This is a genomic window from Paenibacillus etheri (genome assembly GCF_001012825.1).
GTDB classification, from domain to species: Bacteria; Bacillota; Bacilli; order Paenibacillales; family Paenibacillaceae; genus Paenibacillus_AQ; species Paenibacillus_AQ etheri.
In genome coordinates this window covers 1-85,521 of record NZ_LCZJ02000016.1, presented here as the reverse complement: position 1 = coordinate 85,521, position 85,521 = coordinate 1, and the positions used below count along the sequence as shown (strand labels likewise).

The following is an 85,521-nucleotide window of genomic DNA, read 5'->3' as shown; positions in this document are numbered from 1 at the left end:
CCTGGCAATGACGGAGTGATGACGTCCAAGTTCTGCCCCAATCGCTCGACTAGACCATCCCAATCCGTATAGTACTTCTAGTTTGCTTCGCTCCGTTATGCTAAGATGAGTGTAACCCATGGTGTGATTCTCCTTGTGTGAATGGTGTGTGGTAACTTCATTCTACACGAATCCCCATGGGCTTTCTCTGTTTAGCTGTCGCACTTCATATTACAATCCGTCAAAATATAAGAAAGTATAAGTTTCACGTTATACATTATCCTTACATTTCTCGCATAAACGCTTACCGTCCTTTAGGGACGCGGCGTTTTGCTTGTAATCGTAACAAACTAGATTATTCTGCTGACATCCAATTGTGGTGGAAGACGCCTTCTTTGTCTACACGTTTGAACGTGTGTGCGCCGAAATAATCGCGTTGAGCCTGAAGCAGGTTCGCAGGCAGTCTTTCTGTACGATAGCTATCATAGTAAGCCAATGCGCTGGAGAATCCAGGAACTGGAACACCCATCGTTACAGCTGAAGCGATAACTTTACGCCATGCGGATTGGTAATTGTCCATAACATCCTTGAAGAAAGGATCAAGCAATAGGTTCTTAAGATCTGCATTGTTCTCGTAAGCATCCGTGATGTTTTGTAGAAAACGGGAACGGATAATGCAGCCGCCACGCCAAATTTTAGCCAACTCGCCATATTTCAGATCCCAACCGTATTCGTCGGAAGCTACGCGCAGTTGAGCGAAACCTTGAGCATAGGATACGATTTTGCTCGCGAACAATGCTTTACGCACGTTCTCGATGAATTCAGCTTTATCACCATCAAATGGTGCAGCTTCTGGTCCGTTAAGCACTTTGCTTGCTTCTACGCGCTCATCCTTCATTGCAGACAGGAAGCGAGAGAATACGGATTCGGTAATCATGGACAAAGGTACACCAAGATCGAGTGAGCTTTGGCTTGTCCATTTACCAGTTCCTTTTTGGCCAGCGGAATCAAGGATCACGTCAACCATTGGTTTACCAGTTTCTTCGTCATACTGAGCAAAAATATCTGTAGTAATCTCGATCAGGTAGCTGTCGAGCTCACCGCTATTCCACTCTTTGAAAATGTTATGAAGTTCTTTAGCATCCAGACCAAGAACGTCTTTCAACAACTGATAAGCTTCACAGATCAATTGCATATCACCATATTCGATACCGTTGTGCACCATTTTAACATAGTGTCCCGCACCGTCTGGTCCGATATATGTACAGCAAGGCTCACCGTCTACTTTAGCTGAGATTGCCGTTAGGATTGGTTCTACTAGCTTATATGCGCTTTCTTGACCGCCAGGCATAATGGAAGGACCTTTTAGTGCTCCTTCTTCTCCACCGGAAACGCCAGTACCGATAAAACGGAAACCTTTGTCTTCCAGCTCTTTGCTGCGACGAACCGTATCAGGGAAATAAGCATTTCCGCCGTCGATAATAATGTCGCCTTGATCAAGATGCGGCAGCAATTGCTCGATGGTAGCATCAGTAGCTTTACCAGCTTGAACCATGATCAGAATTTTGCGCGGTGTTTCCAGCGAAGCTACAAATTCCTCAACGGAAAATGTGCCTACGAGGTTTTTACCTTCCGCCTCAGCAAGAAGATCATTTGTCTTCTCCGGTGAGCGGTTAAACACGGATACGGAAAAACCTTTGCTTTCGATATTTAGAGCCAAATTCTTGCCCATTACCGCCAAGCCAATAACGCCGATTTGTTGTTTTGCCATCTGGTCCTCCACCCTTTGCACCCTATATTTTTGGGAAATCCATTTCTCGCAGTATAAGAATACCACCCTTTATCAGAGACAGCAAAGCCTGCCCTGCGAAGAGAGATCAAATTCATTGACAAAACCTTTGCCAACATGAAAATGATCACAATGACTATTTTAACGTTTTTAGCGCCAGAAGTGAACCCCTGTCTGCAAGTTCCACACAAATCTAAGACACCCCGAAATTCGGGGTGCCCCTAAGCAACATTTGCCCGACACCTTATTCACCATTCTAACATATACAATTCCTTCGTCAAAAAGGTAAGTTGAGCTCGGCATTTGTCCGCGCGGACCGTATCCTCAGCCTTAAGTGCATCTTTTAATCGATCCAGCTGCTCATCCACTTCAATCCTGCGCTGGCGAATTCGCTCCTCCCCTTCAATAGAATAATAAAGCTTGGTCAGCTCCTCATCTGTGAGCATAGGACCCTTCTGGTATAATACTCGCTGCTGATAACCCGAGATTTCGACAAGACGAATCACTTCGCCGAACAAAATATTTTCAATAATAATCTGACGGTCCCGGAATCGCTTTACAATGGCATGGCCTCGCATGTCCCCAATTAATTTCTCCATCCATTCTGACAAGCGAGCATCACGAATCATATAATCACCCACGAGTTTATAGCCGTCTTTGATCCTTTGAAAACGCAATTTCACTAATTTACGACCGGTACGGACCGAAATCACAAAGACCTGATCGTTCTCACTCCAATATAGGGAATAACCTTTTTGAATCAAATCCTTGATCAGGTCCTGGATATGCTGTCTGTCGAAACGCAGCTCCAGGTTACAATACTCCACCTCGTCGTTTTTGTTCACGGCACTCCCCCCTAACTGCTTCACATCTGCAAGTCACACCATTCGTTCAATTCCAGAGTATTTATGGCTGCCGGACCTCTTCAAGTAATCATTGCTTTTTGTGTACGTCTTAGTCTTATTTTATACTTCAGTTTATGTAGCGGTAACTTGGTTTATTGACTATTTTTACCCGCAACAGAACAACTCCAAACGCTGATTGAAATTTTTTATTCCTTTTCGTCCTTTTAATTTCTAAAAAAGCCGCCGACAACTAATTCTCAGGTTGTCAGCGGCTTTTCACATCTAAGATCAACTAGGTTTAAATTTCAACTTTGTTCTATGCACAATTAGCAAATGCAGCCCGAAGAGCAACAACATTACAATTGCACTCATCAGAAACGGAACACCGTGACCAACATGATCCCATAGTCTCCCTGATATCACTGGCCCTGCCACCATCCCTGAGCCTTGCAAGGTCAAGAATAGCCCCCACACAGTCCCTCGTTCCCCCTTAGGGACTTGCTTGGCTAGAAAGGCATTCCACGCCGGAAGGATAAGCGCGTAGCTTATACCGACCAGTGCCACCGCGATAAAAGCAAGCGGTAGCCAGCGGACTTGTGAGAACAGGGCAAGAGAAAAGGCGGCGAGCAAAAAGCCAATATTCAGAAATACAGTTGTTCCTATTCGGTCCACCAGCTTGCCTGCTGGAATTAAGGCAAGCACCGTAATTCCCCCACCAGCAATCAGAAGCAGACTAAACTGATTTGGACTAACATGAAGCTCCGTACGTGCAAACAAGGTAACTACAGGGGTCATCAAGCCAATAGCAAAAGCCTGAAGAAATAAAGCGGGATATAGTAGGCGACTGACTTTAAGCGTCGTTCTGACTTGATGCAGTGTTCTTTTTATACTTTCTAAAGGACTAATTTTTTTACGCTCAATGGCTCCACCGAGCCCTTGCATGTCCCTTACAACTGCATGAGTTCCACTTGGTGAGATTCTCTTAGGTAGAAATAGGGCAACCACAACTACAGCAGCAGCACAACCCAGCAGGACCAAAAAAGCTACACGATAGCTTTGTCCCCCCTGATCCATCAAAAAATTCACTACAATCGGACCGATGCCTGTTCCTGCAAGCGAGGCCATCTCGACAGCACCCATAGCTGCACCACTGCTGCCACTTTTGGTAGATCCCGCAAGTTCGGTTATTCCGGTCATCACACAAGGCCAAAGCGGGGATGTCCCAATCCCAAGAATAAGGCAGGCAATCGAGAGCGTAACTGCTGTTTTGGCATATATTATCATTCCAACAGCTACTAGGATCAACAACAAGGCACTTGTCATTGTCCAGCGAAATCCTATGCGCTCCATGACCCAACCAGAAGGACTACGGAATAGATTATCCCCCAAATATTGGAGTGCAAAGGCAAAGCCTACTACCGTAACAGATAGACCCAAAATATTCTCCATATACACGGGTAACAAAGCGACAAGTAGCGACCCTTTCACAAATTCAACTAAAAAAATAATTACCCACATCTCCATGATAAATGGCGACGTCAAACTGATATGTGTGCGTTGCGCAGCTTTCGTGGACATCCTATCACATCCATATCCTAGTATTCTGTAGATTGTTTTGTTATACTGATGCTTGCCTTAAATTTTAATATTCGCGAAAGGTTGTGACAGCATTAAATGAATCAACACCGTACTCCCCTCTTCACAGCTTTAAAAAAGCATGCCGCCGGCAATCCCGTTCAATTTCATATTCCGGGGCATAAGAAGGGGCTAGGAACCGATGCCGAATTCCGTGAGTTTATCGGCGATAACGCTCTATCCATCGATCTAATCAACATCGCACCGCTTGATGATCTACATCAGCCGACTGGCGTAATCCAGGAGGCTCAGAAGCTGGCTGCGAAGGCTTTCGGCGCCGACTATACGTATTTTAGCGTACAGGGCACGAGCAATGCCATCATGACGATGATCCTCTCTGTCTGCTCACCGGGTGATAAAATAATTGTGCCGCGCAACATTCACAAATCTGTGATGTCGGCCATTATCTTCTCCGGAGCCAAGCCTGTGTTTGTCTCGCCTGTTCAGGATGAGAATCTCGGGATAGATCACGGCATAACGACCAGTTCGCTGGAACGAGCGTTAAGGCGTCATCCAGACGCCAAAGGAGTTCTAGTAATCAATCCCACGTACTTCGGTATATGCGCCGACCTGCGTTCGATTGTCGACCTGGCTCACCGTTACGGTGTACCCGTATTGGTGGACGAGGCACATGGAGTACTGATTCATTTTCATGAGGATCTGCCGGTATCGGCCATGCAGGCCGGAGCGGACATAGCTGCCACTAGTGTGCATAAACTTGGCGGCTCCATGACGCAAAGCTCGGTACTGAATCTAAATGCTAAGACGGGTCTGATTAACCCGCAACGGGTACAGACCATTATGAGCATGCTGACTACAACATCCACCTCATATATTTTATTAGCGTCTTTGGATACATCAAGACGTAATCTCGCGTTGAACGGTCATGAAATGGCTGAAAGAACGATCAGACTATCCAACTACGCACGTGAAACGATCAATACGATCGAGGGCCTGTACAGCTTTGGAAAAGAGATCCTCGGGACAGAAGCAACTTTTGATCATGACCCTACTAAGCTGAACATTCATGTTCGCCATTTAGGGATCACAGGATACGAAACCGAAAATTGGTTGCGCGAGAAGTACAACATCGAAGTAGAACTAAGTGACATGTATAATATTCTTTGCCTTATTACCCCAGGTGATACGCAAGAATCAGTAGATAAATTATTAGCTGCACTTCGGGTGTTGTCCGCCATTCATTACAGCAAGGGTGAAATCTACGAACTTAAGGTTCAGGTTCCAGAAATTCCACAGCTTGCTCTGATCCCAAGGGACGCTTTTTATGCCGATACGCAGTTAGTTCCGTTCCGTGAATCTGCTGGCTACATTATTGCAGAATTTATATATGTATATCCACCAGGAATTCCTATTCTTCTCCCTGGCGAAGTAATCACTCAGGATAACATCGATTATATAATTGACCATGTGGAGATTGGTCTTCCGGTTAAAGGTCCTGAAGACCGCAGTATCACTAACATAAAAGTGATTGTAGAAGCTGATCCTATCTCCTAAGACCCATCATTTCCCTAAAAAGCTTCATTCATTTATACAAAAACCCGATACCATAATAAGTATCGGGTTTTTGTATATAAACATCAACTGTCATATACACAATAGAACAGCTTAATTTAGTCGCTAAAATCTATTCTTGCTGAGCAAGCAGATTGTTGTAAGCTTCTTCAACAGCTTTCCATTCTTCTTCGTCTTCGATATTGTACAATACCATTTCTTCGTCTTCTTCTTCCATACGCAGAATAATGCCATCTGCTTCAGGATTTTCCTTTTCTAAAAGCAGCGCGTATAGTTTCTCACCGATGTCGAAAGTTTCAACCAATACCATTTCTACATCTTCGCCCTGCTCGTTCGTCAAGGTCAGCACAAACTCCTCGTGCTCATGGTCGTGATCATGCCCGCAACCGCATGCTTCACCATGCTCATGTTTGTGATCGCTCATTGTAATACCTCACTTTGAATTGTATTATCCTACATCTGGTATCGTACCACGTTAGATTAGTTCAGGTCAATTTAGAACACTTAATTAAGAGCTGTAATTACCTTCTCTGACACAAGAACGTAATCCGCATTTTTCGAAGATTTCATATAGAACCCTACCCGGTATTTGCCGGTTTCTTTAAAATCATAAGTAAACTCCGAGGTCGGAAACCAGAAATTATCCTTCTGCGAGCCTTCAAGCTCCTGCGACTGAATATCCTTAACATTACCAGATGGGTCTGTTATAGCTACTTTCACAGCTGAAACTTCTTCTGTTAAGCTATCTACTTGAGTTAATATCTTGATCTTGAGCTTGCCTACGTTGACGTTACCAAAGACCGTATTATCCTTAAAAAGAACAATATGAACATTAGGCTTAAGAATTGTCACTTTCCCTGAGCCATCCCAATTCACAACCCCGCCTGCTTCTCTAGCGGGAATATATGTTTTTCCATCAATCAAATAACCGCCGTCCACAATTTCCTTCCCGTTGTTCCATACTCTGATTTTCTGATTTACGGAATCGGCGAACAATAACGAACCGCCCATTAAGGAAAAAGCAAACACACATAAAGTGATTTTTTTCCATCTATTCATTTGAAACCCTCCAAATAATTCATACTGTTAATGTATACTTACTTTGTCTCAGCAAGTTGCGCTAATTGTAGGTAAATATTTCATTCATCTTGCGAAAAATGATATTATGGATTTGTTCAATGTTGATATATTAGCAGCTAACAGCGATTTCAGGAGGGTACTTTCTTATGAGTCTGAGCCTACAAATGCTAGGAACTGGAAATGCTTTTGCAAAAAACTATTTTAACAACAATGGCTTGCTACTAGCTGATGATTATACCCTACTGATTGATTGCGGAATTACAGCTCCGCTTGCTATGCATACCATTGGGAAATCCTTCCGTGACGTAAACGCTACTCTAATTACGCATATTCATGCGGATCATGTTGGAGGTCTGGAAGAGCTGGCGCTCACGCTAAAGCACGTATACGGGAAAACTATGAAATTACACTTACCAGAAACGCTTGTTGAGCCTCTATGGAACAACACATTAAAGGGTGGATTATACCAAAAAGATGCAGTAGCCTCCCTGACCGATATCTTCGAGGTTACACCTATGAAACCCGGAATTACGTACAAGCTCGCTCCTTCCCTTTCGCTCGAGATCATACATACGCCGCATATTCCCGGCAAAGATAGTTATTCTCTTTTAATAAATAACGAGATTTTCTACAGTGCAGATATGACTTTTCAGCCGGATCTACTTATAAGCCTTGTACGTGAGCGCGGCATTCGAATGATTCTGCATGATTGTCAGCTTGGTGGGTCAGGTGTTGTTCATACCACGTTGGAGGAATTATTGTCTTTACCTGAAGATGTTCGACGTCTCATCAAGCTCATGCATTATAGCGATGAACAACCTCAATTCGTCTGGCTTACAGGAGAGATGGAGTTTATTGAGCAGCATGTAATTTATAAGCTCTGATTATTATCAAAAAAAGACCGTACATAGACGTCTGATGACGTATGTACGGTCTTTACCTTTTAAACTATGAGAAAGTCGGAAGATTATCCAAATTGTTGGTTGGATCTCCATCCGCGTCACCGCGAATATATGTTTCTCCATCTTTACCTTTAAAAGCATTTACCCCGGCAATATTCCCGGCCTGTACTTCTTGAAGCGCTTGGTCATACGCCAGGACACGTCCTGAAGAAGTTTGGAAAGTGGTTAAATCTCCATCTCCATTTTTCTGTACGGCTACGAAACTTTCGCGTTCGTTATTTGGCACTTTAGTTCGCCCCCTGCAGTAGAATTTGCCATCATATGGCACATCCTAGCTTGCTCCATGGAACGGTAAATTATGTGCGCTAATTTTAAAGAGTTTTCTGCATCCGCACATGTAGAATACCTGCATCATAAAAAGGTTCTGTAGAAATCACTTCATATCCTAGCTTCTTGTAGAAATTTTCAGCTTGGCACTGTGCATCAAGAATCGAAGCCTCCAGTCCAAGTTCCCGAGCAAGCTCTTCCATAGCTAACAAAAGCACACGTCCGTATCCTTTAACTCGATAATCTTTCAGTACGGCGATACGCTGCATTTTGGCTGTACCTGCTTTGTAGTAAATCAATCTTCCCGTAGCCACAGGAACTCCTTCATCTATAATCAGAATATGGTACGCATTCGGACCAATAACATCGTATTCATCAATTTCTTCCTCAACCGGTACCATTTGTTCCTCTACAAATACTTTAGTACGAATATCCAGCCCCATCTGAAGCTGTTCCTCTGTAGTTACCCGTAAGATTTCTGCCGCCATGTTAGTCGCAAACTCCTCTCTCTATGTATCCAACGATAGTTGTCTATTATATAAAAATTTGAATAGAAAGAAAAGCCTGCGCATGAGAAATCTTCTTCTATTGCTGTTCTAATTTACAGAATATACATCTTCAGGAATCGAGCGATTGTAAGTGTCTTGCATCACTGGTGACAATGGAGGGTACTGACCTTTTGGCTTTCCATCTAGGTTAGTCATTTCTTTGATTTCCATGACTTTTGTTGGCTTCGCCTCGGAACATCCTCCCAAAACCATCAGTAATAACAGACAAACACCGACTTCCCATTTCAAAATTTTAGGCATGGTTTTACTCCTTTCACCGTTCAACTGCGGTTATTCTCATTACAGCTTTGACGGTTCAGGAGTTTTATAAACCATTGGATCACTTCATTGCCCGATTCTCCCCCTTAAAGATTCACATTCCCAACGGCATGGACCATGTACATCATTCCTGCCAGAAAACCAGCCAACACAAAATAAGCAATGCCGTATTTCCAGCGTGAGCTGGCCGGCACATCGTAATACTTATCGTTCTCGTAGACCGAATAGCTGATATCACAATTCATCTTAAGATGAAGCCCATTTTCTAGGGTAACAGGCTCTAACTGCGAGATACGAACCTTTTCAATTATGCATTGCTGCGGAAGCGTAGCTCTACCAATGTAGTTTAGTTGATCCCATCTCACCCCTACATACTGCTGTCTATCCAAATCACTGTAGGTGGTAAAAGGTAAATCTCTTCTATGCTCTGGTCCTGGAATCATATAGCCTGCATCTCGAAGTGGCTCTACTGGAATTAAGAAACCCTTGGTTACAACATAAAGGCGATGGTTAGTACGTCTCTTAACATATTTGTTATACAGATCGTAAGCAAATAACGCCCAAATAATAAAGAATAAGATCGAACCCATATAAATGATGATAGCTAAACCGCCCACGAGTCCCACAAGCCACAGCCAACGCGTAACCGCAGTAGCAATACGACCACCGTCAAGCGGGTGAATCGGTAGCAGGTTGATCAGATTAAGCAAAAAACCTATATAAGCCAAGGAATAGAGTAGTGGACTATCCATGTAATAAGCCGCCCCAAAAACGGCAGTAGCCCCAATGGTTCCTAAGATCGGACCTCCAAAAGCAATATAAGCTTCTGTCTGTGCATCCAGCGGCTGTTTTTTCATGGTAATTAAAGCTCCCAAAAATGGTATAAACAGTGGAGCGCTGACTGGAAGCCCGATTCGTTTCGCTGCTATTACATGCCCTAATTCATGGACTAGCAAGAGCAGGACAAAACCCACGGCAAACCCCCACGGGTAAATCAACGCATACGCCCATATTGAAATCATCATTGAAATTAAAGGCCCGGCAATTTTACCTATTTTCAGAAGAGACAAAATCGCCTTTCCTTTAAACAGGAGCATCGCCGCCCCGCCCCCCAACCATTTCCATGGCGTGGAAGAATTCTTTTTCTGCTCATTTTGCGGCAAGATCTCAAACTCCTTTTTCTTTCAATTTTTATCTAACAGCTGTACATTACCATCCATTTTATCATAAGCGCTTAAGGAATATTTCTATAAATAGGCACTTGGTAAGTATACGACGCAACTTTTAGAATCGTTTCAGCGTCAAACAAACAGATAATGGATAGTTTTTACTTATATTCAAAGAAAGGGATGGTTAATATGAACCCTACATACTCAAAATCATTGCTCTCAGCTTTAATGCTCTCTACTCTTCTTCTCCCTACTACAGCATCAGCAAGTGCTCTGCAATCTGCTTCCGAGCCCCCGATGGTTTTATTAGCTTCCACCTCTAACACTTCGCAACTTTACTATCAATTCGGTATTCCTGGTGGAACCATAGGAGGCCCGGCGCTGCTCAAAAATGGAGTGATTTACGTAGATGTACGGGGGATCGCTGAGAATGCAGGTCTAAAGATGGAATGGGACAAGTCCGGCCAACGCGCCCTCTTCAAAGGCTGGACCAAAAGCTTCGCGGTTCGAATTGGAAGTCAAAGTGGAGTTCTTGACGGAAAAACGGTAGATCTAGGCGGTATCCCTTTCAAATCTAAAGAAGACGGCATATATGTACCTGCTCGCTTCATCGTTAAAGCATTCGAAGGCAATAATCTCCGCCTGGATCCCAAAACAAATACACTATCAGCGAGCGATCTAAAGACCTATAACATATTTACTGAAACCTATGGTGGGCGTACTTATACTCTCATTAAAGCTAATGGAGACTTATATGTCTCTCAAGGCAAAGATAAAGTACTAAAGCTCACCTCACTCGAAACTTCTTTTGACTGGGCAGGAATGCAGATTGAGAAAACACCGGGTGGACTGCTCGTCATTACGATTAGTGACTCTTTTGGAGAACCCCATATCAATACACGCGTTGTCACTCTCGTATTCAAAAATGGCGCGTTATTACGCAAGGCTACTTTCGCCTACCAGTTCAGAGGAGATGCAGATCTCAAGCCTTATGACAACAATCTACTATTGCATGATGGCAACACCCTACGACTTATCCAGGATGGCACGGGCAATATAACTGCTACTCTCGATCTTTTAAAACTAGGGGGCGAGGAAGATGCTTACTATATAGAAGGTATTGATAACGATATCCTTCTGCTCCGTGGTAATCAAAAAGGATTACTTACCTTAATTGACCGCAAAACAGGCGAGCGAACGCTTTTGTACAAGGAGCTGCTTACATCAGAGGATCAGGAGTATGCGAAAAATAACGATATTCCTTATAAAGGGGATACTTTGAAGTTCGTGAAACGTAGTGGTGATACGCTATATTTTTTAAATGACTCCCCGCTTACGGGCAAGAAAGACTTGATCTATACGCTGGGACAGTAACTTCGCTTCAATAAACAACCTCCACCTCACACAAAATAGCCCGAATTTTATGTTTACCCTATAGGCTAACGCCGTGAACGTTATAGGCTACGGACCATAGACTGTTATCAGGGTTATTCAATTGAGGAGGTTATTTATGGATACAAATACAAATTTACATCAACAGGTCAGTTGGAATTGTATGAACAAATACGTTGGTATCACAACGACTGACGGTCAGTCCTTTGATGGTTTTATTGCCCACGTAGACCAAAACTATGTTACCCTTGCGGTTCCCAGCAACGAAATGGTAGAACGTTTAAACGGAATGCCTACACATGAATCGGCGTATAGACAATTTGGCTTCCGGCCTGGCTTTTTCCCAAGACGTCGCTTCTTTCCACGCCGCATCCCTTTTTTCGGTATAAGTGATATATTTTTGCTCCCGTTCTTTATCTGACGAGGTGCAAGGGGATGGAGGGGCATCCCCTTTTTTATTATTCTAAAGACTATGTAAACTATCATCCCTATAGATTGTAAAAAAAGAATTGCCATCCTACTCTATCGTATGGTATTATGAAATTCGTCGCAGGACGGTAGCTCAGCGGGAGAGCACTATCTTGACAGGGTAGGGGTCATGGGTTCGAACCCCATCCGTCCTATACTGAAAAAGCCTTATTATATAAGGCTTTTTCTTTTGTTTAGGGATGTTTATGTTTTGAATGAAATACGAATTGGTGCCATAATCGGCACCACTTTTTTTATCCCTGTAACCATTTAAGAAATACATCTTTTGAGACTTTATCATCTTTCCGACCCGCACGATATGAAATTGGCCTGGGTTAATAGTTCATATGTTTGACGCTCACCTATACCAAGTATTTGTTGGATTTCTTCGCTGTAAGTACAGAGGGATAATCAGAAGTAGTCTTATACATTTGTTCAATCACCCTTCTCTTCCTCCTTCTCGATCACTAGATTCAAATCCAAAGCCAGCTTAAAAGCCTTCCAACGGATCTTGCTATAAGTTCCCGAACTAATCGGCGGCTGAAATTTAAAGTTATACACTTTCTCATGAGTAATATAATCATGCTCTGTTGTCATAAATCGTTTTTTAATCAAGAACCCTTCCATCTTAGGCATGCGATTCACCACTCGTTCTATCCGTTCACAAAAGTTTTTGCGTTGTGCTTGAGTATCTGCATTATGAATAGCTATGTTGGAGGTTTGATCAGTTGTAACTCCAGTAAATCCTTTGGGGACTCTGACCAAGCTGCGGTTGTCGCTGCCTCTCTCTCCTCGAAAGACAAAAACTTAAATATCCTATATTTTTCAAGAGCCGCCTCAACGGCAGCTTGCGTCAGTTCTCTATCTATCTCAGGCAAAAAACTCTGTTGCACTGGGCAATCCCTTTTTGTTAAGAATCCCCCGACCGAAGCCAGGGCGTGTACCATCTAGAACGGCAGACCGTCATCATTTCCAGGAATTTCCGGGCCATTCTTCTCCCCTGCAGCAGCTACCTCCTCCAGAGTGAGTTGATCCTTGTCTTCCAATTCAATTGTTAACCTTGCCTCGTACGCCTTCTCTTGGCTCTTCATGATCAACTTCATCGTTATCACCTCGGAACTCTTCAATGCTCATTTGAGATTCAACGACTTCCAAGACTACATCTGATCCAGCCTTCCGATAGAACTCATAGGAATGCTCAGAGGATGTGTCACCTTTGACGATGAACTCCAGCACTGTCTTTTTGGCATCCTTTGTGCTTTTGCTGAACTCGGTGGTCAATGCCTGTTCTACGCCTTCAATGTTCGACACAACCACCGAACGAGTCATTGCATTAAGCTCAGGCTTCTTCTCGTCATCGCCCTTTACGTGGAATTGTACAAGCTCTTTTTTAGAGTCCTTCATTTGCTTATTGAAGTGTGCTGTTATTTGAATTTCATTTATAATTGCTCCTCTCAAATTTGGGTTTATTGATGAACTGTGGGAGAGAAGGGTTTACTCCTCAATCCCCTTATATGTCGCGTTATATCTTCGTAATGTTCCTTAGTACTTTTTATTAATGAAACCTACCTTTGGGATAATTCGTATGAATTGTTAAATATTTTATTAAGGATGGTTATTATGAATCAAGAAAACCTAACTTGTAAAACTTGTGGAAGTACTACCTTTGCTAAAGGTGAAGTGAACGCTGTGGATGCTAGAGTAATGCCGATCGGTAAAACTTTTTCATTCGGCTCCCCGGTTATATATACATTTTGTAAAAAGTGTGGAGAAGTAGCCTCAATTAAAATTAAAAATCCTGAGAAATTTTAAACCTGCAGACCTGGATATTTCAAAATTCACTAATTCAGTAAGTAGACATCAGATTCAGTTGGTTTGATATATTACGTTAATTACTATTTTTTTAAAAAATGGGGTTAAAATATGAATAACGAAAAGAAGGAAAATCAAAATATTTATAAATGGTTCTCCATTATTAGTATTACATTAATACCTCTCGCTGCTGGCATCGGAATTGTATTTGATATTAATCGAGATCCAATACAACTTCTTATTATGACTTTAGGTTTTTTAAGTATCTCTTGGATTAATTGGTCAAAGTATAAAGAGAAATCTAAGTTGTAAATTCTTTTGCTTCACAGTATGAGTCTACTGTTCAGTCTCTTCGTACTGCACATCATCTAACGGAACCGTTTCTGTCAAAATAAAGTATTAGACTATGGAGGGCATTAAACTAAACGAATGGGCAGGATAGCGTTAATACAATTTATCAAATGTTACTTAGCGGAACGAATACCCTCATGTTAATATATAGAAAAATAGGAGGAATTTTTCATGATAACTCAAAATGAAAAAGAAATTTTATTAATGAATAGCGACAAGAATTTTAATTTATTGCTTGAAATAATTGAATCTGTCCCCAGCAGAAAAAGGGGATTTTCTGTTGATACTCAGGAAAGAGATAAGAATTTTCGTGATGTATTAATGCATTTATATGAGTGGCATGCAATGCTTGAGAGATGGTATAGAGAAGGTATGGATGGTGATACTCCTTCTATGCCAGCAGCTGGTTATAAGTGGAGTGCTATCGAACTACTTAATTTGCGAATTTGGGAACAATATCAAGATCTATCATTAAATCAAGCTATAAAAAAATTGAAGTTAAGTCATGACAGAGTAATGGAATTAATCAAATTACATACCAATGAACAACTCATGACCAAGAAGTACTATAAATGGACAAAAACAAGTAATTTATACAGCTATTTTGCAGCAAACACCTCTAGTCATTACATTTGGGCTATTAAAAAATGTGAAGTTATTGCGAAGTCTATATAAAGGTCAACCAGAAATTTGGTACTTAATAAGCACGGAGATAGATTTATTAGTAACAGACTAACTTTTAATTGCTTAGCCTACATTTTTATGGTGTAGGCTATTTTATTTACTGAATTTCCACGTTGCTCAACTATAATGAACAGTTTGCGTCTACTTAACACTACTAAGCGTGATATATGCCGCCTCTGCCATCTCTCGGGGGCTGGCGTTAGCTATGAGAGCCGCATCTGAAACCTTGATATACCATCCATCATCATGATTTCATGCCCCATCGACGTATTGCACATTTACGCCTTTGATGAACGCCAATTTATTCATGTATAGCTCTGCATCTACCTCTATAGCCTTTGCCTGTACCTCTAGGCTGGCAGCAGGGTCATTGCAGTAGTCCGGAGCATCTTCCCACGCCTCATCTTCACTGTGACGAATTAATTGTTGCCGTTCTCCCTTCAAGTGCTCATACACTTTATCTTTAAGGTTGTATCCCGCCTCTGTACGGAATGTGGTTCCTTGTCCGCTAAGGCGGAGATTAATTTTCCAGACGGTGCAGTCCCGGGTATCAAAAGAGAAGTCCACATATTTTATAAGCCTCTGGGCTTTGAGATTGTTCTTCCAGCTGTTGTGCTTCTCAATGTATTGCAGTAGTTCGGATAATTCTTCGATCGTTAAAGCTTTTTGATCATCGGTATCCTTTACCTGTATCATGCCTTGTCGCTCCCTTCCTCATATACGTAGTCACACGGTACACACAAATAAATTCCCGGCCTACTAGGATGGTCTATAGGGTGTTGGTTGCCACATATGGGCAGTTTGGATTAACCGGCACTGCCGACCGCGTTGCCCATGGCTGAATGATGGTTATCGACTTCATGGCTTTGCCTCATTTCTTCACCGTATTTACAAATAAATACAAGCGATGTTAATAATGATTTATTTTTCAACCGATAGTAAAAAAGAATAAATAATACATAAGGAGAATTTGAAATGGAATATGTCGTAATACTCATCGGTATTGGAATATATGCACTACGCATACTTGTTCCAATTATTGTTGCTAGAGTTATGTGGAAAAAGAAATCTGAATTATGGAAGATTGTTATTGCTGTCATACTGACAATTCTTACACCTTGGTTGGGTATAATTTATCTCGTCATCAATCGTTTGAGGTCACCAGGCATCCCCCGATTATAATATCTGCAATTGTCCAACCCCTGACGCTCAGCAACTTGTTTGCGTAATTGTTCATTCTATACATACTGGTTATTTGTCCTCTCCTTTATAGGGGAGAGGGGAGTTAACCCTCTACCTTCTTCAGATATTCAGTCGCAAACCCGCCATTAAAACCTTCCAGCAACACTACCTCTGATCCGCACAAGTCCCACGGTTCCGATTTCACCGTCCAAACCTTATCCTTGTATTTTTCCTTCCGATCTTCGTAGCATGAATGCATCATTACTTTGTCTTCTGGTTTCAGTCCCGATTTCTTGAGCTTTGGTTTGTTTTGCCATTTCGTTTACCTCTCCTTATGGGCTATGCCTTCGAAACTAAATTTGATCTATTACGTACAATTGTTAAATAATTGAAAAGGATGTTTATTTTTAATGAAAAATAAAAGATTACTCTCTGCTATTACAATTGGAATCATCACCGGTGTATCTTTTACTATTGTTTTCGACAACAACATTGCTATAGGTGGTGGATTAGGAATTTTATTCGGAATCACCATGTATATGGCTGAAAAACCAAAGAATCCTAAAGATAAGTAAGTTGCATAATAGATGGCTATCGACTTATAAATTTCCAAGAGTCCGGTAGATCCGGTTATATACCAGACATGATAATGTTTGTACTCAACAATCCTCTGAACTACATCTCCCGTTTGCGGATGATGTTGTTTTGGACGGCGAGGTTGTATGATAGCAAAAGATAAGTCCAAGAAGCGGAATTTAAAAACCGCGAAAATCCTTGTATAATCTAGGATTTTCGCGGTTTTTTTGGAATAGGGGTATGGGGTCAATATCCAGCCGGAGTAATAATCGATATCTATTTTGAACGCATCAATAAATATAGGAAGTAAGGCACACTCAGCATTGTTACAATAATCCCTGCGGGAATATCTGACTTAAAGCTGACCGTTCGAGCAATCGTATCCGCTACAAGCAGCAATAGCGCACCTATAAGCGCTGAAGTTGGTAGAAGCACTTTGTAGTCGTGACCTACCAGCTTGCGAGCCACATGCGGACTAATCAATCCAATAAAAAAGATCGAGCCCCCGAGCGCTACACAGCCAGAAGCAATCCCCACAGCCGCAATCGCCAGACGCAAAAATTTCCGTTTTACAGCGACTCCTAATCCTATCGAAATGTCGTTGCCTAGCACCAAGACGTTCAATGTCCTAAAATTGGAAAGAATATATGTAAATAGCAGCAGTACCCACGGTGCCAGCAAGCTGATATAAGACCACTTGTCGCCCCATAAATATCCTGCTTGCCAACGCTGCGCAAACTCATACTTCTGGTCATCAAGCTTTAAAGTTAGGAATAACGACAGAGCACTTAACCCCATATTAATCGCAACACCAGTCAAGACAAGTCGTGTAAAAGAAATCATACGACGTTTTCTATAGGCTAGAACATAGATCAGAGCTGCTGCCAGCAAACCACCCAAAAATGCCATAGATGGCAGTAATAATGTTATAGCGGTGCCTTGTATGCTTACAGTTGAGATAATCAGCAACACCATAAGACCTGAACCTGAGCTAATACCAAGCATTCCGGGATCAGCCAGATCATTGCGCAGCAACGCCTGCATAACAGCACCTGCCAGTGCCATCCCAAATCCAACAAGTATCGCTAATACGATCCGGGGAAGACGAAACTTATAAACAACGAGATTATGCTCCTCTGGACCTTGTCCAAGCAATACTTGAAATACTTCAAGTGGATTGAGAGATACCTTTCCCATATTAAGACTAAGAATAGCTCCTGCAATAAGCAATAATAAGAGAGATAGAATCCATATTGTAGCCTTATGCGATTTAACAACATTCATTTGAAGGCTCTCCTCTCTTTGCTCGCAATTAACAAGAAGAAAGGAACACCAATCATAGCAAAAATAATGCCCAGTGCTGTCTCTGCCGGACGATTAATCAGCCTTCCTGCGATATCCGCCACAACCATAAGTGCGCCGCCGTAAATGGCTGATGCCGGAATAATATAACGATAATCTACCCCTACAAAAAAACGCATGATATGCGGTATAATCAGACCTACAAAGCCGATTGGTCCTACAAGTGCAACTGCTACACCCGCAAGTAAAAGGACCGCAAGCGTAGCTATCATCTTAACGAGAACGATCCGTTGCCCGAAGCCTTTCGCGATCTCTTCCCCCAAGTTTAAAACAGTGATGGAGCGTGCAATGAATAGTGACAAAGCCAGCCCACCTAAGAACCAAGGAATAACTAGCTTAATTTCCATCCATGTTGCTCCAGCCACACTACCCGAAGTCCAATAAGCAAGGGCACGACCAATTCCATAGTTTAATGAGATAAATGATCCCACAGCTCCAAATAGCATTGTAATTGATATTCCAGCTAGCACCAGTCGTTGAGGTGTCATTCCTGAACGATTCATTGAAGCGGCAAGATACGTTAATCCTGCACCAAGTCCTGCGCCAATAAAGCTAACTAGCAAGGTTGTCGTCTGCAGTTGCCCTGGAAGGAAAACTAGTGTAACGGCCATTGCAAGAGCTGCTCCTGCATTTACTCCCATTAATCCCGAATCAGCTAAGGGATTTCGCGTATAGCCTTGCATTACCGCTCCTGCTACCGCGAGACACATACCCGCAATAATATCAGCTGCCGTACGCGGAATACGAAGGGCATGAATAATCTGATGCTCGGTCAGTTCAGGATCAAAATTAAAAGTCGCTGTCCATGCCATCTTCAGGCTCATGGAAGCAGAGCCAAAAGAAATAGAAGCTGCTACTGAAAGCAGCAGCAGCAATATCCCTAGGAGTAAAAACAGACCGAAATACGATTTCCCTCTTAAATTAGGGATAACAGTTGTTCTATCATCTAGCTTTCTATTTTTTTTCATACGCTGACACTAGCTTCTCAACTACAAAATCTAGCTGCTTATCAAGAGAGTAGATATCGGAATAATATGAAAAATCAAACCCAATTTCGATCAATCTACCTTCTTTGATTGCTGGAATGCTGTTCCAAATAGGATTGTCCGACAAATCATCAGCCCCATCCCATACAGAGCGGAATACGAAGTCTCCTATATACTCAGGTAACACCTCTAAGGAAACAAACCCTCCTGTAGCCTTCTCCCTCCCATCAATCTTCTTCTGAAGAATCTCTGGTGCTTTTAGTCCTAAATATTCATAAATGATCTGAGAGCCCCTTCCGTAAAGCTTGCTATCGATCACCGCCATCTCTTTTTTGCCGCCCTCGATAATGGTTACTGTCTTATCTAAAATTCCAAGTTCATCAAGCTTCTGCTTACTTTTCTCCAACTTCTCGTGGAAATTATCTAATAAAGCTTGTGCCTCCTGCTCCTTGCCAAATACCTCGCCAATCTTCATTATACGTTCATCCGTCGCCATTTTTTCATAAGGAATTGGAATGGTCGGTGCAATATCCTTAAGGATTTCGTAAGTTTCTTCAGAAGCAGCTATGATCAAGTCCGGCTTTACTGCCATAATAGCCTCTGGATTAGGCTCATACCATGAGCCAAGATCTTCAATACCCCCCAGCTCTTCTGCAAAGGCCGCTCCTTCAAAGACACTTGAAGTACCTACTGGCTTAATGCCGAGTGCAACAAGATCCCCTTGAAGATATAACACGACAACCCTCTCTGGATTAGCTGGAACGACAATATCTCCCTTTACCGTAGAGATGGTTCTTGTCTGAGCCTCTTTATTGTTATTATCAGTTGCAATTGAATTATTGGTTGATGATGATGTAACTTCAGAAGCTTTGGATCCCTTAGAATTCGTGGCATTAGAACCAACGTTTGCAGATCCGCATGCACTTAAAAGCAAGGTAAAGCTAAGCAGCATCGCTACAATAAAACTTGATGTCTTTGTTATTCGCATAGGTGAAGACCCTCCGGTTATTTTATTATGATAACAGTAATGATAATGATTATCATATTCAATAACATTATATCGGGAGGATATGTTCTCGCCAATGGAGAATCTGGCGGTAGTAAATGGACGATTCTCCGATAAGCTCAACAGCCTGCTTTCCTTGCGGAATCGGATGGGAGATTGACCATTATATTTACTAAACATACGGCTGAAGTAATATACATCGCTATATCCAACTTCTTCTGCAATATCGCGAAGTGGAGCATCGGTACATCGTAATAGCTCTTCTGCATGTTCAAGCCGGTATCTTATCAAATATTCTATCAGGCTGAACCCCGTCTCCCCTTTAAAACGCGTTGATAAATGACGAGGGCTATAATTAAATTGCTCCGCTATAGATTCTAGTGATAAATTGTGACGATAATGCACCTCAATATAACGGACAACCTGCCCAATGACATCCGGTTGCCTGAGGTTAATTCCATCCTTTGTAAACTGCTTCAATAATTCATGTATAAACTGATAGAACAAACCTTTAACTTGAATTCTATCCAATAAGCTTCCTTGTGCCCAGAGTTGTTCCATTGCCATTAGTTGATAGTGCAGTGGCAATGGCTCCAAAGACTCAAAGCCATACTGCATCCGAAATGGATTGCTTCGTTCCAAAAGTCTTGCTAAATCCTTTCTTCCTGGTAAGGAGGCTCTATAGAATATTAAATAGTATTCAAAAATCTTCCCTGCCTCTATGCTTAGTCTCATACCCTTTCCACCATGCACAATAAAATGACGGTCTGCGTCGCAATCTATGCCGTTGAGATTCAAGCTGGCCGCACCCCGCACACAGTAGATAAATCCACATGCAGGTAATATATAGCCTTGCAGCTTGTCCCCTGGCTCCATCACAGCATGTCGAATATCCAGCACTTTCACGGCAGCATAATTCCATGCGGCAATATGATCTTCCAACTTCATCTTGCATTTCACTCCGATCCGTTACACAATCTATTTAAGTTAATTACATCTTAAACAATGATAATGATTATCAATTAGTATTAGGCAGCTCTTCTATTTTGTCAATCGCTGTTTAGTATCGTGCTTGCTGATAGCTTCGCATGAACTTCGAAAAGTCAAAAAAACATCGCAATGGATCTATGACCCTAAATAGCGATGGTTCGTTTAGAAGTGGAGCTTCCTCAGGAATGCATCTATCTCATCCGTATATCCCTTTACAGTAATCATTCTCGATGCCTTCTTTGATGACCTCAAATTCGCGCAGCGTTGATTTCCATTCTTCTGGAACCGTTTATCTCTCCTTTTGAGGCTATGCACCTATTGATCTATAAACAGATTCCAATATGCGGACAAACACGTTTGAACTCTTCATTCAATGCAAAAAAAAACTCCGGGCGTGAATTGAAACATACAATTTTATCCCTCATGCCTATGACTTCTTTTATAAACGTACTTGAACTAAATAGGAACAATCTCTCAACATTGCATCTCCTATAATTTAGCATTAATATAAAATAATGAGACTTATTGAAAGTAGTTAATGAGTATCGTTTTGAGCATTATTGTATTTTCGCAAACTCACTAAGGAGTAGGAGTGTTTTTTATATGTTATAGGGGAAAACGAATATTGGGACCAATGACGGAAGCTGATGCTCTACGTGAATGGTTTACTCTTTCCGGTACAGTGAAGGACATTTATATTATTGAGGTTGATGAGAACAATAAAGTAAGGCGCCAGATCGGACCCACAAAGAAGAAAAAGAAATAAGCACAGCCTGCAGCAACCTGCTATAACATGATTGAAAAAGAGATACAACGTAAAGCCCCACCGACCTTTAAGGATGATGGGGTATTTTATCAAAAAGGAATTTGAGTTATGCGAGAACCGAAAAATAATGGGCTAATGAATTTTCAGCTTTTATTAATGCTAATGTACCCCATCCAACAAAATACCCGTTATCCATCACGCACACGACCTTTCATCATCATTTTATAGGAATACGAATATCCAATATATTGGTTTCATCATACATAGATTAACATTCCTATATCTGGTAGAATTATTTAGTATTTACTATCAGATTTAGGGGGATATAAGATTGAAGATAAAGGCTTTTTTATGTATCGTTGCAACTATTGTACTTCTTACAGGATGTGGTAGTTCCAAATCAAATTCAGAGGAAAAGAATACGACATCTACAGAAGTTACTCAGTCTGAAGCAACATCTGACTCTTCAATAACAGCTGCTGCAACACCAGTGCCAGAGAAGAAACTTTCAAAATCCGAGAAATTAGCTCTCGATTACGTGGAAATTTTTCTGAATGGTTCAGATATCGAAGCGAAAAAGAAGTTCGTATCCGAAAATATACTTCCTGATATACAACCAATTTTTCAAATGACTGAATCTACCGAGACACCTGAGAATAACAAACTTAAGAACGCTTCAGTAATAGAATCAGCTGATTATACAGACAAAGATGGCGGAAAAGACAAAATCGTCCTAATTCAAGGTGAAAAGTCGTCCTCCAGTAGTGAACTTATTATTTTTATTAAGGATGATAAAATTGGTTGGGGATATTCGTCTAATGACAAGAATAAAGAACCCTTTAACGAAATGAGAAAATTCTTCAAAGAGCCTGTAAATAACACCTCTGATTCAGGTACAAATGAACAGTCTCCTGAAGCGACACTTAAAGAAATTAGTAATTTTGTCATTTCAGATATTTGGAATGTTGGATTTGTTGATATTAGTTGGTATGCAAGTTCAGGAACTAGCTCTACAGGTGAAGCTATAGATATAGAATTTACAATTGAACAATTAGGAAAAGCGATGAGTACAAAATTAGAATACGATAATTACATCAACAACCTGGATGCAAAATACGATTCAATTAAAAACATCTGGTCTAAGCTCTCTGGTGAGATTGATCGTATGTACAAGCAAATCCAAGACACTCCTCCTATAGCAAATGATGCTACCACCAAATTAGATACAGGAATATTCAATCAGTACCAGGATGCTTTTAGTGATGAGGTAGATAAATTATCCAATTCTTAGATAAAACAAAATCCCTGCCAACCACCCTGGTTGTAGGGATTTTTTATAAATGCTGAGATTTCAACAACTACTTTATTCTTGTGGCAATAAGCTGGATCGTTTCATCAGAGTCTGCCCCTCTTAAGTCATTTGTGAAATTATAACGTAAGATTTCTGAGAAGCTGCTAGTAGAAAAGAAAATTATAGTCAAAATAAAAACAATGCTTTATCCACTGGTAGTTAACCTTCTTTTTAATCGGTTTCCCTTTCCTCATCGGATCCCCCATATTAAAAGAATCTTTTCCTTTATATAATACTCATCGTCCCTCGTTTAATTTCATGAGGATTTGTTTTGCATATGAATCCCAATCAGCTTCGTCTGTGTTTATCTCTAACGTGGGTATTAAAGATTCCTTCGCACATAAACGGAGTCTCTCCTGATTATGTAAAAACTTCTGACATGCCTCGTCAACTGAAGAATGATTTTCCATTACATATGATTTCCAAGCTTCGCCACGACTTTCAATAAATCTGGATGCAACAGCTTCCGGAGATAAGGTTAAGAGTATATTTTGTGCATTCAGCCTGGATAGACGTTGTTCCAATATCTTAATTTCAGTCGAATCTATAAATGCCGCCCGATGATTTAAATGGAACCTCTCTAAAAGATAAAATACACCATGAGATGTCTTGGTATGGCCAAGTGAATCCATCCACTTGTTTTGCTGCTCAAGATAGTCAACATGACGATTTAAAAGCTGGATATGTTCATCCTTGTCCATCGCTCTTAAAACACCTTGGAAAGAATGCAATACTTGCGAATAGTGTTCACTTATTGCAATTATCGTTTTTTCACTTTTGTATGATTCACTGCTATGAAATCTCTTTATTGCAGAAAATACTGATGTTTTTCCTGTGGTAGACAATCCTTCAACAATTACTCCCCGCATCATACTTTCACCTCTTTTCATTACTTTGATATGTTAGTTTGGATATTTAGCTTCTTATAAACGAAAATAAAAAGGATTTGATATTTGATCAAATACTTGCTCAGACGTACGGAGTTATGAATATATACTCTCTTGTAATCATCCATGTTTATGCGAGTCACCTAAATTAAATAAGAGAACTCTCGTTTTTAGTCCATACACTCCTCGGATACTATCCGAATGATTTACTGATGCCAGCCAGTAAGCTACTGCTTGTAGCCTGATTTAGTATTGATCACATGGAGCAGAAATCCTTTGGTTCGTGGATCTGCACGTAGGATTATTTCTGTCCGCATCATTGGAAATGCCGAGCCTTGTCGAACTAGCTTGAGACCCAATGGGTTACTTAACACCGCCTTAGCTTGCTTGCTAGACAATGACGTTGGTTTTAAAGTGGTGTTTCGTAAAAAAACTTCAAGTATTAGCGGCTATTTGATGCTACAACGCTATCAATATTTTCAGAGAGCAGTTAAGTTGCTGCTCTTTATTATGCAGAATATATCATCCATATTTCTTCTACTTTCTTAAAGTCTAATCATTCCTAGGAAGCGGTGTATATAATTGAATAGAACCTGAAATGCTTTAGTGAAATCCTATTATATTCGGGACACCTTTTATAACATCATCTCTGTACATGATTTTCCAGTCACCTTGGGTAAAGATTGGTCTACAACCTACCCATCGTATAAAGCAAAGCTGGATTTACGAATTTGGGACAAATTATTAAGCAGTAAAAAAATTCTATTCATTAGATGGTTCGCCACATACGAACAGGCTGTAGAGCTACAAGCGATTCTATCTGATATTTTAAAAGCGAACGAATAACTTAACCCCTTAAAAACGGCCCTCATATGGATCATTTGCGTTGACCGCTTCGATCAATCAAATGATTAATCATTTCTTGCGCTGCAAAAACATATGGACTCAGATACAACCTACTGATACTTACAAATATAGCAATAGGGTTACTGACTCCAAAATCAGTTTGACTCCAATGTTCTGCTGGATTTGCGGGTTCAGGCTCATCAAGATCATACTTTTTCATTAGCCTTTCCTTTGTTCCACTATCCATTACAGCTCCATTTCCTTTATCCGCAAAAACTGCTCCTGATGAAAAACACGTCATGATTAGAACAAAGGAAATGATGAGTATTGCCAGTTTCTTTTTACGCATAATACAGCTCCTAATTCTTTATATGGTCTACTCCAAACCTTGTACCCACTCAAATATTTCTCGGGTAATCGCAGGAAAACTATGTATTCGACAATCTTGATCCGTTGTAGATCATATTCCATGAAAATAATGGGATAAAAAGTATCAAATTCTATAATACTCCTTTTTCTATGTAAAAACAAAAGCACCCCACAGTTAAAATTAGTAGAGTACTTTTATAAGATTCGCTGGTATTTACAATATTCATATTCGCTAAACATTCTATGGAGTTGGAGTTCCACCGTTGCATTCAGTGTCTCGCCGCAGATATAGCTCGATTCCTGGCCAGCAAGAAATACATATGCCGGAGCCATCTCTGCAGGCTGTCCCGGACGACCTAGTGGTGTGCTCGCACCGAACTCCTTCAGCACTTCCACTGGTTGCCCACCCACCACCTGAAGAGGTGTCCATACGGGACCTGGCGCCACTACATTGAATCGAATCCCCTTATCGGCAACTTGCTGAGCGAGTGATTTACTGAATGTATTGATCGCAACCTTGGTCGTTGCGTAGTCCAATAGGATAGGCGAGGGGTTATAGGCTTGAATGGATGACGTGTTTCTGATGGTACTACCCGGCTGCATATGCTTCACAGCTACTTAACCGCAGTATCGACGAGTTGTTCACAGTAATCCTCATCTTTCAGATCGCCCGGAATGGCGATTGCGGTACGTCCTGCTTCCTGCACCAACTTGAGGACCTACTTAGCATCCTCTTCTTCCTCTGGCATGTAGGATAGAACAACATCTGCGCCTTCACGAGCAAAAGCAATCGCACAGCACGACCTATACCGCTGTCCGCTCCGGTAACTAGCGCCTTACGTCCAGTCAGACGTCCGGTGCCTTGATAGGTATCTTCACCTGTATCAGGTACGGGATTCATCTTCTTCTGGAGCCCCGGCTCTTGTTGCTGCTGTTGAAATTCAGGTCCAGCCTTGGTGTACTGAGTGGTAGGATCTTGCATCGTTATATTGGTTAGACATCGATCAATTCCTCCTTTATATTTTGAAAACCGTTTTTTATTTAACGAACTCTTTTTTATGTAAACACAACAGTACGCCGCTAAACACACCTCATCGGTAGCATAGTTCTGAATATTTCCATAAAAATACCCCAACTACCTGATAAGGTGGCTAGGGTATTTCATACTCTATTTGATCATTTAATGACCTTGAATTTCATCTGATCTGCCTTGCACTGACTCATATTGAGTACGGATCTCACGATTCTTAGCGTAGATATATAAGTCTAAAGCCACTATTCCTCTACGTGCCAGTTTTACAAGCAAGACAAAAAAGTAGACCCCCAATCCAATTGATATCAACCAAATTAAAAAGAACAAAACACCTACTCCCCCTCCGAAAAAAAGACCCGTATGTCCCATAAGATTTATCCGCTCCTTAAGCAATTCCATTTTTTATCAGTCTATATTGCTTAAGCTTAAATAAATATATGGAAACTCACACAAGAGTCGGGACACCCTCCATACAGTCTCGCGTATACATTACATAAAGGAGTGATAAATCATGGACTTTTTTATTTTCCTCTTTATTCTGTTAGCGCTACTTAACATCTTTTTCCCACGATTCGGATGGTACATGAGATACGGTTGGATGATCAAAGGTGACGTTGAGCCGAGTGAGGCTTATTTATTAATGACCCGCGTCAGCAGTATAGTGGCACTTATTGTCCTCTTTTTTATCTGGTCTAGTTTCTGACTTATCCTAACGCTCTTAATACATCCTCAATCTTACGCTGATGCGACAATACGCCGTAATTCATCCAGGCCATGAAATCCACCTCATATACGCAGCCGTTACGCACAGCAGGCAAGCTGCGCCAGAGTTGTGTATCCAGCAGTTCCCGTCCTCCTCCTTCAAGCCGATCAAAGGTAATGAACAAATGATCCGCAGTCAGATTGGCAAGCTCTTCTTTTGTCAGGTTCACTCGATTCTTTCCACGGGTCAACTTCCCAACCAAGCTATGGGGTTGCAAACCCAAATCATGATGAAGCACGCTTCCTGTATACCCCAAATGCTCACATCCATAGAGAGTGATTCCGTAGACTGAGATTCTTAAACAAGCTATAGTCTGACTATGAACGGAACGGGTAAGCACCTGCTTGGCTTGCTGTGCCTGATGCTCATAATTGCCGATCACTTCCTGGACACGTTCCGTTCTGCCAAAGACCGCTGCTGCGGAATACAATGTGGCACGCCAATCCTCTTGATGAACAGGCAGCTTGAACAACGGAGCGATCCGGCTGCATTCCTCCAGATGCCAACGATGAAAGCCATTATCCAGCAAGATCAATTCGGGTGTGTACCGGGAGAGCTCCTGCCAATTACGATTCGAAATATCTACCGCAGGAACATTGTGAAGAGCCAGGTACTCTTGTTTCCCCCACTCGGCATGAGAATATTGCGCCACAGGAGTAATATCCAGAGCCAATAGGTAATCTTCCAAAAAAGGAGCAAACACCCTCAGTCCATCCTGATGGAAGCTTCTGTATTGACCGGGAGTAACACCAACCGATCTTTTGAAACGCCGATTAAAATAATACTCATTACTATACCCGACGGATAAAGCGATATCATGCATACGGTCATTCGTTAGCAGTAGCTGCTGCTGCGCCCTTTCGATACGAAGCCCGTTCAAATGTTCCAAGGGAATCCGCCCTGTCACTTCTTTAAAAGTTTGTGTGTAGCGTGCACGTGTAATGCCTGCAACTTCAGCCAATTGATCGACGGTTACAGCTTGATTATAATGTTCCTCCATATAGTGAATGGAACGCTGGATTGCCTCATGATCACCCGTGATCTGAACGACAGAGGAATTTGCACGCATGATTAACAGCAGCAGCTCCTGAAATCGCGTATGGCCTGCGAACCATTCGATCTCATCTGTACTTCTACGGCTATTATAGATAGCCTCTAGCAGTAATTTACATTGTGAAAAGGGTCTGCAGCTTTGCAAACCAGATCGAAGGATGTCCTCTTTAGTCCTTCTTTCTATTTCACTCTGCCTGTTTTCCCCGGTTTCGATCATTTCAAAAGTAAGCCTATAAAAGCTAAGTCCCCGCTCCTCGGCATTGATTTTGCTTAATAGCCCTGGTTCGAACAAGAACCCAGTACCTTTTTCCAGTGGAAACTGCCTCATCTCGGCCTCAACAAACCCCAGTCCTTCCGATACAATGATTAGGGTGTGATCCTGAAACACCTCACTCTGTCCGCTTCCTGACAGGGATTGGGTTTCTATATTTATCAAGCTATAGAATAACTTCCTTCTATTGCTGCCTTGCAAATCTTTTGTCATTCTTCCGCCCCCAATTGAGAACCATTTTCATTCACTTCAGTTTAAAACAAAAAAGGAGGTCTATCAAGGGTGCTGATAGACCTCCTTTTTGCTTTTCCTTACAGCGGCTGCCGTTTATTTCACCATAGCTTCCAGCAGGTCATCAAGCTTCATTGAATTGGCCGTGATGGCACCAGTCTGCCAGTGGGAACGTTCCATTCTATAAATATTCCCGTTCTTCACCGCCGGCAGGCTCTTCCACAACGGGCCATCAAGGATTTGGATCGCTTCCTGATTCCCTTCAGTATCCCAGCCCCCGTTGTCAGGGAACACGATGATATGATCCGCTTCGAGCTGAGGAATAAGTTCTTCGGAAATAATAGATTGATATTCGGTCATTTCTGCAGCCATAGGCACGGGTGTCAGGCCAAATTGAGAATAAATCACACCGATAAAACGGTTTTTAACACCGAACAAGGCAAAGGTCTTATCCGCTACGTTGAGCCGGATCACTGCTACTTTTTCTTGCCCCAGAGCCTGTTGCAGTTTAGCTTTTCCATCTGCCACTTTCTGATCATACTCGGCGAGTACAGCCTCAGCCTTCTCCGGAATACCGAGCGCATCTGCAATCGATGTAAGCACTTGTCTTGAGTCCAGCAGCGCCGCCTCTGGGAGACGATAAGTTGGTGCTATCTTGGAATATTGTTCATACCTCGCCGCATCCGCGCCTCCGTCCGCAATAATCAAGTCAGGGTCTTGCTCCAACAACGCTTCCAAGCTTCCGGTGATATCAAATTCTGGCACATCGAGATTTAAGTAATCCTGTTTGCCCCAGCTTGGATGATACCACTGAACCACCGGGGTAATTCCCAATGCCTTTAAATAATCTTCAACGTAAATCCCGGCCACCCGTTTAGGGTTGACTGGAATCTCAACATCTCCGAATTCCCCTGTAATCGTCCGAGTTTCAGCCTCTTCTGAAGCATTTCCACTTCCTTCGCTCGGTGTGCTGCTAGCTGAGGTTGATTCCTCTGCATTCTCTGTTTTTGCAACATTATCTTTCGTAGTATTGCTATTCGTTCCGCATGCCGCCAGCGCGGTCAATGCCATAATAAGCACTGCTGACCACAAAAACTTCCGACCCCATCTTACCATTATCCCTTCACTCCAATGCTATATTTTCATTGATTATCATTCTCAATAATCATTATCACAATAGTAGCATGACTTTTATAGCTTTCAATGCACTTTCTCCGCAAAAATCTTATACAAACTATTAACTAGTTTCTTCCCTTCTTCACAAATTTCTTTTTATTTACGATTGATTTATACTATGCTTTCGCTTACAATAAACTCATAAACGCGCGTTTATGAAAAGAGGGAAAACATGCGCAGCGAAGATATAGCTAAGTTGGCCGGGGTTTCCCGAAGCACGGTATCCCGCGTGATCAACAACTATTCCAACGTCCCTGAAGAGACCCGGGCCAAAGTGCTGCGGGTGATTGAGCAACATCAGTACGAACCGAACAGCTTTGCAAGGGCTTTAGCCGGTAAGAAGACCGATACGATCGGACTCTTCGCCATCAGTATGAACGAAAAGGAGAATACCACCCGAATTTATCAGAACAATTACTTTGCGCCATTCGTTGATGCCGTAGTCGACACCTCGAATGCCCGCGGATGTTATGTACTGATTCATACGGTGTACTCTCCCGACGATTTTATCAAGGTAAAGCAAGCTTTTCTACAAAAACGGATTGACGGCGGTATCATTGTCGGCACTCAGAAGGATATTAATATCGTCCGAGAAATGGTAGGGCTCGACTCTCCTCTCGTATTAATTGATTACGATATCTCTGAGATTATGTCGGAGCATCTTGACCGCAATCATCTGGCCATTGTGAATTCCAAAGATTACGAGGGCACCACAGAAGTGATTGAATACTTGATCTCTCTGGGTCATGAAGAAATCGGCATCATCTGTGGGCAAATGAATACGTACTCTGGTCGAGAGCGTTATACTGCCTATGAGGATACACTGAAGAAGCATGGCCTGCCTATCAATGAGAAATTTATCCTGAAAGGTGATTTTCTGAAGGAGACTGCTTACGAAGAGGTTACGAAGCTTCTTGCTTCTGGAGAACCTTTGCCAACTGCCTTCTTCTCCTCCAACGACGATATGGCTATATCAGCGATGGAAGCGTTCTCCGAGCACGGAATCATTGTCCCTGAGGATATCTCCATTGCCGGATTTGATGACATTCAGTTAGCATCTCGTATTCAGCCAAAGCTGACCTCTGTACGCTTGCCGATCTATGAAATGTCCAAGGCTGCAGTGGAAAAAGTAATCGGGCTGTGTGATTCACAGCAGCCGACCTTTAGCACGATCAGCTTTCCAGCTCGTTTAGTGGAGAGAGATTCCTGTCAACCGCCGAAGAAATAGCTTAAGATCATTCCTTCGCTGAAGAAATCTACATATTTTTCCGTGAAGCTGCTATGATTCGGTATCAAAACTATTGTTCTAGTTGACCTGCTTGAAAGCATTGAGAAAAATCCCTTCCCTCGAGGGAATTTTTTCTGAAACTTATAAACGCGCGTTCACAATCGAAAGGAGACTTTCTCACATGAAATTCGGAACCTTTGACGACACTCGTAAAGAGTATGTAATTAACACACCTAAAACACCTTACCCTTGGATTAACTATCTTGGTAATGAGCAATTTTTCGGACTTATTTCTAATACAGCTGGTGGTTATACCTTCTATAGAGACGCTCGTCTCAGAAGATTGACCCGTTACCGTTATAACAATATCCCACTGGATACTGGCGGCCGCTACTACTATCTTTATGACGATGGTGATTTCTGGACTCCAGGCTGGATGCCAGTAAAACGTGATCTCGACTTCTACGAATGCCGTCACGGTCTTGGCTACACTTCCATTACTGGTGAACGGAACGGAATTTCTGTGAACCAGCTTGCTTTTGTCCCTATGGGTCATAATGCTGAAGTACATCGTCTTGTAGTGAAGAACACTGGCTCCGCTAAAAAATCCGTGAAACTGTTCTCTTTTGCAGAGTTCTGTCTCTGGAATGCACAAGATGATATGACCAACTTCCAACGCAATCTCAGCACTGGTGAGGTTGAAGTGAAAGGTTCCGTTATCTATCACAAAACAGAATACCGTGAGCGCAGAAATCACTACGCTTTCTACTCCGTAAATAAAGAAATCGCTGGTTTCGATACTGACCGTGAAGCTTTCGTAGGCATGTACAACGGTCTGGAAAGCCCGCAAGCTGTAGTTGCAGGTGAACCTACTAACTCCGTAGCTAGCGGCTGGTCCCCTATCGGATCACATGCACTGAATATTACGCTTGAACCAGGCGAAGAGCAAAGCTTCATCTTTGTACTCGGCTACATCGAGAACCCTGAAGAAGATAAATGGGAAGCCTTGAACGTTATCAACAAAAAACCAGCAGAAGCTATGATCGAGCAATTTGCTACAGACGAACAAGTCGATGCTGCACTCGCGGCACTTGCTGCTCACTGGGATAACCTGCTGTCCAAATATCAAATCCAAAGCGGCGACGAGAAACTGGATCGCATGGTTAACATCTGGAATCCATATCAATGTATGGTTACCTTCAACATGTCCCGTTCTGCTTCCTACTTTGAATCCGGTATTGGCCGTGGTATGGGCTTCCGCGATTCCAACCAAGACTTACTCGGATTTGTTCATCAAATCCCAGAACGTGCTAAAGAACGTATTCTCGATATCGCCGCTACACAATTTGAAGATGGTAGTGCCTATCACCAGTACCAACCACTCACCAAAAAAGGCAACAATGAAGTCGGCACCGGCTTTAACGATGATCCGCTTTGGCTGATCCTGGGAACGGCTGCTTACATTAAAGAAACTGGCGATACTTCGATTCTTGATGAGCAAGTTCCTTTTGACAGCAATCCGGATAACACGGCTACTCTGTTCGAGCACTTGAAACGCTCCTTCGAGCATGTAACTAATAATCTCGGACCTCACGGCTTGCCGCTGATCGGTCGCGCAGACTGGAATGACTGCTTGAACTTGAACTGCTTCTCTACTGAGCCAGGTGAATCTTTCCAAACGACTGCCAACATCGAAGGTCGCGTAGCTGAATCCGTATTTATCGCAGGTCTGTTCGTCTTCGTTGGTCCTGACTATGCTGAAATCTGCCGGATGCGCGGACTTAACGAAGTTGCTGTAGATGCGGAAGCTAAGATTGACAACATGCGTGAAATCACACTTACACATGGCTTCGACGGTGACTGGTTCCTGCGCGCTTATGACCACTATGGCGACAAGATCGGTTCCAAAGAAAATGAAGAAGGTAAAATCTTCATCGAGCCACAAGGTATCTGCGTAATGGCCGGTATCGGTGTGGAAAATGGGCAAGCTGAAAAAGCTCTATCTTCGGTACAAGAGCATTTGGATACCGATTACGGTATCGTGTTGCAACAGCCACCATACTCCAAGTACTATCTGAACCTGGGTGAAATTTCTACGTACCCTCCGGGCTACAAAGAAAATGCCGGTATTTTCTGCCACAACAACCCTTGGATCATGATCGCTGAAACTGTACTTGGACATGGCGACAGAGCGTTTGAAATTTACGCTAAAATTGCTCCTGCTTACCTGGAGGATATCAGCGAAATTCACCGCACAGAGCCTTATGTCTACTCCCAAATGATCGCAGGTAAAGATGCCGTTCGTCACGGGGAAGCTAAAAACTCCTGGTTGACTGGTACTGCTGCTTGGAACTATGTAGCCATCACTCAATCGATCCTTGGTATCCAAGCGGATTTCAATGGTCTGAAGATCGATCCTTGTATTCCTACTGAATGGGACAGCTTTGAAATCACACGTGTCTTCCGTGGAGATACTTACGTGATTCAAATCAAGAACCCGAACCATGTTTCCAAAGGTGTAGCTAGTCTTACTCTGGATGGTGTTGCTGTAGAAGGTAACATCATCGCTCCAGTTGGAGACGGTGCTGTACACCAAGTAGTTGTAGAACTGGGTTAATGTAAAAAATCCGCTCAACCGTTCACTTGAACGATGAGCGGATTTATAATTAACGCTAGATGACTCCTGAACACTTCTCAGGGGTCTTTTTTTATTCTTCCACAACATCTGCTCTTAAATCACTCGCAACCTCAAGCATTCTCGGGATCACTGCTTCATTGTTGCCAGAAACGTAAATATCGCCTTGATAATGCCTAAATGGGATTGTAGCATCGCCAAAGCTCCACATAAAGAAATCTCCCTCAATGGACATCGTAGTAGCGCCTACTACTGTATAAACTGATGTATAGGTGAAATCAGATTTGGACGCGAAATATTGCTTGCACTCTTCTAAAGATATGGTTTGTGCTGAACCTCCATCATTTTGCATAGCTCTTGTAATTCGATAACGTTTACTCATTGTGATGCCTCCAATATTTTCTGTAAAATAATCGGCTACCTTGTCCCGATCAAATATAGCATACAATAAAGCGTAAATCCCAGCTATCCTAAACCTTAAAGTTGTCTGCGTTAACAGCAAAGGGCTTCTCTAATAAAAAAATATTGCCCGCGAATAAGGGTTAAGAATCAGAGCGTAAGAATAGATAGAAATGGCTGTACTAAGACGTAGGGGGGCTTTCTCCTCTGCTGTAAAGCCCACCACTCCAGCCCTCTTGATCTACACGTAGTCCATCTGCCTCCACCACAACAGCGCCACCAAGCAAACCTACTTCTCGTGTCGATTTGCTCAGCAGATCGGAATCTCTCCGCTTCGCTTCCGCAAGCGTTACTCCCGTTAATCGGACCACATGTCTGGCGTACTTGGTATCTAATACGCGTTTCGGTCCCTAACCCTCACACACTACGTAACATAAGACACTTTAAGCCTGGTTTCAATCAGGTTTTTTTGTTCATCTGCAATTTTTTGAAGTGACAAGCATATTTATAGACATGCCTTTAATGTGGAGATGTTAAATATGCGGCCATTAAGATACCTTATCATCCTTTTAGGAAGCTTACTCGTTGCTGCGGGAACTAATTTTTTTCTCGTACCATATAAAATCCTGGATGGGGGAATAATAGGAATAGCCCTCATTATCAATTATTTGTTCGATGCTAAAATTGGCGTAGCTATAATTCTCTGCAGCTTCCCTATCTTCCTGCTCGCTTGGTTAAAGGAACGCGATATCTTTTACAACAGTGTACTTGGTCTATTGACCTCATCATTTCTGATTGAACTTCTCGGTCCCATTCAATTCCACTTCCTGTATTATTTTGAGTTCGGTTCCATTTCAAGCGCCATTCTTGGCGGTTTTTTGATGGGAACGGGTCTTGGGATTATGCTGCGTTTTAAAGCAAGTACGGGTGGAACCGATCTGCTCGCTCAATATATTAAAAGGTATGTTCCGCTGAACCTTGGATTCATCATTTTTTTGACCGACTTTATGATTATCGGCGCGGGGGGACTTCTGATTTCGAAAGAAACCTTCTTTCACTCCATCCTCACGATTGTCTCTGGGGGTGTGGCTACGGGTCTGTGCACACTTGAGACGAAATAAATGGAAATAAATATGAATATACACGATCATATGTTCGTATTATAATAAGGAGAAAAAATCTAACGTATCTCTACCTCACCTGGAGCGTGTGAACCTATGAATAAAGAGCGTGTCATTATGCTATCTGATTGCCAAAGCTTCTATGCCTCCGTGGAGAAAGCCTCTAATCCGCAGTACAGCAACCAGCCGCTTATCGTCGCTGGAGACCCGGCTAGACGGAGCGGTATTGTGCTGGCTGCCTGCCCTATAGCCAAATCTTTTGGCATTACTACTGCCGAGACGCTAAAGGAAGCGCTAGCAAAATGCCCCCAAGTCATCGTGGTCAGACCACATATGCAGCAATATATCGATGTCTCCTCTCAAATCACAGATATTCTACGCAAGTTTAGCGACCAGGTAGAGCCCTATTCTATCGATGAGCAGTTTATTGATGTCAGCGGTAGCCTCAGCTTATTTGGCAGTCCAAAGGAGATCGCTACCGGCATTCAGGATCTAATTCGTAGACACACAGGTGTGCGTGCGCGCATCGGCATTGGATATTCCAAGGTTACCGCCAAAATGGCCTGTGACCTGTGGGCCAAGAAGAACAATGATGGTATATTCACCCTCACTAAGGAGGTTCTTCCGGATGTACTCTGGCCCCTCCCCATTAGCGAGCTGTTCATGGTAGGCCGCCGTATGTCCGCCCACTTCCAAAGTATGGGTATCACGACAATCGGCCACTTGGCACAAATGCCGTTAAGCGAGCTAAAATGGCGCATGCGGGAGAAATTTCACAAAAAATGCGATATCGATGCCGAGCTATATTGGCGGATAGCCAATGGTATCGATGACAGCCCCGTGAGCCCAAGTACCTATGAAGTCGCACCCAAGAGTGTTGGGCACCAAATGACGCTGCCACGGGATTACTATAAGCTGCAAGATATTAAGATCATCATTCTTGAGCTGTCTGAGCTTGTATGTAGACGCTGCCGCAAATTGAAAGTGCATGGTGCGGTCGTGTCTGTCGGCTGCCAAGGTGCCAGCTTTGATGACCCCACAGGCTTCTCAAGGCAGACTACTATGAGCGACCCTACGAATGCCACTCTGCTGGTATATGAGGCTGCCCTCTCTCTCTTCAAGCTACACTGGGAAGGCCAGCCTGTGCGTAGAATCCACTTAAGCCTGTCCAATCTATCTGACGAAAGCCAGTACCAGCTAACACTATTTGAGTCTCGCCCTCGCTATCGCGAACTCGAACGCGCTACCGATGCCCTCAAGAATAAATACGGGGAGACGATCATTGGCCGAGCAGCCTCTTTCACAGATGCCGGGCAGCTCAAGGACAGATCTGGAAAGATCGGTGGTCACTATAAATAAAAACTATATTAAAATACACACTATATCGTTTATAATGCTATATTGGGGTTGTTATTTTCACGTAGATGAAGCGACAATCGAAATATGTAAACATAGATAATCACATTCCAGAGGAGGACCGGAGAAGTTGGATAGCACGAGCAACACTAACACTACCTATTATGAAATCGTTGATCTCTGCCTTCTTGCTGGCAAGATCATGCTGCAGAATGGTGCAGAAACATCCAGAGTCGAAGATACGATGACACGAATGGCTGGATCTCTTGGATTCCCGGGAGCACACAGTTATGTGACGCCAACCGTTATTATGTTCACCACAAATAGAATAGAACCTGTTAAGTTATACAGGATAGCGGAGCGAACAACAGATCTGCAGAAGGTATCGCAGGTCAATGATATATCCCGGCGTCTGAGCGAACGTCAGATTACAGCTGAGGAAGCTCGTGCACGATTAGGAGAAGTCGATGAAGCCTCACCTGTCTATCCCGTATGGCTGCAGATCTTAGCAGCCGCCCTTACAGGCGCTTGCTTCACCGTTATGTTTAAGGGCAGTTTGTGGGATGCTCTCCCCGCCTTGCCGATTTCCGGACTAGGCTTCGCTGCGGTCATCTATTTGCATCGTTTAGTGCAGACTAAATTCTTTGCAGAGTTTTCCGCTTCCTTCCTGATCGGACTTTTAGCCTTCTATTCTGTAAAGCTGGGGATAGGCCAAGAGATGGACAAAATCATTATCGGCTCCGTTATGCCTCTAGTACCCGGACTACTCATTACTAATGCCGTTCGTGATCTGATGGCCGGTCATCTAGTCTCAGGTATATCCAAAGGAGCAGATGCCTTTCTAACTGCTTTTGCGATCGGTACAGGCATTGGGCTTGTACTATCACTATTTTAATATCCATGTGAAAGAGGTTAGCCCTTCATGATTTTGCAACTTATAACCAGTTTTATCGCCGCGGCAACCTTCTGTATTCTATTTAATGCGCCTAAGCGCTCACTACTGCAGTGTGGTTTTGCCGGAATGGTGGGCTGGATGGTGTATGTGCTTCTTGATGTAGAGTTCGGACCTGTTGTAGCTACGTTTGCAGCTAGTGTAATAGTGGGTATCGTCAGCCAATTTTTTGCGCGATCCTTCAAAATGCCGGTTATTATTTTTAGTGTAGGCGGTATTATCCCGCTTGTTCCGGGTGGTCTCGCTTACGATGCTATGCGTAAATTTGTGGAAGAGGACTATACTTTGGCTGTAGAAATCGCTGTTCGGGCATTAATGCTCTCCGGCGCCATTGCAGCTGGACTCGTGCTAAGTGATGTAATTGGACAAATGTTCCGGCGCCGTGCAATCAAATAACAGCATACTTCTTCAAAAAAAAAGAAATCGCCTCTTGGTACAATGGTGGTCACCCATCCATCTCCCAAGGAGCGATTTCTTTGTTCATTTCTATACAAGTACTGCTTCAGGGAAGGCTAAAGGTGCAGCGTCCGGATGAATACTATTGATGCTAGTGTTCTTGATCCAGGACAGCCCTACAGTACCTTCACCCGCATGAACAGCCACAGCAGGAATATAGGTCATAATCTCTGTACGTAAGTCAGGCGCCATCGCTTTGATGTCCTCTTCCAGCTTGAGTGCCATCTCTAAATTATTTGAATGCATGATACATACATCGCTAACAAGCCCTACATCCTGTTTAAATATATCCAAAAGCGCTTGTTGTGTCTTTTTCATCGTGCGAATTTTCTCAACAACAACGACCTTCCCTTCATCAAAACGAAGCAGCAGGTTTATACGCAGCAATTGGCTAAGTACAAATTGTGATCCAGAAACACGGCCACTGCGATGAAGCTGTGTCAAGCTTGCAGGAATTAAATAAAAGGACATATTCTCAATAATATTTTCAATCTTCACTTTAATTTCTAGTCCAGTAAAGCCCTTCTTCTGCCAATATATACCGCGCATGATCATTTCTCGGATCGGATAAGCGCCAACCTTGGCATCAATTCCAATCACATTGGCTTCCGCTATTTCAGCGCCTTGCATCGAAGCACTATAGGTGCCGCTGAGCTCAGACGATAGATGAACAGCGATAATTTCATCGTATTCTGCCTTCAACCGTTCGTATAGCTCGATAAACTCACCGATTGGAGGCTGTGAACTGCCTACCTTTTCATGCTGACGCATTTTCTCATAGAAGTCATCGATCGTAATATCTATATTCTCTTTATAGCATTCGTTGTTAATAATAATCCGTAACGGAATAATATACACATGATTGTTCTTAGCGAATTCCGGATCTATGATACTTGTACTGTCGGTTACCCAGGCAATTGATTTCATGGTCATTTGTCACTTCTCTCTCTCATAAAAAGGAATAGTAGAATGAATGAGGAGACAAGGGCCACGAATTTCAGACCAATGAATCACACGCTCATCCTGAATAATCAACTTAAGAATTGAACAGCGGTTAAGTGATCCGCGTATTCGTAAATTATACAGGATAACAAGCGTGAATATAGGCAAAACAGGCCGTTAATGCAAATTTCATTCAATTTATTTCAACATTATTCGACATTTTTTCACATTATATATGACGAATATACCTATCCTAATAGAGCCACTTCATGTTATGAAAAAGCTAACCCACAGCAAAATATCCCCGTCCCCGCCCTCACTGTTCTTCCATAAATCAACGCTTGGTAGTTACATTAATAGGTACACTTTACATTTGTAACAGTACGGGGCTAAATTATAATTTAGTCAGATATGGCCCGGCATCTGTCGATTTTCCAACTTCCCCTGTTGGCGGGTTGCGCTCACCTTTATGAAGATCAGTTACCTTCTGCTGTGGTAAATCTTACTAGAGTATAATTAAGGACACCGTCCAGTTCTTCTCCTGAATCTTAAAATCCAACTCACGGTAAGACTTGGACAACTCATCCATCTGCTTCTGAATCTGAGCGACATCCACCGTTCTCTGAAAACGAACCTCCGAGCGGCTGTAACGATCCTGAGTAATGGAAGCCTGTTCAAGCAAATCGCTAAACAGCTTCCGTAGCTGTAGCATTTTGTCCCTTTCCGCTAGCGCATCGGCAATACTCCAATCCTCATTGAAAGCGACGGATGAATTCGTTCGATTAATCGCTCGGATCAAAATCGTCTGTTCATTCACAGCTCTTTCTAATTCCTGCAAAAGAACCTCTGGCCGTTCAGCCGGCTCCTCACCCTCTTGAACCTTAACGACTCGCTCCAGCCGCTGCTTTAGCTGCGCGATTTTACGGTTTAGATCACTTCGATTCACTAACGCTTCCGCGAGTTTCATATTTCGATTCCCCCTAAGATTTTCTGATAGCTGGCGAATAAAGCGCAATGCATGCTGTCCTATTCTTATACCCACACAAGCTAGTTTCAAATATTCCGTCCAAACATAAAGCCTCCGAATGAAAAGATGCCGTGGTGTTCTGCACAGCTAATCCTCCCAAATCGATGTCTCCAAATGGTCTACGAACTTGCGTAATTTAACGGCTAGCTTGCGGTTAATAGTTCCATCCTGGTACATTTGCTGCACCTTATCCCGCTGCTCTTGAATGGCTTTCAGCTTCATTTCAAGCTTTTGATTATCAACAAGACCATCCTTTGTCCAGCCTGTCCCCTGCTCTAAGCGTGAAATTAGCTGCTCATAACTGCTTGCAATCTTCTCGGCCGCTCTTCGGTTATTCTCATTCTTACTCGCATTAACAGCAGCTATAGCTGCATGGGCCATGGCGATTTTTGCTTCTCTAGCACACCCAGCCTGCTCAAGCATTTGTTGGCTAGTTTTCTCTTCATTCTGTCCTGAGAACATTCCCGCAAACAGCCGTCTAATCTCGGTAATCGATATTCTGATTTGAGAATTCAGACTTCTGGCTAGAAAGACTTCACTATGATTCAAGAACTCTTCCAGCTTCTGAGCGACTGAGGCGGGAATCTCATTGTTCTCCAGCAATTGATTCAGTTCTTTACGTTCGGCTTGCAGACCCACAATCCTTGCTTCAACACCCAGTCGGCGGAAGTCCTCGAGTGCCGGATCATTCGCTTGGTCCTCACGGTTTAGACTTTGGACCCTTTCTCTAAATTCACTCAAAGCTGGCAGCGCGGATTCCTTGCTCTCTTCTGTCATCATACTTTGCAGCATGGTTATACCGGCAGCAATAACCTTAGACTTGGCCGCCTGCTCAGCTCCTGTATCACCCGATTCAGCAACTGGCTCTCCTTTACCTGCCAGGATTGGCAAAAAGACACTGGCGATCAGCAGCGACATTAGAATAACACCTGCGGCGATAAAGATGATCAAATCACGCTCAGGAAATGGCGATCCATCCCCAAGAACAAAGGGAATCGAGAAAGCACCTGCTAAGGTAACCGCTCCACGCACTCCTGAAATGGTGAGGATTAATAGTGACTTAACAGACGATTTTTCCATTTTCCGCAGACGAGATCCCACTAAAGAGAACACATACACCCATACAAACCGTAGTACAAACAGCAGCATGGTAATGGCTAATACATAACCAACGACCATAAGATTATCCACGGCCGTATCACGGTAGATCACTTCAATAACGTCTGGAATAGATAAGCCAAGAATCAGAAAGACCAGGCCGTTCAATACATAAAGCAGAACAGACCATGTACTGGCGGATACCAGTTGCAGCTTATACTGCGGAGATGCAGCACGGTCCTTCTCAACCGCATGAATAATCCCCCCTGCAACCACTGCTAAAATTCCGGATACCCCTATTTCTTCACTGATCAGATAGATAATAAAAGGGGTTAGGATTTGCAGCAGCACATGCACTGTAATATCCTCCATCCCCAGTCTGCGAATAATTACGCTTAGCCGAATCAGAAGAAAAGCCAATAATGCCCCGATAACCAACCCGCCTACAGCTATAACTACAAAGCTGATGGAGGCTTTCGGCAAAGAAAATACACCAGTAACTGCCGCAGCAATGGCAAAGTTGAAGGCAACAAGTCCAGAGGCATCATTCATTAATGATTCGCCCTCTAGAATGCGATGAATACTCTTAGGAAGATGTACCCTTCCAGCGATTGCGCTGACCGCGACTGCATCTGTCGGTGATAAGATCGCTCCCAGAGCAAATGCAGCTGCTAGCGGAATCGTTGGGATCATCCAGTTGATCGAATAACCAGCAATAAGCACCGTGGCAAAAACCAGTCCCAGTGCTAGCATTAATATCGGACCCCGTAACTTCCACAATTCATTTCTTGGCGTTCGTTTCCCATCATTGAACAAAAGCGGAGCAATAAATAATACGAAGAACAGCTCTGGTTCCAATATCATATGTATTCCCAAAGGCATTAACACAACCATTACACCCAGACCAATTTGAATTATCGGTATCGGTACAGAGGGAATGAATCGGTTTATGATGTTAGAAATTGCAATAAGCCCCAGTAGGACGAGCACAACTAGAAATGTCTCCAAACCACATCAGCTCCCATTTTTATTTGATTATTATATCGCAAAAATTCAGGTGAGGGCAAAATCAAGCCTAAGGCGATCTTAGCGATCATGCTCGTCTAGAAACTCCACAAAAAATACATCAGATGTATATTGACAAAAGTATTTATTTGTGTTATAATAATAAATTGGTCTATTGAACTATATTTTTATTTTGAGTATCATATGCATTAGCCTAACGGCATCGCTCTTATTACCAATCATGGAGGGATCTTATGCATATTGCTAGTGGATTAGAAATGTTAGAGATTACAGTACAGGTTATGGGCGGAAATGACACCATTTACCCCACGCTGCTCTGGGATCAAAATTCTGCTGTACTTGTCGACACCGGATTTCCGGGCCTGCTTCCTAAATTCAAAGAAGCTCTAAAAGAAGCCCACGTGCCTTGGGAACAACTACACACCGTAATCATCACACATCAAGATCTAGATCACATCGGGAGCTTAACTGATCTACTGTCAGAAGAATGTCTAGACCTGACAGTTCTGGCTCACGAAAACGAGAAGCCTTATATTGAAGGAGAGCGAATGCTCCTTAAACACACCCCTGAAGCTTTAGCTGCGGCAGAAGCCATGATCCCCCCTCATGTACCAGAGGAATGGCGCCGCGCTTTCCTATCCGTGTTATCCCATCCCCCTAAAGGAAGAGTAGATCAAACCTTAGATCACGGGGAAATACTGCCTCTTGCCGGTGGAATTACGATTATCCATACACCAGGACATAGCCCTGGACATCTGAGTCTATACCATCAAGATAGCCGTACGCTAATTGCCGCGGATGCTCTAACGGTCCAAAGCGGTGAGCTGCATGGCCCCACTCCTTCGGCAACGCCTGACATGAAGCAAGCTTTATCCTCTCTAACCAAGTTCGCCGAGTATGAGATTGATACAGTCATTTGCTATCATGGCGGAATCTATCGCGGTGATATAAATAAACGAATTGCTGAAATTGCTGAAGCAAAGGTATAAGCATATACAAGAAGGCAGAGCCCTGATATCTGGCTCTGCCTTCTTGTATATATACGATCCTTACTAGTTATACTCACTTAAGATTCCGAGACAACTGTAAACCGCTCGCGAATATGCTGTGGCTGTTCAATTTCATCTACAATAGCAATCGCATAATCTTCATAGCTGACATAGCTCTCGCCCTTGGAATTCACCAGCAGATTATCTTTCCCTTTTACATAAGAACCTGTTCTTGTTCCAATTGCAAAATTGGCGGATGGACTAACAAAAGTCCAAGACAGCGAGTCTGTACCTTGCAGGATCTCCAGGTTCTTCCCTTGATTCGTAGCCGTTGGCTTGATAAAGTCAGGGAAATCAGGGGTATCTATCACTTTAAGCGTCTTAGCTTCATCTACATAAAGACTTCCTGCACCTCCAACTACAATCAATCTTGTATTAGAGGCATCCTTTAATGCTTCAATTAGCATATTTCCGGCATCCACATGCAGATGCTCTTGTCCAAATGGTGCTCCAAAAGCATTCACAACAACATCAAAACCCTTCAAATCTTCAGCGGTAAGTGCAAATACATCCTTTTCGATGACCTTTGCCTTACGATTTGCAACTTTCGATGCATCCCGTACAATGGCTGTAACTTCATGGCCTCTATCTAGTGCTTCCTGAGTGATTCGGCTTCCGGCTTTTCCACTTGCTCCTACAACTGCAATTTGCATAAGCTTGTCCTCCTGCATGTGTTTAAGATGTTTTTACTTTAATGTTTATATCAAGGAGTTCCTGAACGATGGTTCTGTCGATATCGAGATCAAACTTTCTCCCCCAAAAGCATTCTGTACCACTACTAGTGATCCGGTCATAATCTTCTATCGTTAGTGTTCTAGGAAAATCCGGTCCCGTTTCCCAGTCTGTATACCTCTTAATTTCACTCCGTACATTGTCCTTAAACGCACTATTCAAAATAATCGTATGGAAGAAGATTTCATCTCCACATAATGTGTTCTTAAAAAATCTAACATACTCTGGAGAAGTAGAAGTGAACTCCATGATGTATTCCATACATTCACCTGTAATGGACATCCAGTTCGAGCCTTTATACAGCAATTTTGGCAGAACACCCAACCTTCTTTGCAAGAATGGAGCGTTCATTACTAATTTAATATACCTCATCCTAATAGCTGCCATACGCCTGGTTCTTGAGATCAGGAATCTAGGATAATAAACCGACACCCTCTCATAACATCCCCACGTTTCTGAAGCGTTCGGTAATTGTAGATACTTCACAAATTCGTCCCCCTGATTCTTTTTAAAGAAATCAAGAATAACTTCATTTGAAGCAAGGGGCAGATCCTGACCACTTATGATATGGATATAACTGAATTTCTCATGTTCTTTGATCAACGCAAAGCACTTCAAAATACATTCAATCTGACTGTAATGTCCCCACCGAACATCAATAGGCTCTTTCACAAAATGAATATCATTACGGTGAGTAATGTCAGCTTCAATACCACTTTTCTGATCGACATGTATAAAAAACTCGACGGAGTCATTTGTTAAATTATCGATTAGCATATTGATCTGCTCAGGATTTTTGTGACAAAGGATCACATACGCCATTTTGAATGATTCCAACAACCTTCACCCTTCCGTCCATCTTTTTCCAATATTATAAAATAAATGGACAAAAATGGATAGTTCTTTCTATCCAAAAAAAGATGAATACGATTGGTGTTTAGTTATTTCGTATGACTTTTCGTTATAAGTCTGATCCCAATGTTCCACGGATCTTTAAATGTTGGAGCTCCATTCTCCTCTACAACGGTGTAACCTGCCTGCTGAACACGCTCTACTACAACCGTGCGTTCCTCATCATTTGGAAGAAGTAAGGTAAAATAATCAATTCCTACTGCATCAGCAGGTGCCACAGGTGCGCCTTGCCCCGCCCAAATATTCAATCCAATGTGGTGATGATACCCACCTGCTGAAATAAACATTGCCGCACTGCCATAATTAGCTACTAGATCAAATCCAAGCAAATCAACGTAGAACTCCTTCGCCTTAGTTAAATTACCTACATGAAAGTGCACATGGCCGATCACCGTTCCAGCTGGCAGCCCGTTCCATTCTAAACCCTCAGAAGCTGCCAACAATCCATCTACATCTACTGGATCCGTTGTCATCACTACATGCCCTTCCGCATCATACTTCCATGTATCCTTAGGACGATCTCGATAAATCTCGATTCCATTATTATCCGGGTCCTGAATATATAGTGCTTCACTCACCAAATGATCTCCCTGGCCTACTTCAATCCCCGAAGCGATCAAGTTGCGCACTACGAGCCCCAAGCTCGGACGATCCGGAACAAGGATAGCAAAATGATACAACCCAGCCACAGAGTTCGGACGAAGCACCCTTGCATACTCAATCTCCCGCAGGATTAATAACACATTCTGACCATCAGCAGTCATTTCCACCTCACGACCAGATTGCCGCAAGATGCTTAGTCCCACGACGTTTTGATAAAAAGTGAGCGAACGCTCTAAATTACTTACTCTAATTTGCACCAGACCAATCTCTACGTCCGGATGAAGTGTTGTATTAGTTGTCATTATGTTTCCTCCCAATGTCCTGTAACTTATCCAGTTACAAATTAACTATCTTTAGTATAGTTACCTTCTATATGTTTGTCAATTACCAATAAAAAAATCATGCTGACTGATTCACAGCCAAACATGATTCATAAGAACATTTAATCCTTAAGCGAGCCATTCCTGTAAATATTCAGACATACTGGACTCGAGAAGTCCAATTAAGTCTTCATCCATATACTTATAATCATCTGATATATTCAGACAAATTATTCTTTTGCCAATTACACTGTCTCTGAATTTATCTTGAATTCTTCGAATATGCTTCTTCTCCATCACAAAAATAACATCCGCCCAGCCTACATGGCCCTCAGAAATTTTGACTCTGGCATGATCCTCTGTTCCAGCAGATCTCACTTCATGACCATCGATTCCTTGAAATATCTTCTCCGCAGTTAGACTCCGCCAGCGATTCTGGGATAATTGAGATTTGATTAGACTTCATTGATCACCTCCACCATACACTTCATGAAGAGGTCTGTAGCTTGGGTTTTCTTCGATTTCCGTAACGACAACACCTTGCTCAGAGTCCATCACACGATAGGCTTTCGCTTCTTCTCTGGTTGACATCACTTTATATTCATTATCTTTGTAGATGATGGCACAGTTATTATCCACTGCAATTCCGGGTATACCCCCACCTTTAACCATACGCGAAAAATCCTCAACCCGAATATCCTCATCATAATGTGGACAATGAATGCCTGGCAGAATTCCCATCGCTTCAAGCTTAATATACTGCCAGTTCCCTTGGTCGTCGAACGCTTCAGAGTCACTATGCCCATATTCAAACCAGCAAATCGAACCTGCACTCAGCCCTGCTAATATGGTCCCAGAGGTGTAGGCTTCTTTTAGAAGCACATCCACACCGGTATTTTTCCAAATCTCAAGCATCTTTCGGGTATTGCCTCCACCCACATAAATCAGATCAGCGGATTCAATTAACTCTGCGATTTCCTCATGGGTATAGGTTTGGCTCACAAGCAATAAATGAATTGTTTCACATCCTAGAATCTCACCGTACACTTTGTTGAACGTATCACAATAACCCGGTGCATCACTGCTAGCTGTTGGAATAAACAACGCTTTTGGATTAGCTTTTTGGGTTAATTTCACAACTTCACGATCCAATTCAAGCGTTTCTAGATCAATTAGCTCTCCCCCACCTATTACCACGATAGTCCCCATAATCTCCCCTACTTTCACTAAGATCCGTTTTCTCCATTTCCGTATTCCTCTGCTAGAATGCTGTAAATCTCCAAATCAACGAGCCCTTTTCCTGACCATACATGAGCTTGCCTTAACGTTCCCTCTTTCATAAAGCCACTTTTCAAAAGAACCCGCTTGGACCGCTCATTAAAAGGCATAACCTCAGCTTGAATTCGATTGACCTCTGCAGTCTCAAATAAATACTTTTTCACCGCTTGAACGGCCTGAGTTGAAATCCCTTTTCCCCAATAAGACTCCGCCAAAAAATAGCCAATCGTGACCATATCCACTTTTTGATTAAAATCCATAGCTTCGATGATACCTAGCAGTATGTACGGATTATTTTTGCGGAAAATCCCCCACTTCACTCTTACTCCTTTGTTAAAATCACGCTCGAAATGTCCGATCATATTCTTTACAGTATCTTTATTATGTTTCGGAATAATTCCGCAGTACTCAAACACTTGATCATTGCTATAAATTCCAAATACCTCTTCAAGATTACTTACTTCAATCTTTTTCAGTATTAGCTGCTCGGTTTCCAAAGTAGGGAATTGCTCAAATACATGACTAAGCTTCAATTCGTTCCCTCCGTTACTTTTTGATGGCATGAATTAAGGTTGCAGTTCGACTTTCCGTTTCTTTTACCCATTCGATATGAAATCCGGTTTTGTTAAAAAGCCTTACATATTCATCCACATCGGCCGGATTTAACATGACTCTTCTATCATTGAAATCAAACCACTCTTCATCCTCGCTAACAGATAACATAAATGTTCCATTAAGTAGCAGCGAATCATAAATATTCCTTAACGCTCGCTCCTTATCCTCTACATGTAGAAAAGTTAATACACTATAAGCCGCATCAAAAGTATTAGGACGTACGAACTCGCAAATATCAGCTAGCACAAGCTCTTTATTGGAGAATTTTCTAAGATTTAAGTCTGCTCTTACTAGTGTTTTTGGCGAGATATCAATTCCTGTAAGAAACCGGCATCCCAGACCTAAGACCGATTTAGCAACTCTTCCCGTTCCAATTCCAATCTCTAATATTCTTTTATCGTTACCCTTCAGTCCATCGAAAAAAAGAGGTCCATCCCACTGACTCATATATGCCTGTCCAATGGGAGGATCTTGTGCTGGATCATTTCCCTCATCCATCAAGGATTCATAATGCTCAAATGCACTAACTATTTTCATAAGGGTCATCCCTTTCTGACCAATTGCAACACTACGAGCTTATTCGTTCTTTATCCCCGGGCATTCCCTCTGTACTGCGCAGTTCTAAGCTCTCGAATATATGGCTCTGTAGCTGGCATAACCGCGTCTATGGCTTGTTGAATAGCTAACTCAATATCATAAGGCACTCTTACAAATTGTATATTCATAGATGCCGTTGTCAGACCTCCATACTCCCCCTCCAAAATCACATAAGATGCCTGAGTGACATCAAGAGGATTCCCAACGCTGCCTACATTAAATAAAGTTTTCCCTTCCAAATGTTGTATAAAAGCATTGTGAATGTCCCCATAACCTACGATATCCGCTTGTCGCTTCTCCTGGCAGAGATCAGAACAACCAAACATAGACAGTCGCTTCTCATAATCGTCCCAAGGCTGAATCCGTTCATAGTAGCTTCGCGGTGAAGCATGGAATAATCGAATAAACTTACCACTCATCATAAATTCAATCGAGAACGGTAATGTACCTAGATAAGCAAGACGTTCTTTACCTAACAATTTCCGACTCCACCGGGCCATTTCAAAATCAACATCCTGATTCATTAAATCATCCCAGTTTCCCATAACACTGATTTCACAATTTTCTTTAATGATATCAACGGCTAGATCTGAATTCGGCCCTTTCCCAACAATATCTCCCAGGCAAAATATCCTGTTCATTCCACGCTGCTTAATATCATCTAATACGGCTGTTAAAGCCGGGATATTTCCATGAATGTCTGAGATTAATGCGATTTGTTCCACTGTAGATCCTCCGTTCATTTTTCCACTTCAGCTTATGTATGAAGTATTATCTGTTTTCTAGATACAGATTCTATAATTACGTCTTACTTCCCTTCTTTGAGTCGTTACTCCCCCTAACCGAGCCATTGGACAGCATTGTGATTATGAGAATTTACAATTGAACACCCGTAATGGCATGAAAGATATGTTTCCAATAAAAAAGACCACAATCACGTTAGCACATGTTGTGGTCTTCATTCTACGTTGAGATATGGAGTAGTTATATTTCAGGCATTTCATTCACAATCTGCTCCAAAGTAACCTCCTGAAGGACATTCTCCATCGCTTTTTGCGCGAGTGAGAATACCGGTACAATGGCACTGGCTATATTTTTGCCGACTGGACATTCCGGGTTAGGGTGCTCATGAACCGAGAACAACGAATCCTCCTCCACCGCGTTTACTGCCTTATAAATCTGAAGCAGTGTAATCTCAGCGCTACTACGTGAAAGCGAGGCTCCTGCGACTCCTGGGCGGGCTGTTACCAGTCCTGCTTTTTGCAGCATACTCGTTAGCCGACGAATAACTACAGGGTTTGTGTTCACGCTACCAGCTATCCACTCCGAGGTGCTTTTGCCCTCTTTGTTACTGTCAATTAACGTTAATATATGAATGGCTACCGCAAATCGGGTGCTGATGTTCACTATAAATCTCTCCTTTTGCCATACTACCCGGCTAGCAACAAGTGCATTAATCAGATGCAACAATAATAGTTACATTTTATGCATTTGTCAAACACTTGAGGAGATGGCACTTCAGGATCATAATTAATGAATATTATGCTTTTTGAAATTACCGCCTTTAACTTCTGCTACATCATATACTACAACAAATGCGTTAGGGTCAATTTCATGAATGATTTCCTTGATTTTGCTTTCTTCCAGACGGTTAATTACACAGGTGATTTCTTTAAACTGTTCATTGGAGTAACCGCCGTATGCATCTGTATAGGTTGCCCCACGACCCAATCGGTCACGAATCGTCTCTACCATGATTTCCGGTTGAACGGTGATGATTTTAAAAGTTTTAGATCCGCTCAAACCTTCTTCAACAATATGTATTACTTTAGAAGCAATAAAATAAGCAAGTGCGGATAGAATCGCCCCTTGTAGACCAAATGCTGTTGAAACAACAATAAAGACAAACATGTTTAGGAACAAGATCAGATCACTAGTCCCAAAAGGTATTTTTCGTGAAAGTAATACGGCTAACATATCTATCCCATCTAACGCCCCACCATTACGTAACGCTAACCCCATTCCAAAACCGATGATAATCCCGCCAACAACAGTAATTAACAATGTATCTCCTTCAATAATCGTTGGCACATGGTGCATAAGGCTTGTACCAATGGCTAGTGAGGCAATACCGATAATGGAATAAATAGCAAAGCTTTTACCAATTTGCTTATATCCCAACCAAACAAAAGGGATGTTAATTATAACAATTAGCAGCCCTAACGGTAATCCAAATAGCTGTGAACCAACGATACTTAGGCCCGTTACACCACCATCCGAAACATTGTTAGGTATTAATACGGATTCTAGACCATATGAAGTAATAAGTGCCCCTATAATAATTAATATGACTTTTGAAAATATCTTCAGCTTATTTGATTTTTGATGCTGTCTCATTCCATGCATTCCATTTCCCCGCTTCAAATTAGTTTTTTATATCACTGCAAGTGAACAACATTCACTGGACAAAAGCCGATAAAAAATAGTCTATAACAATTTTCACTACTTTGGCAAATCGGACATCACTAGTATAATGATCGTTTATTTTACCCATCTGACTTAAAATAATTTTATCGTTCCACAAAAAAATAAAAAAAACAGACTACGAAAATTCGTAGTCTGGTATTCTTCTCTATCATACCTTCATATATTCGTTATATAATTCCTCAAAAGTATCGTATCGTTCAACTTTCCTTCCTACCTTATTATATTCTTCCAGATATTCATCCATGACCTGCAGGAACTGCTCTTTAAATAATTGTAGATGATCTGTATCAAAATACTGCATAATATCAAACTTTTTCGTTCCGCTTGATTCTGTCATTTCATCAAGAAAATTTTGTATGCCCATGGCTACATAATAAGCATAAGATTTATCATTTAATTCCACACTTGCTATAACCTTATTACGGCTGTTACACCACAATTCCTCATAGGTGCCACCAAGATTATCATAGGTTGGGACAGGCTGAATCACAAAATCCTTATACATTTTATTATATAAATCATTGACGCTTTCTAGAAATTTATATGATGCACTTCTGATTTCAACGTTTGTCTTCGCATCGATCACAGCCATATATATATTTTCAAAATCATCAGGAACATAACGATACGTAGCTATTTCCTCCAGATATCTCTTAAGTCCCCGTTTAAAATAGGTATTGTTCAAATGTGTTATAGCATTTACCAAATTGTATACAACTTCGCATGAAGCATACCTCACCGCTCCAATATCTTCAGAAAGTAATGTATTCGTATATTCTTGTTTTGCTATGTCTATATTCTTTTTCGCTCTACTAATACATTCACTCCCTATAGGCTTTGCCAAAGCATCTAGAGCTCTCTGTTTATATAAATTTAGCTTTTCCAGATATTCGGGTTTCGCACAATATAACAGCTCTAAATCTATCAGACACGAAATCATTGGACTCTCAAGATTCGCTTGATCTTCTATCCTTGTTTCCCATGGCGTACAATATATGTCGTATCCAACATCCTCCAAAATAAAACACGAAGATATCCCCCAGCCTTTGGCCGTGTTATTAATTATGATTAGATCAAGATCACTTTTTTCATGAAAATCTCCGGTACTGAAAGAACCTGTAAGCCCAATGATTGCAATGTCATCAGGAAAATCTCTCTTAGCACGTTCAATAACCATACTAATTAGTCTGTCATTTTTATTTAAAATTTTTTGTCTAATATCAGCATCCATATCCAATTCACCTCTTAATTCAATTTAATTCCATTGTATATGGATATCGCTCAAGTAAATATCCCGACTTTATCTATATTTAATCTATACCAAGTACAAGCCCTCCTCCTTCTAGGTAAACAAATAACGCGCTGGCGAGAGACGACTTTTCTCTACCAACGCGTTATCTAGTAATTATAAATGCTTTTCTCACAGCTTGCTTTAATAAATGAAAATTTCATCTAAAGGTCTTCCGTCACAAGGATTAAAATCAATCCCTAAAATCTTTGCCATCGTAGGGGCTATATCTACCATTTTGAGATCCCCTATAGGAAAATCACTTTTAACATTAGTCCCAGAGATCACCAAGTTGCATCTATAATCCTCTTTGTCGGGAGAATAGCCGTGAGTAGCATATTTGATTCCTCGTTTGTCCAAATCAACAATCGTTGGTTCATCCATGCTCTCATCGAAACAATAACCTCTCTTAGCCTCAAGCATATACTTAGTAGATTGGCTCACATGAAGATGATCCAGCTCCTCTCTAGCATACAATTCCTCTATGCCAGAAGCTTCGTCTTTCATATCATCCCGAATCACAGCTAACGCTAACCGTTCAGCTTCTTCATCCCCCTGTTTGATATGCAGATAAGCCGCTCCACCCCCACACTGAAAGTAAGCTCTCCACTGCATTTGACCATTCTCTTCGTAGATCAGCCCTTTTTCCTGCAATAGGTTGTTCAGATGTACTTTGTATCTAACATTGAACTGCCCATGGTCACCCAAAACTAAAAAAACTGTATCATCCTTAATACCGGCTTCATCCACTGCTTGCATAATATCGCCTAGCCGTTTATCCATACGTGCGATTACCCGCTTCACCTCATCGCTGTCAGTGCCGTAAACATGCTTGGCGTCATCCAGATCAATCAAATGCATCATGAGAAGATTAGGCTTTTTACGCTTAATCGTTTCTATCGCACACTTTGTCGTGAAGTCATCCAGATAGGGCTGCTCAATCCCTTTTCGATTCCTCCCGTATTTCAGCTCCATCTCGATGCAATATAAGGGACTCCCGCTTTTTAACACCTTCAGTGCCTGATTTTCCTGTTTGATGGCTCTGATTTCAGGAATATTGTATTGGATTGAGGATTTCCCTGATACCGGCCAGAGGATTCCAGCGGTACTCATGTTATGCTCGCGCGCAGCATCGTAAATCGTGGGCACCTTTATCGCATTTCTAAACCAAAACCAGCTCTGCTCCTTTTCCCTCACAAACGGCTGAAATGGGTTGTTGTGATGGACGCCATGCTTATCTGGATATACACCGGTCGCTATCGTAGTGTGCACCACATAAGTGAGCGTGGGATACACACTTTTCAATTTATTGCTATGCGCTCCGCTCTTAATCAATTTCGATAAGTTCGGAAGACGGCTGGCCATTTCCCATTGGTCTTCTGAAAAGGCATCGTAAGAGATGACTATCAGATGTTTGGCCTTTGCCGCTTGTTCTTTGCTTGACATTATAGGTTAAACCCCTTGGTTTCATTATGTTCAGACGGCTCTTTAGGTAAAGTTATAAATACAAAGAATCCAATAATAAATAGCGGGATAATCGCTAGAATACTAAATTTAGCGTTGCCTGTTAAGGTAGTTGTTAAAGACATCACAGCAGGACCCACAATCGCCGCAAACTTGCCAAAGATATTGTAGAATCCGAAGAATTCATTAGATTTTTCCTTAGGAATGATCTTCGCATAATAAGATCTGCTGAGCGCCTGAATCCCTCCCTGGGCAGAACCAATTAGCGCACCCAGAATAAATATATGCCACACTGAAGTGATAAAGTAAGCCGCGATACAGGAAATGATATATGTAAAAATCCCCACGATGATCATCGTTCTAGCCGAGTATTTTTTGGCGAGATTACCATACAGGATAGCACACGGAAATGCGATGATCTGGATAACTAATAAGATACCCAGTAAAGTAAAGGTATCAAAAGCATCCGCACCCAGAACCGATGTTGCATATGGCACTACCATTTTAATAATCGTATCTACCCCATCAATATAGAGGAAGTAAGCAATTAAGAATACAAATACCACTTTATGCTGTCTGACATTCTTGAATGTGTCTCCCAGTCTTTTAAAGCTATTTATAATCGGTTTCGGTTCAGGTTCAATGTAATATCTCTGTTGCACATCCTTGATCATAGGCATGGTCAACAGTCCCCACCAAAGAGCAGTGATTACAAACCCAATTTGATAACCAATCGATTTATCCATCCCCATAAACAGAATCAGTAGTAGACTAATACCAAATGGAATGACGCTGGCGATATATCCAAAAGCAAATCCTTTTGAGGATACCTTATCCATCCTTTCATCCGTGGTTACATCCACCAGAAAAGAATCATAAAAAATATTGGCTCCCGCAAAACCTATAACTGACAAAATATAAAATACAATCAATAACTGCCATTGCCCACTCGCAGGTGCAACGAAAGCCAGTGAAGCCGTTGCTATCACGCCGATCAATGAGAAAAATATAAAGAAACGTTTTTTCTTATCCTTGTAATCTGCCAGCGTCCCTAGAATCGGGCTAAGGATGGCCACCAGAATACTCGCTATGGAATTAAAATACCCCAAATCCATGCTGTGGTTCACATTTGAAAACATCCCAAATACAATAGGCAATAACGCCGTCGTAACCGCCATCGAATAAGCCGAATTGCCACAGTCATATAAAATCCATGATTTTTCCTCTTTACTTAGTTTCATCTAACAGCCACCTTTTCACCTAGTTCTTTCTGTTATATCACTTAAGGATATGTGGCATGTTAAATGTATGTAAAACTACACTTCATGATTTCAATGGAGAGCTGATCCTCATGTCCTTTCCTGTATTGTCAAACTGTCGAGGATCTCAGCAACCTGTAGAGCATACTTTTTACTCAAACGTGACTTACCAAGATTACTCTTCACAATCTTAATCATTCGAATATCTCGGCTCTTAGCGAATTTCTCCAGCATGGCAAAACCCTCTTCAGGTTCACTCGCCACAAATACACTTAAGCTGTATTCAAGTCCCTTAGATAACACACGAAAATGCTCAGCATCCTCATATTGTACTTCCCCACTCCCCACACTCTCCATGATTCGAGTAGCCAACTGAAGACAATAAAGCGTGTTCTCTTTCTTTTTTAAAAGAGGAGGATGCGCTAAAGCCGCTACAAAAGCTCGTTGTTCAAGCCTATTCGCACCCTTCTCCCACATGTCGATCAGCTGCCTGACAAGGGCAAAACCATCCTCCCCTATACTTTGCAGCGCCATAGCAGACGCTTCACGCATCCTCCATCTGGAGTCGTTCATAGCTGTCTTAATGATGCTCTGAATCATAATTTGCTGTTCTTCTTCAGCGTAGCTGTAATAAGCGCCCAGCGCTCTAACCGCGCAAAACGGCAGAAACTCACGGGGATCATTCACCCCAGCTTCTGCCTCAGTAAGATTAGCCCATGAATTAAGAAACTCCCAGTCTGTTTCTGTTAGTTTAGGATGGGCAAAATGTTTGGCAAAATTGCCTGAGAGCTCCAAATTCACTCGTGGTCCGGGAAGATTGCTCTCCTTCATCAGCAAATCTCTAAGCTCTACCCACTGCTCCTTATCGCTTACCCATTGCTGAAACAGCATAACCATCATTTTTTGTCCAGCCATCTCTGGTCCCTCCGGTATTTTCCTTTAGATTCGAGCAATCCCCTGCATCTCATATGGATAATCAATCTGCTCTTTTACCGAATTCATTGCTCCTTCTCCAGCCAAGTGTGAAATCAGATATAACCCCAGATCAATGGAAGTGGAAACTCCACCGCCTGTAATCACATTTCCATCATGCACAATACGGGTCTCCACAACTTCTTCACAGTAAGGTTTTAGTAATTCATAGGCAAATGGATGGGTAGTAGCTTTTTTCCCTTCTAGCAACCCCGCAGCCCCAAGCAGCAGTGAGCCTGTGCAGACCGACACCTTATAAGGAACATTGTAGGCACCTGCAATCCACAAGACAAAAGCTTCATCATAACGGAGTTTCCGTGTCCCCATCCCTCCAGGCACAAACACCATGTCGTACTCAGAAAGCTCTGGGAGCACTTTTCCAGCTTTAACTGTGAACCCTAACTCATCCTTCACTTCCTCCGAAGCTGCACAAATATTCCAAGACAAATCTTTACCGATTTCAAATTGCCCCAATCGATAAATAACATCATAGAACCCGGCAAAATCCAAGAACGTAATCCCGTCAAAAAGTATAAAGGCGATTTTCAAATCCGCACTCTCCTCTTTATGGCTTGGTTAGAATAATAGGCTCACCTTTCGTCACAATAATCGTATGTTCAAACTGTGCTACCCGGCCATTGTCTACGACACTCAGTGTCCATCCATCCGACTGTTGCTCTACGTAATCTGCTCCAGTAGAGAGGAAGGGTTCAACCGTAATCACCTGTCCCTCTTTTAACACAGTAGTCACTCTTGGATTATAGAAAGGTAAGATTTCAAACGGCTTCTCATGCAGTGATTTGCCAATCCCGTGGCTGCACAGATTACGTACCACTCTATAGCCGCGTTTCCGAGCTTCGAGTTCCATCATTCTGCCAATCTCATTGACCTTCATCCCTGCTCTCAGATGATTGATCACGCTCATCATAGTTTCCTCTGCACTCTGGCACAGATGCAAAATATCTTCATTATAGGGAGGCAATTGAAAAGAAACTCCGGCGTCCCCATAATAACCATTCAGCTCAGCAGATACATCAATATTGATCAAATCTCCGGCATTAATCACTCTAGGACCAGGAATCCCATGAGCAACCTCTTCATTCACACTGATGCAGGTGCTGCCTGGAAAATTATACGTTTTCATTGGGGCTGAGGATGCTCCGAATTCCGCTAGAATTTCAGCTCCAATCTTATCAAGCTGCGCTGTTGTCATACCGGGAGTTACTTGCTTTTTCATCTCGGCGATGGTATGTCCTACCACTTTCCCTATGGCTTTTAGCCCTTCTAAATCCTGTATGGTATCGCTCGTCATCTATCACACATTCCTCTCACTTCTGGTATGAATCACTTGTCTAACTTCTGAAATACACTTCCATCCCACTGAAAAATACCTTCCATCTGTTTACCCGCTGCGTTATCGTAATAACTTCTCTTGAAGCTATGATCATCGACTTTATCAAGCTTTAGCTTGTGCTCTAACGACTCCGTCTGTTCGATATTCGCCTTATCTGCTGTTCCAAAAGTGAGTTTCCTTTCAGGAGCCCAATCCAGCTCCCCCAATAATGTATTGCTCTTGTTCATAGCCTCGGCAAGCGTCTTAATCAGATTAGACTCCTTCAGCATAAGGGTCTCGGAATGTCCTGAATGGTCAGCTTGTTTCTGATCACTAGTTGTTACTGAGGTTAATGACGCTTCGGTGATCCACCTAGCATTGATGAATCCCACATCATTCTTACATCCGCTTAACAGCGTAACCACTAACAAGATACAACACCCAGTAAATACCTAATGCTAACCGCCTCCAAGAAAAGAAAACATAACCCAATTATAACAGCGTCCATAAATATAAAGAAATCATCTTTCCGAACCGTTACAAGCATAAACGCCTTCGCGTCCCTATAAGGACGGCAAGTGTTTAAGCGAGAAATATAAGGAAAATTTATAACATGGAACATATAAATTCTTATATTTTTAAAAAAAAGACTATAACCTGCTCCTTTAATGAGTGGTTCTAGTCTTATAGAATCAAGTAAATATGTAGTGATATGATCAGACGATTAAGCTTTAATTACGCCTACCGTCTTAAGCCAAGCATCTGCAATAAGCGCATGACCTGCAGGTGATGGATGTACTCCATCCGGAGCCCAATAAGCAGGTTCTGCTTTCACGGATGCCGCAGCAAAAAGGCCATCCAGCGGAACAAGCAATGCACCATATTCACGTGCTAGTTCACGAACGATGTGAATTTTAGGGTCCAAATCCTGGCGCCAGGTTTTACGATCTTCAGGAACAGGCAACACGAATGGCTCGATTAAGACTAATTTAGCAGCCAACGAATGTTGCGTGCGTTCGATCAGGTCACGATACGCAGCTTCAAATTGTTCAGGCGTTGTTTCCTGACCAGAATCAAAGCGGCGCCAAGTGTCGTTAATACCAATATATATGGACACCCAAGTCGGCTTAAGATTCAGGCAATCCTTCTCCCAGCGTTCCTGCAAATCTACTGCACGGTTGCCGCTAATTCCGCGATTATAGAACGTAAGATTCTTCTCAGGATATAAATACCCCAGACGAGCGGCGATCATCAACGCATAGCCTACACCAAGCGATGAAGCATCTTCATAATTGCGACCCCAATCCGTTATGCTGTCGCCTTGAAACAGAATGACATCGTTTTGTCGGAATAACATCACGTAATCCTCCCCTATTTTCCACTGTTAATATTAGCCAATCTATTATATCAAAAACGAATACTACGTACTAGGACAACCATTGACAATTCATGGTAGGAACCACTAGAGATAAACAAAAAAACCCTGCTCAACTCAGAGCAGGTTTTCCAATAATACATTTAATAAGCTAAGCTAAACAATCCTTTTATGTGAGACAAGTAACGAATATTACTTGCTTCCTTCATCAAGGTTGCAGGTAATCCTTTTAGCGGAGTTGAGCTAGCACCAACAATGGCTACACCGTCTTTACGACCTAAGCTCGCAAGCGTACCTGAGTTGATCGGACTAAAGGATTCAAAGGATTTATCCTTCAAGTATGCATAAAGATTGTACCCGATCAATTCACCCATTTGCCAAGCGATTTGTGCAGTTGGTGGATATGGACGACCATCTTCAGCAAAGACAACGGCACTATCACCAGCAACGAATACGTCTTTGTGTGATGTGGATTGCAAGAATTCATTTACCGTTGCACGACCACGGTTCACTTCAAGACCGGACTCACCAATCAGTGGATTTCCTTGTACGCCACCCGTCCATACGAACGTGTTAGCAACAATTTTTTGACCGTCTTTCAAGTCAATGACATTATCTGCTACATTCGTAACAGGTAGACCAGTCAAGAATTGAACACCACGTTTTTCTAAACTCGCCACTGCGCGTTCGATCAGCGCATCTGGCAATACTGGAAGAATCTTAGGACCTGCTTCAACCAGCATCAGCTTAATGTCTTTAGGATCCACACCATATTTCTTAGTGAGCGTTGGCAACACATCAGCGATTTCACCAACAAGTTCAACACCTGTTAAGCCACCGCCGCCGATTAGGATGCTTGCATCTGCTGCATTTTTAGACTTCGCATATTCACGGATACGCTCATCAATATGACGATGAATTCTGTTAGCATCCGCTGCTGATTTCAATACCATGCTGTATTGCTCAAGACCTGGAATGCCAAAATAAGCCGTAGTGCTTCCAAGACCCACAACCAGAGCATCATAGGATAATGTCACACCATCAGATAGTGTAATTTGTTTGTTCTCAACAGAAAAAGAATTAACCTTTGCGATTTTCAGGTCGATATCTTTACCTGCGAAAAGCTTAGCAAGTGGCATAGCAACAGCACCTTCTGCAACACTACCCGCTGCAAGACGATGTAATTCTGTAATAATTTGGTGTGTAGGATATTGATTAACGACTGTAATTTTAGCTTCGTCCTTCTTCAGGTACTTGCGTACAGTTAAGGCGCTTAGTAGACCACCATAACCTGCTCCTAGAATGACAATATGTTTAGACATGATGTTTCCTCCGTCCTTACGAATGAGATATAAAAAATATTATTTCTGCTGACTGCGTTCGCCGGCCACTTGAAGATAAGCATTTACGAAACGGAAAAGCTTCTGTGCCTGTGGATCTTTCATCATCTTCATAAGACCAAATACACCGATCACATCGCTATTTTCATTCGCACGATCTTGCGCTTCGATCACTGTAGCTGCCATATTCTTCGCCGAATGCACCACAGGTTCAGCAAGCTCTTTAATTGCACTTACCGTATCACTTTTCAAGACTTCATCCGCAGCGACAGTTTGTACAAAGTCATATGACTTTGTGAGCACGCCGACAAGCTCTGTTAATTTTGGCAACTGTTCCACTAAGACAGTTAACGACTCCTGAACTTCAGGCTTCAATAGCTGCTCCAGAACATTCATTTGTTCTTGAGTGACAGCTAATTTTGGTGATTCTTGTTCAGGGTTTGTTTGAGTGATTGTTTCTGACATATCCGAATCTCCTCTGCAAGTAAGCTTTGCTTGCTTAATAGTAATAAAAAAATAAAAACTTATAACGCCATATTTCTATTATAGCACTTATCAAGTTATAAATGTCACAAAGTTTTTGGATTTCTCCAAAGTTTTGTGATTTTTATTACATTAAAAACGATCATTAAAAATTTTCAATATTATACATATACACTTAAGTGATTAAAAACTTATTGTGTAAATTCATTCAAATTCATCTCCGCTTTCAATAAAGCCTCAAGCATAACCGGATTGTTCTTTATTGGCAGCAATCTAAAATACAGAGAACGAACGAAATTCTTAGTGTTCACACGAGCAACATATTGGCCGCGGCTTCTTGGCCATCCCCCACATTGCTCCAAGCTGCCGATCCAGTCGACAATAGACTGCTGCGGAAGTAAATGATGTTCTACGATTGTAGCTACAATCGTAGCGATCCGTTCATCTTCTTCGTCACTAAATATGAACTGCTCGTTGTAAAGCATCCTTTGGATGACTGCCAGAACCTCTTCCCGGATTGCAGCATCACTCTCCGAGCAGAGTACCAGTTCATCCAAGGCATCTGCGCCATGGGCTGCAGCGTGTGCCCAGCCTTCTTCTTGCATAAATCCCCGTAAATCCTGTTCTTCCTCATAATATCTAATCAGAGCTTCCTTCACATTTGTAAACTCAGCGTTATCTATTAAAGCCTGTTCCCTGTGCCGCTGAAGAATAAGCGCAACGACCAGCACAGAAAATGTTCTTGTAAACACAGCCTGATCTTCTTTGCTGCCAATATGATAGAACAAATGCTGCTCGTCAAGGAGAATCCAGAGAAGTTCACGAAGCTCCGCATCACTAAACCATTGTTTCTCGTTAATCCATTTGTAGAAGGTGGAATAGATCAAGTCATCTCGTAGCTTCGGCTGTGGATCTCCTATGTACTCAAGCATCAGCTTCACATAATCCCTTAAATGCTCCCCACTTCTAAGCTCGTAATCGTTCTCTTCAATTCTTTGCAGGTCTATTATCAACTGCTCTCTAGTATCGTTCAACATTCCCACCCTCTCATTAATAAAAGCAATTTTAACTTTTCATATCCTAATATCCTAATTTACATCCCAATATTTTACAACATTGTATTTATTCTTCGAACACTCGAAGTACTTAGAAGGCTAAAGCTACTTGAAGTGAATTTAATCATTGACGAATCTAATTAACTGTGCTATTTTAAGTTAGTAACTAATAGTTAGTTCATTTATAAATATCACTTATTTATAATTAACAAGCAAATACATAACATATGGAGGAATAACTCATGAGCGCTTTTACAGATTTGATTGAATCCCGCAGGTCTGCGATGAATTTTGTTGAAGGGGTAAAGATCCCTCAGAATGAACTAGAGGAAATGTTCTCTTACGCCAGATTGGCTCCATCGGCTTATAATCTTCAGCATGCCAATTATAAAGTGGTTTCTGATGAGAATTTAAAAGAAGAGATTCGTAAAGCGGCTTACGGTCAATATAAAATACACTCCGCCTCAGCGGTAATCGTGGTACTCGGTGATAAGAATGCTTATCTGAAAGCTCCAGAAATCTTCGGAGGACTTAAAGCTTTAGGGGCTATGAGTCAAGAGGATTATGATGCAGAGATAGAAGCGATTAACAATGCTTATAAAGGAAATGATGCTTTCCAAAGAGATGAAGCTATACGGAATGCCTCCTTGTCTGCCATGCACTTCATGCTGATTGCCAAAGATAAAGGCTGGGATACCTGCCCGATGATCGGCTTTGATCCGGAAGCGATTCAATCTACTTTAAATCTACCCGATCATATGGTACCTGTTATGCTGATCACTATCGGCAAAGACAAGAAACATAAAATCAGACCACGTGGCTATCGTAAACCGGTCAATGAATTCGTTGAATTTATCTGAGTACCAAACGAAGACAACAGTAAATATGACAAAAGCGTTCCATCCGATGTTTAAATATCGAATGGAACGCTTTTTAATGAGAATGTGGAGCTGAATCCTTTCTCCACTACTTAGCATACTGAAGAATTGCAATTGCTGCTCGTTCCCGTCGTTCGGTGTCCGCACTAACAAGAGCTTCCTTCAAAATACCGATCGCCATAGATAGTATCTCTTCATCCACATGCACTCGATTATTCACCGCTTGCTCTGAATCAGACGAACCTGTAATCCACAGATCCACACGAGCACTAGGCATCGGCCCCTTATAATGTTTAACCACTCCACTATCGCTAAGAAACTCTTTTACCCCTGCGTTTAGATCGGTTATAGGAAGACTTTTCAGCCAAGTTACACCGCGCCGATGGCACGTACCGATGTCTTGCGTGTCAAATAATTCGTTGTAGAAATAATCACCAAGATCACCTAGATGTACCCAATCCCCATCACACACCAGCACATAATCGCCATCCTGCATCTTATGTATAAACAGTTGAATGGCTTGCAAATGTTCTGTAAGCTCCAGCTCACTGTATTGGTAAGTACGAAGCAACCGATCACGGAGCTCCTCTATACTGATGTTCTCCAAATCTCCTATTCCCGGGTAGCCGATACTCACATAGTTATCCTCTAAAAATGCTGAAATCCGCTCGATCCCCAGCGGCTTCGATCCTATCTTAAACAAATTCATTATTCAATCCTCCAAGTATTTAATAAAATGCTTGTAGTAGCCCTTGGACTTTGGAGTTATAAACCGTCCATCATTCTCAGAATCCTTCATAAGACTATGAAGTTTTGGACCTCCAGTATAGGGATCTACTACGCTGGCCTTAAGCCGTGTCGCTTGGATCGCCTTCTGAGGACAAGAATAAACACAACGCATGCATAATAAGCAATTTTGACTGAATATAATCCCATCTGGACTGTTGGTGATATTAGAAGTTGGACAGCTTCTAACGCATTTCATACATCGTGTGCAAGAGGCTGTTGTTCGCAATCCTTTGGCGAAGTATTTGCCTCCTTGGCTTTCCTCACAATAATATACCGTTCTCAGAACTCTCTCCAGCACAGGATGAATCCGCAGGTTCCGTGGAATCTCATTCACGATTTCCTCTGCAAATAACTTCACCTTACGCTGAGCGACCAGATACAATTGCTTATTCAATCTGTCATCATATTTTATATAAAAATTGCATGGCATCGCCAAAATGGAATTGTGGAAGGGTGTAAACCCCTTTTCACGCAAAGAACGTAGAACCGTATTCGAAGCACCGTTATTCATATAGTGTGGAGATGAGGCTGTCTTGAACACGAAAGCCGGGGTTCCATTACAATCAGGTAGCTGTTCTACAAAACGTTCAACAAAACCGGATGCACCAAAACCTAGAACCGGATGACCAATACCAATAAGGTTGTAGGATTCATATTTGACAGAATGAGTGTCTTTTAGAACATCTTCCATTCTAAACAAATGTACCTCTTGCCCGCTACTTCTTAGTGCGTCAGCAAATTGCTTAGCAATAAGTTCCGTATTTCCAGTTCCTGAGAAATAAAATATAGCCGTCTTCGCATTATGCATTCCATCCCCTCCTAAATCAAATATACGTCACTCTCGTTAGGGAAGCTGTGCAGTTATTCTCCCACTGTGCATAAGCACATCCTTAATCCTGCGTCCTCATAGGGGTAATCAGGAATAGTGTGGACGAAGATGCATCCACAGGTTGTATCACCAGCGGTCTTTCCTTTCCCGCGAACCTTATTCTAAGGTTCTCACTATCCATCACCCGAAGGATATCTCTGAAATACTTGCCGTTAAAAGAAACTCGAAACTGTTCACCGTCAAGCTGCTCCATAGCAATTTCTTCTTTTACATCCCCAACTTCTGCAGTCTTGGACACTAAACTTAGCGTGTGAGAAGGAAGTACACTGAGCGTTACACTCTCACCAGCCAATATAGAAATACGTTCAACCACATGTAACAAAAGATCTGTCTTCACAATCACTTCAGAAAGGGACACCTGCGGGATTAGATTATCGATAGAGGGGTACGTTCCTTCTAACAGGGCAGACTGAACCCGCAATCCATTAGAAGTAAATCTGATTTGCTTGGGACCTATTTCTAATTCGGTGCTGCTGTCTGCATCATCGTTTAATATTTTTAAAAGATCCTCAAGGGTGCTGCCTGGTATTACTACATTTAAAGGAATTGCACCGTAATCTTCTACACTTTCAACAACATGCTGGGCGAGGCGGATACCATCAGTGGCGACTACACGAATACTTTGATTATCTATTTGAAGCGAAACTCCTGTGAGCACAGGTCTGGTTTCCGATGAAGAGACCGCAAAAACCACGCGTTTAAAAATTCGCTTCAAGAGAGTGTTCTTCATGTTTATCCTTTGAGTGTTCGGATGGTCTATGTATTGGATCCTGGGAAATTCTACTACATCCAGTACACACAAACGAAATTGAGTGTTCCCTGATTGAATATTCAGAATCAATGTCTCTCCGATTTCCAGCCTAATTGGTCCAGGATCAAGCTTACGAATGATCTCATAAAAATAACGTGCGGGAACTATAATTTCACCTGTTTTGTGTACAATCATCGAATCCTTCTTCACAGGGAGCTTATATTCGATGGTCATTCTTATATTGCTGGCTGTTAATATCAAACCCTGAGTTTGCGCCTGAATAAGTATTCCTGAAAGAACACGTGAGGAACTATTCGCGGATATGACTTTTAATGCTGCCTGTAATGCGGTACCAAGGGAATCTTTTGATACATGGATTAGCAAAAACTTCACCTAACTCTCCTTAGTTTCCTTTACAAAATACGCCTCAATGATGTTCCGAAATACTTGGGAGCGAGATGCATTCTGAGCCTCACAAGCCTGCTCTATCTCCTGCCAGATGTCCTCAGATAACGTCAAAGATACTTTTTTAGTTACCCCGGTGCTTTTTCTGCCTGCTCCTTCCCGAAGACCTCCCCTTGTAAAAAGAAACCCTAACTGCCCGTCTTTAGTAGATACGCCTACCTTGACTTTATCTTTGGCATCACTTTTGACTTCACTTATAATTTCACTCTTGTGTTCAACATTGTACTTATGCTTGTCCAATCCCTCGCGTCCTTTCATTTGAATTTGGTTACTTAAATCAATATATCCACTATTTTCATAATACCATATTGTTCTTTCATCCACCATATATATAACACAAAAAACCACTCCATAATTGGAGCGGTTCTATGTCGAAATACCACTTATACTTACTCAAGATGCACGAGCCATATAGGTGCATTCTCTGCAACTACCTTAAGATATTCTGATAATTTGGTGTAAGGTCAGACTTTCGCGGGTCTCTTAAATGCTTGAATGATTCTAACTTCACCTTGGGACCAGGAGTGATTCTAAAAGTCATAGTATCCTCTCCAACGGATAGATGTGGACCCACTGTAGGGTGTATGTTGAGTGTAATTAAGAAATCAAACCGTCGAAATCCGTTCACTCGCTTCATCTCTGTAACTTCCACTAAGTAAGGATATACTGTGGGAGTTATCGTTAAAAGAGGAGCATAAATCTCAGCCATCTTTTTCTCAATATAGGGTAAAAGAAAGAGCATCAGCGTGTCTTTGTACATGAGCTCGCGGGAATCCTGATCTGGAAGCTTCGGTTCCGACTCAGATCTGGACGGAGCCTCGGATTGCGGTTGAACTAACCCATTAGCGGAGCAAGGTTGTTGCCCCAGCAAGAGCATAACTGAGATAAGAAGAGGAGCAATCCAGCTTTTATTCATCAAAATAGCCTCCTTAGGGAACTTTTTATAAATTCCCCAAAGAGGCCCTATTTTTATACGCTAAATCTCAATTGTGTTAAAAAGAAAGGGAGCTCCCCTAAGATAATTCCTCAGAATCGCAAGCGCATACGGCTGTTCTGCTTTCAGTCCCTCGGTTTCTCTAGGGTCGGGTGCGTGATGGCAATAATTTTCGATCATAACCATGACCGTAAAATTCTCTAAAGTCTGAACCCATTCCCCATCAAGCTTGCTAACACTCTCATACCCCTTAATGACTAGTTCTCTTTGCAGAGGATATATTCCCAAAATGGTATGTGCCACATCATAAAGATAATAGCCCCAGCCACATCTTCCAAAATCAATCGGTCGAGGTTCACCCTCTTTAAAGATGATATTTCCTTGATGTAAATCACCATGGATGACCCCATAAGTCCTTCTGTTCTTATTTTTATGCTGCTTGCTTAACCAGCCGTATAATTTCTCAGCCGCAGACTGATACAGCGTAAACTCATCATCTGAAAGAAAACTATGGTAGTGCACCTTTAAACGGAGCATTGCTTTTCTGAAACTATGTTCATCCCAAACAGGACGATTAAAGCCTGGAGGTAACTCAAGCTCCTGTGCCGCTTTATGTAGCTTGGCTAGTAGTACGCCTTCTTTGTAAATTTGTTCTTCGGTAAGTCTTTCATTCGTATGTTCGCCTTCGACCCAGCGCATTAACGATGCATATATACCCTCTCCATTACCTTGCTCCACTTTGAATGTGACAGAACCTGTGCGATCATGAACGCCTTTTGGCAGGGGGACATCGATTTTGCTCTTCAAAAGCTCCAGCCAGGCGATTTCGGAGTTAATTTCCTCTTTAGATCTCCCCGAGTGAAGGCGCAGCAAAAAAGTTCCTTCTTTATTAGTCTCTATTACAAAAGTGCAGGTGTCCGATAGTTGATTGAAACGAATCTGTATCCAATCGAGATCAAAGTGCTGAAGCGCCATTAAAGCTGCTTGCTTATAATTTTTTCTCATCATAATGGAATGCACACATACTGATGAGCCGGTATCGTAAAACCAAGCATGCCTTCAGGAACATTCGTGTGATTTCTATTAAATTCTCGCTCCATCGCCTCTACTCTTTCCGGTAATTCAATTACTTGGATATGGCCTTCATCCATCATGAACAATCCATCCCTTCAATGGTTAATTAAAATGAAAATCTCTGAAATAAATTTTTCTCTTGAAAATAATTTCAGAAAACTAAATAATATAAAGCAGTAATACATGTCGGATCTCTCATCTTTATAAGGGTGGAGCTTCATTACAGACAGAAGAAAGGTTGACATTGGCACCATGAATGCAATTCCAAATTTCAACAAGGAACCAGCCCGTGTGGAAAAAACACGCAAAGAACCTTTCCCCATCTCTATTCTTTCTCTTACAGTAGGCGCTTTTGCAATTGGTATGACTGAATTTGTCATCATGGGTATTTTACCAAATGTCGCCAAGGATTTACAGGTTAGTATTTCAACAGCAGGCCAGCTGATCACGATGTATGCCCTTGGGGTAGCCGTCGGTGCTCCCATCCTAACCATCCTTACGCAACGAATTCCGCAAAAGAAACTGTTATGCCTGCTCATGGTTTTATTTATTCTGGGCAACGGGATTTCTGTATTTGCTCCAAACTATGCCGTTCTCATGGTAGCTCGTATCATTACAGCTTTAACACACGGGACTTTCTTTGGCGTTGGCGCAGTGATCGCTTCTAATCTGGTCAAACCCAATAGGCGGGCCGGAGCCGTATCCATTATGATGGCTGGTCTAACGATTGCTAATATCGTTGGTGTTCCTCTAGGGACATTTATTGGGCAAAACATGGGCTGGCGCGCCTCATTTGCTGCGATAGCAGTCATGGGCGTCGCTGCACTAATCGGCATTCTTATTTTTATTCCAAAGATTAAACAAGACAAACCTGCTAGTGTAATCCAGCAAATTTCTGCGCTAGCTAATCCTAAACTGCTTCTATTCTTACTGATCGGTGCGCTTGGTAACGCCAGCTTGTTCACGGTGTTCACTTATATAGCGCCACTGCTAATGGAAGTTACCGGCTTTGCCGAGCATAGTGTGACATGGATTCTAGTTCTCTTCGGCTGTGGTGTAACCATCGGGAATATCGTTGGCGGGAAGCTTGCAGATTGGAAGCTGATGCCTTCTATCGTGGGACTTTATTTCGCGGTTAGTGTCATTCTTACGATCTTTTCCTTCACCATGCATAGTCCAGTAGCTGCGGTCATCACAATATTCTTCTGGGGCTTGGTATCCTTTGCGGTCATGCCAGGACTACAAATACGGATCATGAGTCTGGCGCAGGCCGCTCCTGCCCTCGCTTCTACAACCAGTCATTCCGCAGGTAATCTCGGAAACGCAACAGGTGCCTTCATCGGCGGATGGGTCATTTCTCATCTTGCGATTACTTCGCTGCCATGGGTCGGTGCCGTTCTGGTAGGACTTGGTCTGGTTCTTGGTATTGCATGTTATGTAGCAGAGCGTAAAGAGAGAGTGGCGTAATTTTTTTAGGGCTATATTTAAAAACGAGGGCGTCCCCATAGCGATGAAAATGGCTTAGGGACGCCCTCGTGTTCTATTTTAACAAACTATAGCTATCTAACTTATGGCTTCATTCTTCTAATGCTTAGCATCTGATTTGCCCCTTTTTGAAACTCATAAGGAACCTCCATCTCCTCCACAGCGAAACCTTGTTGAACCATCTCATTTATAAGGCGATCTAGATGCTCATATCTTTTGCAGGACAGATCAACTAAAGGGAAAATACGAAGTTCTCCTCTAGTCACCCGCATAAGTTCAGTAACAGTCCTAAGATGAAAATCGTAGTCCAGCCGATCACTATACATAAATAGGAAATGCGCAGACAATGTCAGATCAAAATCCTCATCATTGAACGGTAGATCAGGTAAAACCACAGGAACATATCGCTCCGGGGTTTGTCTCTGATCCCTGATGTTATCGTTTAAAGCCTTGCTCCTCGCTTGTGTCAAATTCTCTATAGACTTGAAGTAGTCCCACACAAAGTTGCCCTGTACCTTATCCAGTTCAGACATAGCATGCTCAATATCTTGAACACCTTTTTCCGCAAGCTCATCCGTTGCGTAATAATAAGCGATATCCGCAGCAGTTACGTCACTCCCGAGCTCATTCGATATCGCTGTAAAAGAGCAGGCACCGGCAGGACAATCCAAAATCCGCCCGCCTACAAGATCCGCTTCTTTCAAATTGAACATCTGCAAATATTCCTCAAAGGTCCTTCCTATAAAAACAATCCTCTCCAACTCAAGCTTTCCCTCTGCTCCGCTCATCTCATCTCACCTTTCCTCATCTCACCTTTCCTCATCTCAGCTAAATAGGCTTACTTTTTACTTCTGTTTAAATATATGAATAAGATAATCTATAAGAAGTCCTAAAATCAGGAACGTTCCAAAATGAATTATATACGTGGGAAATCTGACGCTGATTAATATACTGCTTGCAGCCCATTCCGTATTATTAACATCAACCATCCAGTTTGCAAAGGGCTTCGTGAAGATCAGCGTATCTATAATCGGATTAAGCCGTACAAGAATGATGTTGGCGATCTCAATCCCCAAATAATCACCCAGACAGATGATGATACTAATAATCGAAAACCAGAAACTGAATTTTCTCCTTAAAAACATCAAGCACCGCCCTCTCTATTTTTCCTAATACATACAATTCGTTTAAAATTCAAAATATCCTTGTCGCGGTTAGTTCCTGCTTTAAAAAATGATACAATCTGGAGCTCGCTAGCTTGAGCGGATAATCCGAAAGTTTACATAGGATCCCACAGGTCATATCAATAACCTTTCCCTCCAGTTTCCGCACCACCGTTCCTGCAGGGACCGGATTCAGCACAATCTCAGGGACAAGAGCCACACCTAAACCACTTTCCACAAAATATTTCAGAGCCGTCATGCTTCCAATCTCCATAGTATCTAGTGGCGGTCCACCTGATTCCTGCAGTACACTTTCTAATTTTTTGCGATAAGGACAGTTCACTGCCGTAATAAGTAATCGATGAGCCTGTAAATCCTCTGGAGTGATATTCTCCTTGGAAGCTAGCGGATGCTCTTCAGGCATAAGTAATACAAATTCCTCCGTAAATAAGGGTTCAAAATAAAGCTCCTTACCCAGCTCTGGCGCTGAACATACAGCCATATCAATTTCGCCTCGCAAAAGCAGTTCACTGAGTGCTGCGGTTCCCGCGATCTCCACAGAGACTTTCACTTTCGGAAACTGCGTCATAAACCTACTTAACAGCTGCGGCAAACGATAGCTCGCCGTTGGATCCGTTATCCCTATGCGGACGTTGCCAGCCTCGCCTATTTTTAAATCGGCCAAACGGCTCTGAAGCCGCTCCATATCCTTAACGATATGTAAGCTCTGTTCATAAAACAATCTACCAGCTTCTGTTAAGCTGATTTGTTTTCCACGCTCAAGCAGTTGACAGCCTAAGTCGGATTCAAGCCTCTGAATTTGCATCGTGACTGTTGATTGGGCATAATTCAATGCCTCTGCTGCACGGTTAAAGCTTCCTGAAATCACGATCGTTTGAAAGGTTTTCATTGTTTTCAGATCCATTTTAGTGACCTCCACTACTTAGTTCAAATAAATCGAACCAAACCTTCATTTTATTCAATTATACGAAATTCAATAATCACTATAGAATACTCTATATCAACAACATGCGCCAACCTAAGGAGTGAGTAAGGATGGATCTCAACAATAAAGTAGCATTAGTAACTGGTGGAGGTACGGGAATTGGCAAGGCTGTAAGTCTGGAATTAGCCCGACGCGGAGCCCTTGTTGCAGTAAACTATTCTAGATCCGAGGTAGACGCTAATGAAACCGTGAATACGATTCGAAATCAAGGGGGGCAAGCCTTAGCATTACAAGCAGATGTTTCTAAAGATCAGGAAGTACGAAATATGGTCGATTCGATTATTCAGTATTTTGGGACGGTAGATCTGCTTGTGAATAATGCCAGTATTACTAAACATATTGCGCTAGGGGATCTGGAAAAAGCAACAGAGGAGGTATGGGATGAGCTATATGATGTAAATGTGAAAGGAATGTTCTTCTGCGCCAGAGCAGTGGCACCATATATGAACCTGAGCGGCTCAGGCGCCATCGTCAATCTCGGCAGCATCGCCGGAAATACGGGGTTAGGCTCTTCCCTGCCTTATGCCGTCTCCAAAGCCGCTGTTCATGGTCTTACGAAATCTCTAGCCCATGCACTAGCGCCCACTATTAGAGTGAACTGTGTCGCACCGGGAGCCGTTGCTACTAGATGGTGGGATGGTCAGGAAGAACAGATGCATAAATTAGCCCCTAATCTGCTGCTCCAGCGCATTTCATCCACTGAAGATATCGCTCAATTTGTCTGCGCAACACTGGAACAGGAAGCCATAACCGGACAGATCATAACTGTAGATAGTGGACAAACGTTGTAACAACTAAACCCTGAAAATGGTATATCAAGTGATGCGCAGATAGAATTACTCTCTAGCTCACATTGGCTGTAGTTTGGTCTTATTTATAAAAAAGAAGCTGCCCCAAAAGTAGAATTCTCTACTTCTAGGACAGCCTTTTTTACATAACTATTGATGATGTCTTTAGTTAGGTTCACTACCCCAAATCAGATTTCCTGACACGTATGCTGGTGATTTGGTCCAATCCACATAATTGGTATCCACCGCATTAAAGGAGTAATCTCCGGTTTGAGTGTAATTCGTCCAGTCCTCTTTAGCCACACGCACCTGCATGTCGATGCTGGCACCAGCGTCAAGTGAACCCGCTGCACTTGTGAATCCATTCTCCAAGTAATGATCCGCATCCGCTTTAGCTGCGGGCAGCTTCACAAACGTTCCAGTTACATTCGCACTTCCCACCTGTGACCAATCGCAGAAGAAGCTTTGTGGCTTCTCTCCATCAATCGTGTTAATTGTATCTTAATTTCACATCGGAGAGTGTAACTGCGCTTGCGCTCGTGTTCACCAGCTTGAACTTTGGATTCAACGTATTCCCGGATGCAGACAATGTCCCATTATACATCTGTACTTTCAATGCTGCGTTAGGAGCTACTGTCGTATCCGAAATTGTGACAACCAGGGATTGCGTGGATCCAGACTAAACTCAAAGGTCAGCGTAGTGCTTCCCACCGCTTGGGTTGCCAGATACTCCTTCTTAATCGTCAACGTTGATCCACTGACCGTATAATCCGTTCCAGATACAAGGTTTGCTGTACCGTTCTTGATCGCAATTAGCGTATTTCCGTTCAGCGTCATAGTTAATGCTATGTCTGCTTGATTCGCTGTTTTCTTATCAAAGCCTGCGGTTGTTGGCGTAATGGTTGAGCCTGTAGCTGGTGGATTTACAGGATCAGCATACAATGTGCCTCGGCCATTCGTTCCGAGATACACACGTCCGTAAATTCTCGGGTCACCAGTAATCGCCATATTAATCTTGGCGTATTGGTGGTCATCGTCATTAATCCGAACCCAAGTTGCGCCAACATCATTGGAACGGAAGACACCCCGTACGCCATCAATCTTCGCTACCGTGTACAGTGCCATGTAAGTTTGACCCGGCGCAGCCTTTCCATAACCAATGAGATCAGCTTCTTGTACGTTGGTTAAAATGTTTTTCATTATCGAGAGAAAATGGTTATATTTTTATGAAGTTTGTCTCTAAAAATCGTACCATTTTCACACTATAGATTACATTTCACACAAAAAAACAGATGCCTCCTTAGGAGATGGCATCCGTTTCTCGATTTACTGATTTGTTGCCGCAAACGACTTTGCTGCTGCTGAAAGATAATAAGCCAACCCCATTTGCTGACTCTCAAGCATTTTAAGATGAAAGTCATCACTCAAGAAGAATTGAGTCTGCGCTGCAAAATCTTTCGCAGATATGTTATGGCCATGTTTGTTCATAAATTCAAGATGGTATCGAATCAAATTCTCTATTTCCTTATCGTTATGTTTTACCCCTTCTCTTAATGAACTTGCTATGTTATTCATAAATGTCATGCCTTCAACTGCTTGTTCATTCATATCCTGAACATTTTCTGGTACAACTTCAAGAGAATCCATCCCATACGATTCCTTCAGATACTGATTTTGCTCGGTTAGCGCTTCTTCCCACTCTCGTTCGCTTTCAAAACCTTTGAACAATTCAATATTATTCATGTTCTCCCCATCCTTTAAATATCCAATAGATTTACGTAATGTTTGAATAATCGTATCCAACCTGTCTTTGCGACTAAGAAGAAGCTCCTCTTGCTGCGAAAGAATAGAGTACCTGTCGGAATGATGTTCCATCATTTCCTTGATTTGCTCTAAAGAAAAATCCAATTCTCTGTAAAATAGAATTTCTTGTAAACGTTCCAGCTCTTTCGTTTCATACAACCGATATCCAGCATCACTAATCCGGCTAGGTAAGAGGAGTCCGATCTTGTGATAATGATGAAGCGTTTTGATTGTAACCTTGGACAGTTCTGATACTTCTTTTACCGTGTACAATGTTGCTCCTTCCTCCTTTCCTTATGTAGCTTAATGCCTCCCCTAAGAGGAGTGTCAAATCGAAAATCCACAAGAATCCTAAAAAAGCCTTCTCCACCCTACCGGCGAAGAAAGCTAGTACAGCTTAATGCGTGAGCACAAATTCATCCAGCATCTTGCCATCCACATCATAAGCCTGATAGGTCAAACTATCCTTGGTAACATTAATCCCTGCGAACATTTGCTTATAGTTTTGAAAATGCACCGCATGATAGAACTGATCTTCTTTCTTCTCATTAAACTTCCCACCAGATGCATTGGTCACCACATATACCGTGCCTTTTTTAGCACCTACCGGATTCTCACCTTCAGGAACGATTTTTCCAGCCCGTAACGGATATGATCTGGAGTACTCATGATTATGACCCTGCAGCACCAGATCGACCTTGTATGCATCAAAAATATCTGTCCAATCTTCAACCTTCTTATATGAATTGCCCCCGTAAGCCGGACGGTGCATCGCAACGATCTTCCATTCCTTATCCGTGCTCTTCAAATCTTGCTTCAGCCATTCGGCCTGCTTTTTCAAATTACTCTCCGTGTTCAATACAGACACATGTACAGGACCGTAATCGAAGGAATACGAGGTGCCTGCAATAGAACCTTTTGCCCCGTTATCTGGCAGGTTGAAATGGGAAGTAAAGTCCGCCGCATCATTATCCACCTCATCATGATTTCCTGTAACAGGCATTAAAGGCATCCCAGAAATCAAGTCTTGCACATTACCAAAAAATTGATCCCAGCCCGCCGAATCCTCGGGGTTCTCCGTTAAGTCACCATTATGCACAATAAACTCGGCCTCTGGAAAGGTCTGAAAAGCCTTGCTTAATGCCTTCCCCCACAGTTTAAAATCATTCGTTGTCTCCCCTTGGGAATCCGTGACGTTGATAAACGTAACATTGTCTAGCCCCTCAACTTCCGTAGTGAATTCTACAACTGTACTCCATTCGCCCTCGACATCACTGCCCACTCTATAAGAATATAACGTCCCAGGCTCAAGTCCCGCAGCCTCTGCTTTATGAACACCTCTGGAACCATAGTCTGTTTTGATGGAGCTGCTATACGCATTTACCCTAATCACATCTGAATTTGCAAAAGAGGTCACCTGTCCCTTTACCAACTCCAGAACTCCTACGGCATTCGAATCGCTAGTATACCAAGTAAACGCACGACTCGTTCCCGCATCTCCCTTAAAGGTGGTAACGAGATCATACGGGGCTGATGATTTCTTGGAGCTCCCGGATTTGGACCACTCTATCCCAACAGCCACCAAGATCAGAACAATCACTACTACCCCTAGGATGATGGCGAATTTATAGTCTTTCATCACGGTTCCTCCTTAAATTTTCTCTCTAGTCTTCTAACTAAGATAGCCTTCCAGAAAGTCAGAAGTCAAATCTATAGATCTATACTTTTGTTAACGCAGTGTAAAACATTCAGCTAACATTCAGTCTATTTTAAGTTAAGTATAAGGTCTATCTCCTAGAATTAGTTGTACAAGAAGGTTAGCCTACGACAGAGACAGAGATAGAGATAGAAACGAGGTGGGAAAATGAGTAACAAGCTTCAATTCCGGCATGAGCTAAAATTCTTCATTAACTATCATCAATACCTTATATTGTGCCAGCGATTACAGAGCTTGATTGATCCAGACCAGCACGCCAATGAAAGTGGCGAATATCATATCCGCAGTTTGTATTTTGACGACATCAACAACTCGGCGCTTGCCGACAAACTCGGAGGTCTCAGAGAACGCGCCAAATATCGTATTCGTATCTACAACATTCAAGACAACATCATTCACTTTGAGAAAAAAATCAAATTGGACGATTATATCGCCAAAATCAAAGAGCAGCTGACCCGTCAAATGTACGACGAGATCATGGCAGGTAACTATGAGGTCCTGAATGTCCCGGACAGTCCACTGTTCATGGAATTATACAATCAGATGCGTCATAACCTGCTTCGGCCGAAGGTCATCGTGGATTACATTCGCGAGCCCTATGTTTGCCACAACGGCAATGTGAGAATCACGTTCGATAAGGAATTACGTACCGGACTGCATTCGACGGATATTTTTGATAAGGATTTGCATCCGATTCGGGCGATTGATGAGAACTTCATTATTTTTGAAGTGAAATTCGATGAGTACATTCCGGAACACATTAAAATTGCGCTGCAGTTAGAGGGGCTGAACAGACAGTCCGCTTCAAAATACGTGATCTGCCGCAAATTCTTAAAAACCAACACTTGGGAGGATTATTGATTATGAATGCATCACTAGCATCACTAGCAGCAACCGCAACAACAGATACAACCACAAATACTTTTTCAGATATCATTAAAAACTCGGTGATTGACAACTTTGTCTCCGATATAAGCATCTCGAAAATTCTCATCACGTTAGGTGTGGCTTTTCTGATTGGCTACTTTATTTATCTGCTCTACAAACGTGTATTTAGCGGAGTGTTTATTCCAAAAGCTTTAACGTCTCGCTCATGGGCATGACCATGATAACTGCCACTGTTATTATTGCCATCAACTCTAACCTTGTACTGTCCCTTGGTATGGTCGGTGCATTGTCCATCGTTCGTTTCAGAACGCCGATCAAAGATCCAACAGATCTGATCTTCTTATTCTGGGCAGCAGTCGCAGGGATCGTAACTGGCGCAGGATTCTTCACTTTGGCTATTGTTGGTTCAATCATCATTGGTCTAATTCTGTTCCTGTTCATCAAACATTCTTCTATCGAAACACCATATTTGCTGGTCATTAACTGCGATGGTGACGAGAGCGAACTTGAAGTACACAGCCACATCACTAAATCTGTGAAACGTTACAATGTGAAGCAAAAAACAGTATCAGCTAACAATATCGAATTAACACTCGAGCTTCGTCTGGATGATAAAGTAGGCGGCTTTATCAACACAGTCTCCGATCTAAAGGGAGTCAAAAATGCACTTCTGATCAGCTATAGCGGCGATTATGTATCCTAAACATTATAAGATGAAAGGCGGTGCCCCAGATGAAAGCAAGAGGTAAGTCTATCCTGCTTAGTCTTTGTTGCCTGCTTCTGGTCATCGCCGTAGCTGGGTGCCAGAACGCAAGTCCGTCTGCAACAAACGAAACTGCAACTGCAACAGATTCTCAGGATAAGAAAGTCTCGAGCGACGAGAAAAGTCTAGACGAGCAGGTCTTTCCAAAAGACGAGGTCGTTGATGTCAAAATCACTTTGGACCCGGATGATTTCCATGATATGCTGGATAATGCCAGCGCGGAAGAATATAAAACCGCATCGGTTGAGTACAACGGCATTAAATTCGATAACGTAGCTGTTCGGACCAAAGGGAATCTTAGCCTCAGAAGTGTAGTGCAGATGACAGATTCTGACCGTTACAGCTTCAAAATTTCTTTTGATGAATATGTGAACCAGAATTTATTCGGCATCACTAAGATCAACCTGAATAACAATTACAGCGATGCTTCTTATATGTGTGAATTTCTGACCTATGAGCTCGCTGAAAGTGTCGGACTTCCGACGCCGAAATATTCCTTCGTTAATGTATACGTCAACGATGAACTGAAGGGCTTCTACCTCGCGGTGGAACAGATCGGCGATGCTTATCTGGAACGTAACTTCGGAAACTCTTACGGCGCACTTTATAAAGGGGAAATGACCGGTCAGGGCAGTGACTTGACTTGGCTTGGTGATGATCCCTCTCTCTATACCGGACTAGTTATGAAATCAGCAAAATCCAACGATGATATTCTGATTGATATGCTAAATGAGCTTAATAACGGCACCGATTATGAAAAATACATCGACGTAGAGGAATCGCTGAAGTATATCGCTCTAAATGCGGTCACGGCAAATATGGACAGTTATTTAGGTGGTAATAAACAAAATTATTACTTATATGAAGACGAAGGCGTCTTCTCGATCCTGCCGTGGGATTATAATATGGCTTTTGGCGGCATGGGCAGCGCAGACGTGCTGATTGACGAGCCTACACAAGGCGCGCTGGCTGAACGTCCTCTGATCGCGAAGCTACTTGCTAACGACGAATACAAAGCGAAATATCACGAGATTGTCAGCGAGATGATAAATAGCTTTCTAGCGGACGACACGTTCCAAGCTCGGATGGATGAGCTGGACACGATGATTTCCAGCTATGTCAAAGCGGATCCATCTGCCTTCTACACCTTCGAGCAGTATGAAGAAGGGATTAAGTCTGTTAAGACCTTCATGTCGAACATGGCGAATAATCTCCAGCAGCAGCTCGATAGCATCACCCCTTCCTCCGGTGACGGATCGGGAAGCGGTATGGGTGGTGGCATGGGCGGCGGTGGCTTTGGTGGTGTTACTCAAGGTGAACAAACCAATACTGACGCGCAAGCCGCTCAGGGTGGATTCATCGGCGGGCCTGGCGGGGCACCGGGTGCCATGGGTGGACCAACTATCCCTGAAGGTGAAAATGGGCCTGGCGGTGGCGGCATGGGTGGCGCTTTGCAGCAAAAAGGAAACACGAGTGAAGCCATCACTACTGGGGTCGCGATACTTCTCCTACTACTAACCGCAATCTTTGTGACCTTCTATAAGCGGAAACGGTTATAGATAAATAAAAAGTTATTACTACAAAAAAAATCAAAAAAGATGCTTCCGTAGTTTATTGACGGGGCTAATTACTTTCCCTTAAAGATCGTATTGCCCAAATCTCCACATACAAAAAACTGTGAACAGTTTCATACTTCACTCGAAACTGTTCACAGTTATAAGATCAAACTTTTTTCTACTCTTTCCGCCCGCGCAATATACTTATAGCCGCTATTAGAAAGGCTAGTAAAGATATCCCGACTGCGATGTAGACCATTGGGTTGACACTGTTTGATTTTTCCTCATCTTTCATGATAGCATTATGCTCTTCCATGCTCATGGAATCGCTCTTGACATTGGAACCGTGAGAATGTTCATCCCCTCCGGAGGCTTGTACAATTGAAGTAATAGAATGCGGATTCTCTGTTCCAGCCTCACCCGACCATTGCACCAAGCTTCCATCGGCGTAGTGTTGATAAGCATCCCATGCAATGTCGCCAGCGGCATCAGGGTTCTTGGCCGTAAAGTAGAAGCGTTGGAATTGCCCCTTCTGAATGCCCTCACCATTAGCTATCCAGCTAACCTTATTCCCCTCAATGGTAACATCCCATCCGGGTGTAGCCTCATATTGTTTAAACTCTGCACCTGCTGGAACTCTTAGATCAACCTGTACAGTGGCAACGTCTTTTTCCGAAGGAACCTTTAATGTATAGGTCTCCCATGCCCCCGTGCTAGATTGTGCTGGTGCCACAGTTACATGCGCGCTAGCCACGGCTGCGAACAGCAGTAGTATTGCGGCAGCTGGTACGAATAGAGTCATTATTTTGCGAGATAATCTGTTCATAGTTAGTCCCTTCTCATAAGTAATCACATAAATTTTGTCATTTAACAACCCACTATATATCCTTGGGAAAATCCCGTTTACGCGAAGCAAGCCCTTGCTCCAAGGCATAACGTGTCAGCTGCGTTCGGTTTTGGAGTTGCAGCTTTTGGAGGATGTTCTTCAAATGGTTTTTTACGGTATGCTCCGAAATCCCCAAGCTCACTGCAATCTCCTTGTTTTTTGATCCAGAAGATACACAGCTTAAAATTTCTTTCTCTCTTGCCGTCAACGACTCCCCTTCATCCGTTACAGAAGGTACGGTGAACTCCTTCAAGATTTGAAAAGCTAGCTCCCGACTAAGCGGTGCTTCTTCATTAACAATGGCCTGCAAATATTGAATCCAGGTGGAAGGTGCCAAATTCTTTAGCAAATACCCCTGTGCTCCTTGCTTTAGCGCTTCGAGGAGATGGGAAATCTCGTCCGATACCGTAACGATAACGATTTTGACATAGGGATATTCCTGCTTGATCCGGCGAGTAGTCTCCAAACCGTCCATCACCGGCATTTGAATGTCGATTAGGATGAGATCGGGCATCCATTGCGCTGTGAAAGCGATCGCCTCAGCACCACTCTCCACCACACCGACGACCTCAAAACTATCATCCATGGACAAAATCTCACACATCGCTTCACGTGCATGCACATGATCATCCACAACTAAAACCCGGTATCGGCTCATGGACTGACACCCCCCTTCGTAATTTCAACCTGGGTGCCTGTGTCACCAGATATCAGTCTAAGCTTCCATCCCATCCCCTCGACACGTTCCTTCATGATCTGAAGTCCGTAGCTGCCACTTACTTCAAAAGGATCATGCTGAAATCCTTCTCCATTGTCTGCAACAACTACTCTCCAGCTCTTCTCATCGCCAGTGCCAGTAATTGAAACAAGTCCCGCTCGTGTATGCTTACGGACATTAATGATCGCTTCGCGAATACAGGATAACAACTCTGATTTCTCCGAAGGGGGAAGCGCATCATCTTGCAGGCTCCAATCGAGAGAGGCTTCGATCATAATCTCATTTGCCATCTGGGCTAGCTGATCTTTTACCGACTGTTCTAATGAAAAAGAACTCTGCTCTGAGACCGGAATCTTCAGATTGACAATGGCCTGCCGCACATAACGGTTCACCTCATGGACCGTCTTTTTGATCTGATCCACATTTTCCTCACTGACTTCACCATTCTTGCGGCTTGCTTCTAGTCGGTCAATTTTGACAGATAAGAGAAACAAAGATTGCGCCATCCCATCATGCAGTTCCTTGGCAAGTCCTTCCCGAGCCTTCATTGCATCTTTAAGCGCACGTTCCTGCTCCAGCTCCCGCTGATTCCGCTCCATAAGAGAGAACAAAGGGACGAGCAACACAAGACTAACTAAAAACACCAGAACTGGCGTCAAATAGTTCCCCAAATCCATAGAAATATAAGGCATTAGAAACTGGTGACGCACAATCTCCCAGATCCCCACCATTAGCGTTGGCAGTAACAGGATCATATACTTTATTTGTTTATACGTTGCCGTCCCCTCCTGCACATCTTATGCTTAACATTATCACCGTCTCATCTAAGCTACATGACTCGATCGGGCTATATAGATTCATTAATGTTACAAAATTAAGTATTTTAAAAGGTGATTTCTGACATTTATAATATCATAAGCAAGCTTTCTTATATTGTAGCAAAAAAAAGATACATCTCGTGATGCACCCAAATCATTTCTACTTTTACTGCGAAGTTTCACCTAAAGTGGTGAAGTATAACGCCCATATTGGATGTCCATTTCTTTAAACGAATCTCCTTCTTTTTTCAGAAAAAACGTATTTACTCCCTCTGACCCCCACCAATTTAGGCCGAGTAGTGGCCCTTCTGAGGTTTCAGCAGCAAAAAGGATGGAGAACATTTCAGGCATAACCTCTCCGCCATCATCCACCCGCCAGACTGAATATTCATCTCCTTGAATCACCGCTGGATAGTCCATGAAGGTAAATTTATCTTTTTCTTTCCAGACGAGACTAAATAACATATCCTGATCCAGCCTTACGAATTGAACGAGATACAGCTGCCGATCTGTAGATAGGTCTGCCAGCTTCCATATTTTCTGAATTTCACGTTTTTTCGTCTCTATAATACGCTGATGAACACTTTCTTCCACAGTAGACAAAGCTTCTTGACCCTCTAAAGATTCAATAGGCAAAAGCGCATCAACCTTAAAGTCTTTTTGATCCGTCAAATAGTAGGTTTCATCCGGGGTCGCATTTGCCTCTTCCACCGTAAAAAGATAACCCGCCAGATTCACAAGATTATGTGCCATCTCCCGGCCATTGCTGTTCTCTGTTCCATCCTGCCATTTATTAAATTTAACCTTTAACACATTCCCCTGATCACCAATAGCCTCATTTAATTGTGCCATCTCTTGATCCAGCCCTTTTTCATGCCCGGTGACTAGAATATTCCGCCCCTCTGCATCCGCAAAGCCAAAATTCATCTTCAGCTTCTCAGTATCTAGATAAGCTTCAGTCTTCTCCATGCTTGGAGTTGGTAATGGCTCTGCGCTTGGAGGAAGCGTTGGCGAAGGCAGTACAGTTTCCGCACTTTTTTCCGGTATAGACTCAGCATGATTGCCATCACTGGTCAAAGAGTTGTTGCTGGAACAACCCACCAACATAAGAACAATAAAGAAACTTACCATGAGCTTATTCATTCTTATTCCTCCAAACGAAGTTAGAATATTCCCATGCTCAGGTAACGTTCCCCCGCATCAGGTGCAATACATAGTACTCGCTTGCCGGCCCCGAGGCGCCGTGCTTCCTCCAATGCTGTCCATACTGCGGCACCACCTGATGGGCCAAGCAGAATCCCTTCCTGTGCTGCCAGCATTCTCACGGTATTCAGAGCATCGTCATCCGAAACTTGAACAATTTCATCGTAGACCCTCGTATTCAGAATGGCGGGTATAAAGCCCGGACTGGTTCCAACCAGCTTATGCGGTCCAGGCTTTCCACCGGATAACACTGGTGAGCCCTGCGGCTCAACAACTAGAATACGAATATCTGGAAGATGCTCACGTAACACTTCCCCAGTTCCAGTTATCGTACCACCTGTTCCTGAAGAAGCAACGAACACGTCCAGCTTCCCTTCCATTTGCTCCATAATTTCAAGAGCTGTCGTTGTTCGGTGTATGTCAGGGTTCGCTTTATTCTCGAATTGTTGTGGAATAAAGCTGTTAGCCACTTCTTTCCCTAGCGTAATTGCTTTTGCAATAGCTCCCGGCATCCGCTCCGCTGCAGGAGTCAGCACAACTTCAGCGCCATAAGCCTTTAGAATATTGATTCGTTCCTTCGTCATATTGTCAGGCATGACAAGAATCGCTTTATAGCCTTTTGCAGCGGCATTCATAGCCAATCCAATGCCTGTATTTCCGCTTGTCGGCTCTATAATGGTCCCTCCGGGCTTCAGCAGCCCGGCTATTTCTGCTTGCAGGATCAGATTATAAGCTGCTCTATCCTTTACACTGCCACTGGGATTGAAGCGTTCCAGCTTCACATATAGTTCTGCATCTTGGGCGGTGGTCAACCGATTTAGTCGCACAACCGGTGTATTTCCAATCAGCTCAGTTATATTATTAACAACTAGGGGAGTCATATATAGAACCTCCTTCATTACTTTACATACCCTTCATTGTAACTTGAGTGGCATCTCCTGTCGATTCTGGAACTTTCAGTCTCCCCACCATAAAAAGCCGCCTCCCATACTTATGGGTAGGCGGCTTCATCTTCATAACAGAACTGATCTAAAGTTTACGGATTTACATTAATGGTAAAAGTAGAAGTATTATTCTTAATATTCGTTACCGTGTTCGTAATCTTCAGATTGTTGAAGGTTGCTGAACCTCTGGCTGGACCTTGACCTGCCTCAGCAGCTTCATTCACCCAGATACCCACCCCGGATTTACTATCAAAAGCATCGCCGCTCTTCTGCGCACCGGTAATTGTAACATTATTAAAGATGGTATCTGTTACTGGGAATTGTGGAGTGGAACCTACATAGTTGGTCTGGAACATGATGCCATGATAGGTCGGATCAATGATATCCACATCATTGACTCGGATACCTTGGAAGACCTTGGAGGCCGAGAATACCCAGATCGCCGGGAAAGTCTGCGCACCCCAGAAATGCCCACCTGCACGAACAATAGAAATATTCTCAAAATTCGTAGTCGGTGAAGCTCCAAAGCCGTTCATCGGATACCCAAAGTCTAACGAGCTGATCGTAATCCCGGAGTAGCAAAGTGTATCCGCTATATAAATGTTACGGAAGGTATTTGCGTATCCCCCATAGACAGCTACACCAGCAGCACGCCAAGTCAAGATGGAAGTGAGGTTCTCGTAGATGTTATCCTTCATATCTGCACCGCCGGAATCAATCGCCGAGAACAATGCAAAGCTGTCATCACCTGTTGCCCGTGCTTCAATATTGGACACGAGGTTGTTCGTGCTGCCATTTGTCATATTGATGCCATCAGCGAAGGTGTTACGGATACGGGAGTTTTTAATCACCATGTTATCCGTATTGGCTCCCCAGTACATACATACCTGATGTTCAGTCCAGATGTTGTCGATCGTAATGTTCGCCACATTGGAGAAATCAAATACTTTACCAGGACCATCGATACGAGAAGTATAGTTTCCGAAATAAGCGAAATTCGCAAAGGTAGATCCATTCGCTGTATCACTGGCTCGGAATCCTACGTCAGTATTCTCTTGGTTAGTTGGAGCAATAAACCTTGTATACCAAGGACCCGCACCAATAACCTTCACTGCCTTGCCATAGACCTGAAACTTGTTAGAGGTCTGATAGTTGCCTGGTGGCAAATAGACACCTACGAGAGTTCCTGTAGTGTCCATGCGCACTTTATCAAGCGCATTTTGGACATCCTGATGTGTGAAGCCAGCAGGAACAGTGTATTTAGCCGGATCTGGATTAGCAATCGGTGAAACCTGCTCTAGACTGATGAAGTCGATGGCGTATTGAGAAGTGTTAGCTGTATCTTTTTGTAAACGGATCGTACTTCCTGCCGGAATGGTGCTATCAAACATAATGTTAGCTTCATCATAAATATGCCGTGGAGAACCTGCGCTTGGCGAATTGCCAGGACTTGTCTCAGAACCGTACAACCATGCATATTTAGAGGTTAAGTTAATAGCTTTGCTAAAGACACCATTAACATAGATGTTAAGCGTAGCATTTGTGCCGTCACCACTCGCTGAATCTGGAATCGAGAAACGAGTAACCAGAGTGTTCGTGCTGGCTTTTGTCGTGAATTCAACATAGCTAGCTGTGGTGTTCAGAGTGACTGCTCTTCTGCCTGAAGCCTCACCTGCAGGATCGCCGATGGTCCGGTTGGCTGAAAGCTTCACGGCCCCGCCGCCAATAACTCCATCCTCAGCCTCATACATGTCGTAAGGCATGTTCGCACCTCGACCGATGAACAGTGACTGCGTCTGAATATTATTAGCCCGTTTCACAGGCAGTTCATTAGCATCTACTGCAATTTCACTCTTCACAGTATATTTGCCATTTCCTGCAGTCCAATTGCCAAGAGCTACAGGCGCTGTGGTTACCCCACTTGCGATCATGCCGTTATAGGTACCCGTTAGAGTCTTAACCACCGCATTAGTAGAAGCATCTAAAACCGTCAGAGTTATGTTATGCGCACCACTCGCGGAAGCTGCTGTACCTTGATTCTTAATGGCAATTGAGAAGCTTACAGTGTTGCCGCCTGCTGGATTTCCAGGTGTCCAACTGACGGAGGAAGCAACCAGATCAGAACTGGATACAGGTGCAATAACAAGGGAAGTCGGGCTAGTGAAGCTATTATTTCCCTCATTCGATTCAATCACTGTATTATTCTCATCGACCTTTGCACTTAATGAGTAGGTTGCCGAATCTTTTGCGCCCAGATTAAGAGATGCGCTCGTTGATGCGCCAGCTGCTAAAGCACCTACTGGGCTAGTACCTACAAGTGTAGTGCCCAAATAAAAATTCACATTAGTTGCAGCTGATGCTAGAGTTCCGACATTCTTAACTATTGCATTAAGAGTAATGGCATCCGTCTCAATTGGAGAGGTTGGAGTCCATGTAAGAGCAGTCACCGTCAAATCTGGATTCTCAGATGGTGTACCAATTACCTGAAATTCAGCAATTTGTCCAGCACTTGAACCAGAGTTGGTAGTAATCTTTAGCTGCAATTCACTAGCCGTAGCCGTTACCGGAATCGTCACCGTATTGCCGGTTGCCGGATTAAAGGTATACACGGTCGCTGGCACAAGACTCGTAAAGACCGTTGTATTCTGATTATGCCCAAGCACTTGAATGGTCTGAGTACGTGTCGACCAGGCCGATGTAGGATTCAGCTTGAGTACAACCGAAGTAACATCGGCATTACTGCCCAAATTAACTGTTAATGTATTCGGATAACTTCCTCCTGCCCCCTCCCAATAAGTGGTTACATCACCGTCATTCGCATTTGTCTGCACAAAGGTAAAGACAGAGGACGATGCAGTTATACTTTTGTTCAACGCCAAATTTGAAACCATCCCTGGTGTTGGGGTTGGCGTTGGCGTTGGTGTTGGTGTTGGTGTTGCCGTTGGGGTTGGGGTTGGGGT

96 protein-coding genes, 1 tRNA gene and 3 pseudogenes are annotated in these 85,521 nt (G+C 42.7%); 27 read left to right on the top strand and 73 right to left on the bottom strand.

The window, feature by feature from the left end; genetic code table 11:
- The 4 genes from UQ64_RS31975 to UQ64_RS04075 form a co-directional block, all read right to left on the bottom strand.
- Positions 1 to 120: helix-turn-helix domain-containing protein (locus tag UQ64_RS31975; protein ID WP_245237855.1), on the bottom strand; the 120-nt coding region annotated here is incomplete at its 3' end.
- 214 nt (positions 121 to 334) lie between these two features.
- Positions 335 to 1,750: an NADP-dependent phosphogluconate dehydrogenase gene (gene gndA, locus UQ64_RS04085; RefSeq protein ID WP_060622237.1), complete on the bottom strand. Its 1,416-nt coding sequence runs from the start codon at positions 1,748 to 1,750 to the stop codon at positions 335 to 337.
- Between the two features lie 266 nt (positions 1,751 to 2,016).
- Entirely contained in the window at positions 2,017 to 2,613 is a 597-nt protein-coding gene (locus tag UQ64_RS04080; protein ID WP_060622236.1) for a hypothetical protein, read from the bottom strand.
- Between the two features lie 288 nt (positions 2,614 to 2,901).
- Positions 2,902 to 4,191, bottom strand: a complete 1,290-nt coding sequence (locus UQ64_RS04075; protein WP_060622235.1) for an MFS transporter — start codon at positions 4,189 to 4,191, stop codon at positions 2,902 to 2,904.
- A gap of 96 nt (positions 4,192 to 4,287) precedes the next feature.
- On the opposite strand from UQ64_RS04075, the gene UQ64_RS04070 reads away from it, so the two are divergent.
- Positions 4,288 to 5,763: an aminotransferase class I/II-fold pyridoxal phosphate-dependent enzyme gene (locus tag UQ64_RS04070; RefSeq protein ID WP_060622234.1), complete on the top strand. Its 1,476-nt coding sequence runs from the start codon at positions 4,288 to 4,290 to the stop codon at positions 5,761 to 5,763.
- Between the two features lie 130 nt (positions 5,764 to 5,893).
- Here the strand turns inward: UQ64_RS04070 and UQ64_RS04065 are convergent, their stop codons facing one another.
- Together UQ64_RS04065 and UQ64_RS04060 are read right to left on the bottom strand one after the other, a co-directional pair.
- Positions 5,894 to 6,205 carry a DUF1292 domain-containing protein gene (locus tag UQ64_RS04065; protein WP_042187300.1) on the bottom strand — a complete coding sequence of 104 codons (312 nt, stop codon included), beginning with the start codon at positions 6,203 to 6,205 and terminating at the stop codon, positions 5,894 to 5,896.
- Positions 6,206 to 6,285: 80 nt separating this feature from the next.
- On the bottom strand, positions 6,286 to 6,840 hold the full coding sequence (locus tag UQ64_RS04060; RefSeq protein ID WP_060622233.1) for a hypothetical protein: 555 nt from the start codon (positions 6,838 to 6,840) through the stop codon (positions 6,286 to 6,288).
- A gap of 167 nt (positions 6,841 to 7,007) precedes the next feature.
- Here UQ64_RS04060 and UQ64_RS04055 point away from each other — a divergent pair, with 167 nt between their 5' ends.
- Positions 7,008 to 7,745, top strand: coding sequence for an MBL fold metallo-hydrolase (locus UQ64_RS04055; RefSeq protein ID WP_060622232.1), 738 nt, complete (start codon positions 7,008 to 7,010; stop codon positions 7,743 to 7,745).
- A 64-nt stretch (positions 7,746 to 7,809) separates the two neighbouring features.
- On the opposite strand, the gene UQ64_RS04050 is transcribed toward UQ64_RS04055, so the two are convergent.
- The 4 genes from UQ64_RS04050 to UQ64_RS04035 all read right to left on the bottom strand — a co-directional run bounded on the left by UQ64_RS04050 (position 7,810) and on the right by UQ64_RS04035 (position 10,080).
- The gene (locus UQ64_RS04050; RefSeq protein WP_060622231.1) at positions 7,810 to 8,049 is read right to left on the bottom strand and encodes a DUF3892 domain-containing protein; all 240 of its coding nucleotides are present in this window, start codon (positions 8,047 to 8,049) and stop codon (positions 7,810 to 7,812) included.
- An 85-nt stretch (positions 8,050 to 8,134) separates the two neighbouring features.
- Complete coding sequence (locus UQ64_RS04045) at positions 8,135 to 8,578, bottom strand: GNAT family N-acetyltransferase (RefSeq protein WP_060622230.1); 444 nt, start codon at positions 8,576 to 8,578, stop codon at positions 8,135 to 8,137.
- Positions 8,579 to 8,686: 108 nt separating this feature from the next.
- On the bottom strand, positions 8,687 to 8,899 hold the full coding sequence (locus tag UQ64_RS04040) for a hypothetical protein (RefSeq protein ID WP_060622229.1): 213 nt from the start codon (positions 8,897 to 8,899) through the stop codon (positions 8,687 to 8,689).
- 104 nt (positions 8,900 to 9,003) lie between these two features.
- Positions 9,004 to 10,080: a site-2 protease family protein gene (locus UQ64_RS04035; RefSeq protein WP_060622228.1), complete on the bottom strand. Its 1,077-nt coding sequence runs from the start codon at positions 10,078 to 10,080 to the stop codon at positions 9,004 to 9,006.
- 195 nt (positions 10,081 to 10,275) lie between these two features.
- On the opposite strand from UQ64_RS04035, the gene UQ64_RS04030 reads away from it, so the two are divergent.
- The 3 genes from UQ64_RS04030 (at position 10,276) to UQ64_RS04020 (ending at position 12,101) form a co-directional block, all read left to right on the top strand.
- Positions 10,276 to 11,460 carry a copper amine oxidase N-terminal domain-containing protein gene (locus UQ64_RS04030; protein WP_060622227.1) on the top strand — a complete coding sequence of 395 codons (1,185 nt, stop codon included), beginning with the start codon at positions 10,276 to 10,278 and terminating at the stop codon, positions 11,458 to 11,460.
- A gap of 136 nt (positions 11,461 to 11,596) precedes the next feature.
- The gene (locus tag UQ64_RS04025) at positions 11,597 to 11,899 is read left to right on the top strand and encodes a hypothetical protein (protein ID WP_060622226.1); all 303 of its coding nucleotides are present in this window, start codon (positions 11,597 to 11,599) and stop codon (positions 11,897 to 11,899) included.
- Positions 11,900 to 12,029: 130 nt separating this feature from the next.
- Positions 12,030 to 12,101, top strand: a tRNA-Val gene (locus UQ64_RS04020).
- Positions 12,102 to 12,381: 280 nt separating this feature from the next.
- On the opposite strand, the gene UQ64_RS31970 is transcribed toward UQ64_RS04020, so the two are convergent.
- The 4 genes from UQ64_RS31970 to UQ64_RS04010 all read right to left on the bottom strand — a co-directional run bounded on the left by UQ64_RS31970 (position 12,382) and on the right by UQ64_RS04010 (position 13,350).
- A complete protein-coding gene (locus tag UQ64_RS31970; RefSeq protein ID WP_245237850.1) occupies positions 12,382 to 12,582 on the bottom strand; it encodes a hypothetical protein in 201 nt (66 codons plus the stop codon).
- A gap of 71 nt (positions 12,583 to 12,653) precedes the next feature.
- Positions 12,654 to 12,839, bottom strand: coding sequence for a hypothetical protein (locus UQ64_RS31965; RefSeq protein WP_245237849.1), 186 nt, complete (start codon positions 12,837 to 12,839; stop codon positions 12,654 to 12,656).
- Between the two features lie 54 nt (positions 12,840 to 12,893).
- Positions 12,894 to 13,037 (bottom strand): hypothetical protein, encoded by a 144-nt coding sequence (locus UQ64_RS31555; RefSeq protein WP_209445708.1) that lies wholly within the window; start codon positions 13,035 to 13,037, stop codon positions 12,894 to 12,896.
- Positions 12,994 to 13,350: a hypothetical protein gene (locus UQ64_RS04010; protein ID WP_060622225.1), complete on the bottom strand. Its 357-nt coding sequence runs from the start codon at positions 13,348 to 13,350 to the stop codon at positions 12,994 to 12,996. Before UQ64_RS04010 ends, UQ64_RS31555 begins: the two co-directional genes overlap by 44 nt.
- 216 nt (positions 13,351 to 13,566) lie before the next feature.
- Here UQ64_RS04010 and UQ64_RS04005 point away from each other — a divergent pair, with 216 nt between their 5' ends.
- The 3 genes from UQ64_RS04005 (at position 13,567) to UQ64_RS03995 (ending at position 14,784) form a co-directional block, all read left to right on the top strand.
- Entirely contained in the window at positions 13,567 to 13,758 is a 192-nt protein-coding gene (locus tag UQ64_RS04005; protein ID WP_060622224.1) for a hypothetical protein, read from the top strand.
- A 111-nt stretch (positions 13,759 to 13,869) separates the two neighbouring features.
- Positions 13,870 to 14,070: a hypothetical protein gene (locus UQ64_RS31550; RefSeq protein WP_060622223.1), complete on the top strand. Its 201-nt coding sequence runs from the start codon at positions 13,870 to 13,872 to the stop codon at positions 14,068 to 14,070.
- Between the two features lie 210 nt (positions 14,071 to 14,280).
- Entirely contained in the window at positions 14,281 to 14,784 is a 504-nt protein-coding gene (locus UQ64_RS03995; RefSeq protein WP_060622222.1) for a ClbS/DfsB family four-helix bundle protein, read from the top strand.
- Between the two features lie 261 nt (positions 14,785 to 15,045).
- Here UQ64_RS03995 and UQ64_RS03990 read toward each other — a convergent pair whose 3' ends face one another.
- The 3 genes from UQ64_RS03990 to UQ64_RS31215 form a co-directional block, all read right to left on the bottom strand.
- Positions 15,046 to 15,489 (bottom strand): hypothetical protein, encoded by a 444-nt coding sequence (locus tag UQ64_RS03990; protein ID WP_060622221.1) that lies wholly within the window; start codon positions 15,487 to 15,489, stop codon positions 15,046 to 15,048.
- A 110-nt stretch (positions 15,490 to 15,599) separates the two neighbouring features.
- Positions 15,600 to 15,791 (bottom strand): hypothetical protein, encoded by a 192-nt coding sequence (locus UQ64_RS31545; RefSeq protein ID WP_209445707.1) that lies wholly within the window; start codon positions 15,789 to 15,791, stop codon positions 15,600 to 15,602.
- Positions 15,792 to 16,078: 287 nt separating this feature from the next.
- Complete coding sequence (locus UQ64_RS31215) at positions 16,079 to 16,237, bottom strand: hypothetical protein (protein WP_167348454.1); 159 nt, start codon at positions 16,235 to 16,237, stop codon at positions 16,079 to 16,081.
- Positions 16,238 to 16,385: 148 nt separating this feature from the next.
- Between UQ64_RS31215 and UQ64_RS30665 the strand changes: the two genes are divergently transcribed.
- Positions 16,386 to 16,550 carry a hypothetical protein gene (locus tag UQ64_RS30665; protein ID WP_156417442.1) on the top strand — a complete coding sequence of 55 codons (165 nt, stop codon included), beginning with the start codon at positions 16,386 to 16,388 and terminating at the stop codon, positions 16,548 to 16,550.
- A gap of 277 nt (positions 16,551 to 16,827) precedes the next feature.
- Here UQ64_RS30665 and UQ64_RS03980 read toward each other — a convergent pair whose 3' ends face one another.
- Genes UQ64_RS03980 through UQ64_RS03970 form a run of 3 tightly spaced genes read right to left on the bottom strand, consistent with a single transcriptional unit; the run spans position 16,828 to position 20,853 of the window.
- Positions 16,828 to 17,835, bottom strand: a complete 1,008-nt coding sequence (locus UQ64_RS03980; RefSeq protein ID WP_060622219.1) for a FecCD family ABC transporter permease — start codon at positions 17,833 to 17,835, stop codon at positions 16,828 to 16,830.
- Positions 17,832 to 18,881, bottom strand: a complete 1,050-nt coding sequence (locus UQ64_RS03975) for a FecCD family ABC transporter permease (protein WP_082650968.1) — start codon at positions 18,879 to 18,881, stop codon at positions 17,832 to 17,834. Before UQ64_RS03975 ends, UQ64_RS03980 begins: the two co-directional genes overlap by 4 nt.
- Positions 18,868 to 20,853, bottom strand: coding sequence for an AraC family transcriptional regulator (locus UQ64_RS03970; protein WP_060622218.1), 1,986 nt, complete (start codon positions 20,851 to 20,853; stop codon positions 18,868 to 18,870). Before UQ64_RS03970 ends, UQ64_RS03975 begins: the two co-directional genes overlap by 14 nt.
- Positions 20,854 to 21,520: 667 nt before the next feature.
- Between UQ64_RS03970 and UQ64_RS30660 the strand changes: the two genes are divergently transcribed.
- Both UQ64_RS30660 and UQ64_RS03965 read left to right on the top strand, forming a co-directional pair.
- Positions 21,521 to 21,661: a hypothetical protein gene (locus UQ64_RS30660; RefSeq protein WP_156113100.1), complete on the top strand. Its 141-nt coding sequence runs from the start codon at positions 21,521 to 21,523 to the stop codon at positions 21,659 to 21,661.
- A gap of 331 nt (positions 21,662 to 21,992) precedes the next feature.
- Positions 21,993 to 22,952: a hypothetical protein gene (locus UQ64_RS03965; protein ID WP_060622217.1), complete on the top strand. Its 960-nt coding sequence runs from the start codon at positions 21,993 to 21,995 to the stop codon at positions 22,950 to 22,952.
- A 296-nt stretch (positions 22,953 to 23,248) separates the two neighbouring features.
- Here the strand turns inward: UQ64_RS03965 and UQ64_RS03960 are convergent, their stop codons facing one another.
- Positions 23,249 to 23,902: a hypothetical protein gene (locus UQ64_RS03960; RefSeq protein WP_209445706.1), complete on the bottom strand. Its 654-nt coding sequence runs from the start codon at positions 23,900 to 23,902 to the stop codon at positions 23,249 to 23,251.
- Between the two features lie 603 nt (positions 23,903 to 24,505).
- Here UQ64_RS03960 and UQ64_RS29850 point away from each other — a divergent pair.
- Positions 24,506 to 24,745, top strand: a complete 240-nt coding sequence (locus UQ64_RS29850; protein WP_082650967.1) for a DUF1796 family putative cysteine peptidase — start codon at positions 24,506 to 24,508, stop codon at positions 24,743 to 24,745.
- Between the two features lie 31 nt (positions 24,746 to 24,776).
- Here the strand turns inward: UQ64_RS29850 and UQ64_RS03955 are convergent, their stop codons facing one another.
- The 3 genes and pseudogenes from UQ64_RS03955 to UQ64_RS03945 form a co-directional block, all read right to left on the bottom strand.
- A complete protein-coding gene (locus UQ64_RS03955; RefSeq protein WP_060622215.1) occupies positions 24,777 to 25,094 on the bottom strand; it encodes a hypothetical protein in 318 nt (105 codons plus the stop codon).
- Between the two features lie 215 nt (positions 25,095 to 25,309).
- A pseudogene (locus UQ64_RS03950) lies at positions 25,310 to 26,096 on the bottom strand (SDR family oxidoreductase).
- 198 nt (positions 26,097 to 26,294) lie between these two features.
- Positions 26,295 to 26,516 carry a hypothetical protein gene (locus tag UQ64_RS03945; RefSeq protein WP_060622214.1) on the bottom strand — a complete coding sequence of 74 codons (222 nt, stop codon included), beginning with the start codon at positions 26,514 to 26,516 and terminating at the stop codon, positions 26,295 to 26,297.
- 142 nt (positions 26,517 to 26,658) lie between these two features.
- On the opposite strand from UQ64_RS03945, the gene UQ64_RS03940 reads away from it, so the two are divergent.
- Positions 26,659 to 26,850 (top strand): DUF6199 family natural product biosynthesis protein, encoded by a 192-nt coding sequence (locus UQ64_RS03940; protein WP_060622213.1) that lies wholly within the window; start codon positions 26,659 to 26,661, stop codon positions 26,848 to 26,850.
- Position 26,851: 1 nt separating this feature from the next.
- Here UQ64_RS03940 and UQ64_RS03935 read toward each other — a convergent pair whose 3' ends face one another.
- Entirely contained in the window at positions 26,852 to 28,447 is a 1,596-nt protein-coding gene (locus UQ64_RS03935; RefSeq protein ID WP_060622212.1) for an AraC family transcriptional regulator, read from the bottom strand.
- Between the two features lie 114 nt (positions 28,448 to 28,561).
- Complete coding sequence (locus tag UQ64_RS03930; protein WP_060622211.1) at positions 28,562 to 29,581, bottom strand: ABC transporter substrate-binding protein; 1,020 nt, start codon at positions 29,579 to 29,581, stop codon at positions 28,562 to 28,564.
- A 229-nt stretch (positions 29,582 to 29,810) separates the two neighbouring features.
- Between UQ64_RS03930 and UQ64_RS32525 the strand changes: the two are divergent.
- The 3 genes and pseudogenes from UQ64_RS32525 to UQ64_RS03920 form a co-directional block, all read left to right on the top strand.
- A pseudogene (locus UQ64_RS32525) lies at positions 29,811 to 29,942 on the top strand (LacI family DNA-binding transcriptional regulator); the annotation flags it as partial.
- A 72-nt stretch (positions 29,943 to 30,014) separates the two neighbouring features.
- Positions 30,015 to 30,869, top strand: coding sequence for a LacI family DNA-binding transcriptional regulator (locus UQ64_RS03925; RefSeq protein ID WP_280818150.1), 855 nt, complete (start codon positions 30,015 to 30,017; stop codon positions 30,867 to 30,869).
- A gap of 181 nt (positions 30,870 to 31,050) precedes the next feature.
- Positions 31,051 to 33,486, top strand: coding sequence for a glycoside hydrolase family 94 protein (locus tag UQ64_RS03920; protein ID WP_060622209.1), 2,436 nt, complete (start codon positions 31,051 to 31,053; stop codon positions 33,484 to 33,486).
- 91 nt (positions 33,487 to 33,577) lie between these two features.
- Here the strand turns inward: UQ64_RS03920 and UQ64_RS03915 are convergent, their stop codons facing one another.
- Both UQ64_RS03915 and UQ64_RS30655 read right to left on the bottom strand, forming a co-directional pair.
- Positions 33,578 to 33,886: a hypothetical protein gene (locus UQ64_RS03915; RefSeq protein ID WP_060622208.1), complete on the bottom strand. Its 309-nt coding sequence runs from the start codon at positions 33,884 to 33,886 to the stop codon at positions 33,578 to 33,580.
- 199 nt (positions 33,887 to 34,085) lie between these two features.
- The gene (locus UQ64_RS30655) at positions 34,086 to 34,274 is read right to left on the bottom strand and encodes a hypothetical protein (protein WP_156417441.1); all 189 of its coding nucleotides are present in this window, start codon (positions 34,272 to 34,274) and stop codon (positions 34,086 to 34,088) included.
- Positions 34,275 to 34,433: 159 nt separating this feature from the next.
- On the opposite strand from UQ64_RS30655, the gene UQ64_RS03910 reads away from it, so the two are divergent.
- The 4 genes from UQ64_RS03910 (at position 34,434) to UQ64_RS03895 (ending at position 37,728) form a co-directional block, all read left to right on the top strand.
- The gene (locus tag UQ64_RS03910; RefSeq protein WP_060622207.1) at positions 34,434 to 35,024 is read left to right on the top strand and encodes a YitT family protein; all 591 of its coding nucleotides are present in this window, start codon (positions 34,434 to 34,436) and stop codon (positions 35,022 to 35,024) included.
- Between the two features lie 96 nt (positions 35,025 to 35,120).
- Entirely contained in the window at positions 35,121 to 36,383 is a 1,263-nt protein-coding gene (locus tag UQ64_RS03905) for a DNA polymerase IV (protein WP_060622206.1), read from the top strand.
- A 127-nt stretch (positions 36,384 to 36,510) separates the two neighbouring features.
- Positions 36,511 to 37,275, top strand: a complete 765-nt coding sequence (locus UQ64_RS03900; RefSeq protein WP_060622205.1) for a threonine/serine exporter family protein — start codon at positions 36,511 to 36,513, stop codon at positions 37,273 to 37,275.
- Positions 37,276 to 37,302: 27 nt separating this feature from the next.
- Positions 37,303 to 37,728 carry a threonine/serine exporter family protein gene (locus UQ64_RS03895; protein WP_060622204.1) on the top strand — a complete coding sequence of 142 codons (426 nt, stop codon included), beginning with the start codon at positions 37,303 to 37,305 and terminating at the stop codon, positions 37,726 to 37,728.
- Between the two features lie 90 nt (positions 37,729 to 37,818).
- Here UQ64_RS03895 and UQ64_RS03890 read toward each other — a convergent pair whose 3' ends face one another.
- The 3 genes from UQ64_RS03890 to UQ64_RS03880 all read right to left on the bottom strand — a co-directional run bounded on the left by UQ64_RS03890 (position 37,819) and on the right by UQ64_RS03880 (position 41,863).
- A complete protein-coding gene (locus tag UQ64_RS03890; RefSeq protein ID WP_342447571.1) occupies positions 37,819 to 38,721 on the bottom strand; it encodes a DegV family protein in 903 nt (300 codons plus the stop codon).
- Positions 38,722 to 39,235: 514 nt separating this feature from the next.
- A complete protein-coding gene (locus tag UQ64_RS03885) occupies positions 39,236 to 39,697 on the bottom strand; it encodes a DIP1984 family protein (RefSeq protein ID WP_060622203.1) in 462 nt (153 codons plus the stop codon).
- 147 nt (positions 39,698 to 39,844) lie between these two features.
- Positions 39,845 to 41,863 carry a Na+/H+ antiporter gene (locus UQ64_RS03880; protein ID WP_060622202.1) on the bottom strand — a complete coding sequence of 673 codons (2,019 nt, stop codon included), beginning with the start codon at positions 41,861 to 41,863 and terminating at the stop codon, positions 39,845 to 39,847.
- Between the two features lie 251 nt (positions 41,864 to 42,114).
- On the opposite strand from UQ64_RS03880, the gene UQ64_RS03875 reads away from it, so the two are divergent.
- Positions 42,115 to 42,870: an MBL fold metallo-hydrolase gene (locus tag UQ64_RS03875; protein WP_060622201.1), complete on the top strand. Its 756-nt coding sequence runs from the start codon at positions 42,115 to 42,117 to the stop codon at positions 42,868 to 42,870.
- A gap of 77 nt (positions 42,871 to 42,947) precedes the next feature.
- Here the strand turns inward: UQ64_RS03875 and UQ64_RS03870 are convergent, their stop codons facing one another.
- The 21 genes from UQ64_RS03870 to UQ64_RS03770 form a co-directional block, all read right to left on the bottom strand.
- Complete coding sequence (locus tag UQ64_RS03870; protein ID WP_060622200.1) at positions 42,948 to 43,583, bottom strand: NAD(P)-dependent oxidoreductase; 636 nt, start codon at positions 43,581 to 43,583, stop codon at positions 42,948 to 42,950.
- A 22-nt stretch (positions 43,584 to 43,605) separates the two neighbouring features.
- Positions 43,606 to 44,499, bottom strand: coding sequence for a beta-1,6-N-acetylglucosaminyltransferase (locus UQ64_RS03865; RefSeq protein ID WP_156417440.1), 894 nt, complete (start codon positions 44,497 to 44,499; stop codon positions 43,606 to 43,608).
- Between the two features lie 104 nt (positions 44,500 to 44,603).
- On the bottom strand, positions 44,604 to 45,479 hold the full coding sequence (locus UQ64_RS03860; RefSeq protein ID WP_060622198.1) for a VOC family protein: 876 nt from the start codon (positions 45,477 to 45,479) through the stop codon (positions 44,604 to 44,606).
- 147 nt (positions 45,480 to 45,626) lie between these two features.
- Positions 45,627 to 45,875: a protein tyrosine phosphatase gene (locus UQ64_RS03855; protein WP_342447570.1), complete on the bottom strand. Its 249-nt coding sequence runs from the start codon at positions 45,873 to 45,875 to the stop codon at positions 45,627 to 45,629.
- An 84-nt stretch (positions 45,876 to 45,959) separates the two neighbouring features.
- A complete protein-coding gene (locus UQ64_RS03850; RefSeq protein ID WP_082650984.1) occupies positions 45,960 to 46,706 on the bottom strand; it encodes a Type 1 glutamine amidotransferase-like domain-containing protein in 747 nt (248 codons plus the stop codon).
- Positions 46,707 to 46,723: 17 nt separating this feature from the next.
- Complete coding sequence (locus UQ64_RS03845; protein ID WP_425339568.1) at positions 46,724 to 47,338, bottom strand: GNAT family N-acetyltransferase; 615 nt, start codon at positions 47,336 to 47,338, stop codon at positions 46,724 to 46,726.
- A complete protein-coding gene (locus UQ64_RS03840; RefSeq protein ID WP_209445705.1) occupies positions 47,322 to 47,927 on the bottom strand; it encodes a class I SAM-dependent DNA methyltransferase in 606 nt (201 codons plus the stop codon). Before UQ64_RS03840 ends, UQ64_RS03845 begins: the two co-directional genes overlap by 17 nt.
- A 50-nt stretch (positions 47,928 to 47,977) precedes the next feature.
- Positions 47,978 to 48,712: a metallophosphoesterase family protein gene (locus UQ64_RS03835; protein WP_060622193.1), complete on the bottom strand. Its 735-nt coding sequence runs from the start codon at positions 48,710 to 48,712 to the stop codon at positions 47,978 to 47,980.
- Positions 48,713 to 48,971: 259 nt separating this feature from the next.
- On the bottom strand, positions 48,972 to 49,394 hold the full coding sequence (locus UQ64_RS03830) for an Rrf2 family transcriptional regulator (protein ID WP_060622192.1): 423 nt from the start codon (positions 49,392 to 49,394) through the stop codon (positions 48,972 to 48,974).
- A 123-nt stretch (positions 49,395 to 49,517) separates the two neighbouring features.
- Positions 49,518 to 50,393 (bottom strand): YitT family protein, encoded by an 876-nt coding sequence (locus UQ64_RS03825; RefSeq protein ID WP_209445704.1) that lies wholly within the window; start codon positions 50,391 to 50,393, stop codon positions 49,518 to 49,520.
- A 229-nt stretch (positions 50,394 to 50,622) separates the two neighbouring features.
- Positions 50,623 to 51,705, bottom strand: a complete 1,083-nt coding sequence (locus UQ64_RS03820; RefSeq protein WP_060622190.1) for a nucleotidyltransferase domain-containing protein — start codon at positions 51,703 to 51,705, stop codon at positions 50,623 to 50,625.
- A gap of 201 nt (positions 51,706 to 51,906) precedes the next feature.
- Positions 51,907 to 53,208, bottom strand: a complete 1,302-nt coding sequence (locus UQ64_RS03815) for an alkaline phosphatase family protein (protein WP_060622189.1) — start codon at positions 53,206 to 53,208, stop codon at positions 51,907 to 51,909.
- A complete protein-coding gene (locus UQ64_RS03810; protein ID WP_060622188.1) occupies positions 53,208 to 54,467 on the bottom strand; it encodes an MFS transporter in 1,260 nt (419 codons plus the stop codon). The genes UQ64_RS03815 and UQ64_RS03810 overlap by 1 nt, the downstream gene beginning before the upstream one ends.
- Before the next feature lie 108 nt (positions 54,468 to 54,575).
- Positions 54,576 to 55,400, bottom strand: a complete 825-nt coding sequence (locus UQ64_RS03805) for a hypothetical protein (RefSeq protein ID WP_060622187.1) — start codon at positions 55,398 to 55,400, stop codon at positions 54,576 to 54,578.
- Positions 55,401 to 55,424: 24 nt separating this feature from the next.
- Positions 55,425 to 56,006 carry a DJ-1/PfpI family protein gene (locus tag UQ64_RS03800; protein ID WP_060622186.1) on the bottom strand — a complete coding sequence of 194 codons (582 nt, stop codon included), beginning with the start codon at positions 56,004 to 56,006 and terminating at the stop codon, positions 55,425 to 55,427.
- Between the two features lie 16 nt (positions 56,007 to 56,022).
- Positions 56,023 to 56,769: a type I methionyl aminopeptidase gene (gene map / locus UQ64_RS03795; RefSeq protein ID WP_060622185.1), complete on the bottom strand. Its 747-nt coding sequence runs from the start codon at positions 56,767 to 56,769 to the stop codon at positions 56,023 to 56,025.
- A gap of 32 nt (positions 56,770 to 56,801) precedes the next feature.
- Entirely contained in the window at positions 56,802 to 57,221 is a 420-nt protein-coding gene (locus UQ64_RS03790; protein ID WP_060622184.1) for a hypothetical protein, read from the bottom strand.
- 293 nt (positions 57,222 to 57,514) lie between these two features.
- The gene (locus UQ64_RS03785) at positions 57,515 to 58,147 is read right to left on the bottom strand and encodes an SGNH/GDSL hydrolase family protein (protein WP_060622183.1); all 633 of its coding nucleotides are present in this window, start codon (positions 58,145 to 58,147) and stop codon (positions 57,515 to 57,517) included.
- Positions 58,148 to 58,308: 161 nt separating this feature from the next.
- Positions 58,309 to 59,487, bottom strand: a complete 1,179-nt coding sequence (locus UQ64_RS03780) for an NAD(P)/FAD-dependent oxidoreductase (RefSeq protein ID WP_060622182.1) — start codon at positions 59,485 to 59,487, stop codon at positions 58,309 to 58,311.
- 39 nt (positions 59,488 to 59,526) lie between these two features.
- Positions 59,527 to 59,970, bottom strand: a complete 444-nt coding sequence (locus UQ64_RS03775) for a helical membrane plugin domain-containing protein (RefSeq protein ID WP_060622181.1) — start codon at positions 59,968 to 59,970, stop codon at positions 59,527 to 59,529.
- Positions 59,971 to 60,179: 209 nt separating this feature from the next.
- Entirely contained in the window at positions 60,180 to 61,022 is an 843-nt protein-coding gene (locus UQ64_RS03770) for a DUF2785 domain-containing protein (RefSeq protein WP_060622388.1), read from the bottom strand.
- 263 nt (positions 61,023 to 61,285) lie between these two features.
- Between UQ64_RS03770 and UQ64_RS03765 the strand changes: the two genes are divergently transcribed.
- The gene (locus UQ64_RS03765) at positions 61,286 to 61,903 is read left to right on the top strand and encodes a nitroreductase family protein (RefSeq protein ID WP_060622180.1); all 618 of its coding nucleotides are present in this window, start codon (positions 61,286 to 61,288) and stop codon (positions 61,901 to 61,903) included.
- A gap of 106 nt (positions 61,904 to 62,009) precedes the next feature.
- Here the strand turns inward: UQ64_RS03765 and UQ64_RS03760 are convergent, their stop codons facing one another.
- From UQ64_RS03760 to UQ64_RS30650, 7 genes are all read right to left on the bottom strand, one after another.
- Positions 62,010 to 62,630: a hypothetical protein gene (locus UQ64_RS03760; protein WP_060622179.1), complete on the bottom strand. Its 621-nt coding sequence runs from the start codon at positions 62,628 to 62,630 to the stop codon at positions 62,010 to 62,012.
- 3 nt (positions 62,631 to 62,633) lie between these two features.
- On the bottom strand, positions 62,634 to 63,518 hold the full coding sequence (locus tag UQ64_RS03755) for an EFR1 family ferrodoxin (RefSeq protein ID WP_060622178.1): 885 nt from the start codon (positions 63,516 to 63,518) through the stop codon (positions 62,634 to 62,636).
- Between the two features lie 82 nt (positions 63,519 to 63,600).
- On the bottom strand, positions 63,601 to 64,743 hold the full coding sequence (gene dnaN / locus UQ64_RS03750; RefSeq protein ID WP_060622177.1) for a DNA polymerase III subunit beta: 1,143 nt from the start codon (positions 64,741 to 64,743) through the stop codon (positions 63,601 to 63,603).
- A complete protein-coding gene (locus UQ64_RS03745; protein ID WP_245237847.1) occupies positions 64,744 to 65,142 on the bottom strand; it encodes a hypothetical protein in 399 nt (132 codons plus the stop codon).
- Positions 65,143 to 65,245: 103 nt separating this feature from the next.
- A complete protein-coding gene (locus tag UQ64_RS03740) occupies positions 65,246 to 65,731 on the bottom strand; it encodes a DUF3888 domain-containing protein (RefSeq protein WP_060622176.1) in 486 nt (161 codons plus the stop codon).
- A gap of 60 nt (positions 65,732 to 65,791) precedes the next feature.
- Entirely contained in the window at positions 65,792 to 66,757 is a 966-nt protein-coding gene (locus UQ64_RS03735) for a phosphotransferase enzyme family protein (RefSeq protein ID WP_060622175.1), read from the bottom strand.
- Positions 66,754 to 66,903, bottom strand: coding sequence for a hypothetical protein (locus UQ64_RS30650; protein ID WP_156417439.1), 150 nt, complete (start codon positions 66,901 to 66,903; stop codon positions 66,754 to 66,756). Before UQ64_RS30650 ends, UQ64_RS03735 begins: the two co-directional genes overlap by 4 nt.
- 172 nt (positions 66,904 to 67,075) lie before the next feature.
- Between UQ64_RS30650 and UQ64_RS03730 the strand changes: the two genes are divergently transcribed.
- Positions 67,076 to 68,290, top strand: a complete 1,215-nt coding sequence (locus UQ64_RS03730; RefSeq protein WP_060622174.1) for an MFS transporter — start codon at positions 67,076 to 67,078, stop codon at positions 68,288 to 68,290.
- 101 nt (positions 68,291 to 68,391) lie between these two features.
- Here the strand turns inward: UQ64_RS03730 and UQ64_RS03725 are convergent, their stop codons facing one another.
- The 3 genes from UQ64_RS03725 to UQ64_RS03715 are packed head-to-tail and all read right to left on the bottom strand — an operon-like array spanning position 68,392 to position 70,396.
- Positions 68,392 to 69,096 (bottom strand): hypothetical protein, encoded by a 705-nt coding sequence (locus tag UQ64_RS03725; RefSeq protein ID WP_060622173.1) that lies wholly within the window; start codon positions 69,094 to 69,096, stop codon positions 68,392 to 68,394.
- 57 nt (positions 69,097 to 69,153) lie between these two features.
- Positions 69,154 to 69,453 carry a hypothetical protein gene (locus UQ64_RS03720; RefSeq protein ID WP_060622172.1) on the bottom strand — a complete coding sequence of 100 codons (300 nt, stop codon included), beginning with the start codon at positions 69,451 to 69,453 and terminating at the stop codon, positions 69,154 to 69,156.
- Between the two features lie 49 nt (positions 69,454 to 69,502).
- The gene (locus UQ64_RS03715) at positions 69,503 to 70,396 is read right to left on the bottom strand and encodes a LysR family transcriptional regulator (protein ID WP_060622171.1); all 894 of its coding nucleotides are present in this window, start codon (positions 70,394 to 70,396) and stop codon (positions 69,503 to 69,505) included.
- A 131-nt stretch (positions 70,397 to 70,527) separates the two neighbouring features.
- On the opposite strand from UQ64_RS03715, the gene UQ64_RS03710 reads away from it, so the two are divergent.
- Positions 70,528 to 71,268 (top strand): SDR family NAD(P)-dependent oxidoreductase, encoded by a 741-nt coding sequence (locus UQ64_RS03710; RefSeq protein WP_060622170.1) that lies wholly within the window; start codon positions 70,528 to 70,530, stop codon positions 71,266 to 71,268.
- Between the two features lie 162 nt (positions 71,269 to 71,430).
- On the opposite strand, the gene UQ64_RS31960 is transcribed toward UQ64_RS03710, so the two are convergent.
- The 5 genes from UQ64_RS31960 to UQ64_RS03690 all read right to left on the bottom strand — a co-directional run bounded on the left by UQ64_RS31960 (position 71,431) and on the right by UQ64_RS03690 (position 74,707).
- Positions 71,431 to 71,751 carry a cellulose binding domain-containing protein gene (locus UQ64_RS31960; RefSeq protein ID WP_280818149.1) on the bottom strand — a complete coding sequence of 107 codons (321 nt, stop codon included), beginning with the start codon at positions 71,749 to 71,751 and terminating at the stop codon, positions 71,431 to 71,433.
- 4 nt (positions 71,752 to 71,755) lie between these two features.
- Complete coding sequence (locus tag UQ64_RS32520; RefSeq protein ID WP_280818148.1) at positions 71,756 to 71,869, bottom strand: cellulose binding domain-containing protein; 114 nt, start codon at positions 71,867 to 71,869, stop codon at positions 71,756 to 71,758.
- 26 nt (positions 71,870 to 71,895) lie between these two features.
- Complete coding sequence (locus UQ64_RS32515) at positions 71,896 to 72,465, bottom strand: X2-like carbohydrate binding domain-containing protein (protein WP_060622168.1); 570 nt, start codon at positions 72,463 to 72,465, stop codon at positions 71,896 to 71,898.
- A gap of 126 nt (positions 72,466 to 72,591) precedes the next feature.
- Positions 72,592 to 73,341, bottom strand: coding sequence for a MerR family transcriptional regulator (locus UQ64_RS03695; protein WP_060622167.1), 750 nt, complete (start codon positions 73,339 to 73,341; stop codon positions 72,592 to 72,594).
- 124 nt (positions 73,342 to 73,465) lie between these two features.
- Complete coding sequence (locus UQ64_RS03690; protein WP_060622166.1) at positions 73,466 to 74,707, bottom strand: purple acid phosphatase family protein; 1,242 nt, start codon at positions 74,705 to 74,707, stop codon at positions 73,466 to 73,468.
- 225 nt (positions 74,708 to 74,932) lie between these two features.
- On the opposite strand from UQ64_RS03690, the gene UQ64_RS03685 reads away from it, so the two are divergent.
- From UQ64_RS03685 to UQ64_RS03675, 3 genes and pseudogenes are all read left to right on the top strand, one after another.
- Positions 74,933 to 75,646: a polyphosphate polymerase domain-containing protein gene (locus UQ64_RS03685; RefSeq protein ID WP_060622165.1), complete on the top strand. Its 714-nt coding sequence runs from the start codon at positions 74,933 to 74,935 to the stop codon at positions 75,644 to 75,646.
- Between the two features lie 2 nt (positions 75,647 to 75,648).
- A pseudogene (locus tag UQ64_RS03680) lies at positions 75,649 to 76,376 on the top strand (DUF4956 domain-containing protein).
- Positions 76,377 to 76,405: 29 nt separating this feature from the next.
- Positions 76,406 to 77,995, top strand: coding sequence for a CotH kinase family protein (locus UQ64_RS03675; RefSeq protein ID WP_060622164.1), 1,590 nt, complete (start codon positions 76,406 to 76,408; stop codon positions 77,993 to 77,995).
- 175 nt (positions 77,996 to 78,170) lie between these two features.
- On the opposite strand, the gene UQ64_RS03670 is transcribed toward UQ64_RS03675, so the two are convergent.
- From UQ64_RS03670 to UQ64_RS03645, 6 genes are all read right to left on the bottom strand, one after another.
- A complete protein-coding gene (locus UQ64_RS03670; protein WP_060622163.1) occupies positions 78,171 to 78,818 on the bottom strand; it encodes a DUF1775 domain-containing protein in 648 nt (215 codons plus the stop codon).
- Between the two features lie 52 nt (positions 78,819 to 78,870).
- Positions 78,871 to 79,536 (bottom strand): response regulator, encoded by a 666-nt coding sequence (locus tag UQ64_RS03665; protein ID WP_060622162.1) that lies wholly within the window; start codon positions 79,534 to 79,536, stop codon positions 78,871 to 78,873.
- Positions 79,533 to 80,351 carry a sensor histidine kinase gene (locus tag UQ64_RS03660; RefSeq protein ID WP_060622161.1) on the bottom strand — a complete coding sequence of 273 codons (819 nt, stop codon included), beginning with the start codon at positions 80,349 to 80,351 and terminating at the stop codon, positions 79,533 to 79,535. Before UQ64_RS03660 ends, UQ64_RS03665 begins: the two co-directional genes overlap by 4 nt.
- 246 nt (positions 80,352 to 80,597) lie before the next feature.
- Positions 80,598 to 81,557 (bottom strand): hypothetical protein, encoded by a 960-nt coding sequence (locus tag UQ64_RS03655; protein ID WP_060622160.1) that lies wholly within the window; start codon positions 81,555 to 81,557, stop codon positions 80,598 to 80,600.
- Positions 81,558 to 81,577: 20 nt separating this feature from the next.
- Positions 81,578 to 82,498: a cysteine synthase A gene (cysK, locus tag UQ64_RS03650; protein ID WP_060622159.1), complete on the bottom strand. Its 921-nt coding sequence runs from the start codon at positions 82,496 to 82,498 to the stop codon at positions 81,578 to 81,580.
- 155 nt (positions 82,499 to 82,653) lie between these two features.
- Positions 82,654 to 85,521, bottom strand: a 2,868-nt coding sequence (locus UQ64_RS03645) for a CARDB domain-containing protein (RefSeq protein WP_060622158.1), incomplete at its 5' end; no start/stop codon positions are given.

Coding starts and splice junctions, on each gene's coding strand:
- gndA (WP_060622237.1), bottom strand. CDS start 1,750: ATGGCAAAACAACAAATCGGCGTTATTGGCTTGGCGGTAATGGGCAAG.
- UQ64_RS04075 (WP_060622235.1), bottom strand. CDS start 4,191: ATGTCCACGAAAGCTGCGCAACGCACACATATCAGTTTGACGTCGCCA.
- UQ64_RS04070 (WP_060622234.1), top strand. CDS start 4,288: ATGAATCAACACCGTACTCCCCTCTTCACAGCTTTAAAAAAGCATGCC.
- UQ64_RS04065 (WP_042187300.1), bottom strand. CDS start 6,205: ATGAGCGATCACAAACATGAGCATGGTGAAGCATGCGGTTGCGGGCAT.
- UQ64_RS04060 (WP_060622233.1), bottom strand. CDS start 6,840: ATGAATAGATGGAAAAAAATCACTTTATGTGTGTTTGCTTTTTCCTTA.
- UQ64_RS04055 (WP_060622232.1), top strand. CDS start 7,008: ATGAGTCTGAGCCTACAAATGCTAGGAACTGGAAATGCTTTTGCAAAA.
- UQ64_RS04045 (WP_060622230.1), bottom strand. CDS start 8,578: ATGGCGGCAGAAATCTTACGGGTAACTACAGAGGAACAGCTTCAGATG.
- UQ64_RS04040 (WP_060622229.1), bottom strand. CDS start 8,899: ATGCCTAAAATTTTGAAATGGGAAGTCGGTGTTTGTCTGTTATTACTG.
- UQ64_RS04030 (WP_060622227.1), top strand. CDS start 10,276: ATGAACCCTACATACTCAAAATCATTGCTCTCAGCTTTAATGCTCTCT.
- UQ64_RS04025 (WP_060622226.1), top strand. CDS start 11,597: ATGGATACAAATACAAATTTACATCAACAGGTCAGTTGGAATTGTATG.
- UQ64_RS31970 (WP_245237850.1), bottom strand. CDS start 12,582: ATGCCTAAGATGGAAGGGTTCTTGATTAAAAAACGATTTATGACAACA.
- UQ64_RS31555 (WP_209445708.1), bottom strand. CDS start 13,037: ATGAAGAGCCAAGAGAAGGCGTACGAGGCAAGGTTAACAATTGAATTG.
- UQ64_RS04010 (WP_060622225.1), bottom strand. CDS start 13,350: ATGAAGGACTCTAAAAAAGAGCTTGTACAATTCCACGTAAAGGGCGAT.
- UQ64_RS04005 (WP_060622224.1), top strand. CDS start 13,567: ATGAATCAAGAAAACCTAACTTGTAAAACTTGTGGAAGTACTACCTTT.
- UQ64_RS31550 (WP_060622223.1), top strand. CDS start 13,870: ATGAATAACGAAAAGAAGGAAAATCAAAATATTTATAAATGGTTCTCC.
- UQ64_RS03995 (WP_060622222.1), top strand. CDS start 14,281: ATGATAACTCAAAATGAAAAAGAAATTTTATTAATGAATAGCGACAAG.
- UQ64_RS03990 (WP_060622221.1), bottom strand. CDS start 15,489: ATGATACAGGTAAAGGATACCGATGATCAAAAAGCTTTAACGATCGAA.
- UQ64_RS31545 (WP_209445707.1), bottom strand. CDS start 15,791: ATGAGTATTACGACATATTCCATTTCAAATTCTCCTTATGTATTATTT.
- UQ64_RS31215 (WP_167348454.1), bottom strand. CDS start 16,237: ATGATGCATTCATGCTACGAAGATCGGAAGGAAAAATACAAGGATAAG.
- UQ64_RS30665 (WP_156417442.1), top strand. CDS start 16,386: ATGAAAAATAAAAGATTACTCTCTGCTATTACAATTGGAATCATCACC.
- UQ64_RS03980 (WP_060622219.1), bottom strand. CDS start 17,835: ATGAATGTTGTTAAATCGCATAAGGCTACAATATGGATTCTATCTCTC.
- UQ64_RS03975 (WP_082650968.1), bottom strand. CDS start 18,881: ATGAAAAAAAATAGAAAGCTAGATGATAGAACAACTGTTATCCCTAAT.
- UQ64_RS03970 (WP_060622218.1), bottom strand. CDS start 20,853: ATGAAGTTGGAAGATCATATTGCCGCATGGAATTATGCTGCCGTGAAA.
- UQ64_RS03960 (WP_209445706.1), bottom strand. CDS start 23,902: ATGAAAAGAGGTGAAAGTATGATGCGGGGAGTAATTGTTGAAGGATTG.
- UQ64_RS03955 (WP_060622215.1), bottom strand. CDS start 25,094: ATGCGTAAAAAGAAACTGGCAATACTCATCATTTCCTTTGTTCTAATC.
- UQ64_RS03945 (WP_060622214.1), bottom strand. CDS start 26,516: ATGGGACATACGGGTCTTTTTTTCGGAGGGGGAGTAGGTGTTTTGTTC.
- UQ64_RS03940 (WP_060622213.1), top strand. CDS start 26,659: ATGGACTTTTTTATTTTCCTCTTTATTCTGTTAGCGCTACTTAACATC.
- UQ64_RS03935 (WP_060622212.1), bottom strand. CDS start 28,447: ATGACAAAAGATTTGCAAGGCAGCAATAGAAGGAAGTTATTCTATAGC.
- UQ64_RS03930 (WP_060622211.1), bottom strand. CDS start 29,581: ATGGTAAGATGGGGTCGGAAGTTTTTGTGGTCAGCAGTGCTTATTATG.
- UQ64_RS03925 (WP_280818150.1), top strand. CDS start 30,015: ATGAACGAAAAGGAGAATACCACCCGAATTTATCAGAACAATTACTTT.
- UQ64_RS03920 (WP_060622209.1), top strand. CDS start 31,051: ATGAAATTCGGAACCTTTGACGACACTCGTAAAGAGTATGTAATTAAC.
- UQ64_RS03915 (WP_060622208.1), bottom strand. CDS start 33,886: ATGAGTAAACGTTATCGAATTACAAGAGCTATGCAAAATGATGGAGGT.
- UQ64_RS03910 (WP_060622207.1), top strand. CDS start 34,434: ATGTTAAATATGCGGCCATTAAGATACCTTATCATCCTTTTAGGAAGC.
- UQ64_RS03905 (WP_060622206.1), top strand. CDS start 35,121: ATGAATAAAGAGCGTGTCATTATGCTATCTGATTGCCAAAGCTTCTAT.
- UQ64_RS03895 (WP_060622204.1), top strand. CDS start 37,303: ATGATTTTGCAACTTATAACCAGTTTTATCGCCGCGGCAACCTTCTGT.
- UQ64_RS03890 (WP_342447571.1), bottom strand. CDS start 38,721: ATGACCATGAAATCAATTGCCTGGGTAACCGACAGTACAAGTATCATA.
- UQ64_RS03885 (WP_060622203.1), bottom strand. CDS start 39,697: ATGAAACTCGCGGAAGCGTTAGTGAATCGAAGTGATCTAAACCGTAAA.
- UQ64_RS03875 (WP_060622201.1), top strand. CDS start 42,115: ATGCATATTGCTAGTGGATTAGAAATGTTAGAGATTACAGTACAGGTT.
- UQ64_RS03870 (WP_060622200.1), bottom strand. CDS start 43,583: ATGCAAATTGCAGTTGTAGGAGCAAGTGGAAAAGCCGGAAGCCGAATC.
- UQ64_RS03860 (WP_060622198.1), bottom strand. CDS start 45,479: ATGACAACTAATACAACACTTCATCCGGACGTAGAGATTGGTCTGGTG.
- UQ64_RS03850 (WP_082650984.1), bottom strand. CDS start 46,706: ATGGGGACTATCGTGGTAATAGGTGGGGGAGAGCTAATTGATCTAGAA.
- UQ64_RS03845 (WP_425339568.1), bottom strand. CDS start 47,338: ATGCCATCAAAAAGTAACGGAGGGAACGAATTGAAGCTTAGTCATGTA.
- UQ64_RS03840 (WP_209445705.1), bottom strand. CDS start 47,927: ATGAAAATAGTTAGTGCATTTGAGCATTATGAATCCTTGATGGATGAG.
- UQ64_RS03825 (WP_209445704.1), bottom strand. CDS start 50,393: ATGCATGGAATGAGACAGCATCAAAAATCAAATAAGCTGAAGATATTT.
- UQ64_RS03820 (WP_060622190.1), bottom strand. CDS start 51,705: ATGGATGCTGATATTAGACAAAAAATTTTAAATAAAAATGACAGACTA.
- UQ64_RS03815 (WP_060622189.1), bottom strand. CDS start 53,208: ATGTCAAGCAAAGAACAAGCGGCAAAGGCCAAACATCTGATAGTCATC.
- UQ64_RS03810 (WP_060622188.1), bottom strand. CDS start 54,467: ATGAAACTAAGTAAAGAGGAAAAATCATGGATTTTATATGACTGTGGC.
- UQ64_RS03805 (WP_060622187.1), bottom strand. CDS start 55,400: ATGGCTGGACAAAAAATGATGGTTATGCTGTTTCAGCAATGGGTAAGC.
- map (WP_060622185.1), bottom strand. CDS start 56,769: ATGACGAGCGATACCATACAGGATTTAGAAGGGCTAAAAGCCATAGGG.
- UQ64_RS03785 (WP_060622183.1), bottom strand. CDS start 58,147: ATGTTATTCCGACAAAACGATGTCATTCTGTTTCAAGGCGACAGCATA.
- UQ64_RS03780 (WP_060622182.1), bottom strand. CDS start 59,487: ATGTCTAAACATATTGTCATTCTAGGAGCAGGTTATGGTGGTCTACTA.
- UQ64_RS03775 (WP_060622181.1), bottom strand. CDS start 59,970: ATGTCAGAAACAATCACTCAAACAAACCCTGAACAAGAATCACCAAAA.
- UQ64_RS03765 (WP_060622180.1), top strand. CDS start 61,286: ATGAGCGCTTTTACAGATTTGATTGAATCCCGCAGGTCTGCGATGAAT.
- UQ64_RS03760 (WP_060622179.1), bottom strand. CDS start 62,630: ATGAATTTGTTTAAGATAGGATCGAAGCCGCTGGGGATCGAGCGGATT.
- UQ64_RS03755 (WP_060622178.1), bottom strand. CDS start 63,518: ATGCATAATGCGAAGACGGCTATATTTTATTTCTCAGGAACTGGAAAT.
- UQ64_RS03745 (WP_245237847.1), bottom strand. CDS start 65,142: ATGGTGGATGAAAGAACAATATGGTATTATGAAAATAGTGGATATATT.
- UQ64_RS03740 (WP_060622176.1), bottom strand. CDS start 65,731: ATGAATAAAAGCTGGATTGCTCCTCTTCTTATCTCAGTTATGCTCTTG.
- UQ64_RS03735 (WP_060622175.1), bottom strand. CDS start 66,757: ATGATGAGAAAAAATTATAAGCAAGCAGCTTTAATGGCGCTTCAGCAC.
- UQ64_RS30650 (WP_156417439.1), bottom strand. CDS start 66,903: ATGATGGATGAAGGCCATATCCAAGTAATTGAATTACCGGAAAGAGTA.
- UQ64_RS03730 (WP_060622174.1), top strand. CDS start 67,076: ATGAATGCAATTCCAAATTTCAACAAGGAACCAGCCCGTGTGGAAAAA.
- UQ64_RS03725 (WP_060622173.1), bottom strand. CDS start 69,096: ATGAGCGGAGCAGAGGGAAAGCTTGAGTTGGAGAGGATTGTTTTTATA.
- UQ64_RS03720 (WP_060622172.1), bottom strand. CDS start 69,453: ATGTTTTTAAGGAGAAAATTCAGTTTCTGGTTTTCGATTATTAGTATC.
- UQ64_RS03715 (WP_060622171.1), bottom strand. CDS start 70,396: ATGGATCTGAAAACAATGAAAACCTTTCAAACGATCGTGATTTCAGGA.
- UQ64_RS03710 (WP_060622170.1), top strand. CDS start 70,528: ATGGATCTCAACAATAAAGTAGCATTAGTAACTGGTGGAGGTACGGGA.
- UQ64_RS32520 (WP_280818148.1), bottom strand. CDS start 71,869: ATGTATAATGGGACATTGTCTGCATCCGGGAATACGTTGAATCCAAAG.
- UQ64_RS32515 (WP_060622168.1), bottom strand. CDS start 72,465: ATGAAAAACATTTTAACCAACGTACAAGAAGCTGATCTCATTGGTTAT.
- UQ64_RS03690 (WP_060622166.1), bottom strand. CDS start 74,707: ATGAAAGACTATAAATTCGCCATCATCCTAGGGGTAGTAGTGATTGTT.
- UQ64_RS03685 (WP_060622165.1), top strand. CDS start 74,933: ATGAGTAACAAGCTTCAATTCCGGCATGAGCTAAAATTCTTCATTAAC.
- UQ64_RS03675 (WP_060622164.1), top strand. CDS start 76,406: ATGAAAGCAAGAGGTAAGTCTATCCTGCTTAGTCTTTGTTGCCTGCTT.
- UQ64_RS03670 (WP_060622163.1), bottom strand. CDS start 78,818: ATGAACAGATTATCTCGCAAAATAATGACTCTATTCGTACCAGCTGCC.
- UQ64_RS03665 (WP_060622162.1), bottom strand. CDS start 79,536: ATGAGCCGATACCGGGTTTTAGTTGTGGATGATCATGTGCATGCACGT.
- UQ64_RS03660 (WP_060622161.1), bottom strand. CDS start 80,351: ATGATCCTGTTACTGCCAACGCTAATGGTGGGGATCTGGGAGATTGTG.
- UQ64_RS03655 (WP_060622160.1), bottom strand. CDS start 81,557: ATGAATAAGCTCATGGTAAGTTTCTTTATTGTTCTTATGTTGGTGGGT.
- cysK (WP_060622159.1), bottom strand. CDS start 82,498: ATGACTCCCCTAGTTGTTAATAATATAACTGAGCTGATTGGAAATACA.